Annotated in this window: 98 protein-coding genes, 1 tRNA gene, 1 pseudogene and 1 other annotated feature (2 of these 101 cut by a window edge); of the genes and pseudogenes, 53 read left to right on the plus strand and 47 right to left on the minus strand. The window is 65.4% G+C overall.

What is annotated here, in order from left to right; translation table 11 throughout:
- The 4 genes in view from AC1MLZ_RS02225 to dusB are tightly spaced (at most 52 nt apart) and all read right to left on the minus strand, a layout consistent with a single transcriptional unit that may run on beyond the window.
- Window positions 1–1,776: the 5' portion of a sensor histidine kinase gene (locus tag AC1MLZ_RS02225; RefSeq protein WP_480960251.1), read on the minus strand. Its footprint begins 468 nt before the window's first position; only the first 1,776 of its 2,244 coding nucleotides appear in the window; its start codon is at window positions 1,774–1,776; its stop codon lies off the left edge, out of view.
- 52 nt (window positions 1,777–1,828) lie between these two features.
- Window positions 1,829–3,268, minus strand: a complete 1,440-nt coding sequence (gene ntrC, locus AC1MLZ_RS02230; RefSeq protein WP_480960252.1) for a nitrogen regulation protein NR(I) — start codon at window positions 3,266–3,268, stop codon at window positions 1,829–1,831.
- A complete protein-coding gene (locus AC1MLZ_RS02235) occupies window positions 3,265–4,341 on the minus strand; it encodes a two-component system sensor histidine kinase NtrB (RefSeq protein WP_480960253.1) in 1,077 nt (358 codons plus the stop codon). The genes ntrC and AC1MLZ_RS02235 overlap by 4 nt, the downstream gene beginning before the upstream one ends.
- Entirely contained in the window at window positions 4,328–5,326 is a 999-nt protein-coding gene (dusB, locus tag AC1MLZ_RS02240) for a tRNA dihydrouridine synthase DusB (RefSeq protein WP_480960254.1), read from the minus strand. Before dusB ends, AC1MLZ_RS02235 begins: the two co-directional genes overlap by 14 nt.
- Window positions 5,327–5,417: 91 nt before the next feature.
- On the opposite strand from dusB, the gene AC1MLZ_RS02245 reads away from it, so the two are divergent.
- The 3 genes from AC1MLZ_RS02245 to AC1MLZ_RS02255 are packed head-to-tail and all read left to right on the plus strand — an operon-like array spanning window position 5,418 to window position 7,605.
- The gene (locus tag AC1MLZ_RS02245; protein WP_480960255.1) at window positions 5,418–6,569 is read left to right on the plus strand and encodes a bifunctional 2-C-methyl-D-erythritol 4-phosphate cytidylyltransferase/2-C-methyl-D-erythritol 2,4-cyclodiphosphate synthase; all 1,152 of its coding nucleotides are present in this window, start codon (window positions 5,418–5,420) and stop codon (window positions 6,567–6,569) included.
- Window positions 6,566–7,090 (plus strand): hypothetical protein, encoded by a 525-nt coding sequence (locus tag AC1MLZ_RS02250; RefSeq protein WP_480960256.1) that lies wholly within the window; start codon window positions 6,566–6,568, stop codon window positions 7,088–7,090. Before AC1MLZ_RS02245 ends, AC1MLZ_RS02250 begins: the two co-directional genes overlap by 4 nt.
- Window positions 7,090–7,605 (plus strand): CinA family protein, encoded by a 516-nt coding sequence (locus tag AC1MLZ_RS02255; RefSeq protein WP_056048893.1) that lies wholly within the window; start codon window positions 7,090–7,092, stop codon window positions 7,603–7,605. The genes AC1MLZ_RS02250 and AC1MLZ_RS02255 overlap by 1 nt, the downstream gene beginning before the upstream one ends.
- On the opposite strand, the gene AC1MLZ_RS02260 is transcribed toward AC1MLZ_RS02255, so the two are convergent.
- The 4 genes from AC1MLZ_RS02260 to AC1MLZ_RS02275 form a co-directional block, all read right to left on the minus strand.
- Entirely contained in the window at window positions 7,551–8,024 is a 474-nt protein-coding gene (locus AC1MLZ_RS02260) for a type II toxin-antitoxin system RatA family toxin (protein WP_132896343.1), read from the minus strand. The two genes, AC1MLZ_RS02255 and AC1MLZ_RS02260, sit on opposite strands and share 55 nt — an antisense overlap.
- The gene (gene lipA / locus AC1MLZ_RS02265; protein ID WP_480960257.1) at window positions 8,024–8,947 is read right to left on the minus strand and encodes a lipoyl synthase; all 924 of its coding nucleotides are present in this window, start codon (window positions 8,945–8,947) and stop codon (window positions 8,024–8,026) included. The genes AC1MLZ_RS02260 and lipA overlap by 1 nt, the downstream gene beginning before the upstream one ends.
- Before the next feature lie 167 nt (window positions 8,948–9,114).
- Window positions 9,115–9,888 (minus strand): polyphosphate kinase 2 family protein, encoded by a 774-nt coding sequence (locus AC1MLZ_RS02270; protein WP_480961449.1) that lies wholly within the window; start codon window positions 9,886–9,888, stop codon window positions 9,115–9,117.
- Window positions 9,885–10,859, minus strand: a complete 975-nt coding sequence (locus tag AC1MLZ_RS02275; protein ID WP_480960258.1) for an APC family permease — start codon at window positions 10,857–10,859, stop codon at window positions 9,885–9,887. The genes AC1MLZ_RS02270 and AC1MLZ_RS02275 overlap by 4 nt, the downstream gene beginning before the upstream one ends.
- A 50-nt stretch (window positions 10,860–10,909) precedes the next feature.
- Between AC1MLZ_RS02275 and AC1MLZ_RS02280 the strand changes: the two genes are divergently transcribed.
- Complete coding sequence (locus AC1MLZ_RS02280; protein WP_480960259.1) at window positions 10,910–11,080, plus strand: hypothetical protein; 171 nt, start codon at window positions 10,910–10,912, stop codon at window positions 11,078–11,080.
- Here the strand turns inward: AC1MLZ_RS02280 and AC1MLZ_RS02285 are convergent.
- Window positions 11,008–11,286 (minus strand): annotated as a pseudogene (locus AC1MLZ_RS02285) (amino acid permease); the annotation flags it as partial. The gene AC1MLZ_RS02280 and the pseudogene AC1MLZ_RS02285 overlap by 73 nt on opposite strands.
- A gap of 214 nt (window positions 11,287–11,500) precedes the next feature.
- Window positions 11,501–13,324 carry an aspartate--tRNA ligase gene (aspS, locus tag AC1MLZ_RS02290; RefSeq protein WP_480960260.1) on the minus strand — a complete coding sequence of 608 codons (1,824 nt, stop codon included), beginning with the start codon at window positions 13,322–13,324 and terminating at the stop codon, window positions 11,501–11,503.
- A 190-nt stretch (window positions 13,325–13,514) separates the two neighbouring features.
- On the opposite strand from aspS, the gene rnd reads away from it, so the two are divergent.
- Together rnd and AC1MLZ_RS02300 are read left to right on the plus strand one after the other, a co-directional pair.
- Entirely contained in the window at window positions 13,515–14,690 is a 1,176-nt protein-coding gene (gene rnd, locus AC1MLZ_RS02295) for a ribonuclease D (protein WP_480960261.1), read from the plus strand.
- Window positions 14,687–14,983, plus strand: coding sequence for an I78 family peptidase inhibitor (locus AC1MLZ_RS02300; RefSeq protein WP_480960262.1), 297 nt, complete (start codon window positions 14,687–14,689; stop codon window positions 14,981–14,983). The genes rnd and AC1MLZ_RS02300 overlap by 4 nt, the downstream gene beginning before the upstream one ends.
- Window positions 14,984–15,194: 211 nt before the next feature.
- Here AC1MLZ_RS02300 and AC1MLZ_RS02305 read toward each other — a convergent pair whose 3' ends face one another.
- Genes AC1MLZ_RS02305 through AC1MLZ_RS02320 form a run of 4 tightly spaced genes read right to left on the minus strand, consistent with a single transcriptional unit; the run spans window position 15,195 to window position 20,784 of the window.
- Window positions 15,195–16,706: a Ppx/GppA phosphatase family protein gene (locus tag AC1MLZ_RS02305; RefSeq protein ID WP_480960263.1), complete on the minus strand. Its 1,512-nt coding sequence runs from the start codon at window positions 16,704–16,706 to the stop codon at window positions 15,195–15,197.
- Complete coding sequence (locus AC1MLZ_RS02310; RefSeq protein WP_480960264.1) at window positions 16,703–18,868, minus strand: RNA degradosome polyphosphate kinase; 2,166 nt, start codon at window positions 18,866–18,868, stop codon at window positions 16,703–16,705. Before AC1MLZ_RS02310 ends, AC1MLZ_RS02305 begins: the two co-directional genes overlap by 4 nt.
- Window positions 18,869–18,883: 15 nt before the next feature.
- Window positions 18,884–19,528 (minus strand): HdaA/DnaA family protein, encoded by a 645-nt coding sequence (locus tag AC1MLZ_RS02315; protein WP_056050416.1) that lies wholly within the window; start codon window positions 19,526–19,528, stop codon window positions 18,884–18,886.
- An 11-nt stretch (window positions 19,529–19,539) separates the two neighbouring features.
- Window positions 19,540–20,784, minus strand: coding sequence for a heavy-metal-associated domain-containing protein (locus AC1MLZ_RS02320; protein WP_480960265.1), 1,245 nt, complete (start codon window positions 20,782–20,784; stop codon window positions 19,540–19,542).
- A 64-nt stretch (window positions 20,785–20,848) separates the two neighbouring features.
- Between AC1MLZ_RS02320 and purM the strand changes: the two genes are divergently transcribed.
- Genes purM through AC1MLZ_RS02335 form a run of 3 tightly spaced genes read left to right on the plus strand, consistent with a single transcriptional unit; the run spans window position 20,849 to window position 23,134 of the window.
- Entirely contained in the window at window positions 20,849–21,964 is a 1,116-nt protein-coding gene (gene purM, locus AC1MLZ_RS02325; RefSeq protein ID WP_480960266.1) for a phosphoribosylformylglycinamidine cyclo-ligase, read from the plus strand.
- Entirely contained in the window at window positions 21,957–22,529 is a 573-nt protein-coding gene (gene purN, locus AC1MLZ_RS02330; protein WP_480960267.1) for a phosphoribosylglycinamide formyltransferase, read from the plus strand. Before purM ends, purN begins: the two co-directional genes overlap by 8 nt.
- A complete protein-coding gene (locus AC1MLZ_RS02335) occupies window positions 22,526–23,134 on the plus strand; it encodes a hypothetical protein (protein WP_480960268.1) in 609 nt (202 codons plus the stop codon). The genes purN and AC1MLZ_RS02335 overlap by 4 nt, the downstream gene beginning before the upstream one ends.
- A 111-nt stretch (window positions 23,135–23,245) precedes the next feature.
- Here the strand turns inward: AC1MLZ_RS02335 and AC1MLZ_RS02340 are convergent, their stop codons facing one another.
- From AC1MLZ_RS02340 to AC1MLZ_RS02355, 4 genes are all read right to left on the minus strand, one after another.
- Complete coding sequence (locus tag AC1MLZ_RS02340) at window positions 23,246–23,674, minus strand: GNAT family N-acetyltransferase (protein ID WP_480960269.1); 429 nt, start codon at window positions 23,672–23,674, stop codon at window positions 23,246–23,248.
- Window positions 23,675–23,762: 88 nt separating this feature from the next.
- Window positions 23,763–24,185, minus strand: a complete 423-nt coding sequence (gene ndk, locus AC1MLZ_RS02345) for a nucleoside-diphosphate kinase (protein ID WP_480961450.1) — start codon at window positions 24,183–24,185, stop codon at window positions 23,763–23,765.
- Between the two features lie 72 nt (window positions 24,186–24,257).
- Entirely contained in the window at window positions 24,258–24,704 is a 447-nt protein-coding gene (locus AC1MLZ_RS02350) for a DNA polymerase III subunit chi (RefSeq protein WP_480960270.1), read from the minus strand.
- Window positions 24,705–24,830: 126 nt separating this feature from the next.
- Entirely contained in the window at window positions 24,831–26,306 is a 1,476-nt protein-coding gene (locus AC1MLZ_RS02355) for a leucyl aminopeptidase (protein WP_480960271.1), read from the minus strand.
- Window positions 26,307–26,521: 215 nt separating this feature from the next.
- Between AC1MLZ_RS02355 and AC1MLZ_RS02360 the strand changes: the two genes are divergently transcribed.
- From AC1MLZ_RS02360 to rsmA, 4 genes are all read left to right on the plus strand, one after another.
- Window positions 26,522–28,789, plus strand: coding sequence for an LPS-assembly protein LptD (locus AC1MLZ_RS02360; protein WP_480960272.1), 2,268 nt, complete (start codon window positions 26,522–26,524; stop codon window positions 28,787–28,789).
- Window positions 28,790–29,057: 268 nt separating this feature from the next.
- Window positions 29,058–30,371 (plus strand): peptidylprolyl isomerase, encoded by a 1,314-nt coding sequence (locus tag AC1MLZ_RS02365; RefSeq protein WP_480961451.1) that lies wholly within the window; start codon window positions 29,058–29,060, stop codon window positions 30,369–30,371.
- A gap of 51 nt (window positions 30,372–30,422) precedes the next feature.
- Window positions 30,423–31,403 (plus strand): 4-hydroxythreonine-4-phosphate dehydrogenase PdxA, encoded by a 981-nt coding sequence (gene pdxA, locus AC1MLZ_RS02370; RefSeq protein WP_480961452.1) that lies wholly within the window; start codon window positions 30,423–30,425, stop codon window positions 31,401–31,403.
- A gap of 11 nt (window positions 31,404–31,414) precedes the next feature.
- Window positions 31,415–32,227: a 16S rRNA (adenine(1518)-N(6)/adenine(1519)-N(6))-dimethyltransferase RsmA gene (gene rsmA / locus AC1MLZ_RS02375; RefSeq protein WP_480961453.1), complete on the plus strand. Its 813-nt coding sequence runs from the start codon at window positions 31,415–31,417 to the stop codon at window positions 32,225–32,227.
- Window positions 32,228–32,269: 42 nt separating this feature from the next.
- Here rsmA and AC1MLZ_RS02380 read toward each other — a convergent pair whose 3' ends face one another.
- The 3 genes from AC1MLZ_RS02380 to guaB all read right to left on the minus strand — a co-directional run bounded on the left by AC1MLZ_RS02380 (window position 32,270) and on the right by guaB (window position 35,936).
- A complete protein-coding gene (locus tag AC1MLZ_RS02380; protein WP_480960273.1) occupies window positions 32,270–32,770 on the minus strand; it encodes a tetratricopeptide repeat protein in 501 nt (166 codons plus the stop codon).
- 32 nt (window positions 32,771–32,802) lie between these two features.
- Window positions 32,803–33,990: an RsmB/NOP family class I SAM-dependent RNA methyltransferase gene (locus AC1MLZ_RS02385; protein WP_480960274.1), complete on the minus strand. Its 1,188-nt coding sequence runs from the start codon at window positions 33,988–33,990 to the stop codon at window positions 32,803–32,805.
- A gap of 488 nt (window positions 33,991–34,478) precedes the next feature.
- Window positions 34,479–35,936, minus strand: coding sequence for an IMP dehydrogenase (gene guaB, locus AC1MLZ_RS02390; protein WP_480960275.1), 1,458 nt, complete (start codon window positions 35,934–35,936; stop codon window positions 34,479–34,481).
- Between the two features lie 120 nt (window positions 35,937–36,056).
- On the opposite strand from guaB, the gene AC1MLZ_RS02395 reads away from it, so the two are divergent.
- Window positions 36,057–37,043, plus strand: coding sequence for an SPFH domain-containing protein (locus tag AC1MLZ_RS02395; RefSeq protein ID WP_480960276.1), 987 nt, complete (start codon window positions 36,057–36,059; stop codon window positions 37,041–37,043).
- On the plus strand, window positions 37,043–37,480 hold the full coding sequence (locus AC1MLZ_RS02400) for an NfeD family protein (protein WP_480960277.1): 438 nt from the start codon (window positions 37,043–37,045) through the stop codon (window positions 37,478–37,480). The genes AC1MLZ_RS02395 and AC1MLZ_RS02400 overlap by 1 nt, the downstream gene beginning before the upstream one ends.
- Before the next feature lie 132 nt (window positions 37,481–37,612).
- On the opposite strand, the gene AC1MLZ_RS02405 is transcribed toward AC1MLZ_RS02400, so the two are convergent.
- Complete coding sequence (locus AC1MLZ_RS02405) at window positions 37,613–39,223, minus strand: phosphoenolpyruvate carboxykinase (RefSeq protein ID WP_480960278.1); 1,611 nt, start codon at window positions 39,221–39,223, stop codon at window positions 37,613–37,615.
- Between the two features lie 175 nt (window positions 39,224–39,398).
- On the opposite strand from AC1MLZ_RS02405, the gene AC1MLZ_RS02410 reads away from it, so the two are divergent.
- From AC1MLZ_RS02410 to AC1MLZ_RS02450, 9 genes are all read left to right on the plus strand, one after another.
- Window positions 39,399–40,106: a response regulator transcription factor gene (locus tag AC1MLZ_RS02410; RefSeq protein WP_060525504.1), complete on the plus strand. Its 708-nt coding sequence runs from the start codon at window positions 39,399–39,401 to the stop codon at window positions 40,104–40,106.
- Entirely contained in the window at window positions 40,075–41,658 is a 1,584-nt protein-coding gene (locus tag AC1MLZ_RS02415) for a sensor histidine kinase (RefSeq protein WP_480960279.1), read from the plus strand. Before AC1MLZ_RS02410 ends, AC1MLZ_RS02415 begins: the two co-directional genes overlap by 32 nt.
- A 72-nt stretch (window positions 41,659–41,730) precedes the next feature.
- Window positions 41,731–42,099, plus strand: a complete 369-nt coding sequence (locus AC1MLZ_RS02420) for an HPr kinase/phosphorylase (protein ID WP_480960280.1) — start codon at window positions 41,731–41,733, stop codon at window positions 42,097–42,099.
- A gap of 10 nt (window positions 42,100–42,109) precedes the next feature.
- Window positions 42,110–43,024: an RNase adapter RapZ gene (gene rapZ, locus AC1MLZ_RS02425; protein WP_480960281.1), complete on the plus strand. Its 915-nt coding sequence runs from the start codon at window positions 42,110–42,112 to the stop codon at window positions 43,022–43,024.
- Between the two features lie 15 nt (window positions 43,025–43,039).
- Complete coding sequence (locus AC1MLZ_RS02430) at window positions 43,040–43,447, plus strand: PTS sugar transporter subunit IIA (protein WP_480960282.1); 408 nt, start codon at window positions 43,040–43,042, stop codon at window positions 43,445–43,447.
- On the plus strand, window positions 43,444–43,719 hold the full coding sequence (locus AC1MLZ_RS02435) for an HPr family phosphocarrier protein (protein WP_480960283.1): 276 nt from the start codon (window positions 43,444–43,446) through the stop codon (window positions 43,717–43,719). The genes AC1MLZ_RS02430 and AC1MLZ_RS02435 overlap by 4 nt, the downstream gene beginning before the upstream one ends.
- 126 nt (window positions 43,720–43,845) lie before the next feature.
- A complete protein-coding gene (locus AC1MLZ_RS02440; RefSeq protein WP_480960284.1) occupies window positions 43,846–44,661 on the plus strand; it encodes a TrmH family RNA methyltransferase in 816 nt (271 codons plus the stop codon).
- 158 nt (window positions 44,662–44,819) lie between these two features.
- A complete protein-coding gene (locus tag AC1MLZ_RS02445; RefSeq protein WP_480961454.1) occupies window positions 44,820–46,265 on the plus strand; it encodes a L,D-transpeptidase family protein in 1,446 nt (481 codons plus the stop codon).
- A gap of 11 nt (window positions 46,266–46,276) precedes the next feature.
- Window positions 46,277–46,615 (plus strand): hypothetical protein, encoded by a 339-nt coding sequence (locus AC1MLZ_RS02450; protein WP_480960285.1) that lies wholly within the window; start codon window positions 46,277–46,279, stop codon window positions 46,613–46,615.
- Window positions 46,616–46,637: 22 nt separating this feature from the next.
- Here the strand turns inward: AC1MLZ_RS02450 and AC1MLZ_RS02455 are convergent, their stop codons facing one another.
- Window positions 46,638–48,122: a SulP family inorganic anion transporter gene (locus tag AC1MLZ_RS02455; RefSeq protein ID WP_480960286.1), complete on the minus strand. Its 1,485-nt coding sequence runs from the start codon at window positions 48,120–48,122 to the stop codon at window positions 46,638–46,640.
- A gap of 68 nt (window positions 48,123–48,190) precedes the next feature.
- Window positions 48,191–48,246: a sequence feature (sul1 is cis-regulatory element that is thought to sense ions involved in sulfur or methionine metabolism; They are found in Alphaproteobacteria), on the minus strand.
- Between the two features lie 308 nt (window positions 48,247–48,554).
- Between AC1MLZ_RS02455 and AC1MLZ_RS02460 the strand changes: the two genes are divergently transcribed.
- From AC1MLZ_RS02460 to AC1MLZ_RS02495, 8 genes are all read left to right on the plus strand, one after another.
- Complete coding sequence (locus tag AC1MLZ_RS02460) at window positions 48,555–49,736, plus strand: molybdopterin molybdotransferase MoeA (protein ID WP_480960287.1); 1,182 nt, start codon at window positions 48,555–48,557, stop codon at window positions 49,734–49,736.
- A gap of 68 nt (window positions 49,737–49,804) precedes the next feature.
- On the plus strand, window positions 49,805–50,476 hold the full coding sequence (gene lexA, locus AC1MLZ_RS02465; protein WP_480960288.1) for a transcriptional repressor LexA: 672 nt from the start codon (window positions 49,805–49,807) through the stop codon (window positions 50,474–50,476).
- Between the two features lie 873 nt (window positions 50,477–51,349).
- Window positions 51,350–53,665 (plus strand): adenosylcobalamin-dependent ribonucleoside-diphosphate reductase, encoded by a 2,316-nt coding sequence (locus AC1MLZ_RS02470; protein WP_480960289.1) that lies wholly within the window; start codon window positions 51,350–51,352, stop codon window positions 53,663–53,665.
- Window positions 53,666–53,989: 324 nt separating this feature from the next.
- On the plus strand, window positions 53,990–55,120 hold the full coding sequence (locus tag AC1MLZ_RS02475; protein WP_480960290.1) for an endo-1,4-beta-xylanase: 1,131 nt from the start codon (window positions 53,990–53,992) through the stop codon (window positions 55,118–55,120).
- A gap of 264 nt (window positions 55,121–55,384) precedes the next feature.
- Window positions 55,385–56,203 (plus strand): universal stress protein, encoded by an 819-nt coding sequence (locus tag AC1MLZ_RS02480; protein ID WP_480960291.1) that lies wholly within the window; start codon window positions 55,385–55,387, stop codon window positions 56,201–56,203.
- Between the two features lie 262 nt (window positions 56,204–56,465).
- A complete protein-coding gene (locus AC1MLZ_RS02485; RefSeq protein ID WP_480960292.1) occupies window positions 56,466–58,061 on the plus strand; it encodes a PAS domain-containing sensor histidine kinase in 1,596 nt (531 codons plus the stop codon).
- Window positions 58,054–58,686: a response regulator transcription factor gene (locus tag AC1MLZ_RS02490; protein ID WP_480960293.1), complete on the plus strand. Its 633-nt coding sequence runs from the start codon at window positions 58,054–58,056 to the stop codon at window positions 58,684–58,686. The genes AC1MLZ_RS02485 and AC1MLZ_RS02490 overlap by 8 nt, the downstream gene beginning before the upstream one ends.
- 81 nt (window positions 58,687–58,767) lie before the next feature.
- Window positions 58,768–59,184 (plus strand): response regulator transcription factor, encoded by a 417-nt coding sequence (locus AC1MLZ_RS02495; protein ID WP_480960294.1) that lies wholly within the window; start codon window positions 58,768–58,770, stop codon window positions 59,182–59,184.
- Between the two features lie 84 nt (window positions 59,185–59,268).
- On the opposite strand, the gene AC1MLZ_RS02500 is transcribed toward AC1MLZ_RS02495, so the two are convergent.
- Genes AC1MLZ_RS02500 through AC1MLZ_RS02515 form a run of 4 tightly spaced genes read right to left on the minus strand, consistent with a single transcriptional unit; the run spans window position 59,269 to window position 63,340 of the window.
- The gene (locus tag AC1MLZ_RS02500) at window positions 59,269–60,687 is read right to left on the minus strand and encodes an amino acid permease (RefSeq protein WP_480960295.1); all 1,419 of its coding nucleotides are present in this window, start codon (window positions 60,685–60,687) and stop codon (window positions 59,269–59,271) included.
- Window positions 60,688–60,711: 24 nt separating this feature from the next.
- Complete coding sequence (locus AC1MLZ_RS02505) at window positions 60,712–61,365, minus strand: GntR family transcriptional regulator (RefSeq protein ID WP_480960296.1); 654 nt, start codon at window positions 61,363–61,365, stop codon at window positions 60,712–60,714.
- A gap of 49 nt (window positions 61,366–61,414) precedes the next feature.
- On the minus strand, window positions 61,415–62,413 hold the full coding sequence (locus AC1MLZ_RS02510; protein ID WP_480960297.1) for a 4-hydroxyproline epimerase: 999 nt from the start codon (window positions 62,411–62,413) through the stop codon (window positions 61,415–61,417).
- 12 nt (window positions 62,414–62,425) lie between these two features.
- A complete protein-coding gene (locus AC1MLZ_RS02515; RefSeq protein ID WP_480960298.1) occupies window positions 62,426–63,340 on the minus strand; it encodes a dihydrodipicolinate synthase family protein in 915 nt (304 codons plus the stop codon).
- A 77-nt stretch (window positions 63,341–63,417) separates the two neighbouring features.
- On the opposite strand from AC1MLZ_RS02515, the gene AC1MLZ_RS02520 reads away from it, so the two are divergent.
- Together AC1MLZ_RS02520 and AC1MLZ_RS02525 are read left to right on the plus strand one after the other, a co-directional pair.
- Complete coding sequence (locus AC1MLZ_RS02520; RefSeq protein ID WP_480960299.1) at window positions 63,418–64,665, plus strand: NAD(P)/FAD-dependent oxidoreductase; 1,248 nt, start codon at window positions 63,418–63,420, stop codon at window positions 64,663–64,665.
- Window positions 64,662–65,846, plus strand: a complete 1,185-nt coding sequence (locus AC1MLZ_RS02525) for a M24 family metallopeptidase (protein ID WP_480960300.1) — start codon at window positions 64,662–64,664, stop codon at window positions 65,844–65,846. Before AC1MLZ_RS02520 ends, AC1MLZ_RS02525 begins: the two co-directional genes overlap by 4 nt.
- Before the next feature lie 100 nt (window positions 65,847–65,946).
- On the opposite strand, the gene AC1MLZ_RS02530 is transcribed toward AC1MLZ_RS02525, so the two are convergent.
- From AC1MLZ_RS02530 to AC1MLZ_RS02540, 3 genes are read right to left on the minus strand one after another with little or no spacing between them, the layout of a single operon-like run.
- On the minus strand, window positions 65,947–67,731 hold the full coding sequence (locus AC1MLZ_RS02530; RefSeq protein ID WP_480960301.1) for a DUF885 domain-containing protein: 1,785 nt from the start codon (window positions 67,729–67,731) through the stop codon (window positions 65,947–65,949).
- Complete coding sequence (locus AC1MLZ_RS02535) at window positions 67,728–68,759, minus strand: Ldh family oxidoreductase (protein ID WP_480960302.1); 1,032 nt, start codon at window positions 68,757–68,759, stop codon at window positions 67,728–67,730. Before AC1MLZ_RS02535 ends, AC1MLZ_RS02530 begins: the two co-directional genes overlap by 4 nt.
- Window positions 68,756–71,143: a beta-L-arabinofuranosidase domain-containing protein gene (locus tag AC1MLZ_RS02540; RefSeq protein WP_480960303.1), complete on the minus strand. Its 2,388-nt coding sequence runs from the start codon at window positions 71,141–71,143 to the stop codon at window positions 68,756–68,758. The genes AC1MLZ_RS02535 and AC1MLZ_RS02540 overlap by 4 nt, the downstream gene beginning before the upstream one ends.
- A 93-nt stretch (window positions 71,144–71,236) precedes the next feature.
- Between AC1MLZ_RS02540 and AC1MLZ_RS02545 the strand changes: the two genes are divergently transcribed.
- The gene (locus tag AC1MLZ_RS02545; protein WP_480960304.1) at window positions 71,237–73,960 is read left to right on the plus strand and encodes a DUF5695 domain-containing protein; all 2,724 of its coding nucleotides are present in this window, start codon (window positions 71,237–71,239) and stop codon (window positions 73,958–73,960) included.
- A 116-nt stretch (window positions 73,961–74,076) separates the two neighbouring features.
- On the opposite strand, the gene AC1MLZ_RS02550 is transcribed toward AC1MLZ_RS02545, so the two are convergent.
- The 5 genes from AC1MLZ_RS02550 to parC form a co-directional block, all read right to left on the minus strand.
- Entirely contained in the window at window positions 74,077–76,374 is a 2,298-nt protein-coding gene (locus tag AC1MLZ_RS02550; protein ID WP_480960305.1) for a DPP IV N-terminal domain-containing protein, read from the minus strand.
- Window positions 76,374–78,842 (minus strand): beta-galactosidase GalA, encoded by a 2,469-nt coding sequence (gene galA / locus AC1MLZ_RS02555; RefSeq protein WP_480960306.1) that lies wholly within the window; start codon window positions 78,840–78,842, stop codon window positions 76,374–76,376. Before galA ends, AC1MLZ_RS02550 begins: the two co-directional genes overlap by 1 nt.
- A 19-nt stretch (window positions 78,843–78,861) precedes the next feature.
- The gene (locus tag AC1MLZ_RS02560) at window positions 78,862–81,828 is read right to left on the minus strand and encodes a TonB-dependent receptor (protein ID WP_480960307.1); all 2,967 of its coding nucleotides are present in this window, start codon (window positions 81,826–81,828) and stop codon (window positions 78,862–78,864) included.
- Between the two features lie 337 nt (window positions 81,829–82,165).
- Window positions 82,166–83,827: a putative bifunctional diguanylate cyclase/phosphodiesterase gene (locus AC1MLZ_RS02565; RefSeq protein WP_480961455.1), complete on the minus strand. Its 1,662-nt coding sequence runs from the start codon at window positions 83,825–83,827 to the stop codon at window positions 82,166–82,168.
- Between the two features lie 116 nt (window positions 83,828–83,943).
- Complete coding sequence (gene parC / locus AC1MLZ_RS02570; protein ID WP_480960308.1) at window positions 83,944–86,193, minus strand: DNA topoisomerase IV subunit A; 2,250 nt, start codon at window positions 86,191–86,193, stop codon at window positions 83,944–83,946.
- Window positions 86,194–86,316: 123 nt separating this feature from the next.
- On the opposite strand from parC, the gene AC1MLZ_RS02575 reads away from it, so the two are divergent.
- Complete coding sequence (locus AC1MLZ_RS02575; RefSeq protein WP_480960309.1) at window positions 86,317–87,237, plus strand: alpha/beta hydrolase family protein; 921 nt, start codon at window positions 86,317–86,319, stop codon at window positions 87,235–87,237.
- The gene (gene kynU, locus AC1MLZ_RS02580) at window positions 87,234–88,448 is read left to right on the plus strand and encodes a kynureninase (RefSeq protein WP_480960310.1); all 1,215 of its coding nucleotides are present in this window, start codon (window positions 87,234–87,236) and stop codon (window positions 88,446–88,448) included. The genes AC1MLZ_RS02575 and kynU overlap by 4 nt, the downstream gene beginning before the upstream one ends.
- Before the next feature lie 37 nt (window positions 88,449–88,485).
- Here kynU and AC1MLZ_RS02585 read toward each other — a convergent pair whose 3' ends face one another.
- A complete protein-coding gene (locus AC1MLZ_RS02585; protein ID WP_480960311.1) occupies window positions 88,486–89,439 on the minus strand; it encodes a hypothetical protein in 954 nt (317 codons plus the stop codon).
- Window positions 89,440–89,586: 147 nt separating this feature from the next.
- Here AC1MLZ_RS02585 and purC point away from each other — a divergent pair, with 147 nt between their 5' ends.
- From purC to purQ, 3 genes are read left to right on the plus strand one after another with little or no spacing between them, the layout of a single operon-like run.
- Complete coding sequence (gene purC, locus AC1MLZ_RS02590; RefSeq protein WP_056050712.1) at window positions 89,587–90,366, plus strand: phosphoribosylaminoimidazolesuccinocarboxamide synthase; 780 nt, start codon at window positions 89,587–89,589, stop codon at window positions 90,364–90,366.
- Window positions 90,367–90,597: a phosphoribosylformylglycinamidine synthase subunit PurS gene (gene purS / locus AC1MLZ_RS02595; protein WP_031439802.1), complete on the plus strand. Its 231-nt coding sequence runs from the start codon at window positions 90,367–90,369 to the stop codon at window positions 90,595–90,597.
- Window positions 90,598–90,610: 13 nt separating this feature from the next.
- Window positions 90,611–91,279, plus strand: a complete 669-nt coding sequence (purQ, locus tag AC1MLZ_RS02600) for a phosphoribosylformylglycinamidine synthase subunit PurQ (RefSeq protein WP_480960312.1) — start codon at window positions 90,611–90,613, stop codon at window positions 91,277–91,279.
- A 141-nt stretch (window positions 91,280–91,420) separates the two neighbouring features.
- On the opposite strand, the gene AC1MLZ_RS02605 is transcribed toward purQ, so the two are convergent.
- Window positions 91,421–92,176 (minus strand): queuosine precursor transporter, encoded by a 756-nt coding sequence (locus AC1MLZ_RS02605; protein WP_480960313.1) that lies wholly within the window; start codon window positions 92,174–92,176, stop codon window positions 91,421–91,423.
- Between the two features lie 61 nt (window positions 92,177–92,237).
- On the opposite strand from AC1MLZ_RS02605, the gene AC1MLZ_RS02610 reads away from it, so the two are divergent.
- A tRNA-Arg gene (locus tag AC1MLZ_RS02610) sits at window positions 92,238–92,314 on the plus strand.
- A gap of 88 nt (window positions 92,315–92,402) precedes the next feature.
- Here the strand turns inward: AC1MLZ_RS02610 and AC1MLZ_RS02615 are convergent.
- Window positions 92,403–95,258: a TonB-dependent receptor gene (locus AC1MLZ_RS02615; protein ID WP_480960314.1), complete on the minus strand. Its 2,856-nt coding sequence runs from the start codon at window positions 95,256–95,258 to the stop codon at window positions 92,403–92,405.
- Between the two features lie 389 nt (window positions 95,259–95,647).
- On the opposite strand from AC1MLZ_RS02615, the gene AC1MLZ_RS02620 reads away from it, so the two are divergent.
- The gene (locus AC1MLZ_RS02620; RefSeq protein WP_480961456.1) at window positions 95,648–96,436 is read left to right on the plus strand and encodes an SGNH/GDSL hydrolase family protein; all 789 of its coding nucleotides are present in this window, start codon (window positions 95,648–95,650) and stop codon (window positions 96,434–96,436) included.
- Complete coding sequence (locus tag AC1MLZ_RS02625) at window positions 96,433–98,061, plus strand: alpha-L-fucosidase (RefSeq protein ID WP_480960315.1); 1,629 nt, start codon at window positions 96,433–96,435, stop codon at window positions 98,059–98,061. The genes AC1MLZ_RS02620 and AC1MLZ_RS02625 overlap by 4 nt, the downstream gene beginning before the upstream one ends.
- Window positions 98,062–98,384: 323 nt before the next feature.
- Here the strand turns inward: AC1MLZ_RS02625 and AC1MLZ_RS02630 are convergent, their stop codons facing one another.
- Window positions 98,385–98,519 (minus strand): hypothetical protein, encoded by a 135-nt coding sequence (locus tag AC1MLZ_RS02630; protein WP_480960316.1) that lies wholly within the window; start codon window positions 98,517–98,519, stop codon window positions 98,385–98,387.
- Between AC1MLZ_RS02630 and AC1MLZ_RS02635 the strand changes: the two genes are divergently transcribed.
- Complete coding sequence (locus AC1MLZ_RS02635) at window positions 98,518–100,302, plus strand: putative bifunctional diguanylate cyclase/phosphodiesterase (protein ID WP_480960317.1); 1,785 nt, start codon at window positions 98,518–98,520, stop codon at window positions 100,300–100,302. The two genes, AC1MLZ_RS02630 and AC1MLZ_RS02635, sit on opposite strands and share 2 nt — an antisense overlap.
- An 11-nt stretch (window positions 100,303–100,313) precedes the next feature.
- Here the strand turns inward: AC1MLZ_RS02635 and AC1MLZ_RS02640 are convergent, their stop codons facing one another.
- Window positions 100,314–101,237, minus strand: a complete 924-nt coding sequence (locus AC1MLZ_RS02640) for a crotonase/enoyl-CoA hydratase family protein (RefSeq protein WP_480960318.1) — start codon at window positions 101,235–101,237, stop codon at window positions 100,314–100,316.
- 467 nt (window positions 101,238–101,704) lie between these two features.
- Here AC1MLZ_RS02640 and astD point away from each other — a divergent pair, with 467 nt between their 5' ends.
- The 6 genes from astD to AC1MLZ_RS02670 all read left to right on the plus strand — a co-directional run bounded on the left by astD (window position 101,705) and on the right by AC1MLZ_RS02670 (window position 107,138).
- Window positions 101,705–103,117 (plus strand): succinylglutamate-semialdehyde dehydrogenase, encoded by a 1,413-nt coding sequence (gene astD / locus AC1MLZ_RS02645; protein WP_480960319.1) that lies wholly within the window; start codon window positions 101,705–101,707, stop codon window positions 103,115–103,117.
- 125 nt (window positions 103,118–103,242) lie between these two features.
- The gene (gene cobA / locus AC1MLZ_RS02650) at window positions 103,243–104,034 is read left to right on the plus strand and encodes a uroporphyrinogen-III C-methyltransferase (RefSeq protein WP_480960320.1); all 792 of its coding nucleotides are present in this window, start codon (window positions 103,243–103,245) and stop codon (window positions 104,032–104,034) included.
- On the plus strand, window positions 104,031–104,327 hold the full coding sequence (locus AC1MLZ_RS02655; protein WP_480960321.1) for a DUF2849 domain-containing protein: 297 nt from the start codon (window positions 104,031–104,033) through the stop codon (window positions 104,325–104,327). Before cobA ends, AC1MLZ_RS02655 begins: the two co-directional genes overlap by 4 nt.
- Window position 104,328: 1 nt before the next feature.
- Window positions 104,329–105,960, plus strand: a complete 1,632-nt coding sequence (locus tag AC1MLZ_RS02660) for a nitrite/sulfite reductase (protein WP_480960322.1) — start codon at window positions 104,329–104,331, stop codon at window positions 105,958–105,960.
- A complete protein-coding gene (locus AC1MLZ_RS02665; protein ID WP_480960323.1) occupies window positions 105,953–106,393 on the plus strand; it encodes a DUF934 domain-containing protein in 441 nt (146 codons plus the stop codon). Before AC1MLZ_RS02660 ends, AC1MLZ_RS02665 begins: the two co-directional genes overlap by 8 nt.
- A complete protein-coding gene (locus AC1MLZ_RS02670) occupies window positions 106,386–107,138 on the plus strand; it encodes a phosphoadenylyl-sulfate reductase (RefSeq protein WP_480960324.1) in 753 nt (250 codons plus the stop codon). Before AC1MLZ_RS02665 ends, AC1MLZ_RS02670 begins: the two co-directional genes overlap by 8 nt.
- Window positions 107,139–107,304: 166 nt before the next feature.
- Here AC1MLZ_RS02670 and AC1MLZ_RS02675 read toward each other — a convergent pair whose 3' ends face one another.
- Window positions 107,305–108,795: a replicative DNA helicase gene (locus AC1MLZ_RS02675; protein WP_480960325.1), complete on the minus strand. Its 1,491-nt coding sequence runs from the start codon at window positions 108,793–108,795 to the stop codon at window positions 107,305–107,307.
- 117 nt (window positions 108,796–108,912) lie between these two features.
- Here AC1MLZ_RS02675 and AC1MLZ_RS02680 point away from each other — a divergent pair, with 117 nt between their 5' ends.
- From AC1MLZ_RS02680 to cdd, 3 genes are read left to right on the plus strand one after another with little or no spacing between them, the layout of a single operon-like run.
- Entirely contained in the window at window positions 108,913–109,395 is a 483-nt protein-coding gene (locus AC1MLZ_RS02680; RefSeq protein WP_480960326.1) for a UPF0262 family protein, read from the plus strand.
- Between the two features lie 7 nt (window positions 109,396–109,402).
- Complete coding sequence (locus AC1MLZ_RS02685) at window positions 109,403–110,080, plus strand: glycoside hydrolase family 25 protein (RefSeq protein ID WP_480960327.1); 678 nt, start codon at window positions 109,403–109,405, stop codon at window positions 110,078–110,080.
- Window positions 110,077–110,526 carry a cytidine deaminase gene (gene cdd, locus AC1MLZ_RS02690; RefSeq protein WP_480960328.1) on the plus strand — a complete coding sequence of 150 codons (450 nt, stop codon included), beginning with the start codon at window positions 110,077–110,079 and terminating at the stop codon, window positions 110,524–110,526. Before AC1MLZ_RS02685 ends, cdd begins: the two co-directional genes overlap by 4 nt.
- 13 nt (window positions 110,527–110,539) lie before the next feature.
- Here cdd and AC1MLZ_RS02695 read toward each other — a convergent pair whose 3' ends face one another.
- From AC1MLZ_RS02695 to AC1MLZ_RS02720, 6 genes are all read right to left on the minus strand, one after another.
- Window positions 110,540–111,253, minus strand: coding sequence for an HPP family protein (locus AC1MLZ_RS02695; protein WP_480960329.1), 714 nt, complete (start codon window positions 111,251–111,253; stop codon window positions 110,540–110,542).
- Between the two features lie 74 nt (window positions 111,254–111,327).
- The gene (locus AC1MLZ_RS02700) at window positions 111,328–112,173 is read right to left on the minus strand and encodes a CheR family methyltransferase (protein ID WP_480960330.1); all 846 of its coding nucleotides are present in this window, start codon (window positions 112,171–112,173) and stop codon (window positions 111,328–111,330) included.
- Complete coding sequence (locus AC1MLZ_RS02705; RefSeq protein ID WP_480960331.1) at window positions 112,170–113,312, minus strand: chemotaxis protein CheB; 1,143 nt, start codon at window positions 113,310–113,312, stop codon at window positions 112,170–112,172. The genes AC1MLZ_RS02700 and AC1MLZ_RS02705 overlap by 4 nt, the downstream gene beginning before the upstream one ends.
- Before the next feature lie 13 nt (window positions 113,313–113,325).
- Complete coding sequence (locus tag AC1MLZ_RS02710; RefSeq protein WP_107963606.1) at window positions 113,326–113,691, minus strand: response regulator; 366 nt, start codon at window positions 113,689–113,691, stop codon at window positions 113,326–113,328.
- 78 nt (window positions 113,692–113,769) lie between these two features.
- On the minus strand, window positions 113,770–114,198 hold the full coding sequence (locus tag AC1MLZ_RS02715; protein WP_480960332.1) for a chemotaxis protein CheW: 429 nt from the start codon (window positions 114,196–114,198) through the stop codon (window positions 113,770–113,772).
- Window positions 114,195–115,343, minus strand: partial view of a chemotaxis protein CheA gene (locus tag AC1MLZ_RS02720; RefSeq protein ID WP_480960333.1) — the 3' portion only. 1,170 nt of this gene lie beyond the right edge of the window; the window shows 1,149 of its 2,319 coding nt (coding positions 1,171–2,319); its start codon lies beyond the right edge, outside the window; it ends in the stop codon at window positions 114,195–114,197. The genes AC1MLZ_RS02715 and AC1MLZ_RS02720 overlap by 4 nt, the downstream gene beginning before the upstream one ends.

Genomic DNA, 115,343 nt, shown 5'->3' on the forward strand with positions numbered 1-115,343 from the left:
CGCGACCTCATGCAGGAACAGGGCCTGCCGCGCCGCATCGACCAGCGATTCTTCGCGGAAGACGGGCTTGGGCATGCGGGCGAACGAGGAGAACTCGTCGACCATCCGACGAAGATCACCGACCTGGCGGATGATCGTATCGGTCAGTCGCGAGAACGTGCCGTCCTGCATCTCGATCTTGCCACCGTAGCGCCGTTGCAGGCGTTCCGCCGCCAACTGGATCGGGGTCAACGGATTCTTGATCTCATGCGCAATCCGGCGCGCGACGTCGGACCAGGCCGCGCGGCGCTGATCGAGCAACTGCTGCGTGATGTCGTCGAAGGTCAGGATCGGGCCAGTCGCCGGGCGGGCAATACGCACAGCGAGCGTACGCACGTCACCCGCCTGCCCTACCTCGACGATGGCCTCGCGGTCCCCGCTGTCGAGCATCGCGTCGAGTTCGGGCGCAACGTCGACAAGCTTGCGCCCGACGAGGTTGCCGCTGCCGACGCCGGTACCGAGCAATCCCGATGCGGACTCATTGGTGATCGTGATGGTACGGTCGCGGCCCGTCGCGATGACGCCGGCCGATACGCCCGCCATCACGGCCTCGATCAGCGCACGGCGGTTTTCAAGCTGGCCGTTTGCAGTGACGAGTTCGGTGTTCTGTTCCTCAAGACGGCCGGTCATCTGGTTGAACGCCCTCGCAAGCGTGCCGACCTCATCTCGGCTACGGGGGTCAGGCACGCGTGCGGTGAGATCGCCCCCCTCGACCCGTCGGGCCGCGGCGACGAGCTCGCCGACCGGACGCACCAGGCGATCTGCCACCGCAAGCGCGATCCACACGGCAATGCCGACGATCAGCAGCGAGATCAGCAGAAGCGCCGCGTTGAACGTCAATTGCAGTCGACGCGACCGTGCAAGCAGCGACCGATAACTCTTCAGAACCTCGTTCGCGCGGACCGTCTGACCGGACAGCAGCTTGGTATCCTCGACACGCCCGGCGTACAGGAACAGCTCGTCAGATCCCGGCAGCATGGTGATCGTCTGGATACGCTCTCCGGTTACCGTAACGACGGCGGTCTTGCCCGCGCGCAGCTCGGCGATCGCAGCGGGCGTCACCTGCCGCGCGAAGTCGATTTCGTACGGATTGACGATCGCGAAGGTCTGGATGTCGCCCTGCGGCGTAACCTTGAACAACGCGCCTTCCGACAGGCTGCGATAATAGACCTGTTGCAGGAAAAAGCCCGAGAAGTCGGGGCCCTGGAGCGATTTCTCCCGCAGATAGCCCGACATGTCCGCGGCCATCGTCACGGTCGCTTCCTGCCACCGGTTCAACTGGCGCGCATAGGAGGATTGCGCGAGCGCCGTTGCGTTTTCGAGCATCCCGCGAGCCTGGTCGGAATACCAGAACTGCACCCCGTACTGGAACAGCAACGATGCGAAGATCGTCACCAGCAGCATCGGCACCGCGGCGACGATCGAGAACAGCGCGACTAGCCTGACGTGCAGCCGGCCTCCGCCGCCGACGGGTGATCGTGCTGCACGACGCATCGCCACGCGCCGTCCGAGCAGCATCAGCAACGCGATCCCCGGAACGAGATTGGCGACGAGGAGGAGCGCGACCAGCGGGGGGGCGAGCAGGCGCTGCGGTGCGTCGGTGCCGGCAATGATGAAATAGCTTGCAACCGCAGTGGCGATGGCGACCGCCAGAACCAGCAGCTCGACGGCGGGCGTCACCGCGAACCGATGCGCGGGTCCGTCTTCGTCCATAGGTAGCGTCGCGGAAGCGATCATCGTTGCTTCGGTACAACGTCAACCGTTGCCTTGAAACCACATAATGCGTGTTTCAGCGTGAGCCTGCGTCATTAGGACGGGTCTCGACGACTTTGATGCCGAGCGTATCGAGACGCTTGCGCAGCGTGTTCCGATTAATCCCCATCGCGCGCGCAGCGCGGAGTTGGTTCTGGCCATGACGTGCGAGCATCGTCTCGATCAGCGGACGTTCGACCTCACCGATAATCCGGTCATACAGCGTGCCGTCATCCAGCGCGGCAGGGTTCTCGCGCGCGATCCGCTCAATCAACGCGCGAACGGCGTGCGCGATATCGATGTCGACGGCCGTATCCATCGCCGCCGGCGTGCCGATCATCGCCCGGATCGCATCCGCGCCAATCACCTCGTCGCGCGAAAGAACAGCCAGCCGGCGCATCAGATTTTCGAGCTCGCGGACGTTGCCAGGCCAGTCATGCGCGCCGAGCGCGATCATCGCGTCACTCGCGAGTTGACGCCGTGGAAGCCCCTGGGCTGCCGCATGATCGAGGAAATGGCGCGCGAGCAACGCGACATCCTGACGGCGTTCGCGCAATGGCGGCAGGACGATCGGCACCACATTGAGACGGTAGAACAGGTCTTCGCGGAACTGCCCGGTGGCGACCTGCGCCGCAAGATCGCGGTTGGTCGCGGCGACGATGCGGACGTCGACACGAATCGTGCGGGCACCGCCCACGCTGGTGAACTCGCCCGATTGCAGGACGCGGAGAAGACGGGTCTGCGCCTCCATCGGCATGTCGCCGATCTCGTCGAGGAACAACGTGCCACCTGAGGCCTGCTCGAATCGACCGGCGTTGCGGGCCGCCGCACCGGTAAAAGCGCCGCGCTCATGCCCGAACAGTTCGGCCTCGATCAGTTCACGCGGGATCGCCGCCATGTTGATCGCGACGAACGGCGCCGCGCCGCGAGGGCCCAGATCGTGGATCGCTCGCGCGACGAGTTCCTTGCCGGTGCCCGATTCGCCCGAGATCAGCACGGTCAGGTCGTTCGAGACGACGCGTGCGATGATCCGGTACACGTCCTGCATCGCCGCCGAGCGCCCGATAAGCGGCAGCGCGCGATCCGCGTCATGCAGCGCGTCCTCCGACACCACCCCGCCCCGCGCGAGTGCACCGGCAACCGCGCGAACCAGCACGTCGAGGTCGAACGGCTTCGGGAGGTATTCATAGGCGCCGACTTCTGCGGCGCGGACCGCAGTGGTCAGCGTGTTCTGTGCGGAAAGGACGATGATCGGCAGCAGCGGAAAGCGCGCGGCGACGCTGCGGACGTGGTCGATGCCGTCGCCGTCCGGGAGGATGACATCGGTGATGAGGACATCCGGGAGCGAGGCTGTCAGCGCGCGTTCGAGTTGCGCCAGGCTGTCGGCGGCGGTGACGTCATGACCCGCCCGGCGAAGCGCCTGCGCGACGACGGTCCGGATCGCGGCGTCGTCGTCTACGACCAGGACGGTGCTCACGATGCGGCCCTTGGCAGCAACAGGCGAAGGACGGTCATCTCGGGATTTCCTTCGCGGGCGTATTGGACGATCCCGCCCATGTCGCGCGTGAGCTTGTCGACAAGTGCAAGGCCGAGCCCCTGCCCTTCTCGGCGGCCCGACACGAACGGATCGAACAGGTGATCGGCGATGTCTGCGGGGGCGCCGGGACCATTGTCGAAGATGCAGATTTCGATCGGCAGTGGCAGGCGCGGTTTGCCCGGCGCCGAGCTGACGGTGATGCCATGGCGGTAAGCGGTCGTCATGACGATCCAGGGTTCGCGTTCGTTTCGAACGGCTTCGCGCGCGTTCTTGAGCAGATTTATAATGATCTGGAGAAGCGCGTCGCGGTTGATCTGCGCCGGCGGGAGCGATGGGTCGAAGCGTTCCTCGATAGCGATACCGCGTGCGAACCCGGCCAGCGCAAGCCGGCGGGCATGACCGAGCAGCGGATAGATGTTCTCGCTGGCAAGCGGCAAAGGCCGCGTGTCGCTGAAATCCTGCATCCGGTCGATCAGCGCAGCGATGCGGTCGACCTCCGTCACGATCAGCGTGGTGAGTTCGCCCGCGCCCAGCAATTGCGCCGCGCCCCGGATACCCGAAAGGGGGTTCTTGATCTCGTGCGCGAGCATCGCGGCGGCGCCCACCGCGGCCCTTGCTCCTGCCGCGCGGTCCGCAGAGTGACCGAGGAGCCGCGAGGTCGCCGCCGCGTGCAACGTGATCGCGCGCCAGCCCGGATAATCGGCGATCTGCGTCTCGGCGAAATCGACGCGAATCTTCACGCCGCGTGCGGTCGATATCTCGGTGTCATATACCGCCAGCCCGTGACCATCGCGGTTGCGCGGATCGTCGGGTGGCGGGATGATCGCGTCGAGCGGCTGGCCGATCATCAGCCGCTCGGACAAATTCAGCAATTGCTCGGCGAGCGCATTGGCATGCGCGACGCGGTGGTCTGGATCGACGACGACGACCGCGACCGGGAGCGCGGCGAACAGCTCCGCAAAGCCCGGCCGCGCGTGCGATGGCCCAAGGACCTGGGTATCAGGCCGCTGCAAGATCGCGCCAGGGAGCGTAGAACTCGGCGAGCATCGACTTGACCTGCTTGGGATCAGGGACCTGGTTCACCTTGTTGCGGAATTCAGCCGATCCGGGCAGCCCCTTGGTGTACCAGCCGATATGCTTGCGCGCCATGTTGACGCCGGTCTCGATCCCGTAATGTTCGAGCATCGCCTCGTAATGGCCTGCGATCGCGTCATATTGTTCGGTAATCGACGGGTCCTCGATGCGCCGGCCGCTGGCGAACCACTCCATGACCTGACCGAGCACCCACGGACGGCCATAGCTACCGCGACCGATCATCAGCCCATCGGCACCGGACTGGTCCATCGCCGCCTCGGCGTCCTCGATCGTGCAGATGTCCCCGTTGACGATCACCGGCACGCTCACCGCGTCCTTGACCTTCCGGACGAAGCCCCAGTCGGCATTGCCCTTGTACATCTGGTTGCGCGTGCGGCCGTGAACGGTGATCAGCTTGACGCCAAGGTCCTCGGCAATCCGGGCGAGGTCGGGCGCGTTGAGGCTGTCGTGGCACCAGCCCATTCGCATTTTCAGCGTCACCGGCACGTTGACGGCTTTGACCGTCGCGTCGATGATCGCACTGGCGAGCTTGGTGTCGCGCATCAACGCCGAGCCCGCGTCGCCGTTGACGACTTTCCGCACCGGGCAGCCCATGTTGATATCGATGATCGCGGCGCCGCGATCCTGGCTGAGCTTGGCGGCCTCGCCCATCTCGTACGGGGTGCAGCCGATCAACTGCATCGACACCGGTTCCTCGAGCCGATCCCACGCCGCCTTCTGCAACGACTGGCGCGTCTCGCGGATCGCCGCCTGGCTCGCGACCATCTCGGTGACGTTGAGGCCCGAGCCATAGCGTCGCACCAGCGTGCGGAACGGCATGTCGGTGACGCCGGTCATCGGCGCGAGCACGACAGGGCTTTCGATCCGGACGGAACCGATCTGGATAGGGGACAAGTTACGCATGGATGTGCCTGAAAAAGAGGCATCGCCCTACCCTGTCCGGCGGTTTTTCGCAAGACTGGCGAGCGCGGGGGGGAACCGCTAGGTCGCGAGGATGACACAGGGACACCGTATCGCCGCGATCATCGTCGCCGCCGGAACCGGCGTGCGCGCTGGAGGATCGGTTCCCAAGCAATATGTTCGGATCGGCGGACTACCCATGATCGCGTATTCCTATGACGCGTTTGCCGCACACCCGGCGATTGCCGAGACGATCGTCGTGGTAGCCGAAGGACAGCAGAGCATGGCGGTCGACGCACTGGGGCGCGATGTGACGATCGTCGTCGGTGGTGCCACCCGGCGCGAGTCGGTCGCGAACGGGGTCGCGGCGGTCGGCGATGCGACGCACATTCTGATCCACGACGCTGCCCGTCCCTTCCTTTCCGCCGCCGTCATCGATTCGCTGGTTGCCGCCTTGAAGACCGGGGACGCAGCTATTCCCGTTCTCCCGGTGACCGATACGCTCGCGCGCGGTGATGATCTGCTCGGCGACATCGTGCCTCGCGCGGACCTCTACCGGGTACAGACTCCCCAGGCATTTGCCGCGGAAGCCTTGCGTGCCGCGCATGCCGCCTGGCCCGCGGACGAAGACGCCACCGACGACGCGCAAATGGTGCGGCGACTTGGCGTCGGCGTCGCGTTGGTGCAGGGCTCGGCGATGCTCGAGAAAGTCACGCACCCAGAAGATTTCGCGGCCGCCGAAGCGCGTGTCGCGTATGAGACCCGCACCGCGATGGGCTTCGACGTCCACCGGCTCGAAACTGGCGAGGAACTCTGGCTCGGCGGCGTCCTGATCCCGCACGACAAGGGCCTTTCGGGGCATAGCGACGCCGACGTCGCGCTCCACGCGCTGACCGACGCGCTGCTCGGCACGATCGCGGCAGGCGATATCGGGGCGCACTTCCCGCCGAGCGATCCGCAGTGGAAGGGCGCCGACTCCGCACAGTTCCTCCAGCATGCAGCGAAGCTGATCGCCGACAAGCGGGGACGGATCGATTTCGTCGACCTGACGATCATGTGCGAGGCACCCAAGATCGGTCCGCACCGTGCGGCGATGACCGCACGGATCGCCGACCTGCTCGGGCTTACGCTCGATAGGGTCAGCGTCAAGGCGACCACGACCGAACGCCTCGGCTTCACCGGCCGCGGCGAAGGTATTGCAGCGCAGGCGGTTGCAACCGTCCGCGTGCCAGGATCGCCCTCGTGAAGATTGCGGCAACGCTAGCCGGGATCGCGCTCCTCGCCAGCCCGGCAGTCGCGCAACCGCGCTGCATTACCGGGCCCGAGGCTGAATCGCTGACGCTCGTCGCGATGCCGGACATCCTGCGCGAGACCGGTCGTGTCTGCGCGGCCCAGCTACCCGCCGCCAGCCTGATACGGCGACAGTCGAGTGCACTGATCGATCGGTATCAGATCGAGTCCGACCGCGCCTGGCCGTCCGCTCGCGCGGCGATCGTCAAGCTCAGCGATCCTGCCGTGGACGCGATGCTCGATTCGGAGTTTGCGCGACCACTGCTGACGACGTTGCTCGTGCCTCAGATCGTCGGTCGGATCGCGACGCGTGATTGCGGGACGATCGATCGGATGTTGACGCTGCTTCAACCCTTGCCGCCCCGCAACACCGCTGCCATCGTTGTGGAGACGTTGCGGTACCTCAAATCTCAGAAGCCGCGCGGCGGTGATATCGCCGCGGTGGCGATGCTGCTGTGCCCGGTGGAGACACGCTGATGGATACGATCCTTCCCGCCGAACTGGTCGACGCCGCGCGCAAAGTGGTCGAGCAGAACCGCGCGATCGGCCGCAGGGTCGCGGTTGCAGAAAGTTGCACCGGCGGCCTCGTCGCCGCTGCGTTGACGGAGATCCCCGGCTCATCGGACGTGTTCGAGGTCGGCTTCGTCACCTATTCCAACGCCGCGAAGCTCGGCGTGCTGAAGATCAGTTCGGATGTGCTCGAAACTTTCGGCGCGGTGTCGATCGCGGTCGCCTGGAGCATGGCGCAGGCGGCATTGAAACAATCCGGCGCCGACATCGCCGTCGCGATCACCGGCGTCGCTGGCCCCGGTGGCGGATCGCTCAAGAAGCCGGTCGGCACCGTGGTGTTCGGCCGCGCGGAAAAGGGTCGCGACCCGTCCGACGTCCACGCCGATCGCAAGGACTTCGGCGATCTCGGCAGGGGTGGAATCCGGCTTCAGGCCGCGTTGTGCGCGCTCGAACTCTTGCTGCCGGACGCATCGGCCCCATAAAGTTCTGCAGCGCGGGTCTCGAACGCGCCGATCATCTTCCGTAGCGCGGCACCGAACACCTGGCCTGCGATCATCTCGAACATCCGGTTCTTGAAGGCGAAGTCTACCGTGAAATCGACCGCGCAGCCCTGTGGCTCAGGCCGGAAATGCCATTCGTTGCGCAGATATTTCAGCGGACCATCGACATAATCGACGTTGAGTTCGCTCGGCCGGACCTTCTGCACGCGCGACGTGAACGTCTCGCGCAGGCCCTTGAAGCCGACGATCATGTCGGCGAGCGTTTCCGTCTCGCTGTTCGAGCGTACCCGCATCGCGCTGACCCAGGGCAGGAACTCGGCATAGCGGCCGACATCGGCGACCAGGTCGAACATCTGCTCAGGCGTATAGGGCAAATGGCGCGTTTCCGAATGCTTCGGCATCAGATGCGCGCGACGCCCAGCTTGGCATCCCGGTTCGCACGCAACCGTTCGAAATCGTCGCCCGCGTGATAGCTCGACCGGGTCAGCGGCGACGATGCGACCAGCAGGAAGCCCTTCGCGCGCGCGATCGAGGCATAGGCATCGAACGCCTTGGGCGGCACGAACTCGGCGACCTTCGCATGGCGCGGCGTCGGCTGGAGATACTGGCCCATCGTCAGGAAATCGATGTCGGCACAGCGCATGTCGTCCATCACCTGGTGGATCTCCAGTCGCTCCTCGCCTAGCCCGAGCATCACGCCGGACTTGGTGAAGATCGACGGATCGTGCTTCTTTACGCTCTCAAGCAGCCGCAGCGATGCATAGTAGCGCGCGCCGGGGCGGATTGTCGGGTAGAGCCGCGGGACGGTTTCGAGATTGTGGTTGTAGACGTCGGGCCGCGCCTCGACGATCGACTCGATCGCGGCTTGCGCCTTGTTACGGAAGTCTGGAGTCAGGATCTCGATCGTCGTCGTCGGGTTCGACGCACGGATCGCCTGGATCACCTTGACGAACTGCGACGCGCCGCCGTCCGGAAGATCGTCGCGATCGACCGAGGTGATGACGATGTGGTTGAGACCCATCTGCGCCGCCGCATCGGCGACGTTCTGCGGCTCCATCCGATCGACCGCGCGCGGCATGCCAGTCTTCACGTTGCAGAACGCGCAAGCCCGCGTGCAGGTGTCGCCAAGGATCATGACGGTCGCGTGCTTCTTCGACCAGCACTCGCCGATGTTCGGGCATGCAGCCTCTTCGCACACCGTGGTCAGGCTTTTCGATCGCATCAGTTCGCGCGTTTTGGCGAAACCGGCGGAGGTCGGCGCCTTGACGCGGATCCAGTCGGGCTTGCGCGCGCGCGGTATGGCGATCGGGGTCATCTCGTTCATGAGCGCGAGATAGCGATCCCTGCTACCCGAGACAACATACATGCGGTTACGTGGGCGATATCATCGGTTTGTTCATTGACCGATTGCGGGTGATCGTGCCGCACATCGCCACGGCGGGGCTCCGGTTGCCCGGAACCCCGAACGCACGCATGATTACAGCCCGAGAATTACAGGCCGAGAGCCTTGTTCGCGACTTTGACGACGGCGGGATCCATTGGCGGCGGGGTCATCGAGACGCCGGCTTCGAGGCGGTCGGCAATCAGCGTCAAGGCCGCAATCCGAGCCGCTTTCTTGTCGTTGCCGTCGATCACCGTCCACGGCGCGGCCGCGGTGTCCGTACGCGCGAACATTTCGGCCATCGCTTCGAGATAGTCTTTGCGCCGCGACCGGTTGTGGAAATCGTCGAGCCCTGTCTTCCAATGCTTCCAAGGATCGTTGAGCCGCGCCTTCAATCGCCGGTCCTGCTCTTTCTGCGTGGTGTGAATGAACAGCTTGATCAGCGTCGTGCCGCTCTCGACCTGCTGCGCCTCGAACGCGTTGATCTCGTCATAGCCGCGCTGCCATTCGGATTCGCTCGCAAACCCCTCGACGCGCTCGACGAGTACACGGCCGTACCAGCTACGATCGAAGACCGCGACATTGCCGTCGGCCGGCAGGCGTTTCCAGAAGCGCCAAAGGAAATGGCGCGCCTGTTCTTCCCGGGTCGGTGCGGCGATCGGCCATACTTCGTAGTTGCGTGGATCCCATTCGGCAGAGAGCCGCTGGATGATACCGCCCTTCCCCGCCGCGTCCCAGCCCTCGAACATCACAATCGCGCGCTTGCCCGCGACGATGTGCGCGACCTGGATATGTTCGAGGCGCTCCTGAAGTGTAGCGAGGTCGTGCTTGTACTTGCCATCATACTCGTCGCCGGCTTCGTGGTCGGCCAGATGTATCGTCATGCATTGCGCTCCGTAGCTGTCGGAATCTGAACGTCCCAAGGCCCGCGTCGACGCAGGACCAACCCATAATAGGCGATCGAGAGCAGGATTTCGGCTGCGGTCATGATCAGGCCGGGACGTCCTTCCTCCAAATCCAACCAATTCGTCCAGCAGACATAGCCGAGCGCGAGCAGCGTCACGACCGGGGCAAGCGGATAGAGCGGCATCTGGTACGGCGCGTGGGCGGTCTTGCCGGTTCGCCTGCCGACCATCGCCGCGACGCAGATGCCGGCATAGATCGCGACGAGGCCGGTGCCGCTGAGGACCAGCAGCAACCGGAGTGGGAGGAAGCACGCGACGATCCCGAACCCGCCGACGAGCAGCGTACCTATCCAGGGCGAGCCGAACTTCGGATGGACCTGCACCATCCACTGATCGAGCGGGCGGCCCCAGGATCCGTCGCGCGCAGTGCCGTAGAAGAACCGCGCGCAGGCGAGGATGCAGGCGATCACCGCGTTGACGATCGCGACGACCACGCCGACCGAGATCCAGTCCGCCATTGTCGAGCCGCTGCGCAAGGCGACCAGCAGGCCGAACGGGTCGTCCGCAGTAAGGGTGGCGTGGAGATCGGGGGCGCCGACCAGGACCGCGACGATCGGCAGGCCTTCGAAGAGGAGCGTCAGCGCGAGCGACGCCATGATCGCGCGCGCGATCAACCGGGGGGCGTCGAGCATTTCCTCGCCGAAATACACCGCTGCGCCGTACCCGTTGAGCGCGAAGATCGCGATCGAGGTGGCAAGGCCGATCGAGGCGGCGGATGCGGGGACGAGCGCACCGGCTTGCGGCATGACCGGATGGAGCAACAGGTCGCCGACCGGGCGGACGGTGTCGGCGAACCCGAGCCAGACGACGGCGACGATCGCGATGACCTCGACCAGCAGGAAGAGACCGGTGAGCCAGGCGTTGACCCGGATCTGGAGGATCGCGACCAAGGTCGATCCTGCGACGACCGCGATCGCTATGGGGATTTGGGAGTCCGGGGATGAGCGTGCCGAGCACCGCGCTGACGCCGAGCCCTGCGACCGGCGGGAAGAGCAGGTTGTTGAAGACGTTGACGCCGAGCATGACGAAGCCTGCCATCGGTCCGAGCGTCTGCTGGACTGCGACATACTCGCCGCCTGCGACCGGCCATGCCGAGGAGAGTTCGGCGTAGACGAAGGCGGTGGCGACGCAGACGAGGCCGGCGATGAGCGTTGCCCAGACTGCGCCGGTGCCGGCGACCTGGAGCATGCCGGGGACGATGACGAACACCGATGACGCGGGGGTTGCGACCGAGAGGGTGAGGAACAGGACGCCCGTGACGCCTAGGCTGCGGACGAGGGTGGGCGGTGCGGCCGGTGTCATCTGATCTTCGAGCATGCCAACCCCTTACCCTCCACGCGTATTTGCATGGTTGAGGGGGTGGGGAAAGCGGTGGGGGATAACGTCTATCCCTCTCCCATCGGGGAGAGGGAGGGGCCCGGCCGCCCTTGCGGGTGGGAGGGTGAGGGCACGCGCTCGTGTCCCAACGTGCCCTCACCCTCGCTCGCTTCGCGAGCTGCCCTCTCCCCGGCGGGGAGAGGGCCTTAGGCCATCACCCCGCGTTCGGCGCGACGACCTTGGCCGGATCCTTGGGGCCATCCACCGTCAACCGGATGTTGAGTTCCTTCAGCTGCTTGGCACTGACCGGGCTCGGCGCGCCCATCATCAGGTCTTCGGCCTTCTGGTTCATCGGGAACAGCACGACCTCGCGGATGTTCGGTTCGCCCGCGAGCAGCATCACCATCCGGTCGATCCCCGGCGCCGAACCACCATGCGGCGGCGCGCCGACCTTGAACGCGTTGATCATGCCCGCGAAGTTCGTGTCGACATCGGCCTGCGTGTAGCCGGCGATCTCGAACGCCTTGTACATGATCTCGGGACGGTGGTTCCGGATCGCGCCCGACGACAGCTCGACGCCGTTGCAGACGATGTCGTACTGGTACGCCAAGATATCGAGCGGATCCTTGTTCTCCAGCGCGTCCATCTCGCCCTGCGGCATCGAGAACGGGTTGTGGCTGAAGTCGACCTTCTTCGCGTCCTCGTCATATTCGAACATCGGGAAGTCGACGATCCAGCAGAATTCGAAGCGGTTCTCGTCGATGAGCCCCAAGTCTGCACCGATCCGCGCACGCGCCGCCCCGGCGAGCTTGGAGGCGGGCAGTTCCTTGCCGGCGGCGAAGAAGATGCCGTCGTTCGGGCCTAGGCCCATCTCGGCGATCAGCTTCCGGGTGGCTTCCTCGCCGTGGTTCTTGGCGATCGGGCCGCCGAGTTCGCCGTTCTTCTGCGTGATGTAGCCGAGCCCGGCATGACCCTCGGCGCGCGCCCAGTCGTTCATGTCGGTGAAGAATTTGCGGCTCTTGTCGGCGGTGTTCGGTGCGGGGATCGCGCGGACCACGTCACCGCCTGCGACGATTCCGGCGAACAGGCCGAAGCCCGAATCAACGAAGTGATGGCCGACGTCGTGGATCAGGATCGGGTTGCGCAGGTCGGGCTTGTCGCTGCCGTATTTGAGCATCGATTCGCGGTACGGGATGCGCTTGAACGGGAGGGCGGAGACCTGGCGACCCTTTCCCTGCCAATCGGCGAACTCCTCGAACACGCCGTGGAGGACGGGCTCGATCGCGGCGAACACGTCGTCCTGCGTGACGAAGCTCATCTCGAAATCGAGCTGGTAGAATTCGCCAGGGCTACGATCGGCGCGCGCATCCTCGTCGCGGAAGCAGGGCGCGATTTGGAAATAGCGATCGAAGCCGGCGACCATCAGCAGCTGCTTGAACATCTGCGGTGCCTGCGGGAGAGCGTAGAACTTGCCCGGATGGACGCGGCTCGGCACCAGATAATCGCGCGCACCCTCGGGCGACGACGCGGTCAGGATCGGCGTCTGGAATTCGGTGAAGCCTTGCGAATTCATGCGGTTGCGCAGCGATGTTATCACCTGGCTGCGAAGCATGATGTTGGCGTGGAGCCGCTCGCGACGCAGATCGAGGTAGCGATAGCGCAGGCGGATGTCCTCGGGATATTCGGCCTCGCCCGCGACTGGCATCGGCAGTTCGCCGGCCATCGACTGGACGGTCGCGGCGGTTGCCCGAATCTCGATACCGCCGGTCGGGAGGTTCGGGTTGACGGCTTCGGGCGCTCGTGCGGTGACCTTGCCGGTGATCGTGACGACGCTTTCGCTCTTCAGGCCTTCGATGACCTTGAAGACAGGGCCCGACACGTCGGTGACGATCTGCGTGATGCCGTAGTGATCGCGCAGATCGATAAAGACGAGGTCGCCGTGATCGCGCTTCTTGTGGACCCAGCCGGAGACGCGGACCTCTTCGCCGACCTGTTCGGGGCGGAGGGCGGCGCAGTTGTGGGTGCGATAGGCGTGCATGATGGGTCTTCTCGAGTCTACGTCATCCGGGCGAAAGCTGGGATCTCGTGCGGCAAGGGTGCGCCCTGCGACGGGAGATCCCAGCTTTCGCTGGGATGACGGCTAATTGGATGCCGCGCGCTTCCCTTTACTCGTCACCTTTGTCAACCCGCCCTTTGTCAACGGGGGGGACCCTCGCTATGGCGTTCCGATGCATATCCACCCGCTTATCTCCGACAGTGCCTCGCTCGCCAATCTGTGCGCGCGCATGGCCGACGCCGACTATGTGTGCGTCGACACCGAATTCATGCGCGAGAGCACCTATTACCCAGAACTCTGCCTGATCCAGATTGCCGACGACAAAGAAGCCGCGGCGATCGACCCGATGGCGCCGGGCATTGACCTGAAGCCGCTGCTTGACCTGCTCGTCGAGAATCACGACGTGCTGAAGGTCGTCCATGCCGGCGGCCAGGACATCGAAATCGTCTACAACCTCACCGGCAAGACCCCCTTCCCGCTGTTCGACACGCAGGTCGCGGCGATGGCGCTCGGCCAGGGCGAGCAGATCGGCTATTCCAACCTCGTCGACAGCTGGCTGGGCATCGCGGTCGACAAGGGTGCGCGGTTTACCGACTGGGCGCGCCGGCCGCTGGATGCGCGGCAGATCGAATATGCGATCGGCGACGTGACGCATCTGTCGAAAATCTTCCCGAAGATGCTGGAGCGGTTGCGCAAGACGGGGCGCGGCGTGTGGCTCGACCAGGAGATGGAGCGGCTCGGCGATATCGCCAATTACGCGAACGATCCCGACCTGGCGTGGAAGCGCGTGCGGATTTCCGGGCGCAAGCCTGAGGTGCTGGGACGGCTGAAGGCGCTGGCGCGGTGGCGCGAGCTGGAGGCGCAGGCGAAGGATTTGCCGCGCGGTCGGATCGTCAAGGACGAGACGCTGGGCGACATGGCGGGGCATCCGCCGAAGAAGCAGGCCGACCTCGCGCGGGTTCGCGGGTTGTCGGCGACATGGGCGGGCAACGACATCGGTGGCCGCCTGATGGAGGCGATCGAGGGTGCGCAGCCGCTCGGCGAGGACGAGCTGCCGCCGCGCGACGATCGCAAGCCGGGGCTCGGCAAGGAGGGTTCTCTGGTAGCGGATCTGCTCAAGCTGCTGCTCAAGATCCGATCGCGAGACATTGATGTCGCGTCGAAACTTCTTGCGCGGACGGACGAGCTCGAGGCCTTGGCGGCGGGTGTACGGACCGGACTGCCGATGCTGGAGGGCTGGCGGTTCGATCAGTTCGGGCGCGATGCGCTCGATCTCGTCGAGGGGCGACTGGCGTTTGCGGTCATTGGCGGCAAGTTGAAGATGACGCGTACGGAGGATGCCGCATGAGGATCGTCCTGGTTGCGGCGTTGCTGGCGTCGGCGGCGTGTACGCCGGTCGAGATGCGCGGCGAGACGCCTGCCGCTTCGCCGGTCGCGGCCGCCTGCAATGCCGACTCGCTGGGCGATCTGGTCGGCAAGCGGGCGAGTGATGCCCGGGCGGACGTGATGCAGACGCGGTCGGGTACGCGTACGCTGCGCTGGATCGCGCCGAACACGGCCGTCACGATGGACTTCCGGTCCGATCGACTGAACGTTTATGTCGACGCGAAGGGCCGGATCGAGCGGTTTACCTGCGCCTGAATTTTCCGGCGCTTACCGCGTCGGATCGACGTTCGGCATTATAGGGTCACAGCGACTCCGAAATTGCTCCGTCACCCCGGACCTGGTCCGGGGGCCACGGTTCCGCTGTCCAAGTTTTTTCGATTTTTGCGGCACCGTGGATGCCGGAACAAGCCCGGCATGACGGAAGATTAGGTCAGATTTCTCAGCTCAGCCTGAATGTCGATCCGTCCTAGGCAAGAGCCAGCAATGGTTTGCGGCCCAAGGCTGTCGCGAGTGCGGTGTGACGTCGTTCAACGGCTTCTCCGTAGAGACCGCGGTCGTCTGGGCGTAGCGTCAGCGTCAAAGACACGCCGTCGTCAGAAAGGCTGGACCGCTTCAGCGGACCGGCAAGGCCGCCGCTCATGCGCTGGCCTAGACGCATCGCCAAGCCCCAGGCCGTTGCGCTCTTCACCGCGGCCGGCGGTGCCAACCGTCCTACCGGATCCGCTGCCGCCAAGTCGCCGCCCAGGCTCGTATAAAGGGCCTGCGCCAGCATTCCCCGGCCCGGCGCGTCGATCGCGACCCAATTGCCGTGCAGCGCGACCTCTACGCCACGTTCGGCGCGGAACTCGGGGTTGGCGCGCCAGCCTACGTCCGCGAGCAGGCATGCCGTGTGGCGGATGCGGGCCATTGCGGGCGGCTCGGTGGCGAACAGCGGTGCGATCCAGCGATCGAGGAGGTCGCCGTGCTCGGGGAAACGGCCGAGCAGGCGACCTTCCTCGCGCGCGGCGACGATCAGCGGGTCGAGCACGCGGTCTGCGGGCTTGAGCCCTTCGTAGAGAAGACCTTCGCGGAGGCCATAGGCGGACACGACCGTGGTCCTGCTACCGAGCTGCCGCATCAGTACGCCAAGAAGCGCTGCGGCATCGGCGAGCGTTGCCGTGCGGCCCGAGGAGAGCCCAGGAATGGCCTTCAGGCGGGGCTTGGACAGTTGCGGGATGGTCCGGCTGAGGCGGGTGATCGTCGCGGCGGACATCGAATATTGGTGGATGATCGGCAGCGGATAATCCGACAACTCCATGTCGAGCCGCGCCAGCGCGCGCCACGATCCGCCGACGAGATACAACGGAAGCCCCTGCCCCTTCGCGGTCCACCCAGCGTCGCGCACCAGACGCGCGACGTAGCGGGCGAGCACCTTGCCACGCTTCGCACGGATGGGACCGATCCGCAGGACGCCGAGCGGGAACGAGACGCGGTCCTCGATCTTGCCGCGACGGACGCGGACGAGTTCGAGACTGCCGCCGCCGAGATCGCCGACGATGCCGTCTGCTTCGGGGATTGCCGAGAGTACACCATAGCCAGCCGCACTGGCCTCCTGCTCGCCCGACAGCGTCTCGACCTTGAGGCCGAGTTGTTCAGCCGCCGCAATGAGTTCGCCGCCGTTCTTCGCATCGCGTACCGCCGCCGTAGCGACCGTACGGAGCGTCGAGCACTCCATTTCCTTGGCCACCGCAGCGAACCGCGCCAGCGCGACCCGCGCGGTCTTTAAGGCCGACTTCTCGATCGCACCCGTTGCCGCCAGACCGCGCCCGAGCCCCGCCAGTACCTTCTCGTTGAACCGGATCGCGGGCAACCGTGGTGGCCCTTGATACACGACCAGGCGGATCGAGTTCGAGCCGATATCGATGATCCCCGTACGCGGATGATCGTCGGTCTCAGACTTGGGGGGCGAATTGCCGAACAGGATATTCGTGACGCTCATCGTTTTCGCCGAAGCGACAGAGTCGGCACGGCGTTGCTGGTCGCGAGCGAGGCGCCGCGGCCGGAGAGTGACGGGTTGGTCATGAAATACCGATGCAGGTTGAACGGGCGGTCGCCGGGATCGACACGGCTATATTCGCCGTCGGGGCCTAGCTCCCAACTTTGCTCGTTGTCGATCAGGTTCGCGACCATGACCTGATCGAGGATCTGGTCGTGGACGGTCGGGTTGAGGATCGGCAGCATATATTCGACGCGGCGGTCGAAATTGCGCGGCATCCAGTCGGCCGACGAGATGAACAGCTTCGCGCCGTCATTGGGCAGCGCCTTGCCGTTGCCGAACGCCCAGATCCGGCTGTGCTCCAGGAACCGGCCGATCACCGATTTCACGCGGATCGTCTCGGACAGACCGGGCACGCCGGGACGCAGGCAGCAGATGCCGCGGATGATGAGGTCGATCTCGACCCCTGCCCCGCTCGCCTCGTAGAGCTTCTCGATCACCGCCGGGTCGACCAGCGAGTTCATCTTCGCCCAGACGCCCGCCTGTTTGCCGGCGCGCGCATTGGCAATCTCGACGTCGATCAGGTTCATCAGGTTCTGGCGCAGGTCGCGCGGGCTGAGACTGACCTTCGCCATGTCGGTCGGCTCGACATAGCCGGTGATGTAATTGAACATCTGCGCCGCATCGCGCCCGACCGCGGCATCGGCGGTGAAGAAGCTGAGGTCGGTGTAAATCTTGGCGGTGACCGGGTGATAATTGCCGGTGCCGAAATGGCAGTAGGTGCGGAACGCCGGGCCTTCGCGGCGGACGACCAGCGAGACCTTCGCGTGCGTCTTCCAGTCGATGAACCCGTAGACGACCTGAACGCCCGCACGCTCCAATGCGGAGGCCCAGACCATGTTCTGTTCTTCGTCGAACCGCGCCTTCAACTCGACGACGGCAGTGACGGACTTGCCCGCTTCGGCCGCGGTGATGAGCGCGTTGATGACCGCGGGCTGCTTGCCGGCGCGGTAGAGCGTCTGCTTGATCGCCACGACGTCGGGATCGTTCGCCGCCTGTTTGAGGAAGGCGAGCACCACTTCGAACGTCTCGTACGGGTGGTGGACGACGATGTCCTTAGCCTTGATCGCCGCGAAGCAGTCGCCGCCGAATTCGCGGATTCGCTCGGGAAAGCGCGGCGTGAAGGGCGGGAATTTGAGGTCGGGGCGATCTTCGTCGACCAAGCCGTCGAGATCGACGATGCCGAGCAAATTGCCGCTCTCGGTGATGATCGCGTCCGCGCCGCCGAGTTCGTCCTTGAGGACCGCGGCGAGCACATCGGGGATACCGGTTTCGAGTTCAAGGCGAATCACGCGGCCCCGGCGGCGGCGCTTGATCGCGTTGGCGAAGTAGCGGACGAGGTCCTCCGCCTCTTCCTCTATCTCCATGTCGCTGTCGCGCAGGACGCGGAAGCTGGCGGCGGCGAGAACTTCGTAGCCGGGGAAGAGGACCGGCGCGAACCGCTTCAGGATCGATTCGATCGAGATGTAGCGCGCGGGCTCGCCGGGGAGACGGACGAAGCGCGTCATCGTGTGCGGGAGCATGACCAGTTCGCGGACCGGCTCGTTATCCGAACGGCGGACGAGGTCGAAGATCACCGACAGGCCGCGGTTCGGGATGAACGGGAACGGGTGCGCGGGATCGAGCGCCTGCGGGGTCAGGATCGGGAAGATCTGATCGCGGAAGTGCGTTTCCAGCCATTCGTCGGCTTCGCCCTCGACCGCTTCACGCCGCAGCGCGAACAACCCCGCCTCGTCTAGCAGCACGCGGAGATCACCCCATACCGCCTGCTGGCTGGCCATCAGCGCATCGGCCTCGCGGATGATCGCGGTCAGCTGCTGGCCCGCGGTGAGTCCATCGGCCGAACGCCGATCGACGTCCTGCGTTTGCTGGCCCTTGAGGCCGGCGACGCGGACCATGAAGAACTCGTCGAGGTTCGAGCCCGAGATCGACAGGAAGCGGAGCCGCTCCAGCAGCGGGTGCGCGGGGTTGCACGCCTCCTCCAGCACGCGGCGGTTGAACGCCAGCCAGGAGAGTTCGCGGTTGAAATACCGGTCGTTCGGCTCTGCGCCGATGGGATCGTCGTCGTCTTCCGATTGGCGGACGATATGTGCTGGACGGTTCATCGGGCCTCTGGGGTCTTATGGTGGCGTGAAGAGCGGGAGGTCGAGAGCGAGTTGCGGCCGGAGGATCAGCCCGGCTTCGGTGAGTGTGGTTCGTGCTAGAGGAATGGACAAGCGCTTGCGACGTTCCATCGCCTCCTGATCGAGCGCATCGACGGTTCGCGTTACGGTAATATGACTGCGCTCGATTCGCGTGGCCAGCCAGTCGATCAGATCGGGCCGTGCATCGAGGCTGCGGCGCTCGAACAGGTGCGCGAGCAGCAGCCGCATGAGCTCGTCGTCGGGCGCGCCGATCGCGGCGATCGGGCTGGCCGCGAGGCGCGAGCGGAGGTCGGGGAGCTTGACCTTCCACTCGGGCGGCGCTGCGTCGGCAACGATAAGGAGTGGCCTGTGCTCCTCCTGCGCGCGGTTCCAGGCGTGGAACAGCTGCGCCTCGGGCACGCGTTCGGCATCGTCGATGATCGTGCCGCCGCTCTTCGCCGCGAAGATCCGCGCGAGCAGGCTGCGGCCCGATTTGCGCGGGCCGGTGAGAATGGCAGTCATGACGGGCCAGGTGGCCGTATGCTCCAGCGTGTGGACGGCCCGCGAGTTCGATGGGGTAACCAGGAAGGCGTCGTCGCGAGGGTCCGCCGGCCACCCGAGTGGCAGCGCGATTTGAGTCATCTTGGTCGCGCTCACCCTGTCGTCACGGTATCCGCGGGAAGGTCCGGCGGAAGAAGTTGGGAAACCCGGCGGATGCGGATCGTCTGGCCGGAACCGAAGACCTGATAGCCACGCGCTTCGAGCGCGGTCTTCAGCGCAGACGGATCGCCATCATAGGCGACGCGCATCAGCGAGACGCCGCCTAGCGCAAGGCTGGTCGTTGCAGCCGAGCGGACGCCGGGGATCGCGCGGAGTGCAGCCTCGGTCGAGGATACGGCGTTCGCGGCGGGCGTGTCGAACTGGACGATGATCGAGATGCCCGCGCCGCCGGTCAGCACCGCGGTATTCGCGTCGGCAGTTTCGTCGGTGGCCAGGTCATCGACGACCGCGGCTTCCGGCTCGGGCGGTGGCGAGAGGCTGTAGTCGACGCGGAGCGAACCGTTGCGGCGCGCCTGCTGATACAGATCGTCGATCCGCTTCACGCCCGTGTCGAGCAGTTGCGGCAGGCCGTCGGACGTTCCAACGCGGAGCGTGAAGCGGCCGATCAAATCGTTGTCGGGGCCGTGGCGTGCTTCGAACACGCCGATCACCGGACCGCCGGGCCATTGGCGATAGAGCTTCACGACCGGGCTCAGCACGTCGCTCGCGCCATATTGGTCGAGGATCGTCCGCCACCAGCCTCGGCCGGGACGCTGCGTCTGGCCGACGTTGAGCAGGAGTGCATCGGGGCCGGAGCCGGAGGGGCGGACGTAATCGATGCTGCTGTTGCCGGTGCGATAGCGTGCCCAAGCCTGCTGCCACTGCGTGCTCTGCTCGAACGATTGGCCGACACCGCCCGAATATTGCACCGGGATGACGAGCATCGGCTGCGAGCGATCGGCGTAGGTCGAGATGCCGAGGACGGAACCCGCGCGGGTGCGGTCGAACAGCACGCCGAGCTTGGCGATGTAGCGCTGCGCGCCGATCTGTTCGTTCTCGACCACGATACCGGAGACCAGCGAATCGAGCGTGCCGTCGGAGACGAGACCGCCACCGCCGCCGAGCCGGTTCGACAATTGCACCCAAGCCTTGCGCTGTGCGAGGCGCCAGCCACCATAGCGTGCGGCGTCGGCGGTCTTGCCGGCGACGTCGACGGTGACGCCGCTCACCTCATAGGCGCTGCCGCTGTCGACCGGGGCTGCGCCTCGGCTGCCGCCCTCGATCTGCGCAAGCACGGCTCCGCCGCTGAGCAGCAAAGCGGCGCCGGCAAGCGCGGTGGGAAGGGTACGGATACGCATCAAGCGGGCCTTTTGGCGAAGCAGACGTGGAAATCCAAGCGCGATGTGGCTAGCAGCACCGATCATGACCGATACGCCAGACTCCGCCACTCCCGCTTCGGGTTCCTACACCTACGCTCAAGCGGGCGTTTCGATCGCCGCGGGCAACGCGCTGGTGCGGGCGATCGCCCCGCTCGCGCGCTCGACGCGGCGGCCGGGGGCTGATGCCGATCTTGGTGGGTTCGGCGGCATGTTCGACCTGAAGGCAGCGGGCTTCGTCGATCCCCTGCTGGTCGCGGCAAACGATGGTGTCGGCACCAAGCTGAAGCTTGCGATCGAGTGGGATCGGCATGAGGGCGTCGGCGTCGACCTGGTTGCGATGTGCGTCAACGACCTGATCGTGCAGGGTGCCGAGCCGCTGTTTTTCCTCGATTATTATGCGAGCGGGAAGCTCGATGCCGCAGTCGCCGAGCGCGTCGTCGCCTCAATTGCGGAGGGGTGCAAGACCGCGGGCTGCGCGCTGATCGGCGGCGAGACCGCCGAGATGCCGGGCATGTATGCAGACGGCGATTACGATCTGGCGGGCTTCTGCGTCGGTGCGGTCGAGCGGACCAACGTGCTGACCGGGCGCGAGATCGCGGCGGGCGACGTGATGCTCGGGCTGGCGTCGTCGGGGGTGCATTCGAACGGGTTCTCGCTGGTCCGCCGGCTGGCCACCGATCGTGGCTGGAAGCTCGATCGCCCTGCGCTGTTCGACCAGGACAAGTTGCTGATCGATCACCTGATGGCGCCGACTCGCATTTATGTGGCGAGCCTGCTGCCGTTGCTGCGCGAGCGGCGGATCAAGGGGCTGGCGCATATTACGGGCGGTGGCCTGCTGGAGAACATCCCGCGCGTGTTGCCGGATGGTGTGCATGCGGTGGTCGATGCGGATGCCTGGGAGCAGTCGCGGTTGATGGCGTTCCTACAGGCGCAGGGCACGATCGAGCCGGAGGAGATGGCGCGGACGTTCAACTGTGGGATCGGCATGGTCGTGATCGTTAGCGCCGACGAGGCCGAGGCGGTAACCGCGGCGCTCGAAGCGGCGCATGAGACGGTGTTCACGATCGGGCGGATCGAGACCGGGACGCACGGCTGTACGGTGCGTGGGTCGGCGGGCACGTGGAGCGCACGCGAGGACTGGACCGCGACGCATGGCTGAGAAGAGACGGGTCGGCGTGCTGATCTCCGGGCGCGGATCGAACATGATGGCGCTGGTCGGCGCGTCGCGCGCGGCGGAGTGTCCGTACGAGATCGCGCTGGTGGCGTCTGACAAACCGGACGCGGCGGGGCTTGAGTGGGCGCGGTCGGAGGGTGTGGCGACGTTTGCGCTGTCGCCCAAGGGTCTGGGCAAGCCTGCCTACGAGGCGGCGATCGACGCGGCGTTGCGCGAGGCTGGTGTCGAGATCGTTGCGCTGGCCGGCTATATGCGGTTGCTGTCGGACGGATTCGTCGCGGCGTGGCGCGATCGGATCGTCAATATCCATCCGTCGCTGCTGCCCAAGTACAAGGGCCTCGACACGCATGCGCGGGCGATCGCGGCGGGCGATGCGGTCGGCGGGTGTTCGGTGCATGTCGTGACTGAGGAGCTGGATGGCGGCGTGGTGCTGGGGCAGGCCGAGGTGCCGATCCTTGCCGGCGACGATGCGGATGCGCTTGCGGCACGCGTGCTGGCGGCGGAACATGCGCTATATCCGAGAACGTTGGCGGAGTTCGTGACGCGATGACCAACGAGACTCCGACCGAGCGCCGCGAGGCTGCGGCGACGCGGCGGCGCTGGGTTACTCTGGCCGAGGTGCTAGCCGTAGCTGGCGTGCTGATCGCGGCCCTGACCTTGTGGAGCAACTGGTCCGAACGCAGCGCCGATAACGCCGAAAAGGCGAGCGCGCGGGCTAGCGAGGCGCGGAAGGACCAGCGTTTCGAAATCCGCGCGGTGGCGGCTGAGAAGGGCGACTCGCTGATGCTGCTGCGCGATGAGAAGCACGAAATCCAGGATGCGACCGTGGCGTTTCCTTCGGCCTTGGGCATTGGGCGGCAGGATGCGCTGACCGATCAGATCCAGCGGAGTTGGTTCGAGAAGGCGCTGCTGAAGGCGACCGATGGTGGCGCGGACGATCAGGCTGGACGGCTGCCGGTGTTCATTACGGTGAACTATACCGATGGCGATGCCACGCGGTCGGCTAGCGGAATTTACGACGTGATCTGGCAGACGAAGGCGGGCGAGTTTCTGTCGGGACGTTCGCTGACGTTGCAGGGGCTGCGGGTTCGGCAGCGTGGTGGGGATCAGGCTAGGCTTGATGCGATCTGGGCGAAAGAGAAGCCGGCGGCGTAAGCTGCGCTCTTGGAAACGAAGTGCAGCTTGTTCCCCCGCGAAGGCGGGGGTCCAGACTGGGCTCCCGCCTTCGCGGGAGAACAAGGAGGCGGTAATTGCCCTTTGCCCCTATCACACCGTCCGCGCGTAGACCGGGTCGTCGTGGAGGGTGGTGCCGACTGTGAACTGGCGGGTGCCGATTACTGCGAAGCCATGGCGTTCGTAGAAGGTTCGGGCTCGGGTGTTCTGGTCCCATACGCCTAGCAGGACACGGGTGCGGCCTGCCACGGCAGAGTCTTCAAGGGCGCGGGCCATCAGGGCAGCGCCTAGCCCTGAGCCTTGGGCCTGTTTCATCAGGTAGATGCGGCGGAGTTCTATGTCCGCTGAGCCGGGTTTGATCGGGAAGTCCGGCGCGGTCAGCACGGTGTAGCCGATCAGCGCATGGCCGGGCTCGTATTCCGCGAGCGTCACGATCGTCGCAGGATCGGCCAGCCACGTCTCGAACGCGGCGATGCTGTTGTTGCGCGTGCAATGGGCGACGATGTCGGCGCCTGACAGCACGGTCGCATAGGTTTCGAGGAACGTGGCGGATGCGACGAGCGACAGCGCGGGCGCGTCGCCGGCCCTGCCCGTCGCAACCGCCAGGCCATCAGCCGACGATTTCTTCGGGCTTGAAGAAATAGGCGATCTCGATCTCGGCGTTCTCGTCCGAATCCGAACCGTGCACCGAGTTCGCTTCGATCGACTCGGCGAGTTCCTTGCGGATCGTGCCGGGCTCTGCGTTGGCGGGGTTGGTGGCGCCCATGATGTCGCGGTTGCGCTGCATTGCGTTCTCGCCTTCGAGAACCTGGACGACGACCGGGCCGGAGATCATGAACGAGACCAGCTCACCGAAGAACGGACGCTCCTTGTGGACCGCGTAGAAGCCTTCGGCCTGCTCGCGGGTCATCTGGATGCGCTTCGAAGCGATGACGCGCAGGCCGGCTTCCTCGAGCATCTTGGTGACTGCACCGGTCAGGTTGCGGCGGGTTGCATCGGGCTTGATGATCGAAAAGGTACGGTTCGCGGCCATGATGGTCACGGGCTCCTGTGTTGACGGTAATTGGATGCGCGGCGCTTAGGCGGGGGACGGCGCTAAAGCAACCTAGGCAGCTTGTTCCCAACGGCCGGAGTCGTTCTGCTTCCAGTAGCGGCGTTCGACGCCCTCGCGGTCGGCGAGCGCTTTCCAGGCGAGGCGGGCTTCGCGGATGGCTTCGTCATCGAAGATGTGGAAGGCGCGGTCAAAGGTCAGGATAAGGTCACGCCAACGACCATCTACTACCGCGACGTTGCGGGCGGCGTTGGCGGGGGCGGCTTCGGTTATTTCTTCTGCGATTAGAATGGGTTGGACTGTGTCGTCGGCGCTGCCGGCCTGGGCGTGGGGGAGGAAGCTCTCGGGCGCGTAGGACCAGAGGAGGCGGTCTAGTGCGACGCGTTGTTCTTCGGGTTCGGCGACGATCAGGAGGCGGCCTCCGGTCTGGACGACGCGTTCGGCGATGCGTGGGAGGACGCGGTCGAGGGGGCTTGTTAGGTGGTAGAAATCGACCTGCATTGTTACTCCCCGCTGTTCCCCCGCGAAGGCGGGGGTCCAGGGTCACGATCGGTGTCGGTACTTATCTGGGCCCCCGCGTCCGCGGGGGAGCAGTTCTTCTTCCGGGTTTCAGCCCTCGTACGCGTTTCAGCCCTCGTAATTGTCCGCGACGAACTGGTCGAGCAGGCGGACGCCGTAGCCGGTTGCGCCCTTGTCGTGGTTCGTCCCCGGCTTGTCGGACCAGACCATGCCGGCGATGTCGAGATGCGCCCACTTTACGCCCTCGTCGACGAAACGCTTGATGAACTGCGCCGCGGTGATCGAGCCGGCGCCGCGGGGGCCGACGTTCTTCATGTCGGCGATCGGCGAGTCGATCAGCTTGTCGTAGGCGGGCGACAGCGGGAAGCGCCAGAGCGTGTCGCCGGTGGTCTTGCCCGCCGCGATCAGCTGGTCGGCGAGCGCGTCGTCATTGGCGAAGATGCCGCCATTCTCGGTGCCCAGCGCGACGATCATCGCGCCGGTGAGCGTAGCGAGATCGATGATCGTGGTCGGCTTGTGCGCCTGCTGGACCCAGGTGACGCAATCGCAGAGCACGAGGCGACCCTCGGCGTCGGTGTTGAGCACTTCGATCGTCTGGCCGGACATCGAGGTGATGACGTCGCTCGGGCGCAGCGCCGCGCCGTCGGGCATGTTCTCGACCAAGCCCATCACGCCCACGACGTTCGCCTTGGCCTTGCGGCTGGCCAGCGCCTTCATCGCGCCGGCGACGGCGCCTGCCCCGCCCATGTCCCACTTCATGTCTTCCATGCCCGCGCCGGGCTTGATCGAGATGCCGCCCGAATCGAACGTCACGCCCTTGCCGACGAACGCCAGCGTCGGCGCATCGGCGCCTGCCCCGTTCCACTTAAGCGCGAGGATGCGGGCTTCACGCCGCGAACCCTGGCTGACGCCCAGCAGCGAGCCCATGCCGAGTTCGGTCATCTGTGCTTCGTCGAGCACGGTGATCTCGAGCCCGAGGCCCTCGACGTCCTTCGTCACCTTCTCGACAAAGCTCTCGGGGTAGACGACGTTCGGCGGCGACGTGACCAGCCAGCGGGTCAGGTCGAGACCTCCGGTGACAGCCAACTGCTCGGCCCACGCAGCGTCGGTGCCGTCAGGCGCACCCGCGATCGTGATCTCAGTCAGCGTCGGCTTCGACTTCTCGGCCAGCTTGGTGCGGTACGTGTCGTAGCGCCAAGCGCGCTGCGCGGCGGCGGCGGCGAAGTGCGCGGCGGCCTTCGGGGTCGGCGTGGCACCGGCGGAGAGGTCGGCGACGACCGACGTCGCGCCCGAAGTCAGCAGGCGTGCGGTGATCGCCCCGCCGGCTTTTTCCCAATCGGCGTTTTCGCCTGCGCCGACGCCGACGAGCAGGACCTGACGCACTGCACCGTCGACGGGCACGAACAGCTCGACGACCGAACCGGCCTCGCCCGCGAACCGTGCCGCAGCCGCTGCGCTGGTCGCCACCGCCTCGACATCGCCGCCGACCGCGCTCCACGTGACCTTCGCCACGCCGTCCTTCGCAACGGGGACGGCCAGGATCGGGGCGTTGGCGGGAACGGTCGGGGCGAAGACGATCTGCATGAAGAAACCTCGGGAAGCTTTTGAACGGATGTGCGTACCCCATAAGTTGATGCCGCGGGTCCGGCAAAGCAAGGTGGTCGCCGTAACGCTCGATGATTGCAGCGATACGCCGGGATGCGAATGCGGGATGCGATTGCAGCGAAGGGCCGGTGGTGCGATAGGCGGGCGATATGGCGGCATACGGCTGCCCAGTGCCAAAGGGGTTGGTTCGGATCGTGTTGCGTATCGACCTTTTGACGGGTTGTGCCGTTTCGCTCGCGCTAGCGTGCGGGCTGGCGACCTCGCCCTTGCATGCCCAGGATTTCCAGAACCGTCCGGTCGCGCCACCGGTGCCCGAAGCGCCGCTCGCCAATGCGTCGACAGCGACGCCGGCCGAAGACCAGGTGCAGTTCAGCTCCACCGCGCTGGAGTACAACACCAACAGCGATATCGTCACCGCGACCGGTGAAGTCCGGATGTTCCGCCAGGGCAGCCGCCTGCGTGCGGACAAGGTCGTGTGGGACCGCAAGACCGGCAAGGTCGTCGCGACCGGCAACATCGCGGTCACCAATCCCGAAGGCGACATCGCGTACGGCGACGAGATCAACCTGACCGATTCGCTGAAGGACGGCGTGGTCGACAACATGCTCGTCGTGCTCGAACAGGGCGGACGCCTTGCCGCTCAGCAGGGTACGCGCGACGCCGACGGCACGGTCAATTTGAAGACGGCCGCCTACACGCCGTGTGGGGTAACCAACGCCGCGGGGTGTCCGAAGGAACCGACGTGGAAGATCACGGCGGTCCGCGTCACCTATCGCCCCGAGCGGAAGCGCATCTTCTACAAGGGCGCGCGGCTGCATCTGTTCGGCCTGCCGAGCCTGCCGCTTCCCGAGTTCTCGAACCCGGTCGGTGGCGGCAGCGACAGTGGCCTGCTCTCGCCCAACGGTGGCTATAGCCGCGTCAACGGCGTCGAGGTCAGCGTTCCCTATTACTGGAAGCTGGCCCCGAACCAGGGACTGGTCATCACCCCGCATATCTACAGCAGCGTGCTGCCGATGGCGCAGGTCGACTATTCCGCGCTCAACTCCAAGGGTGCGTTCAAAGTGCGCGCCTACGCGACCGAAAGCCGGCGCAGCGACGATCTGACGACCGCGGACCCGACGGATACAAGCATGGCGTTCCGCGGCTATATCGACGGCATGGCGCGCTATCAGCTGACGCCGAACTGGACCGCGAGCGGCTCGCTTCGCCTGACGACCGACCGGACGTTCCTGCGCCGCTACGACATCTCGCGCGATGACCGGTTGCGCACTACCGCCAGCCTGGAGCGGATCGACGACAGCAGCTATTTCTCGCTGAGCGGCTGGTACGCGCAGACGTTGCGCGTCGCCGACAGGCAGGGGGAACAGCCGATCGCGCTGCCCGAAATCGATTATCGCAAGCGGTTCGACGACGGCCTCGTCGGCGGCCGGTTCCAGCTCCAGCTGAACACGCTGGCGTTGACCCGCACCGATGGCCAGGACACGCAGCGCGCGTTCGCGAGCCTGCAATGGGACCTGCGCCGGTTCACGAACTGGGGCCAGGAGGTCACGTTCACCGCGTTCGCACGCGGCGATCTGTACAATAGCAACGAGATCAATAAGACGCTCATCCCTAGCTATCAGGGGTTCGGCGGCTTCCGCCAGCGCGCCATCGGTGCCGCTGCGGTCGATGTGAAATGGCCGTTTATCGGTACGTTCCTGGGCGGCACGCAGCGCTTTACGCCGCGGGTGCAGTTCGTTGCGGCGCCGAAGGTCGCCAACCTCTCGCTTCCGAACGAGGATTCACGCGCGGTCGATCTCGACGACACCAACCTCTTCTCGCTGAACCGGTTCGCGGGCTACGATCGGTTCGAGGATTCGTCGCGCGTCACCTATGGTGGTGAATGGGCGCTGGACCTGCCGGGCATCACCTTCACGACCAATGTCGGCCAAAGCTATCGCCTCGACACACGCCCGACGATCCTGCCCGACGGCACCGGGCTCAGCGACCGGTTCTCCGATATCGTCGGGCGCAGCGAGCTTCGGTTCCGCGACTTCGTTTCGATCGTCCACCGCTATCGGCTCGACAAGGATGGCTTCGCGATCCGCCGCAACGAGGTCGACGCGACGATCGGCTCGCGCGCGACCTATGTTCTGGTCGGGTACCTCAAGCTCAACCGCAACATTGATCCTACGATCGAGGATCTGCGCGACCGCGAGGAAGTCCGCGTCGCGGGCCGCGTGCAATTCGCGCGGTTCTGGTCGGCGTTCGGCTCGGGCGTGGTCGATCTCACCAATGCGTCGGAAGATCCGCTGTCCCGCAGCGACGGCTTCACGCCGATCCGCCACCGCCTCGGCGTGCAGTATGAGGACGACTGCCTGCGGCTCGGCGGCACGTGGCGTCGAACGTACAACGACACCGGCGACGCGCGTAGGGGGAACAGCTTCCTGTTGACGCTGGCCTTCACCAACCTCGGCCGCTAAGCCCGCGTTCAGCTACTTTGGGGCAAACCGCGCCGGATATGCGTCGTCATGGCAATGGCGGTGCGATGTATGGCGTGCGATGATGGGATACCGACACTTGAAGCATGATGTTCGACTGGCGGCGCGTGGCGGCCGTGTGATCGGTTCGGTGGTTCTGGCCGCGCTGGCTGCAAGCGCGTTCGCGCAGGCCGTTCCACCCAAGCGTGCACAGGGCAGGCCCGCACCGCGACCTGTGCCTGCTCAAGCCCAACCGGCGCAGACCCAGCCTGTGCAGACCCAGCCTGCGCCGGCCCAGTCGGCGCCCGGTCAGACGGTTCAGGACCAGAGCGTGCCGGACAATACCGGTCTCGATATCCCGACCAATCTCCAGATCTTCGGCAAGGTCGATCCCAACGTCCGCAAGCCGACTGCGATCGTCAACGATACGGTCATCACCGGTACGGACGTCGACCAGCGTGTCGCTCTGGTGGCGATGGCCAATGAGGCGAAGCTGTCGGCCGAGGATCGCGAGCGGCTGAAGCTCCAGGTGCTCCGCCAGCTGATCGACGAGACGCTCCAGATCCAGGAGGCGAAGACCGCCGACATCACGATCACGCCCGCCGAGCTGACGCAAAGCTATGACGGCGTGTCGAAGCGCTTCAATCGTACGCCCGTCGCGATGCGCGCGTATCTGCGCGAATCCGGGTCGTCCGAGCGCTCGCTCAAGCGGCAGATCGAGGGCGAGCTCGCCTGGCAGCGCTATCTGCGTCGCCGCGTCGAGCCGTTCGTCAACGTCGGCGACGAAGAGGTGAAGTCGATCATCGACCGTCTCCAGGCGGCCAAGGGCACCGACGAGTTCAACCTCAAGGAAATCTACCTCGCGGCGACGCCGGCCAACGGCCAGCAGGTCTATGCGAACGCCAAGCAGATCCTGCAGGAAATCCAGAAGGGCGCGCAGCCGTTCGAATATTATGCACGCCAGTTCTCCGAAGCATCGACGCGTGCGGTTGGTGGCGACCTCGGCTGGATCCGGGCGGCCACGTTGCCGGCGCAGCTGGCCGAAGCCGCGACGACGATGCAGGTCGGCCAGGTTGCCGGCCCGATCGAAGTCTCCGGCGGCTATTCGATCCTGTACCTGACAGACAAGCGCCAGGTGCTGACCGCTGATCCGCGTGACGCGAAGCTCAGCCTGAAGCAACTGACGCTGCGTTTCCCGCCGAACACGAACCAGGCGCAGGCTGCGGCGCGCGCACAGGCGTTCGCCAAGGCGACCCAGGAGTTGCGCGGCTGTGGTACGGTCGAGAAGGTCGCGGCCGGGATCGGCGCCGACGTGGTCGACAATGACACGGTCCGCATTCGCGACCTCCCGCCGCAGCTTCAGGAAGTGATGCTGAAGCTCCAGGTCGGTGAGTCCAGCCCGCCCTTCGGGTCCGCGGAACAGGGCGTGCGCGCGCTGGTGCTGTGCGGCCGCGACGAGGCGAGTGGGGGTTCGGTGCCGAATTCGGAACAGATCCAGGGGCAACTCGAACAACAGCGAGTCAACCTGCGCGCCCAGCAGAAGCTGCGCGATCTGCGGCGCGATGCCGTGGTCGAATATCGGTGATCGCGGCATGGTAACCGGAGCGTGAGCCGCATCCCGCCGCTGGCGGTATCGATGGGCGATCCTGCCGGGATCGGGCCCGAGATCATCGCCAAGGCCTGGGACGCGCGTGAGGCACGTGGCTTGCCGCCGTTCGTCGCGGTCGGCGATGCGCGAGCGATCGAACGCGTGTGGGGCGGCCCGATCGCACGGATCGCGGATCTGAATGCGGCAGCGGTGGTTTTCGGTGAGGCGTTGCCGGTGCTGACCGTTGGCGACGCCGGCGCGATCATACCGGGTGAACCCGATGCGGACGGGGCACGCTGTGCGCTGCATTCGTTGGAGCTGGCCGTCGGTCTCGTCCGCACCGGTGCGGCGCGTGCGCTGGTCACCGGGCCCGTTTCGAAGGCGCAGCTGTATGCGATCGGCTTCAGCCATCCGGGCCAGACCGAATTCGTTGCCGAACGCTACGGCGTAGCAGGCGACAATGCGGTGATGATGCTCGCTGGCCCTTCGCTGAAGGTCGTGCCGATCACGACTCACGTGCCGTTGAAGGACGTATCCGCGCTGCTGACGGTCGACCTTATCCTCGCCAAGGCGCGCGCGACCGCTCGGGGGTTGTTGAAGAACTTCGGGATCGAGAACCCGCGGCTCGCCTTTGCCGGGTTTAATCCGCATGCGGGCGAGCAGGGTGCGCTCGGGCGCGAGGAGATAGAGATCATCGCGCCCGCGATCGCGATCCTGCGAGCCGAGGGCATCGATGCGACCGGGCCTTTCGCAGCCGACACGATGTTCCATCCTCGCGCGCGTGCGACCTACGATGTCGTCATGTGCTGCTATCACGATCAGGCGCTGGTCCCGCTCAAGACGATCCATTTCGACGAGGGCGTGAACATGACGCTGGGGCTGCCGATCGTACGGACCTCACCCGATCACGGCACCGCATTCGCGATCGCCGGCAAGAACCTTGCCGAGCCGGGCGCGATGATCGCGGCGATCGCCATGGCGGGCGAAGCTGCCGACCGGCGCGCGCAGTCCGCAGCCTGCAAGTCGTGAGCGATGCGGTAATGGAGCTGCCCCCGCTGCGCGAGGTGATCGCGCGGTACGGATTGAACGCGAGCAAGGCGCTCGGGCAGAATTTCCTGTTTGATATGCAGTTGCTCAAGCGGATCGCGGCGGTCCCGGGTGATCTGCGCGATGCCGAGGTGCTGGAAGTGGGCCCTGGACCTGGTGGTCTGACGCGCGCGCTGCTTGCGGCGGGTGCGCGGGTGACCGCGATCGAGCGCGATCGGCGCTGTATCCCGGCGCTGGCCGAACTCGACGAGGCGTATCCGGGGAAGCTGCGCGTAATCGAGGGCGATGCGATGGCAATCGACGCGCCGACGCTGTTCGAGGGCAAGCCGCATATCGTGTCGAACCTGCCGTATAATATAGGCACGGCGTTGCTGGTCGGGTGGCTGTCGGCGTCGTGGTTGCCGTGGTGGCAGTCGTGCACGCTGATGTTCCAGAAGGAAGTCGCCGAGCGGATCGTGGCGAAGACCAACGACGATCATTATGGGCGCCTCGCGGTGCTGGCGCAGTGGCGCTCGACCGCGCGGATCGCGATGCCGGTGCACCGGTCGGCCTTTACGCCGCCGCCGAAGGTGATGTCGGCCGTGGTCCATCTGACGCCGGTTGATGCGCCCGAAGGCGTGAACTTCGCGGTGCTGGAGCGGCTTACGGGCGCGGCGTTCGGGCAGCGGCGGAAGATGTTGCGGCAGAGCCTGAAGGGCGTGCCGGGCGCGCTCGATGCGCTGGAGCGGATCGGGGTCGAGGCAACGCGGCGGGCGGAGACGCTGTCGGTTGCGGACTTTACGGCTTTGGCGAAGGCGGTGGGGTGACACTCAACGATCCTCCCCCGCAAGGGGGAGGATAACAAGAAGTCAGTCCTTAGCCGCGATCGGCGTCTTCTCGACCTGAGCCGTCGCGATCGGCGGCCCCTTGGCGATCACTGCCGCTAGCTGCGTCGCCTCGGGGCATACACCCTTGCAGAGCGTCCGGATCTTCACGAGGTTGTCCTTCGCGCGGACCACGGCGCCCTTGGCGACGAGCGCCTCGCCCTGTCCCTTCAACGCCGCGACGTCGTTCGGTTCGAGCAGCAGCGCCTCGCGGTACAGGCGGATCGCCTTGCCCGGCAGGTCGCGCGTCTCGGCGACCTTGGCGAGCAGCAGGAACGCGGCTCGATTGCGTGGATCGACCGCGACGGAGGTTTCCAGCACATCCGTTGCGCCATCGAGATTACCCGCGGCGACCAGCGAGCGACCCTGTGCGAGAAGCTGCATCGAGCGGGCGTCGATCTGCGCGTCGGGGCGCTGCCCATTGAGCGAGGTCGATACGCACACGATGGTCAGCGTGGCGGCAAGGGCAACGGACGAAAAACGCATGATCGTCTCCAGGCGGGTCATCAGGCGGCTGGCTAGCACGCGGCCCGGAGGCGCGCGACAAAAAAGCCGTCGGTGCCGTCGCGACCGGGTTCGAGGCGGACGCCGTGGCCGTGCTTCGCGCCGGCGGGGAGCGTCAGCGGCTCGGTCGTCCAGCCGGGATGCGCGTTGAGGAACCACGTCACTTGGTCCGTACCCTCGGCGTCGAGCAGCGAGCAGACGATGTAGACGAGCGCGCCGCCGGGCTTGACCAGCGTGGCGGCGACCGAGAGCACCTGCTGCTGCGTCGATTGCAGCCGCGAGACGCGGTCGGGGGTGAGCCGCCAGCGCGCCTCGGGATTGCGCCGCCAGGTGCCGGTGCCCGAGCAGGGTGCATCGACCAGCACGCCGTCCGCGCGACCGGCCCATTCGCTCAGCGCCTCGATCTCGCGCGTTGGGTTGAGCAGGCGGCTCTCGACGATCGTCGCACCGGCACGGGTTGCCCGCGGGGCTAGGCGCGAGAGACGGTTGCGGTCGGTGTCGCAGGCGAGGACTACGCCCTCATTCGCCATCGTGGCGGCGAGCGCGAGCGTCTTGCCGCCGGCGCCGGCGCAGAGATCGACGATGCGTTCACCGGGTTTCGCGTGCATCGCGAGGCCGACGATCTGGCTGCCCTCGTCCTGCACCTCGAGCGCGCCTTCGTTGAAGAGCGGGAGTGCTTCGACGTTGGTGCCGGTCGGGAGGCGGATGCCGTCCGGGGCGTGGGGGGTGGCTTCGGCTTCCGGGAGCGCGGCGAGCACGGTCGCGCGGTCGGCGATCAGCGTGTTGACGCGGAGGTCGAGCGTGGCGCGGCCGGCGAGGTCGGTTAGCGCCGCGCCGTCTAGGCCGGATGCGCGGAGGGCCTTGGTCAGCCACTGCGGCGCGACACCGGCGCGGGCGCGGGGTTCATCCTTGGCGATCGGGGCCGGGGCGTGGGTCGAGCCGTCGAAGGTCGCGGCGAGTTCGGGGTCTGCGTCGGCGACGAGCAGCATCGCGGTGCGGCCGTTTTCGGGGCGGTCGCCGGCCTTGCGGATTGCGGAATAGACGAGCTCGCGGACAGCCCGGCGGTCCTTCGAGCCGGCGTAGCGGCGGGTCGCAAAATAGCGCGCGATCAGCGTGTCGGCGGCGGCGCCGGACTCGCGGGCGGCGGCGATGATCTGGTCGAGCAGTTCGATCGCGGCCTGGGTGCGTGCTGGGGGAGTCACGTGTTGGCTCCCGACTTCGCGTGGGTTCCGGGGTAGGCTTGGTACGGGGTGTTCGTCATCATCCCTTCCCCTAGCGTCTCTGGCGAGCGGGCGGGGAATAATTTCGGGGCTCGGTGCGGGTTGAGGTGGTTAGCACCCTCTCCCTCCGTCATCCCGGCGGACGCCGGGACCCATGGTTGCGGGCCGGGTGGTGATCGGACGCTATCGCTGGGTACACCGTGTCCATGGGTCCCGGCGTTCGCCGGGATGACGGAAGGGGGGTGGAGGTGAAGCGGAGGTGGCTTGAGGTTAACGCCCCCCTTCCGTCATGCCGGGCCCTTCGGCGACGCTCAGGAGAGCCTTGTTCCGGCATCCACGGTTCCACGTTCTCGGCAGCTACGAGCATGCGGTACGGTGGACCCCGGAACACGTCCGGGGTGACGGAGTGGGCTGGAGATCGGGATGGTCCAAGCTCAGTTCGGTAATCCCTGCCAAGCGGCCGCCTCACCTCACCGAGTCGGGTAGTTCGGCGCCTCGCGCGTGATCGTCACGTCGTGGACATGGCTCTCCATCAAGCCTGCACCCGTAATCTGCACGAACTCCGCGCGGGCCTGGAGGTCCGGGATCGTCGCCGAGCCGGTATAGCCCATCGCCGCTTTGATCCCGCCGACGAGCTGATGGACGACGTCCCTCGCCGGGCCCTTGTACGCGACTTGCCCCTCGATACCCTCGGGCACGAGCTTGAGCTGGTCCTTGATATCGCCCTGGAAATAGCGATCCGCCGACCCGCGGCCCATTGCGCCGACGGAGCCCATGCCGCGGTACGACTTGTACGCCCGGCCCTGATAGAGAAACGTCTCGCCGGGGGCCTCGTCGGTGCCTGCAAGCAGCGAGCCGATCATCACCGTGGACGCGCCGGCTGCAAGTGCCTTGGCCATGTCGCCCGAGGTGCGGATGCCGCCATCGGCGATCACCGGCACGCCAGCCTTGTGGCCAGCTTCGGCGCAATCCATCACCGCCGTCAGCTGCGGCACGCCGACGCCGGCCACCACCCGCGTAGTGCAGATCGAGCCCGGGCCGATGCCGACCTTGATCCCGTCCGCGCCCGCACCGATCAGCGCGCGCGTTGCCTCGCCGGTGGCGACGTTGCCCGCGACGACCTGGACCGAGTTGGACAGCTTCTTCACGCGCTCGACCGCACGGCCAACATCTCGGTTATGGCCATGCGCGGTGTCGATCACGATCAGGTCGCAACCGGCATCGATCAACTGCTCTGTCCGGTCGAAGCCCTTGTCGCCGACCGTCGTCGCCGCCGCCACGCGCAGGCGCCCCGCCTCGTCCTTGGTGGCGTTCGGGAACATCACCGCCTTCTCTATGTCCTTGACGGTGATCAGCCCGACGCAGCGATATCGCGCATCCACCACCAGCAGCTTCTCGATCCGGCGAAGGTGGAGCAGGCGACGCGCCTCTTCCTTGCCGACTTCGGTCGAGACGGTGGCTAGGTTCTCGTGCGTCATCAGCTCGCTGACCGGCTGTTTCGGATCGCCCGCGAAGCGTACGTCGCGGTTGGTGAGGATACCGACGAGCTTGCCGTCCGCCTCGACCACCGGGATGCCGCTGATCCGGTGGCCCGACATGAGCGCCTGCGCCTCGCCGAGAGTCGCGGTCGGCGCGATCGTGATCGGGTTGACCACCATCCCCGATTCGAACCGCTTGACCTGGCGCACCGCGACCACCTGCTCCTCGACCGTCAGGTTGCGGTGGAGCACGCCGATGCCGCCGAGCTGCGCCATTACAATGGCCATGTCCGCTTCGGTGACGGTGTCCATCGCCGACGAGAGAATGGGGATGTTGAGCGCAATGCCACGCGTCACCTGCGTCCGGGTATCGGCCTGGCTTGGCAGCACGTCCGATTCCCCCGGATACAGGAGGACGTCGTCGAATGTGAGGCCGAGGCGGATATCCATGAGAGCTGCCGTTCCTGGGTGTGAGGTGGCGCGCCATGTAACCAAAGGCGGCGCGTACGGCTAGGCCTCTCCTTCTTTGGCGTGCTATAGCGAAGCGATACACGGATGGGGGATTGTTCGATGGGCCTGATCGTTGCCGCGCTGCTGCTGGCACTCGTGCTGCTGTACCTCTTCACCAGCATCAAGATCGTCCATCAGGGCTATCAATACACGATCGAGCATTTCGGCCGCTTCACGACGGTCGCGCGGCCCGGGTTCAATTTCTACCCCGCGTTTTTCTACCGTGTCGGGCGGAAGGTGAACATGATGGAGCAGGTGATCGACATCCCCGGCCAGGAGATCATCACCAAGGATAATGCGATGATCTCGACCGACGGGGTCGTGTTCTTCCAGGTGCTCGACTCGGCCAAGGCGGCGTACGAGGTGTCGGACCTGTACCAGGCGCTGTTGCAGCTCACGACGACCAACCTGCGCACGGTGATGGGGTCGATGGACCTCGACGAGACGCTGTCGAAGCGCGACGAGATCAACGCGCGGCTGCTGAACGTCGTCGATCATGCGACGACGCCGTGGGGCGTGAAGATCACGCGTGTCGAGATCAAGGACATCCGTCCGCCAGCCGACATCGTCAACGCGATGGGGCGACAGATGAAGGCCGAGCGCGAGAAGCGGGCCAACATTCTGGATGCAGAGGGCTCGCGGGCGTCCGAGATCCTGCGCGCCGAGGGGCAGAAGCAGGCGCGGATCCTCGAGTCCGAGGGGCGCAAGGAATCGGCGTTCCGCGATGCCGAGGCGCGCGAGCGGGCGGCGGTGGCGGAGGCATCGGCGACGCGCGCGGTGTCTCAGGCGATCGAGGAGGGTGGCGCGCAGGCGATCAATTACTTCATCGCGCAGAAATATGTCGAGGCGATCGGGAAGTTTGCCACCTCGCCCAACGCGAAGACGATCCTGTTTCCGGTCGAGGCTACGCAGTTGATGGGGACGCTTGGCGGGATTGGCGAGCTGGCGAAGGATGCGTTGCGCGATGCGGTCGCGTCGCCGCCGGCCAAGCCCGCGGCTCGTGGGCCGTTCGAGTTGTCCAAGTCGACCGAGGTTCCGAGAAGCTGATGGACGCGATCGGGGCGGCCGGCGCTTGGCTGATCGCGGCTCTGGTGCTGGGGATTGCCGAACTGGCGGTGCCTGGAGTCTTCCTCGTGTTTCTCGCGATCGCTGCGGCGGTGACGGGGGCGGCGGTGTACGTGTTGCCGGACTTGCCGGTGGCGGCGCAGTTGGCAGCGTTTGCGGTCTGGAGCACGGTGACGGTGCTGATCGGCAAGCGCTGGTACCGGGATTATCCGGTCGAGGGCGGAGATCCGATGTTGAACGATCGGTCTGCGCGGCTGGTCGGACAGGTCGTCGTGGTGGAAACTGCGCTCGTCAGCGGGCACGGGCGGGTGCTGGTGGGCGACGGGAGTTGGCCGGCTCGTGGTGCCGACGCGGCGGTTGGCACGCGGGTGAAGGTCGCCGCCGTGGTAGATGGCGAAGTCGTGGTGGAGCCGCTCTAAACCCTCTCCCTCGGGGAGAGGGAGAGCCGCGCAGCGGCGAGGGTGAGGGCACGCCAAGCAGGACCGTGCCCTCACCTTCCCACCCGACTTCGTCGTGCGGGCCCCTTCCTCTCCCCTGAGGGGAGAGGAGGTTTAGGCCGTCTCCCGCACTTTCGGGGCCGCCTGCCGGACACCCTCGTCAACATGCTCGGCGAACTGGGCGAAGTTCTCGACGAACAGGTCGACCAGTTTCGCCGCGGTCGCGTCGTAGGCGTCCTTGTCCGCCCAGGTCGTCCGCGGATCGAGGATCGCGCTGTCCACGCCCGGCACGCTCACTGGTACTTCGAACCCGAAGTTCGGGTCCGTCCGGAACTCGGCATCGTTCAAACTCCCGTCGAGCGCCGCGTTCAGCAGCGCCCGCGTCGCCTTGATCGGCATGCGGTTGCCGACGCCGTATTTGCCGCCGGTCCAGCCGGTGTTGACCAGCCAGCAATCGACGCCGCCCTTTGCGATCCGCTCCTTGAGCAGATTGCCGTAGACCGAGGGATGCCGCGGCATGAACGGTGCGCCGAAGCAGGTCGAGAAGGTCGCATCGGGCTCGGTCACGCCGATCTCGGTCCCGGCCACGCGCGCGGTATAGCCCGAGAGGAAGTGGTACATCGCCTGATCGGGGGTCAGCTTCGCGATCGGCGGCAGCACGCCGTACGCGTCCGCGGTCAGCATCACGATGTTGCGTGGCACCGGCCCCATGTTCTCGGCCGACGCATTGGGGATGAAGTCGATCGGATACGCCCCGCGGCTGTTCTCGGCGAGCGTGTGATCGTCGAGATCGAGCAGCCGCGTCGCCGGGTCCATCACGACGTTCTCGAGCACCGTCCCGAAGCGCTTGGTCGTCGCGAAGATTTCCGGCTCGGCATCGGCGGACAGGCGGATCATCTTGGCGTAGCACCCGCCCTCGAAATTGAAGACGGCCGTATCCGACCAGCCATGCTCGTCGTCGCCGATCAGCGTCCGGCTCGCGTCGGCGCTGAGCGTCGTCTTGCCGGTACCCGACAGCCCGAAAAACACCGCGGTGTCGCCGTTCGCGCCCATGTTCGCCGAGCAGTGCATGGGCATCACGCCGGTCGGCGGCAGCAGATAGTTGAGCAGGCCGAACACCGACTTTTTCATCTCGCCGGCGTATTTCGTGCCGCCGATCAGGATCAGCTTGTCAGTGAAGTTCACCGCGATCACCGTCTCGCTGCGGCAGCCGTGACGCGCAGGATCGGCGCGAAAGCTCGGCAGGTCGACGATCGTGTAATCCGCGACGAAGTCCTTGAGTGCAGCCTCTTCGGGCCGCACCAGCATCGTCCGGATGAACAGATTATGCCACGCCAGTTCGGTGACGACGCGGACTTGCACGCGGTGATCGGCCTGCGATCCGCCGTACAGATCCTGCACGAACAGCTCGTCCTTGGCGGCAAGCGCGGCGAAAAAATCCTCCTTCAACGCGGCGAAATGCGCGGGCTCCATCGCCTTGTTGCTCTTGCCCCACCAGACCGTCGCGTCGGTCTCGGCATCGCGGACGATGAACTTGTCCTGCGCCGAGCGCCCGGTATGCGCGCCGGTCTCGACGACAAGCGGACCGTCGGCGGATAGCGTCCCCTCGCCGCGCGCCAACGCCGCCTCGACGAGTTGGGCTGTGACCAAATTCCAATGCAGGGTGGCGCGGGTTTCTATCCCTTGCGCGGCTAGGCCGCCGGCCGGAATACGTTCGTTGGACAAGACATCTCTCCAGATGGTTTCGCATACGTATGTATGTCGTTGCGCCGGGATGTAGGCGGCGGCCCCGCACCGGTCAAATGGGCTGCCGTGACGCGGTTCCGATGCGCCTCCAGTTGAGTGCCGCCGCGGATTGGCCTACGCCGCTACGCCAACGACCGAGGCAAGCGACCCAAGAATGACGGCAACGATCGCGCTGGTCGACGACGACCGCAACATCCTGACCTCCGTGTCGATCGCGCTGCAGACCGAGGGCTTCGTCACGCGCGTCTATTCGGACGGCGAGACGGCGTTGAAGGCACTGACCGACAACCCGCCCGATCTTGCGGTGTTCGACATCAAGATGCCGCGGATGGACGGGCTCGAACTTCTCCGCAGGTTCCGCGAGAAGAGCCAGGTTCCGGTGATCTTCCTGACCAGCAAGGACGACGAACTCGACGAGGCGCTCGGCCTTGCGATGGGCGCGGACGATTACATCGCCAAGCCGTTCTCGCAACGTCTGCTGATAGCCCGTATCCGCGCGATCCTGCGCCGGACGGAACTCACCCAGTCGCCGGGCACCGAGACCGAGGCGGAAGCCGCCGGTCCCCTCGCGCGAGGGCGGCTCAGCATGGATCCCGCAAGGCATCGGACCTTGTGGGGCGGCGAGCCGGTGACACTGACGGTCACCGAGTTCATGATCCTCGAGACGCTTGCGCAGCGGCCGGGCATCGTCAAGACGCGCAACCAGTTGATGGACGCAGCGTATCAGGACGACATCTATGTCGACGATCGCACCATCGACAGCCACATAAAACGACTCCGCCGCAAATTCAGGCAGGTCGATCCCGCATTCGACGCTATCGAGACATTATATGGTGCCGGGTATCGATTTTCTGAGGAATGAACTCGGCGTCGACGGGCGCGATCTCACGCTGCGCTGGTCGGGCCAGATCTCGCTCACGCGGCGGATCCTGGCCGTTAACATCTTCGCACTGCTGCTGTTGGCGGGCGGATTCTTCTATCTCGACTCGTATCGCAGCCGCGTCGTCGACAACCGCGTTGCGCAGACCGCGCGTGAGGCACGGCTGATCGGCGAGGCGATCGCGGCGGTCGATCCGGCATTACGGGATCCGCTGGTGCTGAGGCTCGCGCGCGATACGGGTTCGCGGATCCGGTTGTTCGATTCGTCTGGGCGCACGATTGTCGACAGTCGCGTGCTGGGGCTACGGAACTTCGTGTTGATGGATCCAGACAAGGAAGACCTGGACCAGACGATCGCCCGCTTCCTTGACGCGGTGATCGACGTCGTCGTGATGGCGCCCCGCCCCCCGCTCTACCGCGAGCGCAGCGGTGCACAGCAATGGCCCGACGTGACCGCGGTTCGCGGACGCAGGACGGTCTCGACGACGGTCTGGCGTGCGCCGGATCGCACCCCCGTGCTGACCGCTGCCGCCCCGCTTCGCGCTGGCGAAGTCGTGATGACGACGGTCAACGCACGCGACATCACGAAGACGGTACGGATCGAGCGGTTCCGGCTCAGCATGGTGCTGCTCGGCGTATCGATCGTCTCGATCCTGCTGTCGCTGTTCCTCGCCCGCACCATCGTGCGTCCCCTCCGCCGTCTCGCCCGCGCCGCCGTCCGCGTCCGGCTGGGCCGCGCCCGCGAGGTCGTCGTTCCCCGTCTTCCCTCGCGCCGCGACGAACTCGGCATGCTCGCGCGTGCGCTGTCCGACATGAGCCTTGCACTCAGGGCTCGCATCGACGCGACCGAGGCATTCGCCGCCGACGTAACGCACGAGATGAAGAACCCCCTCGCCTCGCTCCGGTCCGCGGTCGAGGGGTTGTCGCGGGTGAAGGATCCGGCACTCCAGGCACAGTTGCTCGCGATCGTCCGTGACGACGTGCACCGGCTGGACCGGCTTCTCTCCGACATCTCCGAAGCCTCGCGACTCGATGCCCAGCTAAGCCGCGCGAAGTTCGAACCGGTCGATATCGTCACGATGATCGACGGACTGGTGGCGCAACGCGACGCACGGGGCATCGAGCGTGGAATCCGGCTCAGGTTCGATCGCAACCCCGACGACCGCAGGATCATACTCGGCGAGGGCGCCCGGCTCGAACGCGTCTTCGAGAACCTGATCGACAACGCGCTCTCCTTCTCCCCCGACGCCGGACTGATCGCGATTTCCGCAATCCGCGAGAACGAGGATCTCGTGATCCGGGTCGAGGACGAGGGCCCAGGTGTTCCCGAAGACGCGCGCGAGGACGTGTTCAAGCGCTTCCACTCGGTCCGTCCCGACAGCGAGACGTTCGGTCAGCATTCGGGACTCGGCCTCGCGATCGCGCGTACGATCGTCGATGGGCACCAAGGGTCGATCTCCGTCGAGTCGCGCGAAGATCGGCTCGGCGGCGCCCGGTTCGTCGTACGACTACCGCTTGCCGATATACCGTTGTAAGGAACGAACGTGGTCGAGATCTCCTCAGACAGGCTTCATGCCACGACGGTTTCGATCGACGGTTTGGCGGTCATGATCGAAGGCGCCTCGGGATCAGGCAAGTCCGACCTCGCGCTGCGCCTGATAGACCGCGGCGCCACGCTCGTCAGTGACGATCAGACGCTGGTCACGCGGTCCGGCAAAACCCTGCTAGCCCGCGCACCGGCGGCGATTGCCGGGCGCATCGAAGTCCGCGGGATCGGCATCCTCGCGATGCCGCACGTCGATGACGTCCCTGTAAGCTTGCTCGTACGCGTCGACGGCGCGATCGAACGCATGCCCGAGCGCCGCGTGCGGAAGATTGCCGGCATCGACGTCCGCCAATTCGCGGTAGACCCGTTCCACGCCTCCGCCCCGATCAAGGTCGAACTCGCATTGCGCAATCCGGAGCCTTCAGAATGACGCGTTCAGCATGACTCGGCCAAAGGACATCCTGCTCGTCACCGGCATGTCGGGGGCGGGCAAGTCCACCGTCCTCAAGACGCTCGAGGATCTTGGGTGGGAGGTGGTCGACAACCTTCCGCTACTGCTTCTCGACCGGCTGCTCGACGCGCCGCTTCCCCAGGGGTCGCCGAACGATTCGCAGCGTCTTGCGATCGGCATCGGCGCCCGGACGCGCGACTTCGATCCCGACCGGATCGTCAGCCGCATTCGGGACCTGCGCGACCGTCATGGGCTCGAGATCGGGATGTTGTTCCTCGACTGCTCGGGCGCCGAACTCGAACGTCGCTATTCCGAGACTCGCCGCCGCCATCCGCTCGCGCTCGATCGGCCCGCGAACGACGGCATCGGCCGCGAACGCGAGTTGCTTGCGCCGCTTCGCGACTGGGCAAACCGCCTGATCGACACCACCGACATGGCCGCCAACGAACTCGCACAGCAGATCCGCGCGAGCTTTGCCGGCGGGGAACTCGGCGAGCCGACCCTGACGATCCGCTCGTTCGGGTTTGCCCGCGGCCTGCCTCGCAACGCCGACCTCGTGTTCGACATGCGCTTTCTCCGGAATCCGCACTGGGACCCCGAGTTGCGCCCCGGCACCGGGCTCGACGCCGACGTATCCGCCTACATCATGGACGATCCCGCCTACGAGGCCGCGGTGAGTCGGATCGAAGAGCTCCTGATGCTGTTGCTTCCGCGGTACCGGGCGGAAGGCAAGTCCTATGTAACGGTCGCGTTCGGGTGTACCGGAGGGAGACACCGGTCGGTCCACGTCGCCGAGCGGGTGGCGCGACGGTTGCGCGAAGCGGGATTTTCGCCCAGTATCGGTCACCGCGACCTCGGGGCCGCACCGCAGGATGCGCTCGAAGGATCACCGGTCGTCTTATGAGTATGAAACGCTGACATGATCGGCCTTGTTCTGGTAACGCACGGTCGGCTGGCCGAGGAATTCGTTCGCGCGATGATCCATGTCGTCGGTCCGCAGGAGCGCGTCGCGACGATCGCGATCGGTCCCGACGACGATATGGAGAGCCGGCGCGCCGATATCGCCGCGGCGATTCAGGACGTCGATGCGGGACGCGGCGTGATCGTGCTGACCGACTTGTTCGGCGGCACCCCCTCCAATCTCGCCATCTCGCTGATGGAGCGCGGACGAATCGAAGTGATCGCGGGGATGAACCTGCCGATGCTCATCCGTCTGGGATCGGCGCGAAAGTCCATGACCGTCGTTGCGGCGGTTGCGGCGGCGCGGGAAGCCGGTCGTAAATATATCTCGGTTGCGTCCGAGGTTCTCGGCGAGGCCGCGGCGTGAGCGGGGTCTCACGCACCGTCCAGATAACCAATCGTCGGGGGCTTCACGCCCGCGCCAGCGCAAAGTTCGTGACGCTCGCATCGTCGCACCCGGTCGAGGTCAGCGTGACCAAGGACGGGTCGGACCATGTCACAGGCACGTCGATCATGGGGCTGATGATGCTGGGCGCGGCGATGGGCGATGCGATCACGATCAGCGCGAGCGGCGACGGCGCGGAGCATACGGTCGCGGCGCTCGCTGAACTGGTCGAGGCGAAGTTCGGCGAGGATTGACGTAATTGCTCCCCTCCCGCAGGCGGGAGGGGTTGGGGGTGGGCGCGCGCTCACCATAATCGAATCATTTGCTGAGGCCGGGAGCCCACCCCCGGCCCCTCCCGCATACGGGAGGGGAGGACAAGAATGCCCCGCGAGATTACCGCCTTTTCGAACCCGCTGATCAAGTACGTCCGCGACCTGCGCGACAAGCGACATCGGCGTGCGGCCAAGCAGTTCCTCGCCGAGGGCCTGCGCATCCTCACCGAAGCGCGGGAGACCGGTCGCCTGCCCCGCACGCTGTTCTACGCAGCGGCAAGCGCGAACCATCCGTTGGTCCACGCGCTGTCGATGGACGTCGAGGAAGCCGGCGGCGAGTCCATCCAGACCACGCCGGATATTCTCTCGAAGCTGTCAGGCAAGGACAACCCGCAGGCGGTCGTCGGCGTGTTCGACGAGTTCGACGCGACGCTCGAGGACCTTGATCGCACCACCTCCGGCATCTGGCTGGTCGCAGAACGCCTGCGCGATCCCGGCAATCTCGGCACGATCCTGCGAACGGGCGATGCGGTCGGCGCGGGCGGCCTCATCCTGATCGGTGAGTCGGTCGATCCCTTCTCGGTCGAGGCGGTCCGCGCGAGCATGGGCGCGTTGTTCACGATTCCGGTGGTGAAGACGGAGTGGGAGCCGTTTCAGGCTTGGCTGCGCGCCGGCCCGGGTCAACTCGTCGGCCTGAGCCTGGACACCGACACGGAGTACCGTGCGGCGACCTATACGAGCCCGGCCTTCCTGCTCACCGGCAACGAAGCGCAGGGCATGCCGCCCGAAATGGCCGAGGCGTGCGACGTGCTCGTGAAGATCCCGATGCTCGGTAAGGCGGACAGCCTCAACGCTGCGGTCGCGACCGCGGTAATGGCCTATGAAGTGCTTGCCCGGCAGGAGAAAACCGCGCGCCCAGCGTGAACCGTTAATTTTGCCCGATTGGCGATGCTTAGCGAGTCCGGTTCAGCTAAGGGAGAGCTACGTCGTGCGAAAGCGTCGACGGAGTACGGTTAGACAGGACGAATATGGCCCGCGGTTTCAATGATGGACGAGTGACGAACGGCGCGATCCGGTCGGTGATGGCGATTGCTGCCACGCCGATACTGATGGCGACCCCGCTGTTCGCGCAACAGGTTACGCCACCTCCGGTCGTACCGACGATGCCCTCTGCAATGCCGACCACGACGCTGGCGCCGCCCGTGATCACCGTACCGCCGCTGAGCGACACGCAGGCCGCCTTGCTCGACAGACTGCTCAATGGCGACATCGTCGCGCAGGGCCTGAAGTCCGCCGCCACCGCGTCGACCAGCGCGCCAGGCAAGGACGAACTGGTCCGTGCCGCGCTCGATCACGCGCGCGCCGTGCATGCCGGCCGGCTCAGCGGTGCCGATTTCCAGAAGGATTGGGGCCTGCGCCCGCCCGCCTATGATCCGACCCCGGGGTTCGCCGACGCGGTCCGGCTCGATCGTATCGCAGCGTGGTTCGCGTCGCTGCCGCCCCCTTATGCCGGCTATGACGGCCTGCGTAAGGGCCTCCAGAATTACCGATCGATCGCCGCTGCAGGTGGCTGGACGCCACTCGCGTCCGGCCCGGATTTCACGATCGGTGCGACCGGCCCTCGGGTGATCGCGCTGCGGAAGCGTCTCGCGGTCGAGGACAAGGACGTCTCGACCAGCGGCGACACGTTCGATTCCGCGCTGGTCGACGCGGTGCGTCGCGCGCAACGGCGCTATGGCCTGAACCCCAGCGGCATCGTCTCGACGCAGACACTCGCTGCGCTCAACGTGTCGGCGACCGACCGTGTGCGCCAGATCATGGCGAACATGGAGCGCTGGCGCTGGCTGCCGCAGGATCTGCCGCGCGATCGTATCCAGGTGAACATCGCCGCGGCGGTGCTGACCGTGTTCGACGGAGATACGCCCGTGCAGTCGATGCGCGCAGTTACCGGGCGTCCGGGCGACGAGACGCCGATGCTGTCGTCGACGATCCACAGCATCGTGATCAACCCGCCCTGGAACGTGCCGACTTCGATCGCGACGAAGGAACTGTGGCCGAAGGAAAAGGCCAATCCAGGCTATCTGAGGCGCAACGGCTTCAAGGTGATCGACGGCAAGCGGCTGCAGCAGCAGGCTGGCGACCAGAGCGCGCTTGGCCGGTTCAAGTTCGATTTCCTGAACGACTATTCGGTGTATCTCCACGACACGCCGAGCCGCGCGAAGTTCGCAAGCTTCAGTCGGCTTTCGAGCCATGGCTGCGTACGCCTTGAAAAGCCTGCCGAACTTGCCGATCTGTTGCTCAAGGGCGATCCGGCCTGGACGCCAGAGATGGTCGACGCTGCGGTGGCCAAGGGCGACACGGTCCGCGCACGCCTCGTGAAGCCGGTGTCGGTCTACCTGCTCTACTGGACCGCGTTTGCCAGCGGCAACGGCCAGATGAACTTCCGCGCCGATCCCTATGACTGGGACGGCATCCTCGCCTCCAAGATCGAGGCACGCACCGCGCGCCAGACGATCGCCGCTCGCTGAGAGGATTTTCCATGACGATCTCCATCCGTACCCGAACCGCCATCGCCGGCGGCCTGCTCGCCGCCATGGTGTTGGCCGGTTGCTCGCGCTCCGAGCCAGAGCAGCCGCCAACCGACACAAACATGGTCGAAGACGCTGGTGTGACCGAATCCGAAGCGGCAGCGCCGGCTCCGGTCGAAGCCGCTCCCGTCGAGGCTCCACCGCCTGCCCCGGTTGTCGTCGAACCGCCACGGGAAAAGCCGATCGCGCCGGACGAGCAGATGCTCGACGATGCCGACGCCACCGGCATGACGTCACGCGTGACGCGCGACGAAGCGCCGACCGAGAACGAGGACGCGCCTCAGCAGTGAGGTGAGCGGATCCGGCCGGAGGTCATTCCCCGACCGGATCCGATACGTCGGGCGCGTGACGATCGACGAGCCTCTCGCTCGCGCGGTTGAGCCCGATGACTTCGACGATCCTGCCGTTGCGACGCAGCTTGGCGACCACGTCCTCAAGCGCACCGACTGCCGTCACGTCCCACAGATGCGCACCGGCTAGGTCGATCCGGATGACGCGAGCCGTGTCGCGCAGGTCGAATTTCTCGGTGAACACATCGGCACTCGCGAAGAATATCTGCCCACGGACCCGGTAGATACGCGTGTCGCTTGCGACGTCATGTTCGGTAGCGATGTCCATCACTCGACCGACCTTCCAGGCGAAGAACACCCCGCTCAGCAATACCCCGACGCCGACGCCCAGCGACAGGTCATGCGTCGCGACCGTGACGACGACCGTCGCGACCATCACCACGCTCGACACCTTGGGATAGCGCACCACGTCGCGGATCGAGCTCCAGGAGAAGGTGCTGATCGACACCATGATCATGATCGCGACCAGCGCCGCGACCGGCACCTGCGCAACCCATGGCCTGAGCGGCACCATCACCACCAGCAGGAACACGCCCGCCACCATCGTCGACAGCCGCCCGCGACCGCCATAGCGCACGTTGCCGACGGTCTGGCCGATCATGCCGCAACCGGCGATGCCACCGAACGCGCCCGCGGCGATGTTGGCGAGGCCAAGCCCGGTGCACTCGCGCGCTTTCGAGCTGGTCGTCTCAGTCAGTTCGTCGACCACGCTGGCCGTCATCATCGACTCGAGCAGCCCCACGGATGCCATCGCCAGCGCATAGGGCGCGACGATCCGTAGCGTTTCCCAGGTAAACGGCACGTCGGGGAACCCCAGCGACGGCAACGACGATGGCAACCGCCCGAGATCGCCAACCATCTTTAGCGGCATCGGAAACCACATCGCGATTGCCGTCAGCACGACGATGCAGATCAGCGGCGATGGAACCGCGGTCGATATGCGCGGGACGAGATAGATGATCGCAAGGCCACCCGCGATCATCGCATATGCCTGCCAGCTGATCCCGACCATCTGCGGCACCTGCGCAGAGAAGATCAGGATCGCGAGCGCATTGACGAATCCGGTGCGGACCGAGCGCGAGACGAACCGCATCAGCACGTCGAGCTTGGCGAGCCCGAATGCGATCTGGAGCAGCCCTGCGAGCATCGTCGCGACCAGGAGATACTGAAGTCCGTGCGCGTGAACGAGGGCGGCGGCGACCAGCGCGACCGAGCCTGCCGCGCCCGAGATCATCGCGGGCCGCCCGCCGGCAAACGCAATGACGATGCCGATCACGAACGAGGCGAACAGGCCGACTTCGGGATCGATGCCGGCCACGAACGAGAAGGCGATGACCTCGGGGATAAGCGCGAAGGTGCCGACCATGCCGGCGAGAACGTCGCGGCGCGCGGCGGCTTGGCCGCTGAACCATTCGGTGCGGTAACGAGAGATTGCTGAAGATGTCATGGATGTATCCGCATAGGACGCACGAACCGCCACAATTGCGCGAGCGGTTCACTTTGAAGACGTCGTTGCGTTGTCCGGCGGATCGGCGGCCGGAATAGCCACCCGGAATTGCACCGGGTCCAGGGCGAATGCTCGGCTTGATACCGAGTAGCATATCGCAGCGCAACCTGTTGCCCGTTACCCCAGCCCGGCATCCTCGCGAAAGTCAGGATGAAGAGGTTGCGTCTGCGGGGCCAACAACATTTGTCCTACACCCCCAGCCCATGGCAAAGCGCCAGGCATGCCCCAAACTAACGCGCTCCTGCCGGACCTTCTGCCGGACGAGACCGTTCCAAACCTCGATCGCCAGAACCGCCCCCACCGAAATGTCTCCCAGCGTGTGAACTTCCTGCACTTCCGGCAGGAACATCGCGCAATATCAGAGCTAAAAGCATGACCCTAGTCCCCGTCGCCGAAGCCCAGACCCGCCTCTTCACAATGGCCCCCCGCGTCGGTAGCGAGACCGTCGGCTTGCGCGACGCCGCAGGCCGGTGGGCCGCGCAGGATATCCTCGCGCGCCGCACCCAACCCGCCGCCGACCTCTCGGCAATGGACGGCTACGCGATCCGTTACGCCGACCTCCCCGGCCCTTGGAAAGTCATCGGCGAAAGCGCCGCCGGTCGCCCCTTCGCCGGCCAGGTCGCCGCTGGAGAAGCCACCCGCATCTTCACCGGCGCGGCGATGCCCGAAGGCTCCGACACGGTGATGGTCCAGGAAGAAGCCGAACGGGACGGCGAAGCCCTGATCCTCGCCGGCGAAGGCCCGACGACGTTCGGCCGCAACACGCGCCGCAAGGGACTCGACTTCTCCACCGGAACTCGCCTGATCGCCGCCGGCGACCGCCTCAGCCCCGCGCGCATCGCAGTCGCAGCGACCGGCGGGCACGGCAGCCTCGCCGTCAACCGCCGCGTGCGCGTTGCAGTTGCCGCGACCGGCGACGAACTCGTCCCCCCCGGCTCGATCACCGACGGCATCGCGCTCCCTGAATCGAACGGCATCATGCTCGCCGCGATGCTGGCCGACATGCCCGTCGACGTCATCGACCTCGGCATCCTCCCCGACAACCTCGACGTCCTGCGCAACGCCTTCGCCAGCGTCCAGGCCGACCTGCTCGTCACCACCGGCGGTGCATCGGTCGGCGATCACGACCTCGTCCGCCCGGCGATCGAAGCGGCCGGCGGTACCATCGATTTCTGGCGCATCGCGCTTCGCCCCGGCAAGCCGATGATGGCCGGCCGGATCGGCGGAATGATGGTGCTAGGCCTGCCCGGCAACCCGGTCTCGGCGTTCGTCACCGCTATCTTGTTCGTCAAGCCCGTCGTCGCGCACATGGCCGGCGCACGCGATCCGCTACCGCAGACGACGCACGCGCTGCTCGGCGAAGACCTGCCTGCGAACAACGCCCGCACCGATTATCTCCGCGCCGAACTCAAAGACGGCAAGGCCTATGCGTCCACGATACAGGACAGCTCGATGCTGCTGACCTTGGCCCGGTCGACCTGTCTGATCGTTCGCCCCGGCAGCGCTCCGATCGCATTGGCCGGCGAATCGGCGGAAATCCTCGTTATCGCGTGATACGGACGCTTGACGGCGTTAATTATGTTCCATAGAAGTTCCTCGTCTGTTCCGGACGGAGAACCGCCATGCTCACGCGCAAGCAGCACGAACTCGTCTGCTTCATCAACGATCGCCTCAACGAAACCGGCGTCTCGCCGTCGTTCGAGGAGATGAAGGACGCGCTCGACCTCAAATCGAAGTCGGGCGTCCATCGCCTGATCAGCGCGCTTGAGGAGCGCAACTTCATCCGCCGCTTGCCGAACCGCGCCCGCGCGCTCGAAGTGTTGCGGATGCCTGAGCGTGCGGAAAAGAAGGCGCAGGCGAAGGCATCGAATGTAAAACCCGCGTCCGCCGCCGTACCGCACCCGGCGAACGACGTCGTGGAGATACCTCTCCACGGCCGCATCGCTGCCGGCGTCCCGATCGAGGCCTTCGAAGGCAGCACGATGCTCGCCGTCCCCGCCGCGCTCCTCGGCACGGGCGAGCATTACGCGCTCGAAGTCTCCGGTGACTCGATGGTCGAGGCCGGCATCCTCGACGGCGACTACGCCCTGATCCGCCGTACCGAGACCGCTCGTGATGGCGAGATCGTCGTCGCTTTGATCGAGGACAGCGAAGCCACGCTCAAATACTTCCGCCGCGAAGGCGCCATGGTACGCCTCGACCCTGCCAATCGCGCCTATGACCCCCAACGCTATGCCCCCGCCCAAGTCCGCGTGCAGGGCAAGCTCTCCGGCATTCTCCGCCGCTACGACTGAGTAGCGGGTATCGAGACGCGTTTGACATCAAGGCGGTGCGGCGGATGAAAAGCCGATGTGGATGCCAAAGCGACCGGTAGTGACGGCCGTTCGCGTAGGCCCCGACAAAGGCCGGAGCGTTGCTCCAGTCGTCATAACCGGTAGTGCGGGATGTTATCAGTGCGTAGCATCGACACTCGACTAAGATGCTCGTCCTCTGGATCGGAGCAACGCCGTCTAACGATCGGTTTGCAGTCGCGCTCATTCCGTAACGAACCTCGGCGATTTTGCGTCTGCAAAAGCGGGTTGTACAAGGTGGCGCGCCTAAAGCAGACAATTCGCCGGTTGATGGAGCTACGCGTTTCCCGGTTGTCGCCCATGCCGAGGATTGTGTTGACGATGGCGCTGTCAGAGTCACGGACGGCAAGTCTAGCGAACAGCACCAAGGCCGCCGCTTAAGGCGGGTGATACCTTGTGCTTGAAGAAGCATGCAGAGCGGTTCGCCAATGGCGTTGGCAAAAGAAGGGATGTGCGATTGATGCCTCACCGTGCCGAGGCATCCTTCAATCCAGTTTCATCACCCGGTTCGCCAGACACAGGCTCGACAAGTTCGCCTGCTCGGGGCCTGTCGGTCATGCCCACGCGAGAGCGAACCAAAGGGGGGCTTTGGGTACGCCAGGAAAAATAGCATCGAACCTTTCATCGCGATCGGAGCATCGCGATGCGCACCACGCGCCTGCCCGAGCAATCATCAACCTATGGCATGAATGTACCGCTTCACACACTGCATGTTGCGCTTTCCGGATTTCAAACCCATAGATTGGAAGAGGCCATTTCCGTCCCGAGATTGGGTATGTCGAACGCTGGCCCGTACAATGACTTAAGGTTCGCCCGATGACTTCCGATACCGCAATGGGCCCGCTCGACCAGCCCGTCACCGTCCATATCTGGCGCGAGAAATACCGCCACGGTAGCGAGGCAACGCCGTCCGATACGTTCGCGCGAGTCGTCGGCGGCGTCTATGCGAACGACGATGCGGCGCAGGCCGCCAAGGCGCTTGGCGCGCTCGAAGCCCGCGACTGGGTACCGGGCGGACGCATCTTCGCAGGCGCAGGCACGACCAAACGCGTGACATGGATCAACTGCTTCGTCTCGCCGACGATCCAGGATTCGATGGACAGCGAACCCGGCCTACCCGGTGTCGGGATCATGCCGGCACTGAACGTCGCAGCGTTCACGCAGCAGCAGGGCGGCGGCATCGGCATGGATTTCGGTACGTTGCGCCCGGACGGCGCGGTCGTCGGCCGGACCGGATCGATCTCGTCGGGCGTGATCCCGTTCATGGCGATGTGGGACGGGATGTGCGTCACGATCCGGTCGAGCGGCTCTCGGCGCGGCGCGATGATGGGCGTGCTGCCGGTCTGGCACCCCGACGTGTTGGCGTTTATCTCCGCCAAGACGCGCAAGGATTTCTTGAAGAACTTCAACGTGTCGGTAACCGTGACGGACGACTTCATGGCGGCACTGGAGGCCGGCGCGGACTGGGACCTGGGCTTCCACGTGCCGCGCGCGGACGGCGAGCATGTCGCGGTCGGCGAGAAGGACGGGCGGCCGTGGTACGTCTATCGCCGGCTGCCCGCCGCCGAGCTGTTCGACCTGATCACGCGCACGACCTATGACTATGCCGAGCCCGGCGTGATCTTCATCGACCGCGTCAACCGGCTGAACAACCTCAACTATTGCGAGACGATCGCCGCGACCAATCCCTGCGGCGAGCAGCCCCTGCCGCCCAATGGCGACTGCGATCTCGGCCATGTGAACCTTGCCAACATGGTACTGCACCCGTTCACGCCCGAAGCGGCGGTTGACTGGGACCGGCTGCGTAGCGCAGTGCAGGTCGGCGTGCGGTTCCTGGACAATGTCCTCGACACCTCGCCCTTCCCGACGCCGGAACAGCGCGCCGAAGCGCTCGCCAAGCGTCGCATCGGTCTCGGCTATACCGGCCTCGGCAATCTGCTGCAGCAGATGCGGGTGCGCTATGGCCGCGCGGCGACAACGCTGGTCGAGGAGATCGGCAAGGCGATCGCGATCGAGGCCTATCGGACGTCGGTGGCGCTGGCACGGGAGCGTGGCACCTTCCCTGCCTACGACACCGAAGCATTCGCGCGCGCACCGTTCCTGACCAAGCTGCCGGTCGACCTCGTCGCGGACATCCGCACTTACGGTATCCGCAACGGCGTGCTGCTAACGCTCGCGCCGACCGGGACGACATCGATCTTCTACGGTAACGTCAGCTCGGGCGTCGAGCCGACCTTCAGCTGGCATTACGATCGCGCCGTCGTGATCGAACAGACCGCGACCGACCAGACGCTCGAGCGCTTCGAGGTGCAGGATTACGGCTGGTATTTGTATAGCCGGATGCCGGGCTTCGATCCTGCCGCAGCCCTGCCCGACTATATGGTCACCGCGCTCGAACTGTCGGTGGACGATCACATCGCCGTCGCCGCCGCCGCGCAGGCATGGGTCGACGCGGCGATTTCGAAGACCATCAACTGCCCTGCCGACATGCCGTACGAAGCGTTCCGCGAGGTCTATCTGACCGCGTACCGCGAGGGCATGAAGGGCTGCACGACCTATCGCCCGAGCGGCATTCGCGGCTCCGTGCTGTCGGTGAAGAGCGACACTGCCGAGCCTGAGCCGGTCGTCGCGCCGCCCTCTGTCACCGCATCCGACGTGCTGACCCGCCCGCAGGTGCTGAGCGGCAAGACGGTGAAGATCAAGTGGCCGATCGACGGCGAGAATTACTACCTCACGATCAACGATTATGTGCATCCCGATGGCCGCCGCGTGCCGTTCGAGATCTTCATCTCGACCAGCTCGGTTGAGAATTTCGAGACGATGGCGGCGCTCACCCGGACGCTGTCGGCAGCGTGCCGCCGCGGCGATGCCACTTTCCTGTTCGAGGAGCTGGAACGCGTCCATTCGCCCAAGGGCGGCGCGCTCGTTCGCCTGGATCACGAAACCAAGGGTAGCTACGCACCCAGCCTGATCGCCCTGATCGGCCGCATCCTGCGCCAGCATTCGGAGCCCGAGCCCGCACTCGCGCTGGACGCAACCGGCGAACAATGCCCGAGCTGCAAGCGCCATACCGCGCATATGCTGGAGGGATGCCTGACCTGCTACCAATGCGGGTACAGCAAATGCGGGTAAGCGGTTGATGAGCAAGGCACAATCTGTGGAAGTCCGAAACCGATAGTGCCTTGCTCCGTCGTTTGACGGTTCTTCGTTGCCTCGACCAGCTTCATGCATCCCCACTCCCGAGTCCGGCCGTGAGTGGCCGGGCGATCGCGTCTTGCAAGCATGAGACCGGTTGACGGCTGACGACGTTGTCGCTTTCATGATGCGAAATGGCTTGCCAACATCTGGATATGATAGAGGATTGCCGGATCAAGACGGATATTCTGTCATGGAAATCCGTCAATCCATGGCTCGGTCATTGCGAACGAGCGGGGATGGCGATGAGAGGCGGCATTTGTGATTGATCGTCGGACGATAATGACGGGCGGGGCAGCGCTCGCGCTGATCCCGGGGTTCACGGGTCTGGGCGCCAAATCCCCACCGTCACTGGCCGCGCTCGCCCGAGCAAAAAATATTCGTTTCGGCAGCACGCTTGGCGGCTCGAATTTCGCGGACTTGGCCTATCGCCGCTTGAATGCGGCACAATGCAATTTGATCGTGCCTGAAAACGAAATGAAATGGAGCGCGCTACGGCCCGACGCCCGCAGCTTCGACTTCCGTGCAGCGGATGCCCTGGTTGCATGGGCACGTGAGACAGGCCTGGGCGTTCGCGGGCATACACTGCTCTGGCAGACCGAACGTTGGATGCCGGAATGGACACGAACGCATGATTATGGTCCAAACCCCCGTGCCGAAGCCCATCGGCTTTTGATCGCCCATATCGATACCGTCACCAGGCGCTATGCAGCGACCGTAGATAGCTTCGACGTCGTGAACGAGGCCATCGACCCAGACACCGGCCTGTTGCGCGAAACGGCATTGTCGAGACATTTAGGCGCCGAGACGACGATCGAGCTGGCCTTCCGGACTGCAAGAACGGCGGCGCCACGCGCGCAACTCGTCTATAACGACTATATGAGTTGGCAGTCGGACAACGGCCGACATCGCGATGCCGTGCTGCGACTGCTGGAACGGCTCTTGAAACGCGGTACCCCCGTCACCGCCCTTGGGGTCCAGAGTCACCTTGGAAGCAAATATAGCGAGGCACCGACCGGTCTCGGCGCGTTGGACGAGACTGCGTGGCGCCGGTTCCTCGACGACGTCACGGGAATGGGCTTGGACCTGCTCGTCACCGAACTCGACGTCCATGACAATCCCCTGCCGAGTGCGATCGGCCCGCGTGATCGTGAAGTGGCGGCGCATACCCGCGCCTATCTCGATCTGATGTTGTCCTACCCGCAATGCCGCACAGTGATGTGCTGGGGATTAAGCGACCGGTACAGCTGGCTGCAGGCGTTGCGGTCGCGCCCGGATGGATTGCCCAAGCGCCCCCTGCCCTACGACGCGGCGTTCGCACCCAAGCCGATGCGCGATGCGATCGCAGCTGCCTTCCTCGCAGCCAAACCGCGCGGGCCCACACGCGCTTGAACGACGGCAATTGAAGCGACGCCGGTGAACGGTTCGACGAGGCGGCGGTCCTGCGGCGGTCCTTGCGCGCTTGATCGGCCGCCCAACGTGACGACGCCGTTGTTCGCGGTGAGGCCGATATGCCCGGCGATGACCGCAAATTATCGCTGCGACTGATCGCGGACAGCGTCGGGAACTACGCACATGCGGCGCTTATGCGTAGTTCCCGATACTTTCCCGCCCCCACCATAACGCCGAATGGTCTCCGAAAGAGGGAGACCGCGCATGACCTATTCGACCTTGATGGTGCATCTCGACGGCGGCCGCGCCAACGCGGCGTTGCTCGACGTCGCCGCGACGCTCGCCGACCAGTACGACGCTGCGGTGATCGGCATCGCCGTGTGCCAGCCGGTGCCGATCGGCACGTGCGACGGCTATCTCGGCGGCGAATATGCGGTGATCGAGCGCGATATCGTCGCCGACGAACTCGCCCGCGCCAAGACCGAGTTCCACGCGCACGAACGGCTCGCGCATCATGCGCTCGAATGGCGATCGATCCCGACACTCGCCAACATCGCGCATGTCGTCGCGGAGAATGCGCGCTCCGCCGATCTCGTCATCACCAGCGCAGGCCCCGGGTTCGCCGACCTCGCGACGCATGCCGACACCGGTGACCTCATCCTGCGCGCAGGCCGCCCCGTGCTGGTCGTTCCCGACGGCGCCGCCACCGCGACGTTCGAGACTGTCATGGTCGCGTGGACCGATACGCGCGAATGCCGCCGTGCGATCAGCGATGCGTTGCCGATGCTCCAGGCCGCCGACCGCGTCGTGATCGTCGAAGTCGCCATCGACGCGATCGATGCGCGCAAGCCGATCGACGACATCACGGCTTGGCTCGCGCGTCACGGCGTCGATGCGGACAAGATCGTCGCGCGGATGAAGCGCTCCAGCATCGACACGCTCGCCGGGATCGCGGATGATCTCGAGGCCGATCTCCTCGTTGCCGGTGCCTATGGCCACAGCCGGATCCGCGAATGGGCGTTCGGTGGCGTCACCCGCGACCTGCTGTTGCGCGACCGGCGCTGCACATTGCTATCGCACTAGATCATGTCCGCCACTGCGCCATCCAAATATCCCGGACTGTTCTTCTCTACGAACCCAAGACTATTCGTCGGCGGGACGATCTTGTCGGCAATCATCGTTGTTGAAGGGCTATTAGCATATCGCGGATTTATCGCTTAACATGGGTCATGTTCCGATGGCGGAGGTCGAGACCTCGACTTCCGACGTATCAGAGCCGTTCGTTGAACAAGGCCCGCGTCTCAATGACTTGCCTCTGCGCTCGCCGAGCAACCGCACCGCCCGCATGATCGCGTCGCAGTCTTCGCACGATACCGAATCCCAGGCTGTCGCGCGCGGCGATGCGGCGCTGGCGGAGGAGCTGGGGCTGCTGATCGACGGCGCGACCACCTATGCCATCTACATGCTCGATCCCCGCGGCCGCGTGACGATCTGGAACCGCGGCGCAGAACGGATCAAGGGCTGGGCCGAGGCGGAGATCATCGGCCGCGATTTCGCGATCTTCTATCCCGCCGACGACATCGCCGCCGGCAAACCCGAAGGCGACCTCGCCCGCGCACACTGCGACGGCCGGATCGAGGAAGAAAGCTGGCGGGTCCGCAAGGACGGGTCCGAGTTCCTCGCCCACGTCACGATCACCGCGCTTCACGACGATGCCGGCGCGCTGCGCGGGTTCGGCAAGGTCATCCGCGACATCACGCACGAAAAAGCGGCAGAGGCGGCGATCGTCCGACGCGAACACCACCTCCGTTCGATCCTCAACACCGTCCCCGACGCGATGATCGTGATGAACGAGAACGGCATCGTCGCGTCGTTCAGCGCCGCGGCCGAACTGGTCTTCGGCTATGCGGCGAGCGAAGTCATCGGCCAGAACGTCGCGATGCTGATGCCGCGGGTGGAAGCACGCGACCACGACGCGCACCTGCGGAAGTACCGCCACATCGGCGAGCGCCACGTGATCGGCAACGTCCGCCTCGAACGCGCGATGCGTAAAGGGGGCGAGACGTTCCCGATCGAACTGGCAGTAGGCGAAGCGTCGATCGCGGGGGAGCGCATCTTCACCGGCTTCATCCGAGACCTGACCAACCGCCACGCGACCGAACGCCGCGTCCAGGAACTCCAGTCCGAACTCATCCACGTCTCCCGGATCAGCGCGATGGGGACGATGGCGTCGACGCTGGCGCACGAGATCAACCAGCCGCTGACCGCGATCGCCAATTACCTCGAGGCGACGCGGGCGATGATCGACGACAGCGACGATCCGATATTGGCCGACATTGCAGAAGCGCTGGACCTGGCTGCCGCGCAATCGCTGCGAGCGGGCACGATCGTCCGCCGTCTGCGCGCATTCGTCGATGGCGGCGATACCGCGTTCCGCGACGAACGACTCGACCTGCTCATCGAGGAAGCGACCAGCCTTGGCTTGCTTGGCGCGCACGAAGCCGGGATAACGATCGTCAACAGCCTGTCGCCCGGCTCGATCATGGTCCGCGTCGATCGCATCCAGATCCAGCAGGTGCTGGTGAACCTCATCCGCAACGCGATCCAATCGATGGCAGCATCGCCCCTCCGAACATTGTCGATCGCCACCGCGCCCGAGCGGGAGGGCTGGATGCAGATCACCGTCGCGGACACGGGCTCAGGCATCGACACCGAAGTGCGCGCGCGCCTGTTCGAGGCCTTCGCGACCACCAAGGAGGACGGCATGGGCCTTGGCCTGTCGATCTGCCGGACCATCGTCGAGACGCATGGCGGGAGGATCTGGGCGGACGGCGTGGCGAGCGGCGGCACCGCGTTCCACTTCACCGTGCCGCTCGCCGTCCTACCGGAACCAGGGATACCCATGACCGACACCCCCCACGACAGCCGCCCCCATGACTGAACCAGGGCGCACGGTGCATATCGTCGACGACGACGAGGCGATCCGCCAGTCGGTCGGCTTCCTGTTGCGCAAGGCGGGCTATGCGGTCGAGACCTATCCCGCAGGTACGCAGTTCCTCGCGGCCGTCACGCGCGAGACGCGTGGCTGTGTGCTGCTCGATGTCCGGATGCCCGATCTCGACGGGTTCGCGGTACAGGCCCGACTCGCGCATACCGGGATCGCGCTGCCCGTGATCATGCTGACGGGCCACGGCGACGTCACCCTCGCGGTCCGCGCGATCAAGGCAGGCGCGATCGAGTTCCTCGAAAAGCCCTTCGAGCGCAGCGCGTTGCTCGCGGCAATCGACATCGCGCTGGCGCACGCCGCGCGGTCCGAGCGCGAGCACCTCGTCGCCGCCGATGCCGTCGTCCGCCTCGCCGCGCTCACCCCGCGCGAACGTGACGTCCTTGACGGCATGGTGCGTGGCCGCCCGAACAAGCTGATCGCCTATGACCTCGACATCGCCACCCGCACCGTCGAAGTCCACCGCGCAAACCTGATGGAAAAGCTGGCCGCCCGCAGCTTGTCGGACGTCCTGCGCATCGCGTTCGCGGCAGGGTTGGGCGAAACCGCCGAGCCAGCCTGACACCCTCGCCTTCTACGTACAGACGCGAGAGTGCGCGCGTGTCATCCAAGGTCGATACAAGGACCGCCCGATGACCGCCCGATGACCGACCGCCCCCCGCATTCTCCTGCCCCGCCCCATGATGGCATCGGCGTTTCGCTGGTCGGCGGCGATCCTGCGATCCGCCGCGCGCGCCAGATCATGCTGCTGTCCGAACGCTACGACGTGCGCTCCTACGCGACCGGCGCGGCGCTGCTTGCCGATCCCCGCTCGCGCGATATTCCGTGCATCGTCGTCGATATCGAAGGAATTGGCGGCAGCGGCATGGACACGCTTCACGCAATGCGTGCCTCCGGCTGGCGGGGCAAGGCGGTCCTGCTCGATGGCGGCATCCCCCTGCCGGTGCTGGTCCACGCCGCCGAACGCCACGGTGACCGCATCCTCGACCGCGCCACCGGCGATGCCCCCCTCCTCGCCGCGATCGCCGCTTCGATCGACCGCGGCTGGTCCGGTTGGTAGGATGCAGTACGCCGATCGCGTCGCGCCTACCTGGTTAGCCCGCGTCGATGTTGGCGTAGCGGTAGAGGGCATGGACGTTCGGAATCAGACCGCGATCGACGTCGCTTGCCTCGCTGCATCGCTCCTGCGGCGCCCATAGGCGAAGTAGATCGCCAACCCGACGACATTCCAGATCACGAAGCGCACCAGCGTCGATGTCGGCAGGCTCGCGAGCAGGTAGAGACATCCCCCCACGGTCAAGGCGCCGACCAGATAGGCGGCCGGGCAGCGAAACAGCCTGGGCATATCCGGCGCGGTCCGACGGAGGACGATCAGGCAGACCCCGACCGAAATGAACGCGATCAAGGTGCCCGCATTCGCCAGCTCGGCGATTTCGTCGAGGCGAAAGAAGCCCGCGACCGCGGCGATCGTCAACCCGGTGAGGAGGGTGATCATCGTCGGACCGCCCGACCGCGGGCTGACGGTGGCGAGACGCCGCGGCAACAGGCCGTCGCGCGCCATCACGAAGAAGATGCGGCTTTGACCGTACATCATCACCAGGATCACCGAAGGCAACGCAATGACCGCGGCGAGCGCGATCAACTGCGCGGCAAATGGCTGGCTGAGCTGGCGCAGCACGAGCGCGAGCGGCTCGGGCGAATTGGCGAGCTGCGTGAACGGCAGGGCACCGATCGCGGTGATCGCCACCGCCATGTAGATGACGGTGCATATCAGCATCGACCCGATGATACCGATCGTCAGGTCGCGCTTTGGGTTCTTGGTTTCCTCGGCAGAGGTCGCGACGGCGTCGAAGCCATAGAAGGCGAAGAACACGATCGCCGCTGCCGCCATCACCCCGCGCTTGTGGCCGTCGACCTCGGTCGAACCGAAACCGTAGGGCATGAACGGATGCAGATTGTCGCTCTTGAACGCGGGCAGCGCATAGATGACGAAGATCGTCAGCGCGACGAGCTTGATGACGACGAGCACGATGTTCAGCGTGGCACTCTGCCGCGTACCCAGGATGAGCATGCCCATCACCGCGAGCGACACGAGCACCGCCGGCAGGTTGATCAGCCCGCCGCCATGTGGTCCGACGAGCAGTGCCGCCGGCAGGTGGATGCCCGCCGCCTGGATCCAGCCGACCAGATATCCCGACCAGCCGACGGCGACCGTCGAACAGGCCAGCGAATATTCGAGGATCAGGCTCCACCCGACGACCCAGGCGACGGTTTCGCCGAGCGCCGTGTAACTGAAGGTATAGGCGCTGCCGGCCGCGGGGATCAGCGTGGCCATCTCGGTATAGGCGAGTGCTGCGCAACCGCACACTACGCCGCACACGATGAAGGCAAGTATCACCGCAGGGCCAGCGCGTTCCGCACCCACGCCCACCAGCGTATAGATGCCGGTGCCGACGATCGCGCCGACACCCAGCGCGATCAGATGCGGCCAGCTGAGCGTCTTGGCCAAGCTGTGGTGTTGAAGATGCGCAGGCGTGCCGAACGGTTTCCGCGGTCCAAACATGTACGCACCCTCTTAAAGTTGATTTTAGACGGAACTGGACGCGAACTGGCCGCGCAGGTCGAGCAGCGTCGATCGGATGTGGCTGGCCAGCAGAATCGTCAGCCGGGCCTCGTCCCGCGCCAGCCAGGTGTCGAGGAGTTGACGGTGTTCGAGGTGCGCGCGGTCCTCACGCCCGGCGGGCTGAAGATGCGCGACGACATAGCGTTCGGCGAGGATCGCGAGCCGCTCGACCGTCTGGGTCGTGAGCAGGCGTCGGCCCGGCCGCACCAGCGCGGTGTGGAAGACACGATTGGCGATGGCCACTTCGGCGAGCCGTTCGCCGGCGGCGCTGTCGAGTTCCTCGAACGCCGCCTTTGCAATCGCATGGTCGCTCTCTGTGGCGACGGTCGACGCATAGGCCGCCGCGTTCGGCTCGATGCTCAGCCGCAGGGCGAAGATATCGTCGGCCTCGTCCGCGGACATCGGCCGAACGGCATAGCCGCGATTGGCGTAGCTGGTGAGCAACCCCTCCTGCTCGAGCCGGGCGAGCGCCTCCCGAAGCGGGATTTTGCTGACCCCCAATTCGCTGGCAAGCGCATCCTGACGGATCGGTGCATTGCCGACCAGCTTTCCGGTCACGATCTGCTCGCGAACGATTTCGAAGACTTGTTCTGACAACGTGCGGACGACGATGGCCATCAGCTGGAAGCTCCAATGCGAGGAACGTGGCCGAAACGACGGTGTCGGCTCACGTGACTTGGAAACCTTCCCAGAACGTGTCGCTACGATCAATCCAGATCGTATTAAATCCCGTCGCGACCGCCGATCCCTCGATCGAGGGTATGATCGCCGGCGTGTCGCCCAGCATCGTCTCCGCCTCGACCCGGCCGATGAACCGGCTGCCGATATAGCTTTCGTGGACGAAGCGATCTCCGACCGAAAGCCGGCCGCTATCGGCAAGATGCGCGAGCCGGGCCGAAGTGCCGGTGCCACAGGGCGAGCGATCGATCGCCTTGTCGCCGTAGAACACTGCGTTACGGCCGTCGGCGCCATCTCCGCGGGGCTTGTCCGCCCACAACACATGACTGACGCCACGGATGGTCGGATCGAGCGGATGTACCGGCTCGAAGACGCCGCGCACCGCCTCGCGAACCCGACCGCTGAGTTCGATCAGGCGCGCCGCGCCAAGATCGTCCAGCCCGGTGTAATTGCCCTGCGGCTCGATGATCGCATAGTAATTGCCGCCGTAAGCGACGTCGATCGACAGCGGGCCGATCCCTGCCACGTCGATCCTGATATTCCGCGCCGCAACATAGGCGGGCACGTTGGTGATCCGCACCGCGGTCACCTTGTCCCCTTGCGTTTCGTACGCGACGTCGATCACCCCGGCAGGCACCTCGATCCGCAACTTGCCCGGTTCGGCGGGCTGGATCAGGCCGTGTTCGAGGCCGAACGTGACCATGCCGATGGTGCCGTGGCCGCACATCGGCAGGCAACCGCTGGTCTCGATGAACAGGATGCCGATATCGGTATCGGGCCGGGTCGGCGGATACAGGAACCCGCCCGACATCATGTCGTGGCCCCGCGGCTCGAAACATAGACCGGTCCGGATCCAATCGAACCGCGCCATGAAGTCCTGGCGCCGTTCCGACATCGACGCCCCCTTCAGCAGGGGGGCCCCGCCCACTACGAGACGGACGGGGTTACCGGCAGTATGGCCGTCGATGCAGAAGAAGGTATGACGCATCGGCTGTGACTATCAGGCGGCGGCGGCGTGGGCGAGGTTTGGTCGGGTAGCGGCTGCCTTTTCGACCATTGCGATCACCTCGGCACGACGCGCACCGACCAGCGGGTAGCGCGGCGGCAGGACCCGCTCCGAACCGCGGCCCATGACCTGCTCGGCAAGCTTGATCGACTGGACCAGATCATGCTCCGCGTCGAGATGCAGCAGCGGCATGAACCAGCGATAGATCTCCATCGCCTTGGCATGATCGCCACGCTGGAACGCGTTGACCAGCTCGACCGATTCTCGCGGGAACGCGTTGGTCAGGCCCGAAACCCAGCCCTGCGCACCGAGGTACAGCCCTTCGAGCGCCACGTCGTCGAGCCCGGCGAACAGCACGTAACGATCGCCGAACGCGGCGACGACATCGGAGAAGCGGCGCGTATCGGGCGCCGATTCCTTCACGGCCACGATGTTCTTCACGTCGACCAACGCCGCCAGCACCTCGTTGTCGATCTGCGTACGATAGGCCGGCGGGTTGTTGTAGAGCATGATCGGCAGGCCGACGCCGTTCGCGACACCCTTGAAATGCTCGACCAACTCGTGCGCCTTTGGCACGTAGACCATCGGCGGCAACAGCATCAGGCCGTCCGCGCCGACCTTTTCCGCGGCCTGCGCGTACCGCAAGGCGCGACGCGTGTCGTACTCGGACACGCCAGTGATGACCGGCACCCGCCCGGCAACCGCCTCGACGATTGCGGTGAGCACCTCGACCTTCTCGTCGAACTCGAACGAGTTGTTCTCCCCGACCGTGCCGAGGGCGATCACACCCGTCACGCCGTCGCGGATCAGATCATCGACGACCCGCTGCGTATCGGCCAGATCGATCGACAGATCTTCACGAATCTGCGTCGTCACCGCTGGAAAAACGCCCTTCCATTCGACAGACATTCGTTCTCGACCTTTCTACGATTGCTTATATATATACTGTATACGAAAATATTATCGCAGTGCAACAGGAGAATAGAGTGCGGTCGATCGCAATCGTTGGCGGCGGTATAATCGGATTGAGCAGCGCGATCGCACTGCTCGACAAGGGCCATGCCGTAACCCTGTTCGATAGCGATCCGGAGCGCCGCGCCGCGTCATGGGGCAATGCCGGGCATATCGCCGTCGAACAGGTCGAACCGCTATCGTCGCCCGCCGCCCTCAAGTCGGTCCCGCGCCGGCTGTTCTCGATGGGCGGCGCGTTGGCACTACCGCCGTCGATGGCATTCCGCTGGCTGCCGTTCGCAGCACGGCTCATCGCAGCCTCGACGACCGCACGGTTCGCTGCGGGAACGTCGGCTCTGACCCCGCTTGTCGCCGCCGCGATGCCGGCCTGGCAGGATATGGTCCGCGCGATCGACGACGAGGACCTGCTCCGGCGCGACGGGCATGTCGTCCTGTGGGAAAGCGCCGCGACCGCCGCCGCCGGGCGAGCAAAATGGGCACGGACCGCGATCGGTACCGCTCGAATCGACGACGCTGATGACGTGCTGTTACAGCAGCTCGGCGGAATTACGCGGTCCGTTGGAGGTGCGGTCCGGTTCACGGGGAGCGGACAGATCGCGGATCTCGGTCGACTTGCGACCGCGCTGGAGGCTGCACTGACCGCCCGCGGTGGCCTTATCGTCCGGGCACCGGCCCGGCTGGAGCGGAACGGGAGCCGGATCGACGTCGTCGGTCATCACGCCGATATGGTACTCGTGACGGCGGGTATCCGGTCGCGGACGCTGTTGGAGCCGCTCGGCTACACCGTGCCGATGATCGCCGAGCGCGGCTATCATCTCCGGGCGCCTATCCGTGCAGGGGCGGATCGCTGGCCAACCGACCTGCCGCCCCTGGTTTTCGAAGACCGTTCGATGATCGTGACGCGCTATGCCGACACCGTACAGGTGGCGAGCTTCGTCGAGCTGGGCGATCCGGATACGCCCGCCGATCCGCGCAAATGGGCGCGGTTGGAGCGGCACGTTGCCGAACTGGGACTACCGATCGCCGGTCCATACAGCCGTTGGATGGGATCGCGCCCCACCCTGCCCGATTATCTGCCCGCAATCGGACGCTCGACCACCGACGCCAATCTGTTCTACGCGTTCGGGCATCAGCATCTCGGCCTGACGCTGGCGCCGATCACCGCGCAGATCGTCGCCGCGCTGGTCACCGAGACCGCGCCGCCGGTGCCGATCGCTGCCTTTTCGCTGTCCCGCTTTGCCACCAAAGGAAGTTCTCAATGACCATCGGCGGATCCACCGCGGCCGAACAGCTGGCGATGCTGGCACCTTGGTCCACCCCCGCACCGCGGATCACCAGCGACGAGCGACTGGCTCGCGTCGACAAGGTGCGCGCGCTTATCGCGGCGGCAGGCGCCGATGCACTGCTGATCGGTGCGGGCGACAGCCTGCTCTATTTCGCCGGCATACCCTGGGGCGCGACCGAGCGGCTGGTAGCGCTGCTGGTGCCCGTCGCGGGCGATCCCGTAATGATCTGCCCGCGGTTCGAACAGGGTTCGCTCGAAGCGGCGCTGGCGATCCCCGCCGAGTTGCGACTTTGGGAAGAGGACGAAAACCCGGCAGCCCTGGTCGCCGACGCGCTGAAGCCTGGCGCTCGGCTACTGCTCGATCCGCTGCTGCCCTACGGCGTGGCCGCGGCGCTCGGCAGCGTCGGTAGGCTCTCGCTCGGCAATGGCGCGAGCGTGATCGACGGATGCCGGATGATCAAGAGCGCGGCCGAGCTGGCGCTGCTCTCGCAAGCCAAGGCGATGACGATCGAGGTCCACCGCCGCGCCGCGCGGATCCTGACGCCCGGCATCGCCGCCAGCGAGGTGATCCGCTTCATCGACGCGGCGCATCGCGCGCTGGGATCGAGCGGATCCTATTTCTGCGCGGTCCAGTTCGGCCTCGCCACCGCCTTCCCGCACGGTCTTCCCGGCGACCAGCGGCTGGAGGAGGACCAGTTGGTCCTGATCGATACCGGCTGTCGAGTGGACGGCTATCATTCGGACATCACCCGCACCTACGCGTTCGGCAAAGTGGGCGACGAAGAGCGCGCGATCTGGGACGTAGAGCACGAGGCACAGGCGGCCGCCTTCGCCTCCGTCCGTCCCGGCGTATCGTGCGAGAGCGTAGACGCCGCGGCGCGCGCGGTGCTGGAGAAGGCGGGGCTTGGTCCCGATTACCGGCTGCCCGGATTACCGCACCGTACCGGCCACGGCATCGGCCTATCGATCCACGAGCCCGCCTATCTGGTCCGCGGCGATCAAACGCCGCTGGCGCCCGGAATGTGCTTTTCCAACGAACCGATGATCGTGGTGCCCGACCGGTTCGGGATCCGGCTGGAGGATCATTTCCACGTCACCGAGACGGGTGCCGAGTGGTTCACCGAGCCGCAGCCGTCGATCGACCGGCCGTTCGGTTAAGGCGTCCTCACCCTTCCCATCGAACACCGCGCGCCGGCAGCGTGTAGCCACGGGCGTGAAGCTCGCCGTCCGGAACATCGCCGGCGCCGCCAGCCAGACGCTATTCCTCGTCGGGATACGGCCCCTTGCCGCCGGCTGCGATCAACTGCTCGGTGCGGGCCTCGATCACCGGGACCGGCACCGAGCCCATCTCCAGCATCGCATCGTGGAAGGCGCGGATGTTGAACTTCGCGCCCAGCGCCGTCTGCGCCTTGACCCGCGCATGCTGGAAGGCGAGTTCGCCCATGTAATAGGACAGCGCCTGCCCCGGCCAGGCGATATAGCGATCGACCTCGGTCTCGATCTCGTGATCGGACAGCGCGGTATTGTCGTGGAGATAGGCCTGAGCCCGCTCACGGCTCCAGCCCTTGGCGTGGATGCCGGTATCCACCACCAGCCGTGCCGCGCGCCACGCCTGGTAACTCAGATAGCCGAACAGGTCATAAGGCGTCTCGTACATCCCCATATCCTCGCCAAGCGCCTCGCAATACAGCGCCCAGCCTTCGCCATAGACCGACAGATACGTGTCGCGCCGATACGCCGGCAAATTGGTGTTCTCGGCGGCGAGCGGCATCTGGAAGGCGTGGCCCGGCGCGCTTTCGTGCAGCGTCAGTGCGATCTGCGAGTAAAAGGGTCGCGACGGCAGGTTCCAGGTGTTGACCAGATAGATGCCCGGGCCGCCGCGCCCACCGGTGTAGAACGGCGCGATATCGGCGGGCACCGGCTTGATCGCGAACCGGCTACGCGGCAGGTGCCCGAACCACTGCGACGCCTTGCCGTCGAACGTCTTGGCGATCCATGCCGCGCGGTAGAGCAGCTCGTTCGGAGTCTTGGGATAGAATTGCGGATCGGTCCGCAGATGGTTGAAGAACGCCTGCAGGTCGCCCTTGAACTGGACCTGCTTCATCACGCCGTCCATCCGCGCGCGGATCTTGGCGATTTCGACCAGCCCCAGCGCATGGATCTGGTCCGGGGTCAGGTCCTGGGTCGTGTATTCGGCGATCTTCGACTGATAATAGGCCTTGCCGTCGGGCAGGTCGTACGCCGCCAGTTCGGGGCGAGCATGGGGGATGTAATCGGTCCGGAGGAAGGCGAGCAGCTTGGCATGTGCCGGCACCACCGCCTGTTCGATCGCGACCTTGCCCTCGGCCGCGAGCGCTGCCTGATCGGCGGCGGGAATGGTCGAAGGGAAGGTCTTGAACGGCGCATAGAACGGCGAGTCCTCGACGCTCTTGGCCTCCACGACCTGCGCCACGCCGATGTCGCGGCCCTTCAGCGTGATCTGGGGCAGCGTGAACCCGCGTGCGAGACCGGCGCGCATGTTGGCCGTCTGCTGGTCGAAATAGCGCGGCACCTCGCGCATCATCGCGGTGTAGTTGCGATAATCCTCGATGCTGCGGAACGGGCTGCGCGACGCCTCCGCGATGTCGCCCCAGAAGCTCGTGTCGGCCGACAGCGGGCGTTCGTAGTCGCGATACCGCTGGGCTGCGAGCAGCGCATCGATCTGCTGCTTGTAGACCGCGTAGTTGACGCGGTTCGCAGCGCTGAGGCTGACAATCGGGATCGCGGCGAGCTGCTCCGATACCTGGGTCCAGCGCGCCAGCCGCTCGGCCTGCGCCTTGGGACCAACATCGGGGAGCCGCGCACGACCCTTGGGGTTGTTCTCGTCGGGGCCGGACTGGCTGCTGCGCCAGGCATATTCGCCCTTCGACAGCGCCTCGAACCGCTTGTCCGCCGAAATCGGCCTGGTCGTAGCAGGCACCGCGCCTGCCGCAATCGGCGCGATCGTCGTCGTCGCCAGCGCCAGGCCAAGGACCAGTTTCCGTACTGGGGTCCGCATCGTCATTCTCCTTGTGGCAGTGCCATAATATCTCGATAGAGCGCCGGTGCGATCACCACGCCCTCCGCCAGACTGCGGTCGCGCGCGGCATAGCGGCGCTGCGACGGCAGGCGCGCACCCTGCCCCTCGATCGCCGCGAACATCGCCTCGGCGCGCGCCAGATGCTCGGTGACCGCGTCGCCGAGGAAGCCGGCGGGATCGATCGCGACGATCAGCTCGCCGCCGATCGGCGATCCACCCCTGCCCCGGTCGGCCGCGATCGACTCCCGACTGGTCATGTCGCCGATCAGCGGCCCGGCGAGCAGTTCGACCATCGCCGCCAATGCCGATCCCTTGTGCCCGCCAAAGGTCCGCATCGCCCCCGCCAGCACCGCCTCGGCGTTGGTGGTAGACCCGCCATTCGCGTCATAGCCCCAGTCGTCGGGCACCGGCTTGCCGGCACGGCGGTGAAGCTCGATCTCGCCCCGCGCCACCGCGCTGGTCGCGAAGTCGAACACGAACGGATGTCCGCCCGGCCGTGGCCAGCCGAACGCGATCGGGTTGGTGCCGAACACCGGTTCGGTACCGCCCGCCGGTGCGACCCAGGCATGGCTCGGGGTGAAGGCGAGCGCGACCAGTCCCTCGCTCGCCAGCGCCTCGACCTCCGGCCACAAGGCCGCGAAATGAACGACGTTGTTGAGGGCAAGTGCGGCGGTCCCGAAGCTGCGCGCCTTCTCGGCGAGCAGGCCCCGCCCCCGCTCGAACGCGAGTTGGGCGAACCCGCCGCCGCCATCGACCTTCACCAGAGCGCGCGCGGGTTCGCTCACCACCGGCACCGCATCGGTGACGACGACGCCGCGGGCGATGCTGTTGGCCGCCACCAGCAGCCGGTAGATGCCGTGGCTCGTGCAACCGTCGCGCTCGCCCGCCACCATCGTCTCGGCAACCGCCACGGCATGATCGCGCGACAGCCCGGCGCCGAGCAACACCGCGCGCGCCAGCGTGCGGACCTCGTCGAGCGTCAGGCGAACGCCGCCCGCCTGATCTTCGCTCACGCGACGCTGCCGGGCTTGGCCGTGAACAGGCGGACCCCGAACACCGGACCAGCGGTCGAGCGATCGCGCGGCACGAAGCGCACCTTGATGCTCGCCTTGCCCTTCGTAAGCCCGATCGGCAGCGGATAGTCGATGTCGAAGAACTTGCCCGGCTTGTCGGCTTCGAGATGCTGGGTGGTGATCTTGACGTTGTCGACCAGGATGTCGAAATCGCGGGCACGCTCGTCGCCCCAATAGGTCGCCTGGAGCACCAGCGGCCCCGGCTTGGTCTTCATCGCGAACTCGATGAACCCGCCCGACCGCGCATCGCGTCCGTTACGCCCGCGATAGCTGACCGGATAGGACAACTCGGACGTAAGGCCGTGATCGCGCTCCGGCTGCATTTCACCCAGGTGCATCACGTCCACCGATCGGGCCGAGATATCACGCGCCTTCGCCTGCTCGGCGACGAAGGCCGCCTCGGCTGTTTTCCACGAGGCATCGGTGAAGCGCTTGAAATACACGGCGCTCCGCCGCTCATACTGGCTGTAGAACGGCACGAAGCCGAGGTCCGCCGGACGGATGATGCCGCGCGTCGCATAGGTCGCGCGCGTCGCGTCGGTCTGGGTGAAGTTGGCGAGCAGGTTTTCGCCGACCATCGCCGGATCGGCGCTGTCCCACTTGGTCTCGTTCGGCCCGAGATCGGCGGCCATCACCATCGGTCCGCGCAGCACGGCGATGGTGTTCTCGTCGCCCGGCGTCGCTTCGATCCGCAGGTCGAGCGGCAGCGTGATCGCAACCATGTCGCCCTTTTTCCAGCGCCGGTCGACGATCGCATAGCCCTTGGCGATCATGGGCGTGAACGGCTGGCCATTGACCGTCACCACCGCCTGCCCGTTCGCCCACGCCGGCACGCGCAACGCGATCGGGAACCGACCCGGCTTGGCGAGCGCCGTCAGCGTCAGCCTGGATTCGGGCTCGAACGGATAGCGGGTATCGAGCGTCAGGCCGGCGCCCCGCGTCTTCCACGTCGCGTCCGACGGGATGTAGAGATTGACCAGCAGCATGCCCCCCAAATTCGAGGCGCCCTCCCAGAAGATCGCCTCGCCGTGCTTGGCGTGGCTCTCCATGCCCGTGCCGACGCAGCACCAGAAGGCATCGTCCTTGGGCGTCGAATAGTCGCGATTTGCGCCGGTCATCAGCGGCGTCATGTAGGTGAAGCCGGCGTTCTTCGGGTTCTGCGCGGCCATGATGTGATTGAGGTGCGTGCGCTCGTAATAATCGAAGAACGCGCCATCAGGCTGCCAGCCGTACAATTGCTGGGTGAGCTTGAGCATGTTGTAGCTGTTGCAATGCTCGCAGGTCTGCTCGGTGATGTGCGTGGCGATCGTGTCCGGCTCGGAGAAATACTCGCGGTCCGCATTGCCGCCGATCACATAGCTGTGATGCTGCGTGACCGTGTTCCAGAAATACCGCGCGGCATTGGCCGGTTCGGGCTTGCCGTTCAACTCATGGATCCGCGCGAGGCCGATCAGCTTGGGCACCTGCGTGTTGGCGTGGAAATTGGCGAGCTTGTCCTGCCCCGCGACCAGCGGATCGAGCACCCGGCGATCGTAGATCCGCTCGGCGATAACGAGCCATTTGCGATCGTTGGTACGCGCATACAGCTCGGCATAGCTCTCGTTGAGGCCGCCATATTCGCAGCTCAGCAGCAGCTGCATCTGCTCGTCGTTGAGCGCTGCGAACACGCGGGCGAAATAGTCGCCGAGCCCGGTCGCGACGGTAAGCGCCTGCGTGTTGCCCCATGCCGCGTGGACGTCGAGCAGGCCGGCGAACAGCTTGTGCACCGTGTAGAGCGGCGACCATGACCCGTTGAGATCGAACCCGCCGGACTTGATCTCGCCGCGCATCACTTCCGGGAAGATCTCCTCCCCATCGACGATCGTGCCGTCCTTACGCTTGCGGCCGAGCGCACCGACATAGCCATTGCCGCGCTTGGCCTGCGCCCGCGCCAGTTCTGCGACAGTGTAATCGGCGCGGGTCCGACATTCGGCATCGCCGGTCTGCTCGTTCGTCTTGACCAGCGCGGTGAGATAATGGCCCAGCGTATGGCCGGCGATCGTGTCGCTCTCCCACCCGCCATAGAGCGGCGCCTTCGCGGGCAAACCGGCATAGACCATGAAATTGTGCAGCAGCCGATCCGCGCTGAGCCGCAGCAGATAAGCGCGATTGACCTCGACCGCGGTCGCATACGCGGACGGACGCAGCCGTACCGCCGTCAGCGGCAACGGCTTTGCGCGCGTCGGCAGCGCGGTGGTCGCGTCCTTGCCGAACGCCTGTCGGCCCGCCGACAACAGCGCCACCGCGGTCGTCCCCATCAACACATCACGGCGGTTCGCAAACATCTTTATCTCCATTCGGATATCGTATACTATACCTCTGGTGGAGCAGCGCAAGTGACACTTTATGCTAACCTTTGAACCGCAGCGAGCAACGCAATGAACCCATTCCGCCTCCTGGCACTGCTCCTCGCAACGACCGTGACGCCGTCAGGGTTCGCGCAACCAAAGCTTCCCAAGCCAAGCTACCGTCCGATCGCGCAGACCGAGCTTCGCACCCCCACGTTCCGGCTCGCGCTGCGCACCGACACGCAGACGCTCTCGCGCCTGTCACCGGTCGTCGATCCGGCCTTCGATTTCACCCCCGGCGCGCGCGAAGCCGAGCGGGCCGGTGACGGCTATGTCCATATCGGCGACATCAACCTGCGACTGCGCACGCCCGGCGGCGCCTGGACCGATTTCGCCTCCGCGCACCGGCGCCAGCCGATCCGGCTCCTGCCCGCGGCCGGATCGGTCCTCGCCGCCGCCGATATCACCGCGTCGCTCGGTGCCAGCCCGATCAGGGTAGAGCGCCGCTGGATCGACGACCACGGCGTGCTCGCGCTGCGCTTCACGCTGACCAACACGGGCACCCATCCGGTCGAGATCGGCGGGCTCGGCCTGCCGATGATCTTCGACAACATCATCTCGGACCGCGACCTCGAACAGGCGCATGCGCAGGCGAGCTTCGTCGACCCCTATATCGGCCGCGATGCAGGCTATCTCCAGGTCGCGCGACTGAACGGCAAGGGCCCCGCCCTGCTGGTGCTCCCCGAAAAGGGCACCCCGCTGGAGGCCTATCGCCCGATCATGGAAGCGCGCGGCCCCCGCGACACCGATATCTTCACCGACCGCAGCCCCCGCGGCCAAACCTCCGAAGGCTTTTACGACTGGACCATCGCCAGCAAAGGCTTTGCCGACAAGGAATGGGCGAAGGCCGGCGAACAGTGGAACACGCCGACCAGCTTCACGATGGCACCGGGCAAGAGCCGCACGATCGGCGTGCGCTTCGTCACCTCGCCGTCGATCGCGGCGATCGAGGACACGCTGGTCGCCAACAAGCGCCCGGTTGCGGTCGGCATTCCCGGCTATGTGGTGCCGACCGATCAGGACGCGTCGCTGTTCCTGCGCACCCCGCAACGCATCGCCAAGGTCGAGAGCCTGCCGGCAGGCGCGCTGACGGCGACCAAGGTCGGAGGAGCGAAGGACTGGGCACGTTATGCGGTACGCAGCAGCGGATGGGGCCGCGCGAGCCTGGCGATCACCTACGCCGATGGCAGCGTGCAGACCGTCAGCTATTTCGTCACCAAGCCGCTCGACCAGACGATGGCGGACCTCGGCCGGTTCTCTACGACGCAGCAATGGTATGAGAACAAGGCCGACCCGTTCGGCCGCAATCCCGCCATCCTCACCTATGATCGCGAAGCCGGCAAGATCGTCACGCAGGATCCCCGCGTGTGGATCTCGGGCATGAGCGACGAGGGCGGCGGCGGCAGCTGGGTCGCGGCGATGGCCAAGCAGCTCGACAATCCCGATGCGGCAGAGGTCGCCAAGCTCCAGCGCCTGGTCGACGAAACCATCCAGGGCCGCCTCCAGGTGCCGGACGGCGAGCATGTCGGCGCGGTCCGCAAGAGCATCTTCTATTACGATCCGGCCGCACATCCCGGCTATTACGACGCCGCGACCAACTGGAAGAGCTGGACCTCCTGGTCGAAGAAGGATGCAGGCGATCTCGGCCGTGCGTATAATTATCCGCACGTCGCGATCGGCCACTGGGTCCTCTACCGCGTCGCGCGGAACCACCCCGGCATGGTCACCGCGCACCCCTGGCGCTGGTATCTCGACCACGCCTATCAGACCACCGTCGCGATGATGCGCGATGCGCCCTATTATACGCAGTTCGGGTTGATGGAGGGCGATGTGTTCGTCGACATCCTGAAGGACCTGAAACGCGAAGGGCTGACCACGGAGGCGACCGAGATGGAGCGCCTGATGAAGGGCCGCGCCGATCACTGGCGCACGCTGACCTATCCGTTCGGCAGCGAGATGGCCTGGGATTCGACCGGCCAGCCCGAGGTCTATGCGTGGATGCGCTATTTCGGCTACCAGCCCCAGGCCGACGAGACCAAGCAGGTGATTCTGGCCTATGATCCGGCGATCCCGAGTTGGGGGTATAACGGCAACGCCCGCCGCTATTGGGATTTCCTGTACGGCGGCAAATACGCGCGGATCGAGCGGCAGATTCATCATTATGGTTCGACGTTGAATGCCGTGCCGCTGTTCGACGCCTACCGCGCCGACCCGACGAACTTCAGGTTACTGCGAATTGCTTACGGCGGCATGATGGGCGGCGTCACCAACATCGACCAGCAGGGCTTTTCGTCGGCCGCCTTCCACTCTGCGCCCGACATGATGAAGTGGGATCCGTACAGCGGCGATTACGGCATGGGCTTCTACGGCCACGCGATCACCGCCGCGAGCTACCTCGTCAAGGATCCGACGTTCGGCTGGCTCGGGTTCGGCGGCAATGTCGACCAGGCGGCGGACACGGTCAGTATAACCCCGAAGGACGGCGCCCGCACGCGCCTGTTCCTCGCCTCCGCCGGATTGTGGATTACACTGGAAGTCGGAAAGATCGCCAGTGCCCGGTACGTGCCGGCGACGGGCGCGGTCACCCTAACGCTCGATCCCGCGACGCCGGCCAGCCCGGCCGCACGCGTCTTCGTCGAAACGACTACGAAGACCGGCCGCCGCTACGCTATCGCTGGCGGCACGATCGAACGCGGCGGCTACACCGTCCCGCTCGGAACGAAGCCCACCGATCTGACCCTGTCGCCGCGATAACCAGAACACCACCCCGGCTTCCGCCGGGAGGTGCCCTTTCCCCCGTCATCCTGGGCTCGACCCAGGATCCAGAGCAAAGCAGCGCACCGGTTTATGGCTCTGGATCCTGACTTTCGTCAGGATGACGGACGCACATTCCAGTCCGGCAGCGCCTCACCCGCAAGCTCCCGCACGAAAAACGCGAACTGCCGCCGCGCGACATAGTCGATCGGCCCGGTCGACCGCCCGACGCTATGCTCACCCCCCGGCACCGTTAGCAGCTCGAAATCCTTCCCCGCGCGGATCAGCGTGTCGGCGACCTGCATCGTCGAGGCAGGGTCGACATTGCTGTCCTGCTCCCCGACGATCATCAGCAGCTTGCCGGTCAGTTGCGCGGCGTGATCGACACCCGATGCGGCGGCATAGCTCGCATCGACCGGCCAGCCGAGCCATTGTTCATTCCAGCTGATCTTGTCCATCCGGTTGTCGTAGCACCCCGCATAGGCAACCCCGACCTTGTAGAAATCACCGTGGAACAGCAGCGCGTTCAGCGTGCTCTGGCCGCCTGCCGACGCGCCGTAGATGCCGACCCGGCCGATATCGTAGGACGGGTCCTTCGCCGCCATCGCGCGGTGCCAGAGGATGCGATCGGGGAAGCCGGAGTCCGCGAGGTTCTTCCACGCGACGTCTTGGAACGCCTTCGAACGGTTCGCCGTCCCCATCCCGTCGATCTGCACGACGATGAAGCCGAGATCGGCCTGCTCCTGCATCCCGATCGCCTTGTCGCCGCCGGAATGATAGCCGAACGGCCAATATTGCTTGGGCACGAAGCTGTCGTGCGGCCCGGCATAGATGTTCTCGATGACCGGATAGCGCTTGCGAGGGTCGTAGTCACGCGGGCGGACGACGACGCCCCAGATGTCCGTCTTGCCGTCGCGGCCCTTGGCTACGAAAACTTCGGGCGGCCTGAACCCCGCAGCGCGCAACGCGCTGTCGTCGCCCTTGGTGATCGTCGCCACCGACGCCCCGTCGCTCGACCGATGCAACTCGCTGATGGTCGGCAGATCGACGCGCGAATACGTGTCGACATACTGCGTCCCGTCGGGAGAGAAGCGCGCGTCGTGATCCGCCTTGGCCGGGGTCAGCGGAGTCAGGTGGCGACCGTCGAAATCGATCCGGTAGACGTGGCGGAAATACGGATCCTCGCCCGCGTTCATCCCGCTCGCGGAGAAGACGATCTGCCGCTTGGCATCATCGACGGCAATCACGTCGCGCACCACCCAGTCGCCGGTCGTGATCCGGTTTTTCACGGCGCCAGTGCGGCCGTCGACCAGATACAGATGGTTCCAGCCGTCGCGCTCCGACGCCCAGACGATCTCGGCACCGAGACCGTTCACCTCGTGTGCGTAGCGGCGGTCGGCATAGACGAAGGTCTTCGCATCCTCGGTCACCGCGGCGTGCGCAACGCCGGTCTCCGCATCGACTGCGACGATCCGCGCTTGCCCGAACCCGCGCCGGACATAGTCGAACGCGACGCTGCGTCCATCGCTGCGCCAGCGCGGCGCGGACAGTTCGTACGGGTTGGGAAACAGCGCGTCGTCGATCACCGTGCGCCGCCGCGTAGCGACGTCGAACAGCACCGGCCGTTCCTGGTCGATCGCATCGCCGGGCTTCGGATAGAGCTGGCTCCGAAGCTCGGGCTGAAGCTGATCACGCGGTGAAGATTCCACCCGCAAGACCCGCCGCTGATACCCAGGCCGGACGCGGTAGATCATGATGTGTCGGCTGTCCGGCGACCAGCGCAGCGTCTCCGGATCGTAGAACTCGCCCGCCGTCCCATCGACACTGAGCGGCACGATCACCGCATCGCCGGTCCTGCGCACGACGAGGTTGTCGGCTCGCACGAACGCGGTCCATTTCCCGTCCGGTGAGACCTTATGCGTATTATCCGCAGGCACCGACATGTCGCGCACCACGCCAAAGCCGCGCGGGCGACGTCGATCGAGCGTCGCCTCGCACCGGTACACAACGATCCCGCACTGCCACCGCGTCTCGTCGAGAGAGAACGTGATCGCCCTGCCGTCGTCCGCATAGTCGAAATCTGCGAACGGCAGGTGCAGCGGATCGACCGCCGCCTGCCCTGCATCGCGAAGTGCCGCCGCCAGCCGCGCGGCATCGAACGCCGCAGACTTGGCGAGCGTCTTCGCATCCACCGTCTCGAACGCGAACCCGCCAGCCACCGTCTTGCGATACGAAAAGCGCCGCCCGTCCGGCGTCCAGCGCGCAGGCCACGCGACCTCGCGCGTTAGATCCTGCCACGCACGGCGCAGTCCGATCGACCGCCGAAACGCAGCTTCGTCAGGCGCAGCCTGGACCGCTGCCGACGCGCACAGCAAAACCAGCGCGAGCGCCCGCGACGAACGACGTACAATCATCAGATTTCCTTGGTCATGCCGATCAACGGCAGCATCGCCGATGCAAGCCCATCCCCGCGCGCCTCCAGCTGGATTGGCCCACCCTTGGCGCCGGCCTGCACCAGCGCCATGCATAGTCCGTTGAACGCAGAGCGCGACGTCGCATGATCCGGCTCAAGACTCGTCGGACTGCCATTGCCGACGCCGAGCAATTTCGCGTCGCCCGACAGCGTGAACGACACCCGATCGGAGGCCGTCGCCACCTCGCGCCGTTTCGCATCGAGGATCGCTACGCGGACCACGGCGACCTCGCCCGGCGCCAATTGCCGCCGATCGCTCGTCAGCCCGACCCGCGCCGACGCCCCGGTCGTCTCGCGCACCGCGGTCATCACACGCTTGCCGCCGCGATACCCCCGGGCCTCGATCCGCCCGGGCGCGTACGCCACCTGCCATTCGAGATGCCTGTTCTTCACCACCGCCTGCCGCCCGAGACTCCGCCCGTTCAGGAACAGCTCGACCGCCTCGCAATTGCTGTGCACCCAAACCGACACCGGCTGGCCCTCGCGCCCTGCCCAGTTCCAGTGCGGGAACAGGTGCAGCACCGGCTCCCCGCTCCACCACGCGCGGTAGTAATGATAATTGTCCTTCGGGAAGCCGCACAAATCCATCTGGCCGAAGTTCGACACGTTCTCCGGCCAGCGCTCGAACGGCGTCGGCTCGCCACGATAGTCGAACCCGGTCCACACGAATCCGCCGCTCAGGAATGGCCGCGCGTCGTAGAAGCTCCACCACGTCGCCGCGGTCGTCGCCCATTTGGGAAACTCGCGATCGTAGGCGGGCACAAACCCGGCCTTGTCATCACGCGCATACTCGCCGCGAGTCATCACCGTGCTGCCCGTCTCGGTCCCGATCATCGGCATGTCCGGATGCGCGGCATGATACGGATCGATCGCATCGAGGTAGTAATTGCACCCCATCACATCGAGCACGCGCGAAGCCCCCTCCCCGAACTTGCCATTAAACGCCTCCGTCACCGGCCGCGTCCCGTCGAGTTCGTACACCTTGCGCTTCATCGTCTCGGCGATCCGCGCGCCGGTCTCGGTGCCGCGGTGGATCTCCTCGTTGCCGATGCTCCACAGGATGATGCACGGATGGTTGCGCCCCTGCCGCACCATTCGTTCGAGCTGGCCGAGCCCTTCGGCATTGCTCGACATCTGCCGCGTCTCGTCGATCATCAGGATGCCCATCCGATCGCACGCATCGAGGATCGCGGGCGACGGCGAATGATGCGTCGAACGATAGGCACTGCTGCCCATCGCCTTCAACTGTTCGAGCCGCCAGGCGTGCAGGCTGTCCGGCACCGCGAAGCCGACCCCGGCATGATCCTGATGATTGCAGGTGCCCTTGATCTTGACCGGCTTGCCGTTGAGGAAAAACCCGCGGCTCGCATCGAACCGGATCGTGCGGATACCGAAACTGCACGTGTCGCGGTCAACCACGACCCCATCGACCAGGATCTCACTGACCAACGTGTAGAGATGCGGCGTTTCGAGCGACCAAAGCGCGGGTGCAGCGACGCGCGTTTCCTGCGCCACAGACGTCTTTCCCCAGGCAGGCAAGTCCAGCGCGTCCGCAAACAGCACCGCGACCGTCTTTCCGTCCGGACCGATCACTGTCGACCGGACGCGCGCGCTGGCGGCAGGACCGTCATTGTCGATCTCGGTCGAGACCCGGACGGTCGCATCACCGGCATCGACCACGCTCCGCACCGTCGTACCCCATCGGCGGACATGGACCGGTGCAGTCTTCACCAGCCGCACGTCGCGGTAGAGCCCCGCCCCTTCGTACGACCACGCCTCGCCCAAGCTGACGTCGCAACGGATAACGAGCACATTGTCCTCGCCCGGTTTCGCGAAGTCGGTGACATCGACCTCGAATGGCGCGTAGCCGCTCTCGTTCGATCCCACGACGAAGCCATTAAGGATCACGACGCAGTCGCGCGCCACTCCGTCGAACTGGAGCAGCAACCGCCGCCCCGCGTCCGCCTTCGTCAATGTGATGACACGCCGATACCAGCCGACGCTGGTCGCCGGCCACATCCGCCCGACCGGTTTGAACCCCTGGAACGCGCCAATCTTGTCCGCCTCGCTCCCCGCCGGTCCGAATTGCGCGAACGGCAGGTCGACCGCCCAGTCGTGCGGCAGCGTTACCGACTCCCAGGCGCTATCGTCGAATTTCGCTTCGGCGACCGGCGTGCCGACATCGCCCGATTTGGCATAGGTATCGTGCGAGCGGCCGAAGCCGAAATCCTTCGCCGGATCGCTCGCGTGCCCGAGGTGAAACCGCCATCCGGTCCCGAGCGACACGATCTCGCGCGGGTTTGCCGGTCGTGCCGCTCCCGCCGCACCGATCGGCCCCGCGGGAACGATCGCGGCAAGCGCGGTCACGCCGCCCGTCTTCAAAACGTCGCGGCGGCCGAAACGCATCATATCACCAATCCAATACGCGTCAGAAGTTCACCGTCGCGCCAACGAACATCGTGCGCCCCAGCGTGTCGTACACGCCGGGGTAGGTGTTGCCGTTGCCGAACGATGACAGGATGCCGGCCGCGATCGCGGGCGGATCCTTGTCGAACAGGTTGTTGACGCCCGCCCGCAACTGGAGCCCCTCCCCGACCGCGACGGTGCCGGCGAGGTCGATGTAATTATACGCCGAGATCTTCTTGTTGATGACGCTCGGCGTGCCGGCAAGGAAGCTGTTGTCGGACAACGACGACAGCTTGACCCGGTCGGTATGGCGCCACGACACGGATACCGATGCGCCCTGCGGCATCTGCCACGTCGTCCGCATCGCGTGCCGCCATTTCGGGTTCGGCTGGCCGCAGGTATAGCCGTAGAGGCCCTTGCAGTCGTAGCTGCCGAGACCCGCCAGCGGTTCGGCGGCCTGCTCGATCAGGCGCGTACCGACCAGGTTGAGATTGAGCTTGCCGAGCGCGCCGAGGCCGAAGGTGTAATCGGCGGTGACGTCGACCCCGGAGGTCGTCAGCGATCCGGTATTGTACGTCGTCGAAACGATATAGCCGTTGGTCCCGAAGATCGCGCCCGACCGGGGATCGCGCGTGAACAGTCCGCAATAGAACGGATCGCCGCCGGCCACGCACTGGCTGATCGCGAGCGAAGGATCGACCGAGCTGATATAGTCCTTCACCTTGACGTGGAAATAATCGACCGTCAGCGTGAAGTTGCGCACCATCCGCGGGGTCAGCACGATACCCGCCGTGTAGGTATCCGCCTTTTCGGGCTTCAGCGCGACGTTCCCGCCAAACTGTGCCGAACAGGTGTCGGAGGGGCATTCGATGATGCTGCCATACTGCGCCTGCGTCACGCCGGTCAGGCGGCAGACGTCGAACGACGCGGTCGGCGACGCGCCCGAACATGGATCCTGCGCGGCGACGTTGCCGATTGATCGCGAACCGAACAGTTCGCCGATATTGGGCGCGCGGATCGCGCGGTTATAGCTGAAGCGAAGACGCGCATCCTGCGACGGCGCCCAGCTTGCCTCGCCCTTGTAGGTCCAGACGTTGTACTTCGACTTCAGACCGGTCGATTGCTGGTCGTTGCGATACGCCGAATAGCGAAGGCCACCGTTGATCGTCAGCGAATGCGCGAACGGCAGGTCCTGCAGGACCGGAATTTCGATCTCGCCGTAAGCTTCGTTGACGGTGATACGGCCGTCGGAGTCGGTCGCGCCGCCCTGTTCGGCGACCGCGTCCGCGGTGTAGTTCAGCGTCTCGCGCCGGCGTTCCGCGCCCAGCGCGATGTTGACGCCGCGCTTGGCCCAGGGGCTGGTGATGCCGAATGTGCCGAGGTCGCCGTTGACGTTGGCGGAGATCACGGTGAGCGCATTGCGCGACGCGGTGTTGCTCTCCGAGAACAGATAGGCGGATTGCGTGTCGGTGATCGCGTTGGGCTGGAAAACGTTCACGGGTACGCAGGCCGGATCGCTGCCGTCGATTACAGATCGGCAGGTCGGCACGCCGTTGACGTTGACCACGTCAAGCGCACGCTGCGCCTTCACGTTGTCGACGTTGTTCATATACGTCTCGTTGAACTTCACCAACGAATGCAGATAGTTCACGTCATACTGGAAACCGTGGCCGAGATCGCCGCGAATACCCGCGGAATAGCGGTAGTCCTGATGGCGAAGGTCGTCGCGACGCGATTGGCCGTCACCGAGGCGGTAGCCGATCAGCGTGTCCTGCGTGGCCGAGGTCCCGGCGGTCGGTCCGCATAGCGATTGTTGTTGCGCCGCACTCATCAGCGGGTTGTTGCACGGCACGGTGAAGCTCGTTCCGAGGAACAGCGCCGACGGCGCCACCTGCGAGAAGGTGTGATCCTTCATGTACATGAAGCTGCCATAGACTTCGGCGATCGGCGCGATCTCGAACTTGGCGAACCCGCCGCCGATGTAGCGATCGTCCGAGCGCTGGAGGTAATTGGTCGGCGAGTAATTATACGCGTAGGCAGACGTGTAGGGCACCCAGTTCTGCGTGCCGTCGATGTTGTTGGTCAGAGTCCTGCTCGCGTTCGGCCCCCCAAGCGGAGTGAACGTGCCGTACTGCGTGTTGCTCGATCCGCCGCAGATCAGAGCAGAGCCGGCATCGTCCGCCTGGTTCAGCGCGCAGGCCGAAACGTCGCGGTTCGCCTGCAATACCGGATCGGTGTGGCGATATCCGCCATAGACGGTGATGTTGCCGCGACCATCGGCGAAGTTCTTGCCGAATGCCGCGTTGATATCCTGCTTGCCGCCATCGGCGACGCGGCGCGGCGCGTTGGCATAGCCTCGCGTCGTGATGATATCGCGCACCGCGCTGTTGTCGTTGGTGTGCACGCCAAGCCCGGACTGCACGTCGATCCGCAACCCGTCGAGATGATCCTTCAGCACGAAGTTGACCACGCCCGCTACCGCATCGGACCCGTACACGGCGGACGCGCCGCCGGTCACCACGTCGACCCGATCGATCAGCGTCGACGGCACGAAGTTCAGATCGATCGCCTGCTGCGGCAGCAGTCGCTGGCCGTTGAGCAGGATCAGCGTCCGGTTGGATCCGAGGTTTCGCAGGTTGATGTTCGCCGTGCCGTCCGAACCGTTGGAGACGTTCTCGTTCGCGTCGGCGGTGAACTGCGGAAGACGGTTCAGCACGCTCTCGACGTTCACTGCGCCCTGATATTTGATCTCCTGGTCAGTCACCGATGTGATCGGGCTGTTGCTAGCCAGGTCGGGGCGACGAATCCGGGTCCCCGTCACGACGATCGAATCCTCGCCAGTCTCGTTCGTCGCGGCCGCACCCGCACCCGCGCCCGCGCTCGGCTGAGGCACCGGCGCTACCTGTGCATATGCACTCGAAGAAAGGAGCATCGCCACGACCGTACCGATGCTCGAACGATGTCCGTGCAGACTGGCGAAAGATTTCATGAATGCCCCATTCCCTGATGTGTTCGGAACAATTCATCACGCTCTCACGACATTGTCAAATATAATATACGATATCCCATATCCGTTATCTGCGTTGATCTAGGACTAAATCGCTCCTCGATCTCGCGCCGGGACGGGTTCGAGATCGAGGATCAGACGAGTAAAAGGGATGCTTTTGCCACCGTATACGATTGGTCGAGGGCGAGCGCCTGCCGCGTTCCGGGCACGAATCACCATCCCGCGTTCGAGATCAGCAGGTCAGCTTATCGTGCCATACGGGGATATGATTCGCGCGCTCATGGGGTCGTCGAACAGCAGTCAGACTGTCGGTCCGAGCTTAATCGGGTAGCACCGGCATGATCATGGCGTACGCCGCGCTTGCCTCTAGCGGCTTGGCATAGAAATATCCCTGGCCGAACGTGCATCCCAGCGCCGCCAGCGTTTGCGCGAGTTCGCTGGTCTCGATTCCCTCGGCGGTCGTCTTCATCCCCAGTGCCTGCGCCAGGCTCAGGATCGCGCGGACGATCGACACCTTGTCGCGATCGACCAGCATGCCCGAGACGAAACTGCGGTCGATTTTCAGCACGTCGATCGGCAGTTTCTGGAGGTACGCCAGGTTCGAATAGCCCGTCCCGAAATCGTCCATCGCGAGCGTCGTCCCAAGCGCCTTCAGCGCATGCATCGTGCCCGCGATACGGTCCGGATCGGTCACGATCGCGCTTTCGGTCAGTTCCAGCGTGAAGCGATCCCCACTTAGTCCAGTCGACGCCAGCGCCGCCTCGATCACCGGCGCGATGTCGTCCCGCTGCAACTGGATCGCCGACAGGTTGACCGCAACTCTGACGCCGCACGACGCACCATGCCGCATGTCCCAGCCCGCGAGCGTCCGCGCCGCCTCATCGATCGCCCAGCGGCCCAAGGGCACGATCAGCCCGGATTCCTCGGCAACCGGAATGAACTCGGTCGGGCAATGCGTCTGGCCGTGTTCGTCGGTCCACCGTGCAAGCGCCTCGAACGACACGATCCGGCCGGTCGCCAGATCGCAGATCGGCTGATACGCCAGCCGCAACTCGCGGTTCTCGATCGCGCGCCGCAACGCGGTCTCCATGCCGAATTGCGCGCGCGCGATCGCGAAATCCTGCGGCAGGTAACTTTCTGCGCGGCCGCTCGCTTTCGCCCGCTTCACCGCGAACTGCGCGTGGCGGATCAGTTCGGCGATGTCGGCGGCATCATCGCCGCCGTACGCGATGCCGACCGAGCACTCGACGCTGATCTCGTAGTCGGTCAGCCGGAACGGCGTCGTGAGCGTCCGCTGGATCCGCTCGGCTAGGGCGTGCGCTTCCTCGCGATCATCATCGACCGTCATGAGGATGCCGAACTGGTCGCCACCGATCCGAGCGAGCGTATCACGCGCGCGCAGCGCCCCCTTGATCCGCCGTGCGACGGTGATCAGCAATTCGTCACCGGCAAGCGAGCCAAGGCACGAGTTGAGCCGCCCGAACCGATCGATGTCGATCGCGAGAACAGCGCTGTCAGTACGATCGCCGGCGTTTTCGATCAGCTCTTCGAAGCCCTCGCGGTTCGGCAAACCGGTCAGGCTGTCGGTCGTCATCTCGCGGCGCAGGCTGCGCTCGGTCTGAATTTGCGAGGTCTGGTCAATGAAGCTGATCGTGCAGCGATCGCGCAACGCCGCGAACGTCCGCGCGATCGTGACGCGGTAATAACGACAGTCGATCTCGTCCCCCAGCGACCATTCGAAATCGAACCGCAGGCTCGCCGAATCGAGAAAGGCGATGATACGCGGCCCTAGATCGGCGATCATCGGCGATCGTTCGGCGACGACGCCGAAGCCGGCCAGCCGATAGGCGCGGTTCATCGCGAACAGATCGAAAACCCCGGCGTTCACCACGACGTGCGCGGCCGGGATCGGAATGAGTTCGAGCGCCCGCGCGACCAGTTCGGTCGCGACTATTGATTGCGTCATCGCATCCGGGGCCATCAATGCCATGCCCCTTGCCTAGCCGACCTTCGTTAAAACGTCCTGAAGGAACCAAAACGACGACCATCTGTCGTTTATCGCCAATATTTCGGTTTTTCAGTGTGCTACGGGCTGACCTAGCCGAACCGATTGTCGCGAGGAAACCCGGTTGGAGGCATTCTTCCGGCTGCGCCCCGTGCGGCACGCCACGGGCCAAGGTCCGATTCGGTTCGGGTTCGCCCGGTGCCGCCGCCCATCGCCCAACTGAGCCCCTCTGCAAAGACGAACGTGATCGCATCCGCCAGCCCGCCATCGCGGTAGCGCTGCAACTGCAGCCCCTGTCCGCGCGTCATCTCGACCAACTCCGCGAGCGGGAACACGAGCATCTTGCGGTTGTCGCCGATCGCCGCGACATAGTCGTCATTGGGCCCGATCGGCCGGACGATCTTGAGCTGCGCACCCGGCCGCGGGGTCATCACCGTCTTGCCCTTGCGCGTCTCGGCAACGACTTCCGCCGAACTCACCGAGAACCCACGCCCATCGGTCGCCACGACCAAGAGCTTTGGATGCTTGCTCGCGGGCAGCAACGCGACGATCCCGACGCTGCCGTCGAGGTCGATCATCGCCCGCACCGGCTCGCCAAACCCGCGCCCGCCCGGCAGCTTGTCCGCCGCCAGCGTATAGAACCGCCCGTTCTCCGCGGCGAGCAACAGCTTGTCGGTGGTCTGCGCATGGAACGCGAACGCCGGGCCGTCGCCCTCCTTGAACTTCAACGCCTCCGGGCTCGCGAGATCGTTATGCCCACGCATCGCCCGGATCCAGCCGCGCTGCGACAGGATGACGGTGATCGGCTCGCGCTCGATCATCGCCTCCAGCGGGATGTCGCGCGTGGGCGCGGCCTCCTCGATCGTCGTCCGCCGCTTGCCGAGCACCGTCTCCAACCCATAGCGGTCGCGGATCTTCGCCATGTCGCGCTTCATCCGCGCGCGCTGTTTCTTCGGATCGGCGAGCAACGCCGCGAGCGACGCCTGCTCCTTGTCGAGCTTGTCGCGCTCGGTCTTGATCTCGAACTCTTCGAGCCGCCGCAAGCTGCGCAGCCGCATGTTGAGGATCGCCTCGGCCTGGCGATCGGTCAGCCCGAACTCCGCGATCATCACCTTCTTGGGCTCGTCCTCGGTCCGGATGATCTCGATCACGCGGTCCAGATTGAGATACGCGATCAGATAGCCGTCGAGCAGCTCGACCCGGTCGGCGATTTTCGCCAGCCGGTGCTCGGTCCGCCTGCGCAGCACCACGAACTGATGATCGACCCACGCCGCCAGCGCCTCGCGCAAGCTCATCACCCGCGGCGTGCGATCCTTGTCGAGCACGTTGAGGTTGAGGCTGATCCGCGTCTCGAGATCGGTCAGCCGGAACAAGCCATCCATCAGGATCTGCGGATCGACCGTGCGGCTGCGCGGTTCGAGCACGATCCGGATCTCGGTATCCGATTCGTCGCGCACGTCGGCGAGGATCGGCAGCCGTTTGGCGTTGATGAGATCGGCGATCTGCTCGATCAGCTTGCCCTTCTGCACGCCGTACGGGATCTCCGTCACGATCAGCTGCCAGCCGCCGCCCTTCTCCCGCTCGGTCTCCCAGCGCGCGCGGACGCGGAACCCGCCCCGCCCGGTCGCATAGGATTCGCGGATCACCGCAGGCGGATCCACGACGAGGCCGCCGGTCGGGAAATCCGGACCCTTCACGTGGCTCAGGATCGCCGCGTCGTCCGCGTCCGGCGTGTCGATCAACACGATCGCCGCTTCCAGCAACTCGGCCGCGTTGTGCGGCGGGATGCTCGTCGCCATCCCGACCGCGATCCCGCTCGCGCCGTTCGCCAACAGGTTCGGGAACAGCCCCGGAAACAGCTCCGGCTCGTGATCCTCGCCATTATACGTCGGGCGATACGCGACCGCGTCCTCGTCGAGGCCGTCCATCAGGTCGATCGCGACCTGAGTCAGCCGCGCCTCGGTATACCGGTAGGCCGCCGCGTTATCGCCGTCGATGTTGCCGAAATTGCCCTGCCCGTCGACCAGCGGATAGCGCATCGCGAACGACTGCGCCAAGCGCACCATCGCGTCGTACACCGACTGATCGCCGTGCGGATGATACTTACCGATGACGTCTCCGACGACGCGCGCGCACTTCTTGTACCCCTGCGCGGGATCGAGCTTGAGCAACCGCATCGCCCAAAGGAGACGCCGATGCACCGGCTTCATCCCGTCGCGGACGTCGGGCAAAGATCGCGCGGTGATCGTCGACAAGGCATAGACGAGGTACCGCTCGGACAGCGCGCTGTCGAAGGGGGCGTCGACGATGGAGTCGAACGGATCTTTGAAATCGGTGGCCATTGCGTGCAGCGATAGCAGCCGCAAGCGAAACGATCAAAGCATGAACGCAACGAAGCCGCGCCTCGCCAGGACTAGCCGATATGCCAGCATGACGCGGCCGATCGAGCCAGCTACACCGACCGCATGATCCGCCCTGTCGTTCTCGCGCTCGCCGCCATGTCTACGCCCGTCATGGCGCAAACGCCCGCTCCCCCGCCGCCCAAGCTGCTGACGTGGCCCGACCTGACCGAGCGGCCGAAGCCGGCGCCCGACGCGACCATCGACTATGGCACCGACCAGATGCAGAAGGTCGACGTCTGGCTCCCCAAGCGCAAGGTCAAGACGCCCTTCCCGGTGGTCGTGATGGTGCATGGCGGCTGCTGGACGACCGACATCGCCGATCGCAGCCTGATGAACTGGATCGCCGACGACCTTCGCAACACCGGTGTCGCGGTCTGGAATATCGACTATCGCGGGGTAGATCGGACCGGCGGCGGCTACCCCGGCACGTTCGTGGATGCTGCGAACGCCGCCGACCAACTCGCTGTAAACGCAAAGAGGTTCAACCTCGACACCCGCCGCGTGCTCGCGATCGGCCATTCCGCCGGCGGTCATCTCGCACTCTGGCTCGCCGCCCGTCCGAAGCTTCCCAAGTCGAGCGCGCTCCACACCGCGCATCCGCTCCGCATCCGGCACGTCATAAGTCTCGGCGGCCTCCCCGATCTCGAAGCCACTGCTACCAATGCCGACAACGGTTGTGGAACGGAGGTCGTCGCGAAACTCGTCGGCGCGCCCACCCCACAGCACCCGGACGTTTACGCCGACACCTCGATCCCACGCCTCCTCCCGCTCAGCGTGAAGCAGGATTTGATAAACGGCCGCGAAGACCGGGTCATTCCCGCCGTGATGGCGACCGACTATATCGCCAAGGCCAGAGCGGCCGGCGACACCACCACGCTCCACACCATCCCGGCGACCGGCCATGTCGAACTGATCGCGCCCGAAACCCCCGCATGGGCCGAAGCCAAACGCCTGGTCCTGTCCTATTTCGGAAGGGTTCAATGACGATCGAGGAGGCCCGCGCGCTCGACGCGACCGATCCGCTTGCCGCCTACCGCGACCAGTTCTCGCTCCCCGAAGGCGTGATCTACCTCGACGGCAACTCGCTCGGCGCGCTTCCCAAGGCCACGCCCGCCGCGCTCGCCGACGTCGCCACCCGCCAATGGGGCGACCGCCTGATCCGAAGCTGGAACGAAGGCTGGATCGACGCGCCCCAGCGGATCGGCGCGAAGATCGCCCCCCTGATAGGAGCCGCGTCAGACGAGGTCATCATCGGCGATACGACCTCGACGCATCTTTTCAAGGCCTTGGTCGCCGCTCTTCGCAGCAATCCGAAGCGTCACACCGTCGTCAGCGAGGCCGGCAACTTCCCCACCGACCTCCACATTGCCGAAGGCGCAGTCGCCTGCGTCCCCGGCGCACGCCTGAAGATCGTCGCCCGCAAAGACCTCGCCTCTGCCCTCGACGAAGACACCGCGGTCCTCCTCCTCACGCACGTCCACTACAAGACCAGCGATCGCTTCGACATGGCCGCCTGGACCGCCCGCGCGCACGACGCCGGCGCGCTCATGCTCTGGGACCTGAGCCACAGCGTCGGCGCCGTCCCGATCGACCTCAACGCCGCGAATGCCGATCTCGCCGTCGGCTGCACGTACAAATACCTCAACGGCGGCCCCGGCGCCCCGGCGTTCCTCTACGTCGCGAAACGCTGGCAGGACACCCTCGCCAACCCGCTCTCCGGCTGGATGGGCCACGCCGCACCCTTCGCGTTCGAGGACGCCTACCGCCCCGCTCCCGGCATGAAGCGCTGGCTCGCCGGCACCCCTGCAATGCTCTCGACCGCTGCATTGGAAACCGCGATCGACCTCTGGGCCGACATCGACCAGCACGCCGTCGCCACCAAAAGCGCGCAACTCTTCGATATCCTAGCCGCAGCAGGCGACGCCCTGGGCCTCGACTGCGTCAGCCCCAGAGACCCCGCCAAACGCGGCAGCCACATCAGCTTCCGCCACCCGCACGCTTACGCCCTGACCCAAGCCCTCATAGCCCGCGGCGTAATCGGCGACTTCCGCGACCCCGACATCCTCCGCCTCGGCCTCACGCCGCTATATCTGAGCCATGAAGACGTCTGGCGCGCTGGAGAAATTCTCCGAGAAGCGCTCGAAACCGAAGCTTGGCGCGACCCAGCTTTCGGGCAACGGCTCGCCGTAACGTAAACCAACTGCACGGGGAGTGCGGTTGAGCCGATCGGGGCTATCGGGTCGGAATCAGCGTATCCACGCCCTTCGCCGCGACCGCCCAGCGATAGACCGCGTCGGCAATATAGAACCTGAACTGGGTGCCGTCGAAATACACGTTACGCGCGTTGCCGACGCATATCCTACCCCTGTTGACGATGGCCGCCTCGATCCGACGAACCGTGCTTAAGGGCTTGTCGGTCATCGCAAGTTTAACGGCGAGTTCCGGTTGGAGGCGTACGAAGCAGACGGCAGCCTCGAAGTACCGGCGATCGACGGGCAGCCGGAATTTGGCGAGCGATGTTTCCCGCGCGTTGAACCGTGCCTGCACCTCGGGATCGGCAGTTTGTTCTTTCGTAAGCCTCAGGTCCGGCGCGAACGCCTTCAAGGCTGCGATCGTCAAGGCGCCCCTGTCGTAATAAACGTTCTGGATGATCCCTAGATGTGCGTCTTCGGTATCGGGCGCGCACGCGGCGTAGATCTTGGAGAGCCGCAACATCGCGAACTCCTGTCGCGTGCTGTTGGTCCGTGAATCGATGGCCGTCTGCAACCAGCTGCGGCGGTCGGGTCCTGCTCTCGCAGGGCATGCCGCCCATCGCTGCGACAGGTCGAAAATCTGCCGGCTACGGACCGAGCTTCCCGTATGCGACGTGCCAAACGATTTCTTCGTTACCGCCGAGTCCTTGTCATCGATATCGCGCAAGGCCGTAACGACGATCTCTTCGGAAGGTGGTTCGAGAGGCGCTTGACGTTCAGATGGCAGGCTATCCTGCGCGGCGTACAGGAGAGCCGATCCAAGCAATGCAGCATGAAGCATGAAGGTCTCCATTGGGTCGCGGGTGCTCGCCATTACGATAGTACATATGATGACGAGCGAACCAATCTTTGCTTGTGCTGCTTTTGATCGAAAATCGTTCCATCCAGATCGGCCGTGCCCGTGCCCATGGCGGTGCCATTTCGACCATGTCATCCGCACACGCACTAGACCCACCGATCCGATTGCACCCCTCGCACCCTTCGCCTATAGGCGCGGCCTATTCCGGCCTCGGCTTCGCGGTGCATATCGCGTAGGCTGGGGCCGCTCGATTTTCACCGCTCGATTTCCAGGGGACCGCGTATGGCTCGCCGCCGCCAGATCTACGAAGGCAAGGCCAAGATCCTCTACGAGGGTCCCGAGCCGGGCACGCTGATCCAGTATTTCAAGGATGACGCCACCGCGTTCAATGCCCAGAAGAAGGGCACGATCAACGGCAAGGGCGTACTCAACAACCGGATTTCCGAGCACATCTTCACGCTGCTCGATCATATCGGCGTACCGACGCACTTCATCCGCCGCCTCAACATGCGCGAGCAGTTGATCCGCCAGGTCGAGATCGTTCCGATCGAAGTCGTCGTGCGCAACGTCGCCGCCGGCTCGATCTCGACGCGCCTCGGGATCGAGGAGGGCACCAAGCTGCCCCGCACGATCATCGAATATTACTACAAGGACGATGCGCTCGGCGATCCGATGATCTCCGACGAACACATCGCCGCGTTCGGCTGGGCAAGCCAGGAGGAGATGCACGACATCGCCGACCTCGCGATCCGCGTGAACGATTTCCTGTGCGGGCTGTTCGCCGGCGTCGGCATCCGCCTGGTCGACTTCAAGCTCGAATTCGGTCGCATCTTCGACAACGATTTCGGCCGCATCATCCTCGCGGACGAGATCAGCCCGGATGGCTGCCGTCTGTGGGACATGGAAACCAACGAGAAGATGGACAAGGATCGCTTCCGTCGCGATCTCGGTGGCGAAGTCGAGGCGTATCAAGAGGTTGCACGCCGTCTTGGCCTGCTGCCCGAAGGTGCGGACAACGCCGTCCTCGACCTCGAAAAGCATCGCAAGAACCGGGGCAAGTAAATGAAACTCAAGGTTTTCGTGACATTGAAGCCGGGCGTGCTCGATCCTCAGGGCCGTGCGATTCACCACGCGCTCGGCAGCCTCGGCTTCGACGGCGTGCAGGACGTCCGTCAGGGCAAGCTGATCGAGCTGGAAGTCGCCGACGATACCGACGACGCGACGATCGACGGCATGTGCCGCAAGCTGCTCGCCAACACGGTGATCGAGAATTACCGGGTCGAAAAAGCATGAAGGCGGTATTGTCATGAAGACTGCGGTCATCGTCTTCCCCGGCTCCAACTGCGACCGCGACATTGCCGTCGCGCTGGAGGCGGTGACCGGGGTCAAGCCGCTCATGGTCTGGCATGGCGACGCGGACTTGCCGTCGGATGTCGGTCTGGTCGCAGTGCCCGGCGGGTTCTCCTACGGCGATTACCTTCGCTCGGGCGCGATCGCGGCACGGTCGCCGATCATGCGCGCGGTCGTGGAGCAGGCGGGCAAGGGCCTGCCCGTGCTCGGTATCTGCAACGGTTTCCAGGTGTTGACCGAAGCGGGGCTCCTCCCCGGTGCGCTGATGCGCAACGAGGGGCTGAACTTCGTCTGCCGTGACGTCGCGCTGACCGTCGAGACCGCAAGCTCGACCTTCACCTCCGGCTACGTCGCGGGTGAGAAGGTCTCGTTCCCAGTCGCGCACCACGACGGCAATTACTTCGCCGACACCGACACACTCGACCGCCTCGAAGGCGAAGGCCGAGTTGCGTTCCGCTATGCCGAAAACGTCAACGGCTCGGCGCGGAACATCGCCGGGTTGCTCAACGACAAGGGCAACGTGCTTGGCATGATGCCGCACCCCGAACGTCGCATCGAAGCGGCACACGGCGGCACGGACGGTCGGCGCTTGTTCGAAGGCCTGTTGGAGGCCGTCAGCGCCTAACTGACCCGATACCTCCCTTCGTCACCCCGGACGTGTTCCGGGGTCCACGGTTCCGCATAACCAACAGCCAGCGCGTACGCGGAACAGTGGATGCCGGAACAAGCCCGGCATGACGGAGAGGGTGTGGCCTGACGGGACGGCCTAGACCCGCGTCCGGAACGGCGAAAAGTCCGTCCCCCGATCATACACATCGACGCCCTCACGCCGCTTCAGCCACCCGACCGCCACATAGGTCAGTGGCGTCAGCAGCACCTCCCAAGACACCTTCAGCAAGAACTGGCTGACCATCACCATCAGCATGGCCTCCACCGGCCAGTCCGGCGCGCCATAGAACGCAAGCGGATAGAAGATCAGGCTGTCGAACGCCTGCCCCACCACAGTGCTGCCGATCGTCCGCGTCCACAGCATCCGCCCCTGCGTCCAGATCTTCATCCGCGCCAGTACGAAGCTGTTGGCGAACTCCCCGACCCAGAACGCGCAGATCGACGCGAACACGATCCGCGGCACCTGCCCGAACACGGATTCGTACGCCGCCTGCCCGGTCCACCCGGCGTCGGGCGGCAACGCGACGACGACCGCCGACATGAACACCATGAACAGCATCGCCCCGAACCCCGCCCAGATGCAGCGGCGCGCGTAGGCGTAACCATAGACCTCGGTCAGGACGTCACCGATCACATAGCTGATCGGAAAAAAGAGAATACCCGCCCCGAACGGCCACGCGCCGACAAACGGCAGGTCGATCACCGCACGCTTGCCCGCGCCGATCACGTTAGACAGCAGCAGGATCGTCACGAACGCCGCCATGACGAAATCAAAATAGCGAAACTGCGAACCGCTGACCGCGCTCGCGGCAACCGGCTCCGGCCGCCGCGCTTCATCCGTACCAATAACCATGCAGACCGTTATGATCGAGGTTCCAAGCCCGCACAATCCGCGCTAGTCGTCGCCGCAGCGCGCGCCCGTAGCTCAGCTGGATAGAGCAAGGAGCTTCTACCTCCTCGGTCGGGGGTTCGAACCCCTCCGGGCGCGCCAACCGCTTTCCCAAAATACCGGCACGCAAAAAAATGGCCGGATCGTGAGATCCGGCCAGTCGGGGAGAGACGGTTGAAGAGGGAAGCGATCAGAAGGTGATGCGCGCGATGCCCGAGATCTGGCGATCGCTCATGATCGAATCGCGTGGGCGGGTCGTGACGCCGTAATAGGTCGAGCGCACGGTATTGGTCAGGTTGACCCCGGCCAGCGTCAGCGAGAAATGCGGCGTCACGTTGGCGGTAACCGACGCATCAAGCTGGCCCGACGCCTTCTGGAACACCGGCAGGTTGCCCGTGCCGTTGCCCGAGGTGAGCACGAGATACCTGCTGCGCCAGTTATACGCGACGCGCGCGGACAGGATCCCACGCTCGTAGATGCCGATCAAATTGTAGTTGTACTTGGACAGCCCCTGCAGCGGCAGCTGGCGCACCGGCCCCTCGGTCGCCGGGCTCGGAGCACTGGAATCGACGAAGGTGAAGTTCGCCTGCGCGCCCAGGCCGGCGAGCGGTCCGGGCAGGAAGTCGAAGAATTGCTGATAGGCGACTTCGGCGCCCTTCACCTTGGCGTTGCTGACGTTGCTGTACGACGTCACACTGTAGTTCGCGCTTAGCCCATCGGTGAACGTCACGCGACGCTGCGAGATGCCGGTCTGAATATAGTCGGAAATGTTCTTGTAGAAGCCGGCGATGGTCAACGATCCAGTCGGCGCGAAATACCATTCGGCCGAACCATCGAGATTATTCGAGGTCATCGGCTTCAAATTCGGGTTGCCGCCCGACGTGTACTGCTCCTGCCCGATCGTCTGGCGGCCGGGCTCGGTGATGTCCAGGCTAGGATTGAGCTGGTTCAACGTAGGACGCGAGATGTTCTTCGACACTGCGATGCGGAGCTGCAGCTTCTCGGTCAGATGCGCGCGGAAATTCGCACTCGGCAGAACCGACGTGTAGCTGTCCTCGTTGGTGATCGCGTTGAAGGTCGTTGGGCCCGTGACCTGCGGCCCCCCGTCGACGGGCGTGATCAGGTCTGTCTGCCGATAAAAGCCCGCAACGCCAAGCTTGGTCTGCACGACGCGCAACCCGATATTGCCGTCGATCGGCACGGGCAGATCGTCGGTCTTGAAGAACGCGGTGGCATAGCCGGTATAGGTCTTCTGCGACTGCGTGCTCGTGCTGCTTGGCTGATAGCTGGGCACTGTCGTGATGCCGAGCGTGGCGCGCGTCGCGTCATAATCCTGCGCGATACCGCGCGAGAACAGCAGGGCGTTGCCGAACAGGTTGGCGTCACCACGGAAGAACTTGCTGAAATCGGCGAATTCGAGCTGGCTCGGCACCGCACTCAGGCCGGTGAAGCGATAGCCAGTGTCGCTGTAGCGGCTGCTGCGGTCGGCGTAGCGCACGCCGAGCTTGATCGACTGCAGCACGCCGTTGTCGAACTTGTACTCGCCGTCCAGGCGTGCGGTCTTGTCCTTGCCCCGCGCGCGGTTGAGGTTGTCGAGGTAGAAGGCGGAGGCGTAAGTTGCTGCGTTGGTCAGGCCCGCGGGCGTCGTGATCTGGAACGAAGGCAGATCGCCCGAAATGTCATGGACGAGCGTGCCGTCGCCGGTGCCGCTCAGGCCGACGATCGACCGCGTGCGGGTCGTCTTCGAATCGACGAACTGGCCGTCCGCGGTGATCGTCAGGTTCGGGCTCGGCCGCCACTTCGCGTTCAGCGAATAGTCGGTCGTCGTCGAATGACGGTCCTCGAGGCTGGTGTTGGCGGCCGCGCGGATATTCTGGAACGTGCCGCTCTGGAAGTCGCCGTTCGGAAGGAAGACGAAGGGCGCGCCCGCGACAGGCACGACGTTCGTCACGCCGTCCGCTGGCTCAGCGAAATAGCTGAAGTCGTCGTAGCGGAACTTGTAATCGTTGCGGAACAGCTCGCCAGTGATTTCGAGCGTATCCGTCGGGCGCCACTGCAGCGACGCATCGATGCCGAAGCGCCTGCGCGCGCCGTTGACCTGGCCGATGCCGCCGCCGTGCGGAATGGTCGTGACCTGACCGGTGCGACCCAGCGCCGCCAGCGCCGCAACCGAAGCAGCGCGCGTCGGGAGATCCGGATCGTTCGGATTGAGCGTGTTGAACGGCTCGGTCGTGATCGTGTCCTGGCTGAACACGGTCTTCTGGTACGAGGCGCTGACCAGCAAGCCGATCTCGCCGATGCCGGTCTTCCAGCGATCGCTGAGCAGCACCGACGCGGTCGGCTGGCTCTTGCCCGCGAGGTCGTAATAGGTGTTCGCGACCCCGGCCGAGATCTTGAAGCCGTCGAAGTCGAATGCCTTGCGCGTGCGAAGGTTGATCGTGCCGCTAAGCTGATCCTCGATCAGGTCCGCCGACGGGTTCTTGTAGACGTCGATACCGGCCAGCAACTCGGAGGGGATGTCCTCAAGGCTCAGCGACGTACCGGTGCCGCTGGCCGTGAAGATGTCGCGGCCGTTGAGCTCGGTGCGGACCTGCGTCAGGCCGCGGATCGCGACCGAGCTGCCTTCGCCGTAGTTGCGGGTGACCTGAATGCCCGAGATACGCTGAAGCGCTTCGGCGACGTTGCGATCGGGCAGCTTGCCGATGTCTTCGGCGACGATCGAGTCGACGATCTGGTCGGAGTTGCGCTTGATCGCCTGCGCGCTGCGAAGGCTGGCGCGGACGCCGGTCACGACGATGTCATCGCCGCCGGGAGCCGAGGCCGCCTCGACGGGCTGGCCCTGGTCGCCGCTCGGTGCGGTGATTGCGCTACCGGTCGCCTGCACATCGGGCGTCGCCTGTGGTTCGGCAACCGGGGCGGCGGCAACGGGAGCAGCGGACGTCGCATCCTGCGCAGACGCGGCTGGCACCAGGCTCAGCGCGAGCACGGCGGCAGAGGACCCGGTGAGCAGACGAAGCGCGATCTCGCGCTGCGAACGGACGAGCATGATAAACCCTTTCAACACATCGATTGACCACGTCACGTTGTCGTGCCGTCGCCGGTTACTTCCCGGGCCAGTTGCATTCCGGGGTGGCGGATTTCCGCCTGAAGTTTCGATGGTACGGCTCGGATCGACGACCCTGCCCGTTCCCTCCTTCGACCTTTTAAGCTAGCGGTAGCGCTAACGGCCTTGATTTGTCATATCACGATGTTCGCAGTTGTGAAGAGGGATTTCACTCGTGCTGTTTGTCCTCCTAGCCGTTCAGGCGGCATGGTAGCCGTAACTTTGAGTTATAATGGATTAAAGCTAGAGCTGTTCGGAGATTGTCAGACATGAACCGGTCGGGGATATAACACGATATGATCAGGACCCGACTTTCACGTACCGCGCGCGCGATGCTCGTCGCCAGTTTCGCGGTACAACCAAGCGTCGCCCAAACCATTATTCCCGGCGATCCCTACGCTGGCGATCCTGTCGGGATCGTCGCCGATCCCTGCCCGGCGCATCCCAAGCCGACCGATGGGGCCGGCTGGAATAGCTGGAAGCTGCATATGTTGACGCGCGATTTCGCGCAGCTTTGTCGGTACGCCACACAGAACGCAGCGCTGGTCGCGTCGGGCGATAAGGTGCGCGTCGTCTTCATGGGCGATTCGATTACCGACAACTGGATCGGTGCCGATACCGCGCTGTTCACCGGCGGCCTCGTCGATCGCGGGATCAGCGGGCAGACCACGCCGCAGATGCTGGTCCGCTTCCGCGCCGACGTGCTCGCGCTGAAGCCGGTCGCGGTACACATCATGGCGGGCACCAACGACATCGCCGGCAATACCGGCGCCGCGACGATCGAAACGGTGCAGGGCAACATCGAAACAATGGCCGAACTTGCGAGAGTTCACGGTATCAAGGTGATCCTCGCCTCGACGCCCCCCGCCGCCGCGTTTCCGTGGAGCCCGGCGATGAAGCCCGCGCCGCAGATCGTCGCGCTCAACACATGGCTACGCGGCTATGCGGCCAAGAACGGCTTCACCTATGTCGACTACCACGCTGCACTCGCCGGGCCGGACGGCGGGATGAAGCCGGGTTATGCCACCGACGGCGTCCACCCGACCCCGCGGGGGTATGCCGTGATGAAGCCCCTCGCGCTGGCCGCGATCGCAAAAACCCTTGGCGGTAAAACCAAATGATTGATTTTAACAGGCGGTCGGTTCTCGCCGGCATAGCGGCGCTCGGCGCGGCGCGTGGTGCCGTCGCACAAAGCCCGATGGGTCTCGCCGCCGGGCCGGTGAAGCCGAACTGGCCTTCGCTCGTGAACGCGTACCGCTACCCCGACTGGTTCCGCGATGCGAAGCTGGGGCTGTGGTCGCACTGGGGCCCGCAATCGGTCCCCGAGCAAGGCGATTGGTACGGCCGGTTCCTGTATATGCAGGGCCATCCGATGTACGAGCATCACCTGAAGACCTACGGCCATCCGTCGAAGACGGGCATGATGGACATCCAGAACCGCTGGACCGCGGACCGCTGGGATCCCGACGCGCTGATCGAACGCTACAAGAAGGCCGGCGCGAAGTATTTCATGTCGCTCGCCTGTCATCACGACAATCTCGACTGCTACGACAGCCGCTATCACGCCTGGAACTCGCTGCGCGTCGGCCCGAAGCGCGACATCGTCGGCATCTGGGAAAAGGCCGCGCGGAAAGCCGGGCTGAAGTTCGGCGTCTCGAACCACGCCGCGCACGCGTGGCACTGGTACCAGACCGGCTACGCTTATGATCCGACCGGGCCTTTGAAAGGCGTGCGCTACGACGCATCGACGCTGCGCAAGGCCGACGGCAAGGGCAAATGGTGGGACGGTCTCGACCCGCAGCAACTCTATACCGGCGCGCACATGGCGGCCCCCGACGGCATCGACAGCATAGCCGCGATGAACGACTGGCATGACAAGAACGACGGCCAGTGGATGGAGCACGGCCCGAAGGACGCGCCCGGCTATGCGGCGAAGTGGCTGCTGCGTCAGACCGACTTAATTGACAAGTACAAGCCGGACATGGTGTACTTCGACGATTACGAGTTGCCATTCGGGCCGATCGGACTGGAATCGCTCGCCGACTATTACAACCGCTCGATCCAGTGGCATGGCAAGATTGACGTCGTCCTCACTGCCAAGAAGATCCAGCTGGGCCATCGCTTCGGATTGGTCGAGGACGTCGAGCGCGGCTATACCGACCATATCTGGGATGAGCCGTGGCAGACCGACACCTGCCTCGGCGACTGGTTCTACAACGTCGCCCGCCTCCGCGACAAAAGCTACAAGAGCGCGCCCGAAGTGATCCAGCGTCTTGCCGACGTCGTGTCGAAGAACGGCAATCTGCTGCTCTCTGTGCCGCAGCCCGGCGACGGCTCGATCGACAGCGAGGTCGAGCATATCCTCGACGGCATGACGGATTGGGTGGCGATCAACGGCGAAGCGATCTTCGGCTCGCGACCGTGGCGGCGGTATGGCGAGGGTCCGACGATCCTGCCGACGGGGATGCAGAACGAGACGGTAAAGCCGTTCACGGCCAAGGACATCCGGTTCACGACCAACAAGGGCGCGCTGTATGCGGTGTTCCTCGGCTGGCCTGCAGGGGCTGCGACGATCGCCTCGTTGGCGCGGACGCTGAATAGCGGCGTTGTCGAACGCGTGACGTTGCTTGGCGGCGACGCAATTGCGCATCGGCAGGATGCAAAGGGCCTGCACGTCACGATGCCGGCCAATACCCGTGGCAGGTTCGTGCCAGTGCTGAAGCTCGAAGGGCGCGGGCTGGTGTGACGTCGGCAGCCTATGATCTCGGAGGGCGCTATCCTCGGTAGGCGCCTCTCTGGTCTGCGCCCCAAGTGGCTGGCCCTAGCAGTGCGGCGACATCCGCGGCGCCAACGCCGATCGATATGCGGCTCGCGAGGATACGCCGCCGATTTCGTGCGTCTGGTCAAAGGCAGTTCTCTTCTCAGCTGCCATAGCCAAGTATAGCAGGGCGCTTGCCATGACGCATTTTTCCAAACGACCGATATGTTTCGGTTTTTTTCACTTCACGCATTCTAAGCGGAATTCATGAATGGCCTAATCCCCCGTCTGAGACAGCTCCGGCATTCCGATCAGGCGATTGCCGATGCCGTGCGCGCGACGCTTGTGGAATCACTGTACGCATCGCCCAGATCGCTGATCATCGGTGCAGTGACCAGCAGCGCCATTACGGTAACCGTGTCGATCGTCAGCGGCATTCGGGTCATGCTGGTCTGCGCAGTCGCGATCGCCATCGTCGCGTGCATCCGCGTCGGCGACGCGGTGCGACTTAAATGGGGCACACCACGGCGAACCGCCGCGAGCGGATCAGCCAGCCGCCGACAGGAGTTCGTCTACCGCGCTGGCGCGCTGTGTTACTCGGCACTGCTCGGTATTTTCGGGCTACTGACGTTGGTGAACACGAGCGATGGCGTGTTGCAATTGCTCGCGGTGACGACAACGATCGGGTATGCCGCCGGTATCGCCGGCCGTAACGCGGGACGTCCCTGGATCGCACTTTCGCAGCTATGCAGTGCATCGTTCCCCCTGGTGGTCGGACTGATCGTTTCGGGCGATTACCTCAAGATCCTTCTTGCGGTCGTCATCGCCCTGTTCGTCGTTGCGATGATGGACATCACGCTGCAGACTTACGGCGTCATTTTGAGAGCGACGGTGGCGTCACGCGAGAAGGCGGCACTGGCCGAGCATCATGCTGCAATCGCCCGCCGTGACGACCTGACCGGCGTTGCCAACCGGACGGCGTTTAGAGAACGGTTTGAAGACCGCCTCCGATCTCTGGACGGCGGCCGTCGGTGGTTGGCGATCCACTGGATAGACCTTGATCGGTTCAAGGAAATCAACGACTCGTTCGGACATCTGGCAGGCAACGCACTGCTGGTATGCATAGCGCGCCGACTGGACGACGCGTTCGGAGCCAGCGGGATCGTTGCGCGACTGGGTGGCGACGAATTTGCGGTCGTCTGTGAAATCGAACACAAGATCGCCGCGACGTCGATCGGACGGAAAATCATCGAGTTGGTGGAGCAGCCGGTCCATCACGATGGACGCCTGCTGCGTGTCGGCGCCTCGCTGGGTATCGCGATCGCACCCGCCGACGGCGCTGATGCCGATACTTTGCTGAAGAACGCTGATCTGGCGCTGTATCGGGCGAAGGACACCGGCCGGGGGCGGATCTGTTTCTACGAGCCGCTCATGGATGAGAAGGTCGAGCGCAGCCGGGATCTGGCGCTGGAGCTGCAGGGTGCGTTGGAACGAGGGGAGTTCCACATGATGTTCCAGCCGATCTTCGACCTTGCCGGGCAACGCGTATTGTCGTGCGAAGCGCTGCTGCGATGGACCAACCGCCGCCACGGTTCGGTTCCACCCGCGGAGTTCATTCCCCTCGCGGAAGACAATGGGTTGATCGACGCCATTGGCGGGTGGGTCATCCGCGAGGCGTGCCGGACCGCGAGCGAATGGCCCAGCGACGTGCAGATCGCCGTCAATCTATCGCCGATCCAGTTGCGATCGAGCAATCTTCCGATGGTCATCATGAGCGCGTTGGCGTCGAGCGGCCTGCCAGCCGAACGTCTGGAGCTGGAGGTGACCGAGTCGGTGCTTCTCGACGACATCGATGCATCCCTTGCGGCGTTGAATGCGATCAACCGCCTCAACGTCCACACGACGCTGGACGATTTCGGGACCGGTTATTCCTCGCTCAGCTACCTGACCAAGTTTCCATTCCAGACGCTCAAGATCGATCGCTCCTTCATCACGGACCTCGATCAGAACCCTGCATCCGTGGCGATCGTCCAGACCGTAATCGAGCTTGCGGCAAAGCTGGGAATGCGAACCGTTGCCGAAGGTATCGAGACGCAGGCCCAACTCGATCAACTGCGACGCACCCGGTGCGACGCGGTGCAAGGGTTCCTGCTGGCGCGCCCGATGCCGGCAAGCATGGTTGCGTCCATGCTTGCCGGGAACCAGCTCAAGGCGAGGGGGCGATCCTGACCACCACAGCCTTATGCCGCCTTGTCCAGCAAGCGGGTCTGGGCGCCTACCAACCGTCGCATGAGTTTGAGGTCCGCCTCACTCAGCCGAAGTGCCGCATCGGCCCACAGGTCAACGACCGCCTCGAGTTCACCAAGCGGTAGTGGATTTACCGAGCGGGAGGCTTCGTAGATGGCGCAATGGCCACTGTGCCGACGGCGGTTCTGGCGGATATAGGCCTCGACGTCGGCGCGTCCTCGACCGGGATCGGCCAGGGCGTGGACGATACCCAGATCATACAGGTCTTCGGCGCTGTAGGTTTTTCCACTGAGGATCATCTGCTCGGCGCGCGCCGCCCCCAAGCGACGGGACAGGAAGCAATGTGCGCCCATCCCCGGGAACAAGCCGAAATTCGTCTCGGGCAAACCGAATTTGGTCCCGCGTTCGGCAATGACGACATTGAACGAGAGCAACGCTTCGAAGCCACCTCCCAGTGCATCGCCCTCGACCAAGGCGATCGTGATGATCGGCTGCTCCAGACCGAGCATGTTGCGGTGGAGGATGCGGACGCACGCGCGCCCATAGGCGACCAAGGCATCACGGTTGCCGTCACGGATATGCGCCGCAAACAGATCGAGGTCGCCGCCCAGGGAAAAGACGCCGGGAAATCGAGACCCGAGCACGACATATCGGATCGGCATGGTTCCAGAAGATCGCGCAGCACAGATATCGGTCTGCCACTCGCCGAATTCCGCGAGCAGACCCGGATTGAAGCTCGGTCGCCCGCGTTGCCGCATATAGGTCCAAAGCGTATCGAGTTCGTGATCGAACCGCGTTTCGAGATTCACGGAGGCGAATTGCTGCCGCCCCACCGGCTCGACGCGCGTTTCGCTCGCGGGTTTGTGCCGCGGCCGGCTGCGGTCGGCTGGAACCACGGGAGGATATTCGATTGTCATGACCAGATCCTTCTTCACGCACGGCATCGTGCGCGAGAAGCTTAGTGTGACGACGGCTGGTACGCTGGCTGTATGATACGCGCGCGCCGGCCGATACTCGAAACAGGCAAAACGGTCGGAGGCAACCGGGATCGAGGCAAGTCGTGATCGATACCACACGACCGGTCGCCGACATTGCTTCGACGGCTGAACCGGACACGGACATGCCACGGCCCGGAGGCAGCCAACCGGGCGAAGGATAGGGCGCAAGTCGCCGTCTGCCACCGCCCCGAAAATCTATCGCCACGGACAGCCGACGGCGCCGAACGCTGACACGCCGCTCATGCGCCCAAGACCAGGATTACCGAGAAAATACCCGCAACGGTCCAACTCACCCCGATGCGGCTGTGGCCCGAACGCGTTGGGCATGACGAGAGCGCGGTATAACCCCAGTGGAAACTTGCCACGAATCAAGGCAAGAGCGGCGCATGTCCGACGAGATCATTTCCTACGAGCCGGCCACGGGCGCCGTCCTCTGGCGCCACCCGATCGGCGATGTCGACGCCGAAGTCGCCTGCGCCCGCGCCGGCTGGTCGAACTGGGCATCGAAGCCGCTCGCCTTCCGGATCGAGACGATGCGGCGTTTCGCCAACATCGTCCGCCATCGGAACGACGCATTCACCGACCTGATCGCGCGCGAGACCGGCAAGCCGATCTGGGAAGCACGCGGCGAAGTCGAGACGGTCATCGCCAAGGTCGACATCTCGGTTAGCGCCTATGCCGATCGCACCGCCCAACGCCGTATCGATGCGCCGATGGGCTCGCGCATCGCTGTCCGCCACAAGCCGCACGGCGTGCTCGCCGTGCTGGGGCCGTATAATTTCCCTGCACACCTGCCCAACGGCCACATCGTGCCCGCGCTGATCGCGGGCAACGCGGTCGTCTTCAAGCCGTCCGAAAAGACCCCCGCGGTCGGCGCGTTCCTCGTCGAATGTTTTCGCGCCGCGGGCGTGCCTGCCGAATGCATCCGCCTCGTCATCGGTGGTCCGAACGAGGGGAAGGCGCTCGCTGCGCATCCCGACATCGACGGCCTGCTGTTCACCGGCTCGGCCAGCACCGGTCTAGCCCTCAATCGCGCGTTCGCCGACAAGCCTGAGAAGATCCTCGCGCTGGAGATGGGCGGCAACAACCCGATCGTCGTGTGGGACACGCCGGATCTCCACACCGCCGCCGTCCTGATCATCCAGTCCGCCTTCACCACCGCCGGCCAGCGCTGCACCGCTGCGCGCCGGTTGATCGTCGACTCGAAGCTCTACGATCCGCTGATCGCGACCGTCGACAAGATGGTCGGCCGGATCATCGTCGGTGAGCCGCACGCCGATCCCGCCCCGTTCATGGGCCCCGTGATCGACAACGAAGCCGCGGAGCAACTGACCGAAAGCTTCGTTGAACTACTCACCCGCGGCGGCCGCCCGATCCGCCATCTCGAACGCCCGGTCGAAGGCCTGCCGTTCCTGAAGCCCGCGCTGATCGACGTGACCGACATCGCCGACCGTCCCGATATCGAGCTCTTCGGCCCGATCCTACAGGTCGTCCGCGTCGACGATTTCGACGCCGCGATCGCCGAGGCGAACAACACGCGCTACGGCCTGTCCGCGTCGCTGATCAGCCAGACTCCCGCGCTGTACGACCGCTTCTGGGCCAACATCCGCGCCGGCATCGTCAACTGGAACAAGCCGACCAACGGCGCCTCGTCGGGCGCGCCGTTCGGCGGCATCGGCTGGTCGGGCAACCACCGGCCGAGCGCCTACTACGCGGCCGATTACTGCGCCTACCCGGTCGTCAGCAGCGAATCCGAAAGTGCCCGCGCGAGCATCGGCATCGGCCTGGCCGACGGCTGACGGCTGACCGCGTTGAGTACCATCGAACCGAACGTGGATGTCCTACCCCCCGCAAAAGCAATCCTACCGACCGCCAAAGCATCATTCGGTTGCGATGCAGCGCGCATCCGCCCATCTCCGGTCGCATGGCAAGCCTCCTAGACCCCACCGCCCGCGGGCGCGTCATCCTCGTCGGGGCGGGACCGGGCGATCCCGGCCTCCTGACGGTTCGCGCGGTCGAGGCGCTGAAGACCGCCGACGTCGTCGTGCATGACGGGCTGATCGATCCGCGTGTGCTCGACATCGCGCCGCCGTCCGCGCAGCGCATCTCGGTCGCCAAGCAGCGCGCGCGCCACACGCTGCCGCAGGAGGCGATCAACGCGCTGATCATCGCGCATGTGAAGACCGGTGCGATCGTGATCCGTCTCAAGGGCGGCGACCCGTTCGTATTCGGCCGCGGCGGCGAGGAAGTCGAAGCCGTCCGCGCTGCCGGTCTGCCCGTCGAGGTCATCCCCGGCGTCTCGGCGGCGCTCGGTTGTGCAGCAGAGGCCATGCTGCCGCTCACCCACCGTGATCATTCAAGCGCTGTCAGCTTCGTTGCTGGCCAGTGCAAGGGGCTCAACGAGCAGAACTGGGCCGGACTCGCCGGCCAGGGCCGCACGCTGGTTATCTACATGGGCGTCGCGACCGCTACCGACATCGCCGACAAGCTCATGGCCGACGGTGTCGCACCTGACATGCCCGTCGCGGTGCTCGAACGCGGCACGTTGCAGGGGTCGCGCGCGATCCGCACGTTGCTTGCCGATCTCGGCCCGATGGTGGCACGCGAGGCGGTCAAGAGCCCCGCGATCATCGTCGTGGGCGAAGTCGTCGAACTGTCGGACGCCGAAGACAAACTGGCCCGCTGGGCCCGCGTAGCAGAGGACGCCGCCGTATGAAGCTGTTGACCGGAAACGACCTTCCCACCGGCGATGTCGTCTGGTGGACCGGCAACGGCTGGTCGCGCCACATCGAGGACGCGGTCGACGTCGGCGTGGCAGGTGAAGCGATCCTACAGGCGGAGGAAGGCGCACGTCGCGTCAACGTCCCCTATCTGATCGAGGCGACGCAGACCGACGAGGGCCCCCGCCCCGCCCACATCAAGGACCGCATTCGCGCGCTTGGCCCGACGATGCGGCCCGACCTCACCTTGAAACCCGCCGATCCTAACGCCGGCAGCTGGGTAATCTGATATGTATAAATACGACGAATACGACCAGGCGATCGTCGACCAGCGCGTCGACGAGTTCCGCGATCAGGTCCGCCGCCGCCTTTCGGGCGAGCTGACCGAGGACCAGTTCAAGCCGCTGCGGCTGATGAACGGCCTGTACCTCCAGCTGCACGCGTACATGCTGCGCGTCGCGGTGCCGTACGGGACGCTGGACGGTCGCCAGATGCGGATGCTCGGCCATATCGCGCGCAAGTATGATCGCGGCTACGGCCACTTCACCACGCGCCAGAACATCCAGTTCAACTGGATCCAGCTCGACCAGACGCCGGACATCCTCCAAGAGCTGGCGACGGTCGAGATGCACGCCATACAGACGTCGGGCAACTGCATCCGCAACATCAGCTCGGACCAGTTCGCCGGTGCCGCCGCGGACGAGGTCGCCGATCCGCGCCCCTGGGCCGAACTGATCCGGCAGTGGAGCACGTTCCATCCCGAGTTCACGTACCTCCCGCGGAAATTCAAGATCTGCGTGATCGCCGCGGACGAGGATCGCGCGGCGATGCGCCTCCACGACATCGGCATCGGTCTGCACGTCCGTGACGGCGAACTCGGCGCGAAGATCTTCGTCGGTGGCGGCATGGGTCGCACGCCCATGATCAGCCACGAGATCCGCGATTTCGTGCCGGCCGACGACCTCATGAGCTATCTCGAGGCCTGCCTGCGCGTCTACAATCGCTACGGCCGGCGCGACAACATCTACAAGGCGCGGATCAAAATCCTGCTCCACGAGATCGGCCCCGACGAATACCGTCGCCAGGTCGAGGAAGAGTTCGCCGCGGTGAAGGGCCTTGGCCTCGATCCTCCGCGCGCCGAACTGGAGCGGATCACGAGCCACTTCGGTGCGCCCGGCTTCGATCCGAACGCGTCGACCGACATCGACCGCAGCGATCCCGACTTCGCGGTCTGGCTCGACCAGAACGTGAAAGCCCACAAGCAGCCGGGCTATGCGATCGTCAACATCAGCCTCAAACCGATCGGCGGCATTCCCGGTGATGCGTCGGCGGACCAGATCGACCTGATGGCCGATCTCGGCACCCGCTACAGCTTCGACGAACTGCGCGTCACGCACGCGCAGAACATCGTCTTGCCGCATGTTCGTATTGCGGATCTGCACGCGGTATGGTCGGCGCTGAACGAGGCGGGACTGGCCGAGGCCAATCTCGACCTGATCAGCGACATCATCGCCTGCCCCGGACTCGATTATTGCAGTCTTGCCAACGCGCGCTCGATCCCGCTCGCGCAGAAGATCGCGACGCGCTTCGGCAGTCTCGATCGTCAGCGCGATCTTGGCGAACTGAAGCTCAAGATCAGCGGCTGCATCAACGCGTGCGGGCACCACCATGCCGGCCACATCGGCATCCTCGGCGTCGACAAGAAGGGCACCGAGAATTACCAGCTCTCGCTCGGCGGATCGGGCGCGGAGGATGTGAGCCTTGCTAAGATCACCGGGCCTGGCTTCTCGGAGGACGGGGTGGTCGACGCGATCGAACGGGTTACCGACCGGTATCTGCAGGTCCGCGACCCCGGCGAGCGCTTCCTCGACACCTACCGCCGCGTCGGCTTCGAGACGTTCAAGGAGGCGATCTATGGTTGAGTATCCGGACCAGACACTGCTCCGCTTCCGCGACGACGAGCCGCATGACGAGCCTGCGGTAACGCTCGACTCGTTCATCGGACAGAGCAACGCGGCCGCCGTTCGCCTGGAAGCGGGCGACGACGCTCGCGCGCTGTTGCCGCAGATCGACCAACTTGCGCTGATCGAGGTGAGCTTTCCGGGCTATCGCGACGGGCGTGGCTATTCATCCGCGCGGATCCTGCGCGAGGCGGGCTACACCGGCGAATTGCGGGCGCAGGGCGACGTGCTGGTCGACCAGATTCCGCTGATGCGGCGCTGCGGGTTCGACAGCTTCGCACCGCAGGCGCCGATCGACATCGACGTGCTGCGTGCCAGCCTTGAGCGCTACGATACGCCGTACCAGCAGGCGGCGGACGGCGCGGTGCCGGTGTGGAAGCTGCGCCATGGGTGAGCCCGCGCGCCAACTCGACATGATCGACGTCACGCCGGCGTTCACGCGCGCCGATGCGATGGCGATGCAGGAGCGGTTCGAGGGCGTGTCTGCGCAGGAGATGCTGTTCGAACTGCTCGTCGGCGAGTTGCGCGGGCGGATCGCGGCGGTGTCGTCGTTCGGTGCGGAATCAGCGGTGCTCCTCCACATGGTCGCGCAGGTCGATGTCGACGTGCCGGTGGTGTTTACCAACACGCAGAAGATGTTCGGGGAGACGCTGGCGTATCGCGACGAGCTGGCGGAGAAACTGGGGTTTACGGACCTTCGCGTGTTCCGGCCGGATCCTCGATTGCTGGCGATCAAGGACAAGACGGGGTTGCGCTGGTCGTACGATCCGGACGGGTGTTGCGATTTGCGCAAAGTGGAGCCGTTGCGGCGCGCGTTGGCGCCGTTCGACGCGTGGATTTCAGGGCGGAAGGGGTTCCAGTCGGGCACCCGTACTGCGCTGCCACGGTTCGAAAAGGATGAGGGGCGGTTGAAGATCAATCCCCTCGCCGACTGGGACAAGGCCAAGCTCGACGCGTATTTCGCCGAGCATGACCTGCCGCGGCATCCGCTGGAGGCGCAGGGGTATCTGTCGATCGGGTGTGCGCCGTGTACTACGAAGGTCGCGCCAGGCGAAGACCCGCGTGCTGGCCGCTGGCGGAGTTTCGACAAGGTAGAGTGCGGCATCCACGCTCCGACCGATTACGATCCGATAATTTGACGTCGCGGTCCCTCGCCCCTCCGGGGAGAGGGAGGGAGGAGCCGTAGGCGACGGAAGGGAGAGGGGCGTTTGGATGAGCCGTCCCGAGCCTCACGCCCCTCTCCCTTCCCACGGCAAGTGCCGCGGGCCCCTTCCCTCTCCCCGAAGGGGCGAGGGACTCAAGCGCTCAATACTCCGCCAGATCCGAGAACTTGGTGATCGTCGGATCGAACTTCATCCGAACCTTCCCCGTCGCCCCGTGGCGCTGCTTGGCGATGATCAGCTCCGCCAGACCATAAACCCGCTCCATCTCCGCCGCCCACGATGCGTGGTCCTCGAAGATTTTCGAGCTGTCTCCTTCCGCCGGCCGCTTGGGCTCCTTCGACGCGACGTAATAATCTTCGCGGTACACGAACCAGACCATGTCGGCGTCCTGCTCGATCGACCCCGACTCGCGAAGATCCGACAGCATCGGCGTCTTGTCCTCGCGCGATTCCACCGCACGCGAAAGCTGGGAAAGCGCCAGCACCGGCACGTTCAGATCCTTTGCCAGCGTCTTCAACCCGCGAGAAATCTCGGAGATTTCCTGCACGCGATTGCCATCCTTGCTCTTGCCCGACCCCGACAGCAGCTGGAGGTAGTCGACCACGACAAGCCCGATCTCGTTATTGTGCCGGCGCTGCAACCGGCGCACGCGCGTATGCAGCGCGCCGATCGACAGGCCGCCGGTGTCGTCGATGAACAGCGGCAAATTCTCCAGTTCAGCCGCCGCCGCCGCCAGTTGCCCGAATTCGGTCCGGCTGATCTTGCCCATGCGAAGCGCTTCGGAACTGATCCCCGACTGCTCCGCCAGAATACGCGTCGCCAGCTGATCCGCGGACATCTCCAGCGAGAAGAACGCGACCTTCGCGCCGACCGAATCCTTCGGTGCGATCCCGTCGGCCATGTCGCGCATCCACCGTCGCGCCGCGTTGAACGCGATGTTGGTGGCGAGCGAGGTCTTGCCCATGCCCGGACGGCCGGCGAGGATCATGAGATCGCTGTGGTGCATGCCGCCGATCTTCGCGTTGATCGAATCGATGCCGGTCGTGACACCCGAAAGGTTGCCGCCCGAGTTCAGCGCGCGCTCGGCCATCTTGACCGCGGCGGTCGTCGCCTGCGCGAACGACTTCACGGTGTTCTCGGCGCCGCCATCCGCCGCGACCTTGAACAGCTCCTCCTCGGCAAGTTCGATCTGCGCGCGCGGATTGACCTCCTCGGACGTGTCCATCGCGCGATCGACCAGGGTCCGGCCGACCGATACAAGCGCACGCAGCATCGCGAGATCGTAAATCTGCTGCGCGAACTGGCGCGCGCCGATCAGGCCCGCACCGCTGCCGGTCAGCCCCGCCAGATACGCCGGTCCGCCCAGCTCGCGCATACCCTCGTCCGCATCGAACATCGGCCGCAGCGTCACCGGCGTCACCAGCATGTCGTTGCCGCGCAGCGTCTTGATCGCGGCGAAGATCCGGCCATGGACGGGTTCGAAGAAGTGGCCGGGTTCGAGCTTGTCGACCAGATCATCCGCGAGCCGGTTGTCGATCATCATCGCGCCGAGCATCGCGGCTTCGGCCTCGACGTTGCGGGGAAGCTGCTGCGGTTCGGCCACGGCGGGAACGGGGAATGCGAGAGTTGCCATCGCTCGCACCTACGCGATGCACGCGCGCTCGTCCAAGCTACTCGCGGCCGAATGCTGGGGATAAGTGGCTCACTCGCGACAAGTGACAGGCCGAACGCGCCCCGCTATCGAACCGGTATGGCCGACCCGCGGATCATTGACGTTCAACTCGACGAGACCAGTCTCGGCTGGCGCTCGCCCGACGTCGAACAGGAACGGCGGATCGCGATCTTCGACCTGATCGAGGGCAATCACTTCGCCCCGCAACGTGCCTATGCCGATGGCTATGCGGGCCCCTACCGGATCAAGCTCCAGTCGGAGGAGGGACGCCTCGGCATTCATATCCACCGCGAGGACGACACGCATCTAGAGACGCTGGTGCTCGCGCTCGGGCGCTTCCGCCGGCCGATCCGCGATTATTTCGCGATCTGCGACAGCTATTACCAGGCGATCCGGCAATCCTCCCCGGCACAGATCGAGACCGTCGACATGGCCCGCCGCGGCGTCCACAACGAAGCCGCCGAGCTGCTGAAAGAGCGTCTCGACGGCAAGATCGAGGTCGATTTCGACACCGCGCGACGGCTGTTCACGCTGATCTGCGTCCTCCACATCCGCAACTAGAAGACACATGGCTCACGGACTTTTGAAATTCGCGGCCGCGCTGGCCGCGACCGGCTTCGTCGGTATCTGCGGCTGGACCGCCGCAACCGGCTGGCACCCCGACGTCAAGCAATACCCGCTGCAGGGCATCGACCTCGCCGAGAACCCAGGCCCGGTCGAATGGGGTACGGTGCGTGCGAGCGGCGCCGACTTCGCCTATATCGTCGCGACGTCGGGCGCCGACCGCCGCGATCCGGCATTCGAGGCGAACTGGGCGGCGCTGCCCGAGGCTGGGCTGCGACGCGGCGCGGTGCATGTGTACTCGTTGTGCCAGCGTTCGGACGAGCAGGCGAACGCGTTCAACACGTTCGTCCCGCGCACCTCCGATGCGTTGCCGACCGCGGTCGACATCGCGTTCCACGACGATTGCACCGCGCGGCCGGACCGCACGACGCTGATCGCCGAAATCGCGCAGTTCGTGACGATGGTCGAGACTCACACCCGGCAGCCGGTGATGCTGCGGATCAGCAAGGCGGTGGATTCGCAATACACGCTGTCGGGCGCGGTCCCGCGCCCGCTATGGGCGGTGGAGAATATCCTCAAGCCCGACTACACCGCACACCCGTGGCAGATGTGGCGTGCGAGCGATTTCCGCCGCATCGACGGGATCGAGGGACCGGTAAACTGGGACGTGGTGGCATCATGACTGATCAAGCAACACAACTCGTGGCCGCAGCACGCGACGCTGCGCGCAACGCCCACGCGCCCTATTCGCGGTTCGCGGTCGGTGCCGCGGTGCTGCTCGACGACGGCAGCGTGATTACCGGCGCGAACTTCGAGAATGCGAGCTACGGCCTGTCGCTGTGCGCCGAGACGGTCGCGATCGCGACCGCAAGCGCCGCGGGGCGGCTCCGCGATATCGTCGCGATCGGCGTGATCGGCGGCGCTATGGACGCGGAGGGGCACGCTACTGGGACATCGCCGGTGAGTCCCTGCGGCCGCTGCCGCCAAGTCATCAACGAGGCCGCCCAGATGGGTGGCCGGGACTTGCCCGTGTATTGCGGCGCGGCAGAAGGCGACGCGATCCGCACCTACACCGTATCGGACTTGCTGCCCGACGCTTTCGGCCCGGCGGATCTGGGGATCAGCTGAGCGTGTAGGGTCATCAGGCGGAGCGCACCGGTGGCATGATACCGACGCTCCGCAGGCGACGATGCGCCGCATGATGCTCGATGCGGCCGAACAACAGGTCGAGATCCTCGCGGCTGACGTCGAACGTCTCGCCGAGATCGGTCAAGGCCTTGTCCAGATCCTCCGGATGCAAGGGCGCCTCGTCCGGGATCGACGGTTTTCCGGATACCGGTACTGCGCGATGCGGGTAGCTGTGGCCGGAGACGCGGTGGAACAGAACGCCGATCGCGGTCAGGATGACGGCGTTGAGCGCGATTGGTACGACGGCGAACGCGAACCCCGCCCCAAGCACGGCAGGGCCGCCGACCACCGCAGTCAACGCCACAGCGCCCGCCGGGGGGTGAAGCGACCGTGTGAGCGACATCACGAGGATCGCCCCGGCCACGGCGATCGCCGCAGCAAGTTCAGGGACAGGCACGAGCTTTGCCACGACGACCCCGACGACCGCCGAGAGGACATTGCCGACGATGACCGCCCAGGGTTGCGCGAGTGGACTGGCCGGCACCGCAAAAACGAGAACCGCAGCAGCCCCCATCGGCGCGGCGATCAGCAGCAAGCTGCCATGCGGATGAACGAACGACGCGCTGATCGAACTCGTCAGGCCGATGCCTATCAGCGCCCCGAGGCAGGCCAACAGCCTGTCCCGGAGATTTCCTCCCGCGAGAATGGGTACGAAGAACGCGCGCATGCAAAATCCAGTAGCCGACGCGCGGCCCTTATGGCGAACGAGGCACGGTGTCACGAAGCCCTTGCCCGCCGAACTTATCGGGTCGGCGCGGCCGTTTTCTCGTAGAAGCCACGGAAACGCCTGCTCGGCTCGAATGTGCGGGTCTGGCCGATCACCGTTTCGCCCGCGCCCATCACCAGCATGCCGCCCGACGTGAGCGCCGCGGCGATCTTTGGGAAGACGTGTTTCTTGGTTTCCGTCGACAGATACAGCAGCACGTTGCGACAGAGAACGATGTCGAATTGCCCCGCCGGCGGCTGATCCGCGACGAGATTCAATCGACGGTAGGTGACTAGAGTGAGCAGGTCCGGCTTGGCGATCCAGTCGCTACCCGTCGTGTCGAACCAACGGACCATCCGGCGGACCGGCAGCCCGCGCTGGATCTCGAACTGCGAGAACCGGCCGGATCGCGCGCGGACGATCGCGGCATCGGATACATCGGTGGCGACGATCTCCGGCATCGGCGCGCCCGTCGCTTCTCGGCGCTCGACGAACTGCATCGCAAGCGAAAGCGGTTCCTGGCCGGTCGAACAGCCTGCACACCAGATGCGCGCGCGCCGGCCGTCTCGCTCGGCGTCGATGACGGCCTCCGCGAGCATCTCGAACACCTGCGGGTCGCGGAAGAACGACGTTTCCTGGTTGACGAGCGCGTCGACGATAGAGTCGCCGATCTGCCGATCGCTGCCCTGCAGCAGCTGCGTGACGAGCTGGTCGAGCGTGTCGAGTTTCCGCGCGCGCAACAACGGTTTCAGCGCGGTGTCGAGCCGCCATGAGCGATAGGCTGAGATCTGTTGCCCGGTCCGCGCCTCCAGCAATGCGGTCAGCACGTTGATCGCCGTCTGCGATGCCGCCGAGGGGCGCGGGGGCGCGCGCGGCGTCATGGTCGGCGCCGCGATGCGACGAGGCGGCCGATCGCGTCCGGCGGCAGCACCGCGTCAGCAACGCCCAAAGCAGCGACCGCGCCCGGCATTCCCCATACCACCGAACTCTGCTGATCCTGCGCGACGACGCAGCCGCCGACCGCATGGACCCGCCGCGCACCCTCCGTGCCGTCGCGGCCCATCCCGCTGAGGATGATCGCGAGCATCCGTGGGCCATAGACATCGGCGAGCGAGCCGAGCATCGGATCGACCGACGGCATGCAACCGCTGGCGACGGCTTCGTGGGTGAGCCGGAACGCGGCGCCGCCATCGGACAGCTTGACGCACTTCAGATGCGCGTCGCCGGGAGCGACGACGATCCGGCCCGGCCGGATGCGCAACCGATCGACCGCGACCTCGCACGGGCGCCCGGCGAGCAACGCGATCTGCGCCGCGAAATACGGCATGAACGACGTCGGGAGATGCTGCGTGATGACGATCGGGAGGCGAAACCCGCCGGGCAACGCGCGGAACATCTGGCTGAGCGCATGGATGCCCCCGGTCGAGGCGCCGATCGCAACGATATCATAATCCGAGCTGTTCGAGATCGGCGGCATCGGCAGGATGTCGCTCACGGGTATCGGGCGTGCGGCGGACGGGCCGGCGGCGGACGGGCGTGCAGGGCGAACCAACGCCGCGGCCGGCATCGGCGCGGGGCGCTCTCGAAGCTTTTCGAGCTTGGCGACCAGCATCGATCCGAACCGGCCGGACAATGCGCCCGCCGCCGGCTTGATGAGCGTCTCGGCCGCACCGAGCGCGAGCGCCTGTACGGCTATGACCCCGCCCTCATCCGCGGTAGAGGACACGATCAGCACCCTTGCCCCCTGCCCGGCGGCGACGAGCGATGGCAGCGCGGTCAGGCCATCGACGCCCGGCATGTGGATATCGAGCAGAATGAAATCGACGCTCGCCCGGCCGAGGAATTCCAGTGCCGCCGCGACATTCCCTACCGCGCCGACCACCGAGAACCTATCGCTCGCATCGATCATCCGCGCGATCACGGCGCGGGCGACGACCGAATCGTCGACGATCAACACCCGCGAGGCGCCGAAACTGTCGCGATCGGCGTGCCGCGAATCAGGGAGTGGCCGGATTGTCACCGTAGCGCCTGGATCAGGCCATGCCGACGATCTGAAGCTTCGATTCGAGCGTATCGCGGTCGAACGGCTTCATGACGTATTCGTCCGCCCCCGCTTCGATCGCCGCGCGGATATACGCCATGCCGTTCTCGGTGGTGCAGAACACCACCTTCGGGCGACGCGGCACGTCGGCCTCCCGCAACGCGCGCAGGAAATCCATCCCGCTCATCACCGGCATGTTCCAGTCGAGCAGGATCACGTCGGGCAGCGAGGCCATGCAGGCCGCCAGCGCCTCGCGGCCGTCACAGGCCTCGGTGACGGTGAAATCCAGCGTCTCCAGGATGTGACGCGCGACTTTGCGGATCACCTTCGAATCATCGACGACAAGACAGGTCTTCATGGCAGGCCTTCCGGGGAAATCGTGCGACCGTCCTAGATCGCAAGGGGTGAGCAGCGGGTTAAGCGTGGAAATTCAAACTCAGGCGGCCAGCGGCGTCGCAGGAATTACGGCAACCAGATCGAGTATCAGCAAGGGGTCCCCGTCGCGCTCGACGATGCCGGTTCCCGCCCGGCTCCAGCCGCCTTGCAGCGCGAGTCCGGCTGCCAAGGGCAGGCGCACGAACGGCGCGACGTCCTCGACGGAATCGACCAGTATCGCGTAATGATGTCCGTCGACGATCGTGATCACCGCGCGTCGCACCGTGTCTGGGGTGGGCGAAAGGCCGAGCGCGGTACCGGTGTCGATCACGGTCACGACACGGCTGCGGAGCGCGGCCAATCCGCGGACGAACGTGCCCGCCCGCGGTACGGCGACGACCTCGCCGATATCGACCACCGAATCGACCTGCGCCGTATCGATCGCCACACCGCGACCCGCGATATGCGCGATCAGGAACAACTCGGTCACAGGCCCCTCCGTGCAGCGATCGCCGCGATCAAGGCAGGCCGGTCATAGCGATAGACGCTCGCGTCATCGTCGCTCTCTGCGTTGCGCGCGCGCCGCAAAGTCACCACCGGGGCTAGAGTTTCGCGGACCGGTGAATCTTCCATCGCCAGCGCAACCGCGGCCGTCTCGCCCGCCGCCAGCGCCGTGACGCAGCGATAACCGGACGCCTCCAGCGCAGGCTTCAGGAACGTCTCCATCCAGCCCGATCCGTCGACATGCAACAGACATACCGGCGGCGATGCGATCGACACCGGCTCGCCTGCGAACAAAGCGTGGGGATCGACCAGTTCGATCTGCTCGCCGGCGATCAGCACGACGCCGGCGATTGATCCAGTCTCGCCCGACGCGGACCGGCGCGCAGGTGCGATCTCGGCCGGGAGAGTCACGATCTCGATCGCGTCGGCGATGGCATAGGCCATTTCGCTCTCGCCGTCGGTCAGTCGCAGCACCGCGATTTCGCTCCGGTTGCCGATCTCGCCCACCGCATGGAGCGGAATGATCGAATCGCCGATCGACAGCCGCATCGCCCCCGCAGTCCAGCGGATCGCGCTGGTCGGAACAGGCTCGACGCGATCGATCACTGCCAGCGCGATCGCGCGGCGCTGGCCGTCGAGATCGTCGAACAGCAATGCCGGCACGCCGGGAACGACGACCTCATCTGCGCCTGCATCGTGTACGACCACCGGAGCGAAGCGCAGCCCCGCCACCGCGGCTATGCCCGATGCGTCGAGCAACAGCATCGGCAGGCCGTTGTCCGGCAGTGTCTTCCCTGCATAGACACCGGTCGCCATCACTGCGGGTGAGGCAGGTTTAACGACCAGTTCCTCGGTATCGATCACGGTGTCGACGCCCAGCGCGTACACGCCCTCGCGGGTCGACACGATCACGAGCGTCGGCGGCGCCTCGGTACCGAGGCGGAACAGGTGACCAAGCGAGACCAGCGGCATCCGGCGCCCCCGGACCAGTACAGCCGCCGCATCGCCGATCGCCTCGATCCGAACGGAGTCGCCACGGACCATCACGATCTCCTCGATCGACTGACGCGCAAGTGCGAACCGCTGCGTGCCGACGCCGACGATGATCGTCGACAGGATCGACAGCGTCAG

The organism is Sphingomonas sp. PEI4 (genome assembly GCF_056679955.1).

Excerpts from the sequence above, each read along its gene's own strand:
- dusB (WP_480960254.1), bottom strand. The coding sequence starts at position 5,326 with ATGCGTAACTTGTCCCCTATCCAGATCGGTTCCGTCCGGATCGAAAGC.
- AC1MLZ_RS02245 (WP_480960255.1), top strand. The coding sequence starts at position 5,418 with ATGACACAGGGACACCGTATCGCCGCGATCATCGTCGCCGCCGGAACC.
- AC1MLZ_RS02255 (WP_056048893.1), top strand. The coding sequence starts at position 7,090 with ATGGATACGATCCTTCCCGCCGAACTGGTCGACGCCGCGCGCAAAGTG.
- AC1MLZ_RS02260 (WP_132896343.1), bottom strand. The coding sequence starts at position 8,024 with ATGCCGAAGCATTCGGAAACGCGCCATTTGCCCTATACGCCTGAGCAG.
- lipA (WP_480960257.1), bottom strand. The coding sequence starts at position 8,947 with ATGAACGAGATGACCCCGATCGCCATACCGCGCGCGCGCAAGCCCGAC.
- AC1MLZ_RS02270 (WP_480961449.1), bottom strand. The coding sequence starts at position 9,888 with ATGACGATACATCTGGCCGACCACGAAGCCGGCGACGAGTATGATGGC.
- AC1MLZ_RS02280 (WP_480960259.1), top strand. The coding sequence starts at position 10,910 with ATGAGCGTGCCGAGCACCGCGCTGACGCCGAGCCCTGCGACCGGCGGG.
- aspS (WP_480960260.1), bottom strand. The coding sequence starts at position 13,324 with ATGCACGCCTATCGCACCCACAACTGCGCCGCCCTCCGCCCCGAACAG.
- rnd (WP_480960261.1), top strand. The coding sequence starts at position 13,515 with ATGCATATCCACCCGCTTATCTCCGACAGTGCCTCGCTCGCCAATCTG.
- AC1MLZ_RS02300 (WP_480960262.1), top strand. The coding sequence starts at position 14,687 with ATGAGGATCGTCCTGGTTGCGGCGTTGCTGGCGTCGGCGGCGTGTACG.
- AC1MLZ_RS02305 (WP_480960263.1), bottom strand. The coding sequence starts at position 16,706 with ATGAGCGTCACGAATATCCTGTTCGGCAATTCGCCCCCCAAGTCTGAG.
- AC1MLZ_RS02310 (WP_480960264.1), bottom strand. The coding sequence starts at position 18,868 with ATGAACCGTCCAGCACATATCGTCCGCCAATCGGAAGACGACGACGAT.
- AC1MLZ_RS02315 (WP_056050416.1), bottom strand. The coding sequence starts at position 19,528 with ATGACTCAAATCGCGCTGCCACTCGGGTGGCCGGCGGACCCTCGCGAC.
- AC1MLZ_RS02320 (WP_480960265.1), bottom strand. The coding sequence starts at position 20,784 with ATGCGTATCCGTACCCTTCCCACCGCGCTTGCCGGCGCCGCTTTGCTG.
- purM (WP_480960266.1), top strand. The coding sequence starts at position 20,849 with ATGACCGATACGCCAGACTCCGCCACTCCCGCTTCGGGTTCCTACACC.
- purN (WP_480960267.1), top strand. The coding sequence starts at position 21,957 with ATGGCTGAGAAGAGACGGGTCGGCGTGCTGATCTCCGGGCGCGGATCG.
- AC1MLZ_RS02335 (WP_480960268.1), top strand. The coding sequence starts at position 22,526 with ATGACCAACGAGACTCCGACCGAGCGCCGCGAGGCTGCGGCGACGCGG.
- ndk (WP_480961450.1), bottom strand. The coding sequence starts at position 24,185 with ATGGCCGCGAACCGTACCTTTTCGATCATCAAGCCCGATGCAACCCGC.
- AC1MLZ_RS02350 (WP_480960270.1), bottom strand. The coding sequence starts at position 24,704 with ATGCAGGTCGATTTCTACCACCTAACAAGCCCCCTCGACCGCGTCCTC.
- AC1MLZ_RS02355 (WP_480960271.1), bottom strand. The coding sequence starts at position 26,306 with ATGCAGATCGTCTTCGCCCCGACCGTTCCCGCCAACGCCCCGATCCTG.
- pdxA (WP_480961452.1), top strand. The coding sequence starts at position 30,423 with ATGGGCGATCCTGCCGGGATCGGGCCCGAGATCATCGCCAAGGCCTGG.
- rsmA (WP_480961453.1), top strand. The coding sequence starts at position 31,415 with ATGGAGCTGCCCCCGCTGCGCGAGGTGATCGCGCGGTACGGATTGAAC.
- AC1MLZ_RS02380 (WP_480960273.1), bottom strand. The coding sequence starts at position 32,770 with ATGCGTTTTTCGTCCGTTGCCCTTGCCGCCACGCTGACCATCGTGTGC.
- guaB (WP_480960275.1), bottom strand. The coding sequence starts at position 35,936 with ATGGATATCCGCCTCGGCCTCACATTCGACGACGTCCTCCTGTATCCG.
- AC1MLZ_RS02395 (WP_480960276.1), top strand. The coding sequence starts at position 36,057 with ATGGGCCTGATCGTTGCCGCGCTGCTGCTGGCACTCGTGCTGCTGTAC.
- AC1MLZ_RS02400 (WP_480960277.1), top strand. The coding sequence starts at position 37,043 with ATGGACGCGATCGGGGCGGCCGGCGCTTGGCTGATCGCGGCTCTGGTG.
- AC1MLZ_RS02410 (WP_060525504.1), top strand. The coding sequence starts at position 39,399 with ATGACGGCAACGATCGCGCTGGTCGACGACGACCGCAACATCCTGACC.
- AC1MLZ_RS02415 (WP_480960279.1), top strand. The coding sequence starts at position 40,075 with ATGGTGCCGGGTATCGATTTTCTGAGGAATGAACTCGGCGTCGACGGG.
- AC1MLZ_RS02420 (WP_480960280.1), top strand. The coding sequence starts at position 41,731 with ATGATCGAAGGCGCCTCGGGATCAGGCAAGTCCGACCTCGCGCTGCGC.
- rapZ (WP_480960281.1), top strand. The coding sequence starts at position 42,110 with ATGACTCGGCCAAAGGACATCCTGCTCGTCACCGGCATGTCGGGGGCG.
- AC1MLZ_RS02430 (WP_480960282.1), top strand. The coding sequence starts at position 43,040 with ATGATCGGCCTTGTTCTGGTAACGCACGGTCGGCTGGCCGAGGAATTC.
- AC1MLZ_RS02440 (WP_480960284.1), top strand. The coding sequence starts at position 43,846 with ATGCCCCGCGAGATTACCGCCTTTTCGAACCCGCTGATCAAGTACGTC.
- AC1MLZ_RS02445 (WP_480961454.1), top strand. The coding sequence starts at position 44,820 with ATGGCGATTGCTGCCACGCCGATACTGATGGCGACCCCGCTGTTCGCG.
- AC1MLZ_RS02450 (WP_480960285.1), top strand. The coding sequence starts at position 46,277 with ATGACGATCTCCATCCGTACCCGAACCGCCATCGCCGGCGGCCTGCTC.
- AC1MLZ_RS02455 (WP_480960286.1), bottom strand. The coding sequence starts at position 48,122 with ATGACATCTTCAGCAATCTCTCGTTACCGCACCGAATGGTTCAGCGGC.
- AC1MLZ_RS02460 (WP_480960287.1), top strand. The coding sequence starts at position 48,555 with ATGACCCTAGTCCCCGTCGCCGAAGCCCAGACCCGCCTCTTCACAATG.
- lexA (WP_480960288.1), top strand. The coding sequence starts at position 49,805 with ATGCTCACGCGCAAGCAGCACGAACTCGTCTGCTTCATCAACGATCGC.
- AC1MLZ_RS02470 (WP_480960289.1), top strand. The coding sequence starts at position 51,350 with ATGACTTCCGATACCGCAATGGGCCCGCTCGACCAGCCCGTCACCGTC.
- AC1MLZ_RS02480 (WP_480960291.1), top strand. The coding sequence starts at position 55,385 with ATGACCTATTCGACCTTGATGGTGCATCTCGACGGCGGCCGCGCCAAC.
- AC1MLZ_RS02485 (WP_480960292.1), top strand. The coding sequence starts at position 56,466 with ATGATCGCGTCGCAGTCTTCGCACGATACCGAATCCCAGGCTGTCGCG.
- AC1MLZ_RS02490 (WP_480960293.1), top strand. The coding sequence starts at position 58,054 with ATGACTGAACCAGGGCGCACGGTGCATATCGTCGACGACGACGAGGCG.
- AC1MLZ_RS02495 (WP_480960294.1), top strand. The coding sequence starts at position 58,768 with ATGACCGACCGCCCCCCGCATTCTCCTGCCCCGCCCCATGATGGCATC.
- AC1MLZ_RS02500 (WP_480960295.1), bottom strand. The coding sequence starts at position 60,687 with ATGTTTGGACCGCGGAAACCGTTCGGCACGCCTGCGCATCTTCAACAC.
- AC1MLZ_RS02505 (WP_480960296.1), bottom strand. The coding sequence starts at position 61,365 with ATGGCCATCGTCGTCCGCACGTTGTCAGAACAAGTCTTCGAAATCGTT.
- AC1MLZ_RS02510 (WP_480960297.1), bottom strand. The coding sequence starts at position 62,413 with ATGCGTCATACCTTCTTCTGCATCGACGGCCATACTGCCGGTAACCCC.
- AC1MLZ_RS02515 (WP_480960298.1), bottom strand. The coding sequence starts at position 63,340 with ATGTCTGTCGAATGGAAGGGCGTTTTTCCAGCGGTGACGACGCAGATT.
- AC1MLZ_RS02525 (WP_480960300.1), top strand. The coding sequence starts at position 64,662 with ATGACCATCGGCGGATCCACCGCGGCCGAACAGCTGGCGATGCTGGCA.
- AC1MLZ_RS02530 (WP_480960301.1), bottom strand. The coding sequence starts at position 67,731 with ATGACGATGCGGACCCCAGTACGGAAACTGGTCCTTGGCCTGGCGCTG.
- AC1MLZ_RS02540 (WP_480960303.1), bottom strand. The coding sequence starts at position 71,143 with ATGTTTGCGAACCGCCGTGATGTGTTGATGGGGACGACCGCGGTGGCG.
- AC1MLZ_RS02545 (WP_480960304.1), top strand. The coding sequence starts at position 71,237 with ATGAACCCATTCCGCCTCCTGGCACTGCTCCTCGCAACGACCGTGACG.
- AC1MLZ_RS02550 (WP_480960305.1), bottom strand. The coding sequence starts at position 76,374 with ATGATTGTACGTCGTTCGTCGCGGGCGCTCGCGCTGGTTTTGCTGTGC.
- galA (WP_480960306.1), bottom strand. The coding sequence starts at position 78,842 with ATGATGCGTTTCGGCCGCCGCGACGTTTTGAAGACGGGCGGCGTGACC.
- AC1MLZ_RS02560 (WP_480960307.1), bottom strand. The coding sequence starts at position 81,828 with ATGAAATCTTTCGCCAGTCTGCACGGACATCGTTCGAGCATCGGTACG.
- AC1MLZ_RS02565 (WP_480961455.1), bottom strand. The coding sequence starts at position 83,827 with ATGGCCCCGGATGCGATGACGCAATCAATAGTCGCGACCGAACTGGTC.
- parC (WP_480960308.1), bottom strand. The coding sequence starts at position 86,193 with ATGGCCACCGATTTCAAAGATCCGTTCGACTCCATCGTCGACGCCCCC.
- AC1MLZ_RS02575 (WP_480960309.1), top strand. The coding sequence starts at position 86,317 with ATGATCCGCCCTGTCGTTCTCGCGCTCGCCGCCATGTCTACGCCCGTC.
- kynU (WP_480960310.1), top strand. The coding sequence starts at position 87,234 with ATGACGATCGAGGAGGCCCGCGCGCTCGACGCGACCGATCCGCTTGCC.
- AC1MLZ_RS02585 (WP_480960311.1), bottom strand. The coding sequence starts at position 89,439 with ATGACATGGTCGAAATGGCACCGCCATGGGCACGGGCACGGCCGATCT.
- purC (WP_056050712.1), top strand. The coding sequence starts at position 89,587 with ATGGCTCGCCGCCGCCAGATCTACGAAGGCAAGGCCAAGATCCTCTAC.
- purS (WP_031439802.1), top strand. The coding sequence starts at position 90,367 with ATGAAACTCAAGGTTTTCGTGACATTGAAGCCGGGCGTGCTCGATCCT.
- purQ (WP_480960312.1), top strand. The coding sequence starts at position 90,611 with ATGAAGACTGCGGTCATCGTCTTCCCCGGCTCCAACTGCGACCGCGAC.
- AC1MLZ_RS02605 (WP_480960313.1), bottom strand. The coding sequence starts at position 92,176 with ATGGTTATTGGTACGGATGAAGCGCGGCGGCCGGAGCCGGTTGCCGCG.
- AC1MLZ_RS02615 (WP_480960314.1), bottom strand. The coding sequence starts at position 95,258 with ATGCTCGTCCGTTCGCAGCGCGAGATCGCGCTTCGTCTGCTCACCGGG.
- AC1MLZ_RS02620 (WP_480961456.1), top strand. The coding sequence starts at position 95,648 with ATGCTCGTCGCCAGTTTCGCGGTACAACCAAGCGTCGCCCAAACCATT.
- AC1MLZ_RS02625 (WP_480960315.1), top strand. The coding sequence starts at position 96,433 with ATGATTGATTTTAACAGGCGGTCGGTTCTCGCCGGCATAGCGGCGCTC.
- AC1MLZ_RS02635 (WP_480960317.1), top strand. The coding sequence starts at position 98,518 with ATGCTGGTCTGCGCAGTCGCGATCGCCATCGTCGCGTGCATCCGCGTC.
- AC1MLZ_RS02630 (WP_480960316.1), bottom strand. The coding sequence starts at position 98,519 with ATGACCCGAATGCCGCTGACGATCGACACGGTTACCGTAATGGCGCTG.
- AC1MLZ_RS02640 (WP_480960318.1), bottom strand. The coding sequence starts at position 101,237 with ATGACAATCGAATATCCTCCCGTGGTTCCAGCCGACCGCAGCCGGCCG.
- astD (WP_480960319.1), top strand. The coding sequence starts at position 101,705 with ATGTCCGACGAGATCATTTCCTACGAGCCGGCCACGGGCGCCGTCCTC.
- cobA (WP_480960320.1), top strand. The coding sequence starts at position 103,243 with ATGGCAAGCCTCCTAGACCCCACCGCCCGCGGGCGCGTCATCCTCGTC.
- AC1MLZ_RS02655 (WP_480960321.1), top strand. The coding sequence starts at position 104,031 with ATGAAGCTGTTGACCGGAAACGACCTTCCCACCGGCGATGTCGTCTGG.
- AC1MLZ_RS02660 (WP_480960322.1), top strand. The coding sequence starts at position 104,329 with ATGTATAAATACGACGAATACGACCAGGCGATCGTCGACCAGCGCGTC.
- AC1MLZ_RS02665 (WP_480960323.1), top strand. The coding sequence starts at position 105,953 with ATGGTTGAGTATCCGGACCAGACACTGCTCCGCTTCCGCGACGACGAG.
- AC1MLZ_RS02670 (WP_480960324.1), top strand. The coding sequence starts at position 106,386 with ATGGGTGAGCCCGCGCGCCAACTCGACATGATCGACGTCACGCCGGCG.
- AC1MLZ_RS02675 (WP_480960325.1), bottom strand. The coding sequence starts at position 108,795 with ATGGCAACTCTCGCATTCCCCGTTCCCGCCGTGGCCGAACCGCAGCAG.
- AC1MLZ_RS02680 (WP_480960326.1), top strand. The coding sequence starts at position 108,913 with ATGGCCGACCCGCGGATCATTGACGTTCAACTCGACGAGACCAGTCTC.
- AC1MLZ_RS02685 (WP_480960327.1), top strand. The coding sequence starts at position 109,403 with ATGGCTCACGGACTTTTGAAATTCGCGGCCGCGCTGGCCGCGACCGGC.
- cdd (WP_480960328.1), top strand. The coding sequence starts at position 110,077 with ATGACTGATCAAGCAACACAACTCGTGGCCGCAGCACGCGACGCTGCG.
- AC1MLZ_RS02695 (WP_480960329.1), bottom strand. The coding sequence starts at position 111,253 with ATGCGCGCGTTCTTCGTACCCATTCTCGCGGGAGGAAATCTCCGGGAC.
- AC1MLZ_RS02700 (WP_480960330.1), bottom strand. The coding sequence starts at position 112,173 with ATGACGCCGCGCGCGCCCCCGCGCCCCTCGGCGGCATCGCAGACGGCG.
- AC1MLZ_RS02710 (WP_107963606.1), bottom strand. The coding sequence starts at position 113,691 with ATGAAGACCTGTCTTGTCGTCGATGATTCGAAGGTGATCCGCAAAGTC.